Origin of the sequence: Tahibacter sp., assembly GCF_032229445.1 — a bacterium.
Taxonomy (GTDB): Bacteria; Pseudomonadota; Gammaproteobacteria; order Xanthomonadales; family Rhodanobacteraceae; genus Tahibacter.
In genome coordinates this window covers 31,746-123,044 of record NZ_JAVTWC010000002.1, presented here as the reverse complement: position 1 = coordinate 123,044, position 91,299 = coordinate 31,746, and the positions used below count along the sequence as shown (strand labels likewise).

General features: G+C 67.3%; 72 protein-coding genes. 46 read left to right on the top strand and 26 right to left on the bottom strand.

The window, feature by feature from the left end; translation table 11 throughout:
• Window positions 1-160 precede the first annotated feature (160 nt).
• Window positions 161-1,519, top strand: coding sequence for an NCS2 family permease (locus tag RUU78_RS00515; RefSeq protein ID WP_313912624.1), 1,359 nt, complete (start codon window positions 161-163; stop codon window positions 1,517-1,519).
• Between the two features lie 39 nt (window positions 1,520-1,558).
• Here the strand turns inward: RUU78_RS00515 and RUU78_RS00510 are convergent, their stop codons facing one another.
• On the bottom strand, window positions 1,559-1,966 hold the full coding sequence (locus tag RUU78_RS00510) for a hypothetical protein (protein ID WP_313912623.1): 408 nt from the start codon (window positions 1,964-1,966) through the stop codon (window positions 1,559-1,561).
• Between the two features lie 268 nt (window positions 1,967-2,234).
• On the opposite strand from RUU78_RS00510, the gene RUU78_RS00505 reads away from it, so the two are divergent.
• From RUU78_RS00505 to RUU78_RS00475, 7 genes are all read left to right on the top strand, one after another.
• A complete protein-coding gene (locus tag RUU78_RS00505; RefSeq protein ID WP_313912622.1) occupies window positions 2,235-2,993 on the top strand; it encodes a sulfurtransferase in 759 nt (252 codons plus the stop codon).
• Between the two features lie 196 nt (window positions 2,994-3,189).
• Window positions 3,190-3,849: an RDD family protein gene (locus tag RUU78_RS00500; RefSeq protein WP_313912621.1), complete on the top strand. Its 660-nt coding sequence runs from the start codon at window positions 3,190-3,192 to the stop codon at window positions 3,847-3,849.
• A gap of 4 nt (window positions 3,850-3,853) precedes the next feature.
• Window positions 3,854-4,852, top strand: coding sequence for a stage II sporulation protein M (locus tag RUU78_RS00495; RefSeq protein WP_313912620.1), 999 nt, complete (start codon window positions 3,854-3,856; stop codon window positions 4,850-4,852).
• On the top strand, window positions 4,842-6,431 hold the full coding sequence (locus tag RUU78_RS00490) for a DUF4129 domain-containing protein (RefSeq protein WP_313912619.1): 1,590 nt from the start codon (window positions 4,842-4,844) through the stop codon (window positions 6,429-6,431). The genes RUU78_RS00495 and RUU78_RS00490 overlap by 11 nt, the downstream gene beginning before the upstream one ends.
• On the top strand, window positions 6,428-7,639 hold the full coding sequence (locus RUU78_RS00485) for a DUF4350 domain-containing protein (protein WP_313912618.1): 1,212 nt from the start codon (window positions 6,428-6,430) through the stop codon (window positions 7,637-7,639). Before RUU78_RS00490 ends, RUU78_RS00485 begins: the two co-directional genes overlap by 4 nt.
• Window positions 7,636-8,619 carry a MoxR family ATPase gene (locus RUU78_RS00480; protein WP_313912617.1) on the top strand — a complete coding sequence of 328 codons (984 nt, stop codon included), beginning with the start codon at window positions 7,636-7,638 and terminating at the stop codon, window positions 8,617-8,619. The genes RUU78_RS00485 and RUU78_RS00480 overlap by 4 nt, the downstream gene beginning before the upstream one ends.
• Entirely contained in the window at window positions 8,616-9,917 is a 1,302-nt protein-coding gene (locus RUU78_RS00475) for a DUF58 domain-containing protein (RefSeq protein WP_313912616.1), read from the top strand. The genes RUU78_RS00480 and RUU78_RS00475 overlap by 4 nt, the downstream gene beginning before the upstream one ends.
• A gap of 14 nt (window positions 9,918-9,931) precedes the next feature.
• Here RUU78_RS00475 and RUU78_RS00470 read toward each other — a convergent pair whose 3' ends face one another.
• Window positions 9,932-10,930 (bottom strand): proline dehydrogenase family protein, encoded by a 999-nt coding sequence (locus RUU78_RS00470; RefSeq protein WP_313912615.1) that lies wholly within the window; start codon window positions 10,928-10,930, stop codon window positions 9,932-9,934.
• A 125-nt stretch (window positions 10,931-11,055) separates the two neighbouring features.
• Between RUU78_RS00470 and RUU78_RS00465 the strand changes: the two genes are divergently transcribed.
• Together RUU78_RS00465 and RUU78_RS00460 are read left to right on the top strand one after the other, a co-directional pair.
• Entirely contained in the window at window positions 11,056-11,970 is a 915-nt protein-coding gene (locus RUU78_RS00465) for a LysR family transcriptional regulator (protein ID WP_313912614.1), read from the top strand.
• A gap of 237 nt (window positions 11,971-12,207) precedes the next feature.
• Window positions 12,208-12,870 (top strand): GYF domain-containing protein, encoded by a 663-nt coding sequence (locus tag RUU78_RS00460; protein ID WP_313912613.1) that lies wholly within the window; start codon window positions 12,208-12,210, stop codon window positions 12,868-12,870.
• 11 nt (window positions 12,871-12,881) lie between these two features.
• Here the strand turns inward: RUU78_RS00460 and RUU78_RS00455 are convergent, their stop codons facing one another.
• Together RUU78_RS00455 and RUU78_RS00450 are read right to left on the bottom strand one after the other, a co-directional pair.
• Window positions 12,882-14,132: a sterol desaturase family protein gene (locus tag RUU78_RS00455; protein ID WP_313912612.1), complete on the bottom strand. Its 1,251-nt coding sequence runs from the start codon at window positions 14,130-14,132 to the stop codon at window positions 12,882-12,884.
• A gap of 137 nt (window positions 14,133-14,269) precedes the next feature.
• On the bottom strand, window positions 14,270-16,627 hold the full coding sequence (locus RUU78_RS00450) for a proprotein convertase P-domain-containing protein (protein WP_313912611.1): 2,358 nt from the start codon (window positions 16,625-16,627) through the stop codon (window positions 14,270-14,272).
• 207 nt (window positions 16,628-16,834) lie between these two features.
• Here RUU78_RS00450 and RUU78_RS00445 point away from each other — a divergent pair, with 207 nt between their 5' ends.
• Together RUU78_RS00445 and RUU78_RS00440 are read left to right on the top strand one after the other, a co-directional pair.
• Complete coding sequence (locus RUU78_RS00445) at window positions 16,835-17,629, top strand: helix-turn-helix domain-containing protein (RefSeq protein WP_313912610.1); 795 nt, start codon at window positions 16,835-16,837, stop codon at window positions 17,627-17,629.
• A gap of 99 nt (window positions 17,630-17,728) precedes the next feature.
• Window positions 17,729-20,104, top strand: coding sequence for a hypothetical protein (locus RUU78_RS00440; protein ID WP_313912609.1), 2,376 nt, complete (start codon window positions 17,729-17,731; stop codon window positions 20,102-20,104).
• A 54-nt stretch (window positions 20,105-20,158) separates the two neighbouring features.
• Here RUU78_RS00440 and gatB read toward each other — a convergent pair whose 3' ends face one another.
• The 3 genes from gatB to gatC are packed head-to-tail and all read right to left on the bottom strand — an operon-like array spanning window position 20,159 to window position 23,357.
• Window positions 20,159-21,625, bottom strand: coding sequence for an Asp-tRNA(Asn)/Glu-tRNA(Gln) amidotransferase subunit GatB (gene gatB / locus RUU78_RS00435; protein ID WP_313912608.1), 1,467 nt, complete (start codon window positions 21,623-21,625; stop codon window positions 20,159-20,161).
• Window positions 21,622-23,073, bottom strand: coding sequence for an Asp-tRNA(Asn)/Glu-tRNA(Gln) amidotransferase subunit GatA (gatA, locus tag RUU78_RS00430; RefSeq protein ID WP_313912607.1), 1,452 nt, complete (start codon window positions 23,071-23,073; stop codon window positions 21,622-21,624). Before gatA ends, gatB begins: the two co-directional genes overlap by 4 nt.
• Window positions 23,070-23,357 (bottom strand): Asp-tRNA(Asn)/Glu-tRNA(Gln) amidotransferase subunit GatC, encoded by a 288-nt coding sequence (gene gatC, locus RUU78_RS00425; protein WP_313912606.1) that lies wholly within the window; start codon window positions 23,355-23,357, stop codon window positions 23,070-23,072. Before gatC ends, gatA begins: the two co-directional genes overlap by 4 nt.
• A gap of 198 nt (window positions 23,358-23,555) precedes the next feature.
• On the opposite strand from gatC, the gene RUU78_RS00420 reads away from it, so the two are divergent.
• The 19 genes from RUU78_RS00420 to RUU78_RS00330 all read left to right on the top strand — a co-directional run bounded on the left by RUU78_RS00420 (window position 23,556) and on the right by RUU78_RS00330 (window position 52,446).
• On the top strand, window positions 23,556-24,602 hold the full coding sequence (locus RUU78_RS00420; RefSeq protein WP_313912605.1) for a rod shape-determining protein: 1,047 nt from the start codon (window positions 23,556-23,558) through the stop codon (window positions 24,600-24,602).
• A gap of 300 nt (window positions 24,603-24,902) precedes the next feature.
• The gene (gene mreC / locus RUU78_RS00415; RefSeq protein ID WP_313912604.1) at window positions 24,903-26,024 is read left to right on the top strand and encodes a rod shape-determining protein MreC; all 1,122 of its coding nucleotides are present in this window, start codon (window positions 24,903-24,905) and stop codon (window positions 26,022-26,024) included.
• Window positions 26,021-26,512, top strand: coding sequence for a rod shape-determining protein MreD (mreD, locus tag RUU78_RS00410; RefSeq protein ID WP_313912603.1), 492 nt, complete (start codon window positions 26,021-26,023; stop codon window positions 26,510-26,512). The genes mreC and mreD overlap by 4 nt, the downstream gene beginning before the upstream one ends.
• A complete protein-coding gene (gene mrdA / locus RUU78_RS00405; protein WP_313912602.1) occupies window positions 26,509-28,437 on the top strand; it encodes a penicillin-binding protein 2 in 1,929 nt (642 codons plus the stop codon). The genes mreD and mrdA overlap by 4 nt, the downstream gene beginning before the upstream one ends.
• Window positions 28,434-29,549: a rod shape-determining protein RodA gene (rodA, locus tag RUU78_RS00400; RefSeq protein WP_313912601.1), complete on the top strand. Its 1,116-nt coding sequence runs from the start codon at window positions 28,434-28,436 to the stop codon at window positions 29,547-29,549. The genes mrdA and rodA overlap by 4 nt, the downstream gene beginning before the upstream one ends.
• A gap of 259 nt (window positions 29,550-29,808) precedes the next feature.
• Window positions 29,809-32,622 (top strand): S8 family serine peptidase, encoded by a 2,814-nt coding sequence (locus tag RUU78_RS00395; protein ID WP_313912600.1) that lies wholly within the window; start codon window positions 29,809-29,811, stop codon window positions 32,620-32,622.
• Entirely contained in the window at window positions 32,619-34,505 is a 1,887-nt protein-coding gene (locus tag RUU78_RS00390) for a serine protease (protein ID WP_313912599.1), read from the top strand. Before RUU78_RS00395 ends, RUU78_RS00390 begins: the two co-directional genes overlap by 4 nt.
• Before the next feature lie 461 nt (window positions 34,506-34,966).
• Window positions 34,967-37,762, top strand: coding sequence for a hypothetical protein (locus RUU78_RS00385; protein ID WP_313912598.1), 2,796 nt, complete (start codon window positions 34,967-34,969; stop codon window positions 37,760-37,762).
• A 79-nt stretch (window positions 37,763-37,841) separates the two neighbouring features.
• Window positions 37,842-38,282 carry a hypothetical protein gene (locus RUU78_RS00380; RefSeq protein ID WP_313912597.1) on the top strand — a complete coding sequence of 147 codons (441 nt, stop codon included), beginning with the start codon at window positions 37,842-37,844 and terminating at the stop codon, window positions 38,280-38,282.
• Window positions 38,283-38,436: 154 nt separating this feature from the next.
• On the top strand, window positions 38,437-40,725 hold the full coding sequence (locus tag RUU78_RS00375) for a hypothetical protein (protein WP_313912596.1): 2,289 nt from the start codon (window positions 38,437-38,439) through the stop codon (window positions 40,723-40,725).
• Window positions 40,726-40,830: 105 nt separating this feature from the next.
• The gene (locus tag RUU78_RS00370; protein ID WP_313912595.1) at window positions 40,831-41,373 is read left to right on the top strand and encodes an ECF-type sigma factor; all 543 of its coding nucleotides are present in this window, start codon (window positions 40,831-40,833) and stop codon (window positions 41,371-41,373) included.
• Between the two features lie 52 nt (window positions 41,374-41,425).
• Window positions 41,426-44,203 carry a serine/threonine-protein kinase gene (locus tag RUU78_RS00365; protein WP_313912594.1) on the top strand — a complete coding sequence of 926 codons (2,778 nt, stop codon included), beginning with the start codon at window positions 41,426-41,428 and terminating at the stop codon, window positions 44,201-44,203.
• A gap of 140 nt (window positions 44,204-44,343) precedes the next feature.
• Window positions 44,344-45,348 (top strand): lytic murein transglycosylase B, encoded by a 1,005-nt coding sequence (mltB, locus tag RUU78_RS00360; RefSeq protein WP_313912593.1) that lies wholly within the window; start codon window positions 44,344-44,346, stop codon window positions 45,346-45,348.
• A complete protein-coding gene (locus RUU78_RS00355) occupies window positions 45,345-46,334 on the top strand; it encodes a septal ring lytic transglycosylase RlpA family protein (protein WP_313912592.1) in 990 nt (329 codons plus the stop codon). Before mltB ends, RUU78_RS00355 begins: the two co-directional genes overlap by 4 nt.
• 187 nt (window positions 46,335-46,521) lie before the next feature.
• A complete protein-coding gene (locus RUU78_RS00350) occupies window positions 46,522-47,766 on the top strand; it encodes a D-alanyl-D-alanine carboxypeptidase family protein (RefSeq protein WP_313912591.1) in 1,245 nt (414 codons plus the stop codon).
• A complete protein-coding gene (locus RUU78_RS00345; protein ID WP_313912590.1) occupies window positions 47,766-48,056 on the top strand; it encodes a DUF493 family protein in 291 nt (96 codons plus the stop codon). The genes RUU78_RS00350 and RUU78_RS00345 overlap by 1 nt, the downstream gene beginning before the upstream one ends.
• Window positions 48,056-48,739, top strand: a complete 684-nt coding sequence (gene lipB, locus RUU78_RS00340; RefSeq protein ID WP_313912589.1) for a lipoyl(octanoyl) transferase LipB — start codon at window positions 48,056-48,058, stop codon at window positions 48,737-48,739. The genes RUU78_RS00345 and lipB overlap by 1 nt, the downstream gene beginning before the upstream one ends.
• Window positions 48,740-48,744: 5 nt before the next feature.
• Window positions 48,745-49,716 (top strand): lipoyl synthase, encoded by a 972-nt coding sequence (gene lipA / locus RUU78_RS00335; RefSeq protein ID WP_313912588.1) that lies wholly within the window; start codon window positions 48,745-48,747, stop codon window positions 49,714-49,716.
• A 507-nt stretch (window positions 49,717-50,223) separates the two neighbouring features.
• A complete protein-coding gene (locus RUU78_RS00330; protein ID WP_313912587.1) occupies window positions 50,224-52,446 on the top strand; it encodes a carboxy terminal-processing peptidase in 2,223 nt (740 codons plus the stop codon).
• Between the two features lie 121 nt (window positions 52,447-52,567).
• Here the strand turns inward: RUU78_RS00330 and RUU78_RS00325 are convergent, their stop codons facing one another.
• The 4 genes from RUU78_RS00325 to RUU78_RS00310 all read right to left on the bottom strand — a co-directional run bounded on the left by RUU78_RS00325 (window position 52,568) and on the right by RUU78_RS00310 (window position 57,624).
• Window positions 52,568-53,938 carry a leucyl aminopeptidase family protein gene (locus RUU78_RS00325; RefSeq protein WP_313912586.1) on the bottom strand — a complete coding sequence of 457 codons (1,371 nt, stop codon included), beginning with the start codon at window positions 53,936-53,938 and terminating at the stop codon, window positions 52,568-52,570.
• Window positions 53,939-53,996: 58 nt separating this feature from the next.
• On the bottom strand, window positions 53,997-54,689 hold the full coding sequence (locus RUU78_RS00320) for an HAD family hydrolase (RefSeq protein ID WP_313912585.1): 693 nt from the start codon (window positions 54,687-54,689) through the stop codon (window positions 53,997-53,999).
• A 7-nt stretch (window positions 54,690-54,696) separates the two neighbouring features.
• Window positions 54,697-55,980, bottom strand: coding sequence for a substrate-binding domain-containing protein (locus RUU78_RS00315; RefSeq protein ID WP_313912584.1), 1,284 nt, complete (start codon window positions 55,978-55,980; stop codon window positions 54,697-54,699).
• A 252-nt stretch (window positions 55,981-56,232) separates the two neighbouring features.
• Window positions 56,233-57,624 (bottom strand): DegQ family serine endoprotease, encoded by a 1,392-nt coding sequence (locus RUU78_RS00310; RefSeq protein WP_313912583.1) that lies wholly within the window; start codon window positions 57,622-57,624, stop codon window positions 56,233-56,235.
• A gap of 401 nt (window positions 57,625-58,025) precedes the next feature.
• Between RUU78_RS00310 and RUU78_RS00305 the strand changes: the two genes are divergently transcribed.
• From RUU78_RS00305 to RUU78_RS00280, 6 genes are all read left to right on the top strand, one after another.
• Window positions 58,026-61,241, top strand: a complete 3,216-nt coding sequence (locus tag RUU78_RS00305) for an LAGLIDADG family homing endonuclease (protein ID WP_313912582.1) — start codon at window positions 58,026-58,028, stop codon at window positions 61,239-61,241.
• 78 nt (window positions 61,242-61,319) lie between these two features.
• Window positions 61,320-61,922, top strand: coding sequence for a hypothetical protein (locus RUU78_RS00300; RefSeq protein ID WP_313912581.1), 603 nt, complete (start codon window positions 61,320-61,322; stop codon window positions 61,920-61,922).
• 423 nt (window positions 61,923-62,345) lie between these two features.
• Window positions 62,346-63,128 carry an NrdJb gene (locus RUU78_RS00295; protein ID WP_313912580.1) on the top strand — a complete coding sequence of 261 codons (783 nt, stop codon included), beginning with the start codon at window positions 62,346-62,348 and terminating at the stop codon, window positions 63,126-63,128.
• 294 nt (window positions 63,129-63,422) lie between these two features.
• The gene (locus RUU78_RS00290; RefSeq protein WP_313912579.1) at window positions 63,423-64,013 is read left to right on the top strand and encodes an ECF-type sigma factor; all 591 of its coding nucleotides are present in this window, start codon (window positions 63,423-63,425) and stop codon (window positions 64,011-64,013) included.
• Window positions 64,010-66,658, top strand: a complete 2,649-nt coding sequence (locus tag RUU78_RS00285) for a serine/threonine-protein kinase (protein WP_313912578.1) — start codon at window positions 64,010-64,012, stop codon at window positions 66,656-66,658. Before RUU78_RS00290 ends, RUU78_RS00285 begins: the two co-directional genes overlap by 4 nt.
• 218 nt (window positions 66,659-66,876) lie before the next feature.
• Window positions 66,877-67,698, top strand: coding sequence for a hypothetical protein (locus RUU78_RS00280; protein ID WP_313912577.1), 822 nt, complete (start codon window positions 66,877-66,879; stop codon window positions 67,696-67,698).
• Window positions 67,699-67,946: 248 nt separating this feature from the next.
• On the opposite strand, the gene RUU78_RS00275 is transcribed toward RUU78_RS00280, so the two are convergent.
• Complete coding sequence (locus RUU78_RS00275; protein ID WP_313912576.1) at window positions 67,947-68,750, bottom strand: hypothetical protein; 804 nt, start codon at window positions 68,748-68,750, stop codon at window positions 67,947-67,949.
• Between the two features lie 585 nt (window positions 68,751-69,335).
• On the opposite strand from RUU78_RS00275, the gene RUU78_RS00270 reads away from it, so the two are divergent.
• The 3 genes from RUU78_RS00270 (at window position 69,336) to RUU78_RS00260 (ending at window position 73,134) form a co-directional block, all read left to right on the top strand.
• Window positions 69,336-69,983: an ECF-type sigma factor gene (locus RUU78_RS00270; protein WP_313912575.1), complete on the top strand. Its 648-nt coding sequence runs from the start codon at window positions 69,336-69,338 to the stop codon at window positions 69,981-69,983.
• The gene (locus RUU78_RS00265; RefSeq protein ID WP_313912574.1) at window positions 69,980-72,547 is read left to right on the top strand and encodes a serine/threonine-protein kinase; all 2,568 of its coding nucleotides are present in this window, start codon (window positions 69,980-69,982) and stop codon (window positions 72,545-72,547) included. The genes RUU78_RS00270 and RUU78_RS00265 overlap by 4 nt, the downstream gene beginning before the upstream one ends.
• A gap of 128 nt (window positions 72,548-72,675) precedes the next feature.
• Entirely contained in the window at window positions 72,676-73,134 is a 459-nt protein-coding gene (locus RUU78_RS00260) for a hypothetical protein (protein ID WP_313912573.1), read from the top strand.
• A 234-nt stretch (window positions 73,135-73,368) separates the two neighbouring features.
• Here the strand turns inward: RUU78_RS00260 and RUU78_RS00255 are convergent, their stop codons facing one another.
• The 6 genes from RUU78_RS00255 to RUU78_RS00230 all read right to left on the bottom strand — a co-directional run bounded on the left by RUU78_RS00255 (window position 73,369) and on the right by RUU78_RS00230 (window position 79,678).
• Window positions 73,369-74,097 carry a hypothetical protein gene (locus RUU78_RS00255; protein WP_313912572.1) on the bottom strand — a complete coding sequence of 243 codons (729 nt, stop codon included), beginning with the start codon at window positions 74,095-74,097 and terminating at the stop codon, window positions 73,369-73,371.
• Between the two features lie 438 nt (window positions 74,098-74,535).
• Window positions 74,536-75,207 carry a hypothetical protein gene (locus tag RUU78_RS00250; protein WP_313912571.1) on the bottom strand — a complete coding sequence of 224 codons (672 nt, stop codon included), beginning with the start codon at window positions 75,205-75,207 and terminating at the stop codon, window positions 74,536-74,538.
• Between the two features lie 76 nt (window positions 75,208-75,283).
• Entirely contained in the window at window positions 75,284-76,549 is a 1,266-nt protein-coding gene (locus tag RUU78_RS00245; RefSeq protein ID WP_313912570.1) for a HAMP domain-containing sensor histidine kinase, read from the bottom strand.
• A 32-nt stretch (window positions 76,550-76,581) separates the two neighbouring features.
• Entirely contained in the window at window positions 76,582-77,256 is a 675-nt protein-coding gene (locus RUU78_RS00240) for a response regulator transcription factor (RefSeq protein WP_313912627.1), read from the bottom strand.
• A 15-nt stretch (window positions 77,257-77,271) separates the two neighbouring features.
• Window positions 77,272-78,390: a DJ-1/PfpI family protein gene (locus RUU78_RS00235; protein ID WP_313912569.1), complete on the bottom strand. Its 1,119-nt coding sequence runs from the start codon at window positions 78,388-78,390 to the stop codon at window positions 77,272-77,274.
• 160 nt (window positions 78,391-78,550) lie between these two features.
• Entirely contained in the window at window positions 78,551-79,678 is a 1,128-nt protein-coding gene (locus RUU78_RS00230) for a glycoside hydrolase family 18 protein (protein WP_313912568.1), read from the bottom strand.
• Window positions 79,679-79,857: 179 nt separating this feature from the next.
• Here RUU78_RS00230 and RUU78_RS00225 point away from each other — a divergent pair, with 179 nt between their 5' ends.
• Window positions 79,858-80,535: a lysoplasmalogenase gene (locus RUU78_RS00225; RefSeq protein ID WP_313912567.1), complete on the top strand. Its 678-nt coding sequence runs from the start codon at window positions 79,858-79,860 to the stop codon at window positions 80,533-80,535.
• A 196-nt stretch (window positions 80,536-80,731) separates the two neighbouring features.
• Here the strand turns inward: RUU78_RS00225 and RUU78_RS00220 are convergent, their stop codons facing one another.
• Window positions 80,732-81,598, bottom strand: a complete 867-nt coding sequence (locus RUU78_RS00220) for a neutral zinc metallopeptidase (RefSeq protein WP_313912566.1) — start codon at window positions 81,596-81,598, stop codon at window positions 80,732-80,734.
• Window positions 81,599-81,693: 95 nt separating this feature from the next.
• A complete protein-coding gene (locus RUU78_RS00215; RefSeq protein WP_313912565.1) occupies window positions 81,694-81,924 on the bottom strand; it encodes a hypothetical protein in 231 nt (76 codons plus the stop codon).
• A gap of 100 nt (window positions 81,925-82,024) precedes the next feature.
• Between RUU78_RS00215 and RUU78_RS00210 the strand changes: the two genes are divergently transcribed.
• From RUU78_RS00210 to RUU78_RS00200, 3 genes are read left to right on the top strand one after another with little or no spacing between them, the layout of a single operon-like run.
• On the top strand, window positions 82,025-82,804 hold the full coding sequence (locus RUU78_RS00210; protein ID WP_313912564.1) for an SDR family oxidoreductase: 780 nt from the start codon (window positions 82,025-82,027) through the stop codon (window positions 82,802-82,804).
• A gap of 47 nt (window positions 82,805-82,851) precedes the next feature.
• Window positions 82,852-83,715, top strand: coding sequence for an AlkA N-terminal domain-containing protein (locus RUU78_RS00205; RefSeq protein ID WP_313912563.1), 864 nt, complete (start codon window positions 82,852-82,854; stop codon window positions 83,713-83,715).
• Window positions 83,716-83,747: 32 nt separating this feature from the next.
• A complete protein-coding gene (locus RUU78_RS00200; RefSeq protein WP_313912562.1) occupies window positions 83,748-84,260 on the top strand; it encodes a methylated-DNA--[protein]-cysteine S-methyltransferase in 513 nt (170 codons plus the stop codon).
• Between the two features lie 413 nt (window positions 84,261-84,673).
• Here the strand turns inward: RUU78_RS00200 and RUU78_RS00195 are convergent, their stop codons facing one another.
• The gene (locus RUU78_RS00195) at window positions 84,674-85,327 is read right to left on the bottom strand and encodes a DUF4124 domain-containing protein (protein ID WP_313912561.1); all 654 of its coding nucleotides are present in this window, start codon (window positions 85,325-85,327) and stop codon (window positions 84,674-84,676) included.
• Window positions 85,328-85,413: 86 nt separating this feature from the next.
• Here RUU78_RS00195 and RUU78_RS00190 point away from each other — a divergent pair, with 86 nt between their 5' ends.
• Complete coding sequence (locus tag RUU78_RS00190; RefSeq protein WP_313912560.1) at window positions 85,414-86,451, top strand: GntG family PLP-dependent aldolase; 1,038 nt, start codon at window positions 85,414-85,416, stop codon at window positions 86,449-86,451.
• A gap of 176 nt (window positions 86,452-86,627) precedes the next feature.
• On the opposite strand, the gene RUU78_RS00185 is transcribed toward RUU78_RS00190, so the two are convergent.
• The 4 genes from RUU78_RS00185 to RUU78_RS00170 form a co-directional block, all read right to left on the bottom strand.
• Complete coding sequence (locus tag RUU78_RS00185; protein ID WP_313912559.1) at window positions 86,628-87,257, bottom strand: DsbA family protein; 630 nt, start codon at window positions 87,255-87,257, stop codon at window positions 86,628-86,630.
• 109 nt (window positions 87,258-87,366) lie between these two features.
• Window positions 87,367-87,978 carry an SRPBCC domain-containing protein gene (locus tag RUU78_RS00180; protein WP_313912558.1) on the bottom strand — a complete coding sequence of 204 codons (612 nt, stop codon included), beginning with the start codon at window positions 87,976-87,978 and terminating at the stop codon, window positions 87,367-87,369.
• A gap of 22 nt (window positions 87,979-88,000) precedes the next feature.
• Window positions 88,001-88,396, bottom strand: a complete 396-nt coding sequence (locus RUU78_RS00175) for a DUF1761 domain-containing protein (protein WP_313912557.1) — start codon at window positions 88,394-88,396, stop codon at window positions 88,001-88,003.
• Between the two features lie 68 nt (window positions 88,397-88,464).
• A complete protein-coding gene (locus tag RUU78_RS00170; protein WP_313912556.1) occupies window positions 88,465-89,322 on the bottom strand; it encodes a helix-turn-helix domain-containing protein in 858 nt (285 codons plus the stop codon).
• Window positions 89,323-89,581: 259 nt separating this feature from the next.
• Between RUU78_RS00170 and RUU78_RS00165 the strand changes: the two genes are divergently transcribed.
• Window positions 89,582-90,352, top strand: coding sequence for an AMP nucleosidase (locus RUU78_RS00165; RefSeq protein WP_313912555.1), 771 nt, complete (start codon window positions 89,582-89,584; stop codon window positions 90,350-90,352).
• Window positions 90,353-90,528: 176 nt separating this feature from the next.
• On the opposite strand, the gene RUU78_RS00160 is transcribed toward RUU78_RS00165, so the two are convergent.
• Entirely contained in the window at window positions 90,529-90,861 is a 333-nt protein-coding gene (locus RUU78_RS00160; protein ID WP_313912554.1) for a hypothetical protein, read from the bottom strand.
• Between the last annotated feature and the right edge of the window lie 438 nt (window positions 90,862-91,299).

Here is a 91,299-nt window from a genome sequence, read left to right as displayed (position 1 = left end):
TGCCCGCACTGCCTGAAAACGCTCGGCTACACCCACACTGATCCGCGAAGACCCGAAAAAAGGGAAGAGGAGTGAGAAACGAGTAAAGGGGGCGTGGCGCTTTTGCGTCACTCGTTTCTCACTTCTAAGTTCTGTCCACTATCCACCCGAGGAAAAGCCGATGAGTCAGGAAAGGGAAACAGCGCCCGTCGCTCCCACTCGTTTCTCACTCATCTTCTCTCCATTCCCACTCCTCGACCGCTGGTTCCTGCTGCGCGAAAACGGCAGCGACGTACGTACCGAGTGCCTGGCCGGTCTCGCGACGTTTCTCGCCATGGCCTACATCATGTTCGTGAACCCGGAGATTCTCGCCGCGGCGGGCATGCCGCGCGATGCCGTGTTCGTGGCGACCTGCATCGCGGCAGCGATCGGTTCGGCGGTCATGGGGCTGTACGCGAACTATCCGATTGCGCTCGCGCCGGGCATGGGCCTCAACGCGTATTTCGCCTATAGCGTGGTGCTGGGCCAGGGTTTCAGCTGGCAGGCCGCGCTTGGCGCGGTCTTCCTGTCGGGCTGCCTGTTCCTGGCCGTGAGCCTGCTGCGGGTGCGTGAGTGGATCGTCGACGCGATACCGCATTCGCTGAAGCTCGCGATCTCGGCCGGCATCGGCCTGTTCCTCGCCGTGATCGGGTTCAAGAACGCCGGCCTGATCGCCGCCAATCCGGCCACGCTGATCGGCCTGGGCGACCTGCATGCACCCAGCGTGCTGTATACCGCGGCGGGGCTGCTGCTGATCGTTGCGCTGGAAGCGCGCCGCATACGCGGCGGCATCATCATCGGCATCCTCGCGGTGACCGTCGCGGCGCTGCTGTTCGGTCATGCCACGTTTGCCGGTGTGTTCGCCTGGCCGCCGTCGCTGGCGCCGACGCTGCTGCAGCTCGACATCGGTGCGGCGCTCGAGGCCGGTCTCGTCACCGTGGTGCTGACCTTTTTCCTGATCGAACTGTTCGACGCTACCGGCACGCTGATCGGCGTCAGCCATCGTGCCGGCCTGCTCGACCAACAGGGCCGCCTGCCGCGCCTGCGCCGGGCGCTGCTGGCCGACTCCACCGCGATCGCGGCCGGTGCGGCGCTCGGCACCTCGTCGACGACGGTCTATATCGAGAGTGCCGCCGGCACGGCCGTGGGCGGACGCACGGGCCTGACCGCCGTCGTCGTCGCGCTGCTGTTCCTCGCTGCGCTGTTCCTGTCGCCGCTCGCCGCGACGGTGCCGCCGTTCGCGACCGCACCGGCACTGATCTATGTCGCGATCCTCATGAGCCGCGGCCTGGCCGAAATCGACTGGGACGACCTGACCGAAACCGCACCGGCCGTAATCTGCGCGCTGTCCATGCCGCTGACGTTCTCCATCGCGCACGGCATCGCGTTCGGCTTCATCACCTATGCCGGCATCAAGCTGCTCGCCGGCCGCTGGCGCGAGATTCCGGCGGCGGTCGGCGTAGTCGCCGTGGTCTTCATCGCGAAGTTCGCGTGGTTCTGAAGCAGCGCCGTGCACGCGCGTGCACGGCGCCGGATCCTCTTACGCGCCCGGCCCGAACTGTCCGCTGACCGGTTCGGAATCCGCCTGCGCCGAGCGTGGCGCGAACGGCGTCAGGCTGACCCGCGCATACAGCTCGTCGCGCAGGGTCAACACCGGTACGCCGAAGATGATGGTGTCGCCGTCTTCGTCGAGCCGGTTCTGCGACACCTGCTGGGTGAAGCTGCGCTTGATCGTGCCGGCGGCGGCCTTGATGAACGTGGCCGCGATCACCGCGCGGTCGTCATCGAAGATCGGATCATCGCCGCGCAGCACGACCTTTTCCTCGAATACGGTGCCGGCGAGCTCTTCGCGTGAATTGAAGCGCAGCGCGTAGCTGACCGTAACCTTGCGGCGCTTGTTGCTGACGATGGGATCGATCTTCAGTACGACGTTGCTGATGGTTGCCATGGTGGTTCTCCGGATGGTTGGAATGTTGGATTGCGGTGTGTCTCTGCGCGTATCCGCGCGTGCCTGCGAACGGTTCTAGCGTTTCATGTCGTTCCTCCCGCGCCTGCGGCGCCTGCCCCCCCCACGCATCGCGTGTTGTGGACAATGATGCAAACAATGCAAAAGGCTCGGCACTGGCACGCGGGGGTGGGCGCACCCCTGTCTTTCGACGGGTGCGGCGGGGTGTCGCGGGGAGGGGCCGGAAGGCGGCTGCGGCTACAATGGCCGCATGATCGTCAACATCGCCGCCTATCACTTCGTCCGCATCGACGCGCCACAGGCGCTGATCGACATGCTGCGTCCCTGTGCAGAAGCGCAGCAGCTGCGCGGCACCGTCCTCGTCGCGGCCGAGGGCATCAACCTGTTCCTGGCCGGCGCCGCGGCCGGCATCGAAACCTTCCTCGCGCTGCTGCGCGCCGACGCGCGGTTCGAGTCCATCGCGGTGAAGGTCAGCCATAGCGCGCACACGCCGTTCGCTAGGCTCAAGTTCAAGCTCAAGCGCGAGATCATCAGTTTCCGCCGCGATCACGCCGACCCGCTGCAGGGTCGTGCGCCGGCGGTCGTGCCGGTGGATCTCGCGCGCTGGATCGCGCAGGGCCATGACGACGCGGGTCGCCGCCTCGTGCTGCTGGATACGCGCAATCGCGAAGAGGTGCGCTTCGGCAGCTTCGCCGGCGCGCTGACCCTGCCGATCGACCGCTTCACCGACCTGCCGGCGGTGATGGCCGCACAGTCGTCCGCGCTGGCCGATGCCGCGGTCGTGAGTTACTGCACCGGTGGCATCCGCTGCGAAAAGGCGGCGCTATGGCTGCGCGCGAATGGCGTGCCGCAGGCGCTGCAGCTCGAGGGCGGAATACTGGGTTACTTCGAGCAGGTGGGCGGATTGGGATATCAGGGCCACTGCTTCGTCTTCGACGAGCGCGTCGCCCTAGCGCCGGACCTGCGTCCGCTCGTGGATGCAGACCCGGTTGGCGCGGATTGTGGCTGATGCGCGCTGCGGCTAAAGTGCCCCGCAACAGGGAGAAAAACCGTATGACGCGAGCGCTGCCGTTGCCGCCGGTCCCTACGCTGGGCGCCGGCCGCGTTTCGCGCTCGGGCGTGTCCCGGTCGTTGCCGCGCCCTGGCCGTCGGGTGGACGTCTGAACCCGAATCCGTCCGTCGCCCCGGTCGACACGCTGACCCTCGTGGAGACGCCTGAGGGCATCGCGCTGCGCCTGCGCGCGGCCGGCATGATGCCGCGTGCTGCCGCCTGGGCCATCGATTTCGCGCTGCGCCTGGCGGTGTTGTGGATGTTCGGCATCGTGCTCGCGCTGCTCGGCGATCTGGGCGTCGCGGTATATCTGATCGTGTTGTTCAGCCTGTTCTGGCTCTATCCGGTCTTGTTCGAAGTGCTGCACGACGGCCAGACGCCGGGCAAGCGCGCGGTCGGCCTGCGCGTGGTCAATGCCAATGGCACGCCGGTCGGCTGGGTGCCGTCGATCGCGCGCAACCTCATGCGCACGGTCGACATGCTGCCGCTGTTCTACGGCTTCGGTCTGGTCGCAGGCCTGGTCGACCGCAACAGCCGCCGCTTCGGTGACATGGTCGCCGGCACGCTGGTCGTTCATGTCGACAACCCGCACGGCCACAGTACCGCGCCGAACGTGCCGGCGGTGCAGCCGCCGCTGCTGCTGCCGGCGGCCGAGCAGGGCGCGATCGTCGCGTTCGCCGAACGCGCCCGGCAGCTAACGCCCGAGCGCCAGCAAGAACTCGCCAACCTGCTGCCGCAGCTGACCCAGGCGCGCGGCGCGGTCGCCGTGCAGCGTCTGCTGGGCATGGCCAGCAGCTTCCTCGGACGGCAGTGAGCGCATGAAACAGGATGCTTTCCAGGCTCGGCACGATGCGGAATGGACTGCGCTGGACCAGTGGCTGGCCAAGCGCACGCGACCGGCGGCCAAGCAACGCGGGCGCGACGCCGACGGCTTGTTCGGCGATCTGGAGTTCCCGGCGATGTACCGGCGCGTCTGCCAGCACCTGGCGCTCGCGCAGCGGCGCGGCTACAGCGTGCTGCTGATCGACCGGCTGCAGGACCTGGTCCACCGCGGCCATCTCGTGCTGTACCGGCCGCCGCCGCCGCGCTGGCAGGCGGTGATCCAGTTCTTCGGCGCCGACTTCCCGCGCCTCGTGCGGCGCCACGGGCGCGCGATGGGCATCGCCGCGGTGCTGTTCTTCGGCAGTTTCATCGGCGTCATCGTGGCGATGCAGTACCGCCCGGAATTCGCCCACTCGCTGTTCGACGCGAGCGAGCTGGCCCGCTTCGAGGCCATGTACGACCCGGCCAACGCCGACGCCAGGCTCGGTCGCGAAAGCGGCAGCGATGTAAAAATGTTCGGTTATTACATTCTCAACAATGTCAGCATCGGGTTCCGCACGATCGCGGCCGGCTTCTTCGCCTGCATCGGCTCGGTCTACGTGCTGCTGTTCAACGGCCTGTTTCTCGGCGGGGTGGCCGGGCACCTGACCGCGATCGGCTACGGCGGGCCGTTCTGGCGTTTCGTCGCCGGGCATTCGGCGCCGGAACTGCTTGCGATCGTGATTTCCGGCGGCGCCGGCCTGCAGCTGGGCATGGCGCTGATCGCACCGGGCCGGCGCAGCCGTGGCCGCGCGTTCGTCGAGGCCGGCAACGACATGGCCAAACTCGCGCTGGGCATCTTCGGCATGCTGGTGTTCGCGGCGTTCGTGGAAGCGTTCTGGTCCTCCATCGGCTGGATGCCCGATCCGGTCAAGTTTGGCGTCGGCGGTCTGCTCTGGGTGCTGATCCTGCTGTGGCTCTGGCGCGGCGGTCGCGGGGCGGCGCATGCGGCTTGAAGGCCTGACGGTCGCGCTGCGGCCGCGCTCGAACTGGGAGGCGACCGATCTTGGCATCGCGCTGGTGCGCCGGCACGCGGACACGATCTGGCGCGCGTGGATCATGGTCACGCTGCCGTTGTTCGCCCTGCTGACGCTCGGCGGCGCGCTGATCGACATGGTCTGGCTGGCGTGGCTGCTGATGTGGTGGCTCAAGCCTGTATTCGATCGCGTGCCGCTGTACATCCTCTCGCGCGCCGTGTTCGGCGCCACGCCGAGCGTCGGCGAGGCGGTGCGCGCCCAGCTCAGCTGGGGCTGGCGCAGCATGCCCGGCTGGCTGACCTGGCGCCGCCTGCATCCGTCGCGCTCGCTGCTGCTGCCGGTGGATCTGCTCGAAGGGCTCACTGGCCCGCGCCGTCGCGAGCGCGTGCGCGTGCTGCAGCGCGCGGCGAGCGGCACGAGCATGCTGACCACGCTGCTCGCGGCGAACATGGAATTCATGCTGTCGATGGCGGTGGTCGTGCTCGCGCTCATGTTCGTGCCGATCGAATTCTTCAGCGATGCCCAACAGCAGTTCTGGTCCAACCTGTTCGAGACCTCGCCACTGTGGTTCGAGTGCCTGGGCAATCTCGTCGCCTGGCTCGCCATAAGTCTGATCGAGCCGTTCTACGTCGGCGCGGGCTTCGGCCTGTATCTCAACCGGCGCACGCAGCTCGAGGCCTGGGACGTGGAACTCGCGTTCCGCCGCCTCGCCGCGCGTCTTGCCGGCACCGCGGCCGTGCTGCTGCCGCTGCTGTTTGGCGGCCTGCTGCTCGTGACGAGCGCGCGCGCCGACGAGGCCGAGGCGACGCCGGCGGTCGACGCGGTCGGCGGTGTCGCGGCCGACACGGTTGCCGAGGACATCGGCGATGCACCGCCGCAGAGCCTGCGCCGCGTGTTCGCGGGCCAGTATCGCGGCGACGGCGAGAGCTTCGAGCAGTCCGTCAGGCAGGCCTACACCGATCCGGACCTGAGCCCGAAGAGCACGCAGTACGTCTGGGAGCTGCGCGACAAGACCAAGAAAGATGCCGACGTGACGCTGGACAAGTCGCCGGTACGGCTGTGGATCGAATCGGTCGGCAAAGTGCTCGCGTTCGGTGCGGAAAACGTGCTGTGGATCCTCGTCGCGCTGCTGATCGCGCTGCTCGTGCGCTATCACCGGCTGTGGCTGCCGTGGATCAGCGACCGCTTCGAACGCGAACGCAAGCCCGACGCGCTGGAAGTGCATGACATCACGCTGCCCGACCAGCTGCCCGACGACGTACCCGGCGCGGTGCGCGCGCTGTGGCAGCAGGGCCAGCCGCGTGCCGCGCTCGCGTTGCTGTACCGCGCCGCCGTGCTGCGCCTTGACCAGGCCCTCGGCACATCGCTGCCGCCGGGCGCGACCGAAGCCGAATGCCTGCGTCGTTCGCGCCGCCTCGCCGATACCGGCTACGCCGACCTGTTCGCGCGCATCGTGCGCTGCTGGCAGGCCGCGGCCTATGCGCAGCGGCTGCCCAGCACCGGCGATGTCGAAAGCCTGCTCGGGGCCTGGTCGGCGCCGCGGAGCACGAGCGCATGATGCGGCGGAATCTCATCATCGGCGGCGTCGCCAGTCTGCTGCTCGGGCTCATCGTGTTCTGGTTCCTGACCACGTACCACCGCGTCGAGCGCGAGATCGACCTGCCGCCGCGCGGCGAGGCGCGCTACAACCCGCTGCTCGCGCTGAAGAAGACCTTGCAGGCGCGCAACCTGGAAGCGAGCAGCCGCGGCGACCTGAATCTCACCGCGATGGCGTTGCAGCCGGGCGACGCGGTGCTGCTCGACATCGACGTGCGCAACCTGACCGATGCGCAGTCCGAAACACTCATGAGCTGGGTCGAGAGCGGTGGGCATTTGCTGCTGCGGCTGCCGGAAGGCGACGAGGGCCGGCCGGGCACATTGCTCGAGACCCTCGGCCTTACGGTGAGCAGCGAGTTCGGCTGCCTCACCTGGAGCGAGACCGCGGCCAAGGAACCCGGCGCGGTCCAGAAACCCAGGACCGCGGAGGCCGCCGACGCGGCAGAGGCCGAGAACAAGGCCAAGGCGTCCAAAGGTGAGGCGGATCCCGGCGCGGGCATGTTCTGCAGCCGCTTCCGCTTCAAGACCGAAGCAGAGTACGAAAGCGATTTCGACTGGCTCTGGGGCAACCGCGACGAGGGTTTCCTGTTCGGCCGCCATCCCTGGGGAGAGGGTGACGTACTGATAGCGGCCGAGTTCGATTTCCTGCACAACGACGCGCTCAAGCGCGCTGGCAATGCGGCGCTGACCTGGCAGCTGCTCGGACCGGCGCTCGGCGCAGGCCGCGTATTCCTGGTCTATGCGGCCGACACGCCGCCCTGGTACGTACTGTTCGTCAAGCAGGGCTGGTACGTGCTGCTGCCGCTGCTGCTCGCCTTGCTGGCGTGGCTGTGGGCGCGCAGTCAGCGCTTCGGACCGCTGCTGCCGCTGGCCCCGCCGCACCGGCGTGCGCTGCTGTCGCATGTGCAGGCGGCTGGCGAGTTCGCCTTCGTGCGCGGCCGCGGCGCTGCGCTTCATGCCGCCGTGCTGCGCGCGTTCCGCCTGCGCCTGCGGCGACGTGATCCGGTCGCCGCGGCGCTCGCTACAGAGGCGCTGGTGCAAACCTTGTCCGAACGCCATTCGATCGCCGCTGCGCGCATCCGCCACGCCCTGCAGCCGCAGGAACTGGCGCGTCCCGAGCAGTTTCTCGCTGCCATCCGAACCCTTATGCAACTGCGAGCCCTGATATGAACTCCGAAGTCCGCGTGGCCATCACCGGCAATACCCTGGTCGAACGCACCGACGCGATACGCCAGCAGATCGCGCAGGCCTTCGTCGGCCAGACCGAGGTGCTCGACCAGCTGCTCATCGCGTTGCTCGCCGGCGGCCATGTGCTGCTCGAAGGCGTGCCCGGCCTCGGCAAGACGCTGCTCGTACGCGCGCTCGCGACCGCGCTGGAATGCAATTTCGCGCGCGTGCAGTTCACGCCGGACCTGATGCCGAGCGACGTCAGCGGCCACGCCTTCTACGATCCCAAGACCGAGAGCTTCAAGATCCGCCGCGGTCCGGTATTCACCAACCTGCTGCTCGCCGACGAGATCAACCGCGCGCCGGCCAAGACCCAGGCGGCGCTGCTCGAGGTGATGCAGGAGCAGCAGGTGACGATCGAATCGCGCAGCTTCGCGCTGTCGCCGCCGTTCCTCACCATCGCGACGCAGAACCCGATCGAGCAGGAAGGCACCTATCCGCTGCCCGAGGCGCAACTCGACCGGTTCCTGATCAAGATCCTCATGAACTACCCGGACCACGCCGACGAGGTGCGCATGGTCACGGCGGTCAGCCATGGCCGCAGCGCGAGCGACTTCGACCTGACGCGCGTGCGCGCCGTGGCCAAGCCTGAGGACATCGTCGCGATGCAGCTCGGCACGGCCCTGGTCAGTGTCGATCCGGTGGTACTCGACTATGCCGTGCGCATCACGCGCGCGACGCGAGAGTGGCCGGGCCTCAGCATGGGCGCCGGTCCGCGCGGCAGTCTCGCGCTGGTGCGCGCGGCGCGCGCGCAGGCGGTGCTCGGCGGACGCGACTTCGTCACGCCGGACGACGTGCGCAGCGTGGCCAGGCCGGCGCTGCGCCACCGCGTAAGTCTCGCGCCGGAAATGCAGATCGAAGGCCGCCGCATCGACGACGTGCTCGAAGCGCTGCTGACCAAAGTGGAAGCGCCGCGTCGATGAGACCCGCGCCGGCCCTGGTCGTCGCGCTGGTCGCCTGTGCGCTGCTCGGCGTGCTCGCGTTGATCGGTTTCGTGCCGCCGGGCGCGCCGCTGGCAGCGGCCGGATTGCTGCTGCTGCTCGCCGTGCCCGACCTGTTCGCGCTGCGCCGCCAGCCCTCGCCGCAGATCGAGCGCGAGCTGCCCCACGTGGTGCCGGTCGGCGTCGAGCGCGCGGTGACGCTGCGTCTGCGCGCAGCGGAACGCGCGCAGGCGCTGCAGGTGCACGACGGGCACCCCGGCGACTGGCCGGTGTTCGGCCTGCCGCGCGCGGCGGTGCTGCCGGCCGGCCGGGAAGTGGAATTGACCTATCGCCTGACGCCGACCGAACGCGGCGCGTTTGCGTTCGAAGGCTGCGATGTGCGCCTGCTGTCGCCACTGCGGCTGTGGCGCCAGCAGCGCCGCGTGGCACTGGACCAGCTCGTGCGCGTCTATCCGAATTTCGCGCCGCTGGCCAAGCTGGCCCTGGTCGGCGCGGAGCGTGCGTCGCGCGTCGTCGGCGCGCACCTCAAGCGCCGCCGCGGCGAAGGCACCGAGTTCCAGCAGCTGCGCGAATACCGCAGCGGCGATGCGCTGCGCCAGATCGACTGGAAGGCGAGCCAGCGCGCGCGCAAGCTGATCTCGCGCGAGTACCAGCTCGAACGCAACCAGCAGGTGCTGCTGGTGGTCGACACCGGCCGGCGCATGCTCGCGCGCGACGGCAACCTCGCGCATTTCGACCACTGCCTCAACGCCGCGCTGATGGTCGCCTACATCGCATTGCGCCAGGGCGACGGTGTCGGCCTGCTCGCGGCCGGCGGGCAGACGCGCTACTTCGCGCCGCGCCGCGGCCTGGCGACCATCGACGCATTGCTCAACAGCGTGTTCGACCTGCACGCGACGCCGCTCGCGACCGACTACCTCGACGCCGCCAAGCAGCTCGCGCTGCGCCAGCAACGCCGTTCGCTGGTGCTGTTCATCACCAATGTGCGTGACGAGGACATCGAGGATCTGCTCAGCGCCGTGCGCCAGCTGCAGAAGCGCCACCTGGTCTGCGTCGCGAGCCTGCGCGAGCAGGCATTGGAGCGGCCGCCCGAACAGCCCGTTGCCGATCTCGCCGACGCGATCGGCGTCGGCGCGCTGGCGCAGTACATCGAGCAGCGCACGCACGCGCATGAAGCCCTGCGCGCGCAGGGTACCGACGTGCTCGATGTGACCTGCGCGGAACTGCCCGCCGCGCTGGTGCAGCACTACGTGGCGGTCAAGCGCGCCGCGCGGCTGTAGGCTACCGCGCTACGCTACGGCCCGGCGTAGCCGGACGCGTCGATGACCGCCTGCGCGAGCCGCACGGGATGCTCCGCGATGCGGTTGAGCACGTAGAGAAAATGGTCTTCGCCGTAGACGGCATACTCGCGTGTCGCGAAACCCTGCTGTCGCAATGCATCGATCTGCGCGGTGCCCAGGCCGATCAGCGATTCGAACTCGTACGGCATCTGCCGCAGGCCGCGTGAGTGGATGAATGTGCTCAGTTCGTCCTGGATCGTCGCGTCATGCGTCGCGATCGAGCACGCGTGGCCGGAGGTGAGCAGCATCTTTGCCTGGCCGAGATACGCATTGCGCAAGGCCGGGCTGCCGCGTGGATGTGCGATGTCCGGCGACTCGAGGTACGCGCCTTTGACGAGGCGGATGCGGCCGGGGCAGTGCAGAAGTCGTTCCAGATCGCGATCGGTGCGGTGCAGGCGCGACTGCAGCGTGATGCCGACGTGGCGGCGCGCGTCGCCGTCGGCGTGCAGGCGCTGATACGTGTCGAGAATCCAGTCGGTGCGATCCGAACGTTCCATGGAGATCATCAGCTCGCGCGCCGATGCCGACGCGGCCTGCGCGATGCGCCGGATATTGCGCAGGCCCAGCGCCGGATCGATCAGCGAACCGACATGCGAGAGGTCGAGCGAGACCGAACAGGGCAGGCCGCGCTCGTCGAGCGCAGCGATCAGCGCGACGAACATGTCGGTGGCGTGATTGGCCTGTTCGGCGTCGCGGCAGCTTTCGCCGAGATACTCGGCCGATGCCGCATGCCCTCGCGCGAGGATCGAGGCCACGCGTTCGAGCGCCGACCCGGTGCTGCTGCCGGCGACGTAGCGACGCGAGATCCGCGCGAGCACGGCGCGCAGCGTGGCGTTTCCGGCGACGTGCGCCTTGAGCGGCTCGTCGAGCGCGAGCGTGCGCAGCGCGTTCGCAGCCCGTTCGACGATGGCGGCGTGCGCCGGAAACGCCAGCGATTCGGTGTTTTCGTTCATGGGGTGCTCCGAGGTCATGCCGCGGTGTGGCGATCCGTGTCGGGCGGCGACGGCGGCACTTTAGCCTCGCCGAGGCTGCGGGCCTAGGCGTACTATCCGGTTTTACTGTTCGACAGGATCGAACAATGATCGACGATCTGCGCGCACTCGCGGTGTTCGCGAAAACCGTGCAGCACGGCTCGTTCCGCGCTGCGGCCAAGGCGCTCGGCCTGTCGCCATCCGTGGTGAGCCACCATGTATCGGCGCTGGAGCGGCGGCTCGCGGTGGCCCTGCTGTATCGCTCGACGCGTCATCTGTCGCTCACGTCGGAAGGAGAGCGGTTGCTCGCATCGGCGCGCGCCATGCTGCTCGCCGCCGAGCAGGGACTCGGCGGCCTGTCCGGACGATCACTGCAGCCGTTCGGACATCTGCGCATGACGTTGCCCGCGTTTTTTTCGCGCGCTCACCTGATCACGCAGATCGCCGCATTCGCGCGCGAGTTTCCCAAGGTGACGGTGAGTATGGATTTCAGCGACAGGCCGCGTGACCTGATTCGCGAAGGCATCGACCTCGCTGTACGCGTCGGCGACCTGAAAGACAGCGGCCTGAAGTCGACGAAGCTGTTCGATCTGCAGCGCACGCTGGTGGCCTCGCCCGACCTTGTCGTCGCGCAGGCAAAGCCCAGACATCCCGCCGATCTCGCTGCATGGGACTGGATCGGCCTGAGCATGCGCGCCGACACCAAGCGCTTCATCGACCGTAAGGGCGTGCCTGCCGACGTCGCATTCACGCCGCGCATCGTCGTCGATAGCGTCGATGCCGCGTGCCAGTTCGCGATCGCGGGACTCGGGCTTGCCTCGCCGCCGACGTTTCTCGCCGCGCCCGAAATCGCCGCGGGTCGCTTGGTTGAAGTACTGCCCGGCTGGCAGACGACGTCGCTCGGTGTCTACGCGCTGTGGCCGGCGAACGCGCCGTCGGATGGTCTGACGCAGCGCTTCGTCGCGTTCGTGACGGCGTCCGGACGCGGCTTCCGGACCGACGTGGCGCGTCGCGCACGTTGAGGACTGCACGTGGTTGGTGCCGGACTTCGACTGTCGCGACGCGGGAAGCGGCGAATGCCGGTAAACCTCCGAGCATCGACACTCGGCGTCGGATGTCGAGCCCATCGAATCGCGAGCAGCCGACTGCGTGAACAGCACACAGTGCCGGGCTTCCGGAGTTTTGCCCGGCGACAGTAGCCCTGCCGCTGACACGGGTTCGGAACTTGCCTAGACTGCCGCGACTCCGGGGAGTCTTTCATGCATACGCAGTGGTATTACGCCGATCGGCAGCGCCAGCAACAGGGGCCGCTGGGCGGCGCCGAACTCGTGGCCGCGCTCAAGCGCGGCGATGTGGACATGTCCACACTGGTCTGGCACGAGGGACTGCCGGGCTGGGTGCCGCTGGCGCAGGTCGCGGCGCAGCTCGGTATACGCGGCGCACCGCCACCGGTGCCGCGCATGGCCGAGCGCCGCGCCGCGCCACCGCGCAAGAGCAGCAGCAAGGTCGGGCTCATCATTCTCGGCGTATTGCTCGGCTGTTTCGTGCTGTTCGGCGGCATCATCGCGGCGATCGCGATTCCGGCCTACAGCGACTATACGATCCGCTCACGCGTCAGCCAGGCCTATGTCGCGGCCAGCGTGCAGCGCGTCGCCGTCACCGAGTTCTATCTCACCAACCAGCGCTGCCCGGTCAATGGCGACGACGGCTTCGGATCGCCGGAAAGCTACGGCAATACCTATCTCGCGGGCCTGGAATTCGGTCCCGGCGACGGCGGCTGCCAGATCCGCGCCCGACTGCAGGGGCTGAACCAGGCGCGTCTCGCCGACGCGCAGCTGACGCTGCAGCTGGACCGTGACCAGAACTGGACCAGTTCGGCGAACATTCCCACCAAGTACCTGCCGTCGTCGATGCGGCGATAGGGCTCGGTGCGCTACGGCTCCGACGCCGCGGTCGGCGGCCGTGCCGCCGCGAACGCGACCAGCGTCGCGGCGATCATCGAAGCCGCGAGCGTCGCGGCGATGGCCATGAGCGCGGCGCCGCTCCACTGCGCGCCGAACCAGTGGCCGCTGAAGCCCAGCGCGGCCAGCGCGGTGCCGAGGCGAACCAGGTCGAACACGAGCGCGCGCCGGCGCCCTTCCAGCCAGGCACACAGCGCGACCAGGCTCGCCGTCGCCCACGCCGCATAGCCCAGGCCCCAGGCCAGCGGCAGATGCTCGGCGCGCGCGAGGCAGTCGGCGCCGATCAGCATCAGCAGCAGGAACTGCACGCCGACGTGGGCTTGCACGGCGGGCGCGACGCGCGGCGCGTACTTGCTGCGCGCATACGGATCGAACGCGGGCTTGGCCTCGGTGGCGGCGAGATCGTCGGGACGCCAGCCTGGCGGTTTCCACCAGACCGCGAACTTGTCGCGCCAGCGCCGCGTGCGCCAGGTGTCGCGTGCGAGCGCCGCATAGACTTCGAGGTTCGACCAGACCGGATCGTAGCGGCGCAGCGGCGAGCGCGTGCCGTAGATGACCGGTTCGTCGGCGTCCTCGTCGGCATAGGTGCCGAACAGACGGTCCCAGAGAATCAGGATGCCGCCGTAGTTCCTGTCGAGATACCGGTCGTTGACGCCGTGGTGCACGCGGTGGTTCGACGGCGACGCGAATACGCGGTCGAACCAGCCGAGCTTGCCGATCTGTTCGGTATGGATCCAGTACTGGTAGAGCAGGTCGATGAGTCCCACCGCGACGAACAGCAGCGGCGGAAAACCCAGCACGGCCATCGGCAGATAGAACAGCCAGCCGAACAGGAAGCCCGAGCTGGTCTGCCGTAGCGCTGTGGAAAGGTTGAATTCTTCACTCTGGTGATGCACGACATGGGCGGCCCAGAGCACGCCGACCTCGTGCCCCATACGGTGGTGCCAGTAGTACAGAAAATCATACAGCAGCAGGCCCGACAGCCAGACCGCGACGCTGCCCACGTCGAGCGAGAACAGCCGCAGCTGCTCGTAGACCGCGACATAGATGCCGAGCATAACGAGCTTGGAAAAGATCCCGCTGACCTGCGACATCGCGCCCAGGCCGATGCTGCAGACCGCATCGGCGAAGTTGTACGCGCTCGCGCGGCGCCGGTGCGCGACCCACAGCTCGATGCCGATCAGCGCAAAGAAGACGGGGATGGCATAGATGATCGGGTTCATCGGTTCACGTGCGCGAGCGGATTCGCGGCCACCCTACGAAATTGCGCCGGAGTACGAAAGTCGGAAGCGCGGCGCAAAAAAAATGCGACCCCGCCGTCAGGCGGGGCCGCTGGATAGCACTTCAGGCAAGGCAAGACTCAGAACGTGATCGACCAGCTGTCGATCCTGCCCGTATCGCCGCCCGCGTTGTCGTTGACGCGCAGCTTCCACGTGCCGTTCAGCAGCTCGCTGGACAGGTTCAGCGTCACGGTCTTGTTGATGTTGTCGGTGCCGCCGCCGGTGCGGTTGTGGATGTTGTACAGCGTGCCGTCCGGAGCGACGAGGTCGACCTTGAGGTCACCTTGGTAGGTGTGGACGATCGCGACCGTGACCGAGGCATTGCTCGGTGCGTTGCCGCTGCGGCCGGACACCGTGATCGGGCTGTCGACCGTCGTGTTGTCGCCGATCGCGAAGTCGGTGCCGCTGCTATAGGTCTGCGTGCCGCCGCCACCGCCGGTGGTGTAGCTACCGGTCAGGCTGACGCCCGTGTAGGCGCTGTATCCGCGCAGCATCACGTAGTAGGTACCGGCCTGCGCCGTGGCGACGGTGCAGGTTTCTGCATTGCCGCCGAGATAGGGACGACAGTCGTAGCTGGCCGTCGTCGGCGCCGAACCGAACTTCACGTACAGGTCCATGTCGCCGGTGCCGCCGCTGGTGACGAACGTGAGGTTGCTGGCGCCGGCCGGCACGGCAAGGGTCCAGGTCTGTTCGCTGTTCACCGCGCCGCTGATGCCGGTCACGGGCACGCCGTTGGTCAGCGTGTTGCCGGCCACCGAGCCGACGACGACCTGCTTGGTCACGCTGTTCGTGGCGCCATTGTTGTCGGTCACGGTCAGGACGACGTTGTACGGGCCGGACGCGCCGTAGGTCTTGCTCGGGTTGGTTGCGGTCGACGTGGTGCCGTCGCCGAAGGCCCAACTGCGCGAGGCGACGCTACCGTCGCTGTCGCTGGACCCGTCGGTGAAGTTGACCGTCAGCGCGTTCACGACGAAGGAGAAGTTCGCCGTCGGCGGTACGTTGCCGCCACCTGCACCGCTGGTCAGGCCGTCGAGCGTGGTCGCACCGGTGTTGCCCGGATCGAGCCAGTTCGACAGGCGCGTGCTGTTGCTGCCGCCGCCGGTCCAGGAGGTGAACACGCGGCCGTAGTAGTCGCGCTTGTTGGTGTCGGTTGCGCTGCACGAGGACGGACCGCCGTGCAGCTGCCCGATCACGCGCTTTTCGTTGCTGTACAGCGGCGAGCCCGAGGAACCGCCCTCGGTCACGCCGATGCCGGGACGCCAGCGCGCCTGCACATGCGTGCCGTCGCCGGGCTCGGCGGTCGAGTTGTAGCTCGTCGTCGCGGTCGCGCCGTTGGCGAGGCTGATGCGCTTCTCGGCGGTGGCCGGGTGGTGGATGCCGAAGGCCGACGGGAAGTTCTGGTTGCGCCGGTCCCAGCCGTTGAAATACACGTTGGCCGCGGCCGCCGGTGTTTCGTCGAGTTCGACCAGGGTGAAGTCCGACGGCGTATACGACGCGCGGAAGAACGCGCCGCTCAGGTACTGGTTCGTCGTGCCGTCGCCGGCCTGGCCGGACGCAGCGCTGCCGACCGGACGGCAGTACGAGTTCTGGAAGTTCCAGTAGACGACCAGCGAGGCGGCGTTGCCGGAGTTGATGCCGCAATGGGCTGCGGTCAGGAAGAACGGCTTCTTGTCCTGCGCGGTGTTGTTGAGCAGGCTGCCGGTGCAGAACGTGCTGCCGCCGGTCGAGTACACCGCGACCGAGCGGATCTGGTCGCGGTACGGATCGCCTTCGGGGCACATCACGTCGACGTTGCAGGAGCCGGACACGTCGCCGGCATCTTTAGGGCCCGCGCCGCTGAGTTCGCTCGCGACGCGGTTGAAGCCGCGATAGTCGTGGTTGACCGAGGTCAGCTCGAGCTGCAGCAGCTTGCGCTGTGCGTTGGGCACGACGACTTCGACGACGACATCGTCACCGGCGACGACCGGTGTCCACAATTGACCATGTTCGGCATTATCTTTTGCGCCAAAGCTGCGCACGAGCGAGCGGTCGCCGTCGGCCTTAAGGCCGGCTGGGTAGACCAGCAGGCGGCCGCCCTCGGGCATGTGATAGCGGGTGAAGCCGAGGTTGATCGAATACGCGCCGGGCGAGGTCACGCGCAAACGCCACAGGCTGGTCTGCGCGTCGAGCGCTTCCCAGGTGCCGGCCTTGTCCGGCGTGATCTGCACCGCGATAGGCGCGGCGAAGCGCGGCGGCAGGTCCTGCGCGCGACGCGTGGTGTCTTCGCGCGTCAGTGTAGCCAGGTCCACGGCCGGCATGACCTGATGTTCCACGCGCGTCAGCGGACGAAGCGTGTGATCGAACGCGGCCGGCGAGTCGGTCGCGGCGAAACTGGCACTGCAGACCAGGGCCGAGCCCAGGGCCAGGCACAGTGCGGCAAAGCGATACTGCGTCTTCATCGATATTTCTCCACACGAGGACAGGGGGAACCACGCACGGAACGGCGGAGGGGCCGCCAGCTTCGAACCAGAAGGGTTTACCGGGGACGAAACCCCGCTACTATCGGTGCTCCGCTCAATCACGTATTGATCGGTTCCGACAATCGGGGTGTCGGATCGGGCAGGAGTAGCGCAGCCGCGCTGCATGCCTACCAGCGGGAGAGTGCAATGTCCACAATTCAGCAGCGTGCCGGCGGCGGCATGTCGGACGGCATTTCCATGTCCGGTTCGATGCTGTCCATGCAGTCCGCCGCGGCGGTCGCCGAGCGCCTGTTCGACTGCGCCCAGGACACGCTGTTTTTCGTCAAGAACCTCGAGGCGCGCTATGTCGCGGTCAATCGCACGCTGGTCGACCGCTGTGGCGTGCGCAGCAAGGATGAGCTGATCGGCCGCACCGCGGACGAGCTGTTTCCTGAGCCCTACGGTTCGTTCTATTACGCCCAGGACCGTGCGGTGCTCGACGAGCGCGTCGAGATCCATGATCGCCTGCAGCGCGTGCCGCAGGCCGACGGCGGCGCGAGCTGGTGCATTTCGTATAAGTTTCCCATCCTCGAGGCCGAGAAAGTGGTCGGTCTCTGCGGCATCTGCCGCCATGTCGATCCGTCCGACGAAAGCATCAACCGCGTCGCGCGCGCGATCGACTACGTGCACCAGCACTATGGCGAGGCCGTGCGCATCGATGCGCTCGCGCGCGTGGCCGGGCTGGGCACGCGCCGGCTCGAACGCCTGGTGAAGCGCCTGTTCGACCTGACGCCGATGCAATTGCTGGCGCGCACGCGCATCGACGCCGCGGCTAAGCTGCTGGTGCGCGGCGACGACAGCGTCGCCGCGGTCGCCAGCGCCTGCGGCTACAGCGACCAGAGCGCGTTCACGCGCCAGTTCAAGGCACTGACCGGTGCCACGCCGCTGCGCTATCGCGACGAGAAGCGGCGCGGCCTCGCCGGCGCGCTGCGGCACGACTGAGCGGACGCGCCGCGTTCACGCCGTCGCAACGGCGGTGCCGCGCGGAGCTGCGTTATCATCAGCAGGTCGGGCATAGTCCCGTGGTTTCGGGCCTGATCCATGCGCCAGTTGCGAATCACGCAGACCCGATGGGCCTGCCCGGCTGCTCTGCGACCCCGCGATGCAAATCCACTGGGCAAGCGCGATGACGTGGTGCGCAGCGCCGCCTGCTCGTTGCGCACGATGCCGGGTCGCCGCACGGCGACACTCGCAGGATGTTTGCTGCTGCTGGCGGGCGCCACGGCGACCGCGCATTTCGACGCCCGCGGCGTGGTGATCCCGCTGGAGCCCGTGCAGCACATCTCGGTCGGCGGCGGGTTCACCTGTTCCGTCGTCGGGTCCGACAAGGTCTATTGCTGGGGCAACAACATCTACGGCCAGATCGGCACCGGCAGTGGTCTGGCCTCGGTCGATCCGCTGCCGATACGGGGCTTGCCCGGCACGCCCATCGAGGCGCTCAGCGCGGGCCGCGGACATGCCTGCGTGCTGACGCAGGGCGACCTGTGGTGCTGGGGCATGAACCAGTACGGCCAGCTCGGTAACGGCACGCTCGAGGACAGCCCGGAGGCGGTCCGCGTGCAGGGCGTCAACGGCACGGCGACGCGGATCGCCGCAGGTGACTACCACAGCTGTGCCGTGATCGGCGGCGCACTGAAGTGCTGGGGCAACAACTTCTACGGCCAGCTTGGCACCGGCAACGACCAGGATGCGGCCGTGCCGGTCGCGGTCGCCGCGCCGAGCGGCAGCGTCAGCCAGGTCAGTACCGGCGCCGTGCACAGCTGCGCCGTCATCGCCGGTGCGGCGTGGTGCTGGGGCGAGAATCTTTCGGGCCAGCTCGGCGACGGCAGCCCGGCCGTCGCGCGCTACACGCCGGTAGCCGTCGCGAATCTCGGCAACGCGGTCAGTGAGATCTCGGCGGCGTTGGTGCACACCTGCGCGCGTACTGGCAGCGCGCTGTATTGCTGGGGCGACAACGACTACGGCCAGCTCGGCCTCGGTGATGTGCTGCCGCGGCTCCCACCGACGCTCGTCGACGGTTTTCCGCTCGCGACGCTCGGCATCGCGACGGGCACGCTGCATACCTGTGCGCGCGGTGCCAGCGGGGTGTACTGCTGGGGCAACGGCACCTATGCCCAGACCGGCCATTACGGCAATTCGAGCGTGCCGCAAGCCGTGGTGGGCGTCGGCGCGACGCTGGAAATCTCCACCCGCAATGCACATACCTGCGTGCGCACCGCGGACGGCCGCGCGGCGTGCTGGGGGTTCAATACCAGCGGCCAGCTCGGCGACGGCTCGGCCGACCTGCGCACGTCACCCGTGGTCGTGCCCGGCAACTACGGCGCGCCGGTTGTGCTCGCTGCCGGCATCAACCACACCTGCGCCGGCGTTGCCGACGGCGTGCATTGCTGGGGCTACAACGCGGATGCCCAACTGGGCCGCGGTACGCAGACCACGAACGAATCCCTGCCGGGCCCGGCGCAAGTGATCACGCAACGGCCGGATTCCGTCGCCGCCGGCAGCGAGCATTCCTGCGCCGTGGTCGCCGGCGCCGTGCTGTGCTGGGGCGACAACGAATACGGCCAGCTCGGCGTCGGCGTCGGACCCGCGCGCTGGATGCCCACGCCGGTGCCGTCGCTCGGCAGGGAAGTCACCCAGGTCGTTTCCGGCAACCGTCACACCTGTGCGCTGCGCCTGGGCGGTGTCTGGTGCTGGGGCTTCAACGCCAACGGCGAACTCGGCAACGGCACCACGGAGGGTAGTGCGGAGCCTGTCGCGGTCAGCGGGCTGGCGAGTGGCGTGAGCTGGATCAGCGCCGGCTACAGCCACATGTGTGCGGTGCATTACGGTGCGGCGAAATGCTGGGGTCTCAATATCGACGGCCAGCTCGGCATCGGCACCGCCGAAGGCATGCGCACCGCGCCCGAAGCGGTCAGCGGGATGAGTTCCGGCGTGACGCGGATCGGCGCCGGCTACCTGCACACCTGCGCCATTCAGAACGGCGCGGCGAAATGCTGGGGTTACGACGGCTACGGGGCGCTCGGCAACGGCGTTCTCAACGACCACCGTTACGTACCGGACGAGGTCGTCGGCATGGGCAGCGGCGTGACGGACATTGCCGGCGGCGAGGATATTTCCTGCGCGATTCGCGACAACAGCGTGCTTTGCTGGGGTGCCGACTACAACGGCGACCTCGGCAACGGCGGCGCGCGCCGCAGCCTGCGCCTCGTACCGACCCTGGTGCTCGGCACCGCGGGTGTAGCGGGCGGCGGGCTCGCCATCGGCGGCACGCACGCCTGCGCCGGCATGCTCGACGGCAGCCTGCGCTGCTGGGGCGACGACTACGTCGGCGCGCTCGGTATCGGCCGTGTCGTGATTTCCACGGCGCCGCTGGAGGTCGTTCGGCAGGACCGGTTGTTTGCCGAGGGGTTTGATTGACGCTCGAGCGTATTGCGCAGGCCGGCCGTCCGACACGAACGCCCGCCGCTGCGATTACGTGCCCGCGAGCTTCTGCCTGAGCACCTCGTTGAGCTGCTGCGGATTGGCTTGGCCGCGCGTGCGTTTCATGACCTGGCCGACGAAGAACTGCAGCAGCTTCTCGTTGCCGTTGCGGTAGTCGGCGAGCTGGCCCGGATATTCGGCGAGCACCAGGTCAATCGCGGTGGCGAGCGCGCCGACGTCGGAGATTTGCTTGAGGCCGCGTGCGTCGATGACGGCATCGGCATCGCCTTCGCCGGCCCACATGGCGGCGAATACGTCCTTGGCGATCTTGCCGGAGATGATGCCTTCGCGCAGGCGGGTCAGCAGCTGCGCGAGCGCGGGTGCGGCGACCGGCGCCGCGTCGATCTCGATGCCGGCCTCGTTCAGATTGGCGGCGACTTCGCCGAGTACCCAGTTGGCGCAGAGCTTGGCCTGGCCGGGCAACTCGGCGAGCACAGCTTCGAAATAGTCGGCCGTGGCGCGATCGGCGCAGAGCTGGTCGGCGTCGGCCTCGGGCAGTCCGAGCTCGTCCACGTAGCGCTGCCGTCGCGCCTGCGGCAGCTCGGGCAGGCGCGTGCGTTCGCGCTCGATGTCGGCGGGCGCGATCGACAGCGGCGGCAGGTCGGGATCCGGAAAGTAGCGGTAGTCGTCAGCCGACTCCTTGCTGCGCATGGGCCGGGTCTGGTGGCGCGTCGGATCGTATAGCCGTGTTTCCTGCACGATCGCCTCGCCGTTCTCGAGTGCGCGGATCTGCCGTTCGATCTCGTAGTCGATCGCCTTCTCGACGAAGCGGAATGAATTGACGTTCTTGATCTCGGTGCGCGTGCCGAGCGCCGCGCCGGGACGGCGCACCGACACGTTGCAGTCGCAGCGGAACGAGCCTTCCTGCATGTTGCCGTCGCAGATGCCGAGCCAGCGCACCAGCGTGTGCACCGTGCGCATGTAAGCCACTGCCTCGGCGGCTGAATTCATCACCGGCGCGGAGACGATTTCCAGCAGCGGCGTGCCCGCGCGATTGAGATCGATGCCGGTTTCGGCATGGAATGCGTCGTGCACCGACTTGCCGGCGTCTTCCTCGAGATGCGCGCGTTCGATCTCGACATGGATCATGCGGCCGTCGTCGAGGCGTACCGCCAGCGTACCCCTGCCGACGACCGGCAGCTCGTATTGGCTGATCTGGTAGCCTTTTGGCAAATCGGGATAAAAGTAATTCTTGCGCGCGAACACCGAATGCGGCGCGACGGTCGCGCCGATCGCCAGACCGAACTGGATCGCCTTGCGCACCGCCTCGCGGTTGGCGACGGGCAGCGTGCCGGGCAGGGCGCAGTCGACCAGCGAGGCCTGGGTGTTGGGCTCGGCGCCGTACGCCGTCGCCGCGCCGGAAAACAGCTTGCTCACGGTGCTGAGCTGGGCATGGATCTCGAGGCCTATCACGGCCTGCCAGGCCGGCTCGGCGGAAACGTCTGACGCGGTGCTCATGCGGCGGGTTCCTGCAGGTGCCAGTCCGTGACGCGTTGAAGCTGGTGCGCGGCGTTGAGCAGGCGCGCCTCGGCGAATGCGGGCGCGATCAGCTGCAGGCCGACCGGCAGGCCGTCGGCGGCGAAACCCGCCGGCACCGAAATCGCCGGCAGGCCGGCGAGGTTCACGGCGACGGTGTTGACGTCGGCGGCGTACATGGCCAGCGCGTCGCCGGATTTCTCGCCGAGGCGGAACGCCGTGGTCGGAGCGGTCGGTCCGGCGATCAGGTCGACGCTGCCGAACGCACCGAGGAAATCGTTCGCGATGAGCCGGCGCACTTTCTGCGCGCGCAGGTAGTAGGCGTCGTAATAGCCGGCCGAGAGTGCGTAGGTGCCGACGAGGATGCGGCGCTGCACTTCGCTGCCGAAGCCTTCGGCGCGACTGCGGCTGTACAGCTCGTCGAGCGAGCGTGCGTCCATGCTGCGGTGGCCGTAGCGCACGCCGTCGTAGCGCGCGAGATTGCTCGACGCCTCGGCCGGCGCGATCACGTAGTAGGCCGCGATCGCGTGGTGCGCGCTGGGCAGCGTGATGTCGACGAGCTGCGCACCCTGCATCTCCAGTTCGCGCAGCGCCGCGTGCGTGCGGGCCGCCACGTCGTCGTGTACGCCGCCGCCGAAGTACTCGCGTGCGACGCCGATGCGCAGGCCGGCGAGTGGCTGTCCGAGGGCGTCGGCGGTGCGGTCGGCCGGGCGGTCGACGCTGGTCGAATCGCGCGGGTCGAAGCCGGTGATCTGGTCGAATACCGTGGCGCAGTCAGTGGCCGAGCGCGCGAGCACTCCGGCGCAGTCGAGGCTGGAGGCGTACGCGATCATGCCGTAGCGCGAGACGCGGCCGTAGGTGGGTTTGAGTCCGGTAATGCCGCAGAACGCCGCGGGCTGGCGGATGGATCCGCCGGTGTCGGTGCCGGTCGCGAACGGCACGATGCCAGCGGCGACCGCGGCGGCCGAACCGCCCGATGAGCCGCCCGGCACGCGCGCACTGCCCCAGGGATTGATCGCCGCGCCGTAGGCGCTGTTCTCGTTGGACGAGCCCATCGCGAACTCGTCCATGTTGGTCTTGCCGATGCTGACTGCGCCGGCGCGAGCGAGGCGTTCGACCACCAGTGCGTCGTAGGGCGGCACGAAGTGCTGCAGCATGCGCGAACCGCAGGTTGTCGTTATTCCCTTTGTGCAGAAAATATCTTTATGTGCAAATGGAATTCCGGCCAAGGGGTGCATCTCGCGGCCGGCGGCGCGGTCCGCGTCGACGGTCCGCGCCGCCGCCAGTGCCGCGTCCGCGTCGAGGCGGATGAAGCTGTTCAGCGCGCGCTGCGCGTCGGCACGCTGCAGCGACTGCTCGGCGAGCTGTACGGCGGAGGTGCGGCCGACGGCGAGGTCGGCGGCCAGTGCGGCGATCGATGCGGTGCTCATTCGATCACCTTCGGCACGAGAAAGTAGCCGCCCTGGGCGGAAGGGGCGAGGGCGAGCAGTTCGTCGCTGCGGTCGCCTTCGCCGACCACGTCGTCGCGTAGGCCCAGGGACTGGTCGTGTGGATGCGCGAGCGGGGCGAAATTGTCCACATTGGCGGCGGCCAGGTCGTCGAACAGGTGCAGTACGCGTTCGAGGTCCGAACGCAGGCCTTCGAGCCGGTCCTCGGCAACGGCGAGCCGGGCCAGGCGGGCGATATGACGAACCGCAGCAGGGTCGAGTGGCATGGGCGACAGGGATTGAGGTGTGAGCGGCGGAACTTAGCACGGCGCTGCAATGCACCAAAGCGCATAACCGACGGTTGCCCCGGGTCGGTCGGCCAAACCTAAAAATGCTTTTTTAACGCGACCTTACCTTGCGTCGCGGGGGTGTCGACAATAGACTGTGCGGCCTTTTCCGCCCCCCCTCTCCAGCTCTGGGCGATCATGTTCAAATTCGTTCGCGGTATGTTTTCCAACGATCTTTCGATCGACCTCGGTACAGCCAATACCCTCATCTACGTGCGTGGCCAGGGCATCGTGCTCAACGAACCCTCGGTCGTCGCCATCCGCCAGGACCGCGGTCCGGGTGGCCCGCGCAGCGTCGCGGCGGTCGGCGCCGACGCCAAGCGCATGCTCGGGCGGACGCCTGGGTCCATCGTCGCGATCCGGCCCATGAAGGACGGCGTCATCGCCGATTTCATGATGACCGAGGCGATGCTGCAGCATTTCATCAAGCAGGTGCACAAGGGCCGCATGTTGCGACCCAGTCCGCGCGTGCTGATCTGTGTACCGTGCGGCTCGACCCAGGTCGAGCGGCGTGCGATCAAGGAATCGGCCGAAGGCGCCGGTGCCCGCGACGTGTTCCTGATCGAAGAACCCATGGCCGCCGCCATCGGTGCCGGCATTCCGGTACATGAAGCGCGTGGCTCGATGGTGCTGGACATCGGCGGCGGCACCTCGGAAGTGGCTGTCATCTCGTTGAATGGCATCGTTTATTCGCAGTCCGTGCGAATCGGTGGCGACCGCTTCGACGAGTCCATCGTCAACTACGTGCGGCGCAACCACGGCACCCTGATCGGCGAGGCCACGGCCGAGCGCATCAAGCTCGAAGTCGGCTGCGCCTACCCGCAGAGCGAGGTGCGTGAGATCGAAGTCTCCGGCCGCAACCTGGCCGAAGGCGTGCCGCGCATGTTCACGATCAACTCCAACGAAGTGCTGGAAGCGCTGCACGAGCCCTTGTCGGGCATCGTCTCGGCGGTACGCAGCGCATTGGAGCAGACTCCGCCGGAGCTGTGTTCCGACGTGGCCGAGCGCGGCATCGTGCTGACCGGCGGTGGCGCGCTGCTGCGTGACCTGGATCGGCTGATCTCCGAGGAAACCGGCCTGCACGTGCAGGTTGCCGACGAGCCGCTGACCTGTGTGGCCCGCGGTGGTGGTCGTGCGCTGGAGCTGATCGATCTGCATGGGAGTGATTTCTTCGCTCCCGATTGACCCGCGGCGCCAGTTCGGGCCGTGACGCGTTTGTATCCAGCACCAGATCTCCACAACCCTGGCCAACGCAAGCGTTGGCCGCCCCCTTGACTCAAGGGGGCTCCGTTTTTGCTCCGCAGCAGCAATAGGGCGTGAGGCCATTGGGCCGTGCACCAGATCTCCACAACCCCGCCAAACGCTGCGCGTTTGGCCGCCCCCTTGACTCAAGGGGGCTCCAACAGCAAAAGCACAATTCGTTTCTCTGATTCGCGTCTTGCGCGGCGGCCGTCGAGCCGAAGCGCTATCCCTGGCTGATTCCGCATGCCGCTTGCCCGCACCGATACCAGCCCCCTGTTCGGCGCCGGAGCGTCCAGCACCTTGCGGCTGGTCGTCTATCTGGCGGCCGGTGTGGCGCTGATGGTGGCCGACTATCGCGGCCATTATCTGGCGCGCGTGCGCCAGTACGCGGCGGTCGCGGTGGAGCCGGTCTATCGGATCGCGGCGATGCCGGCGGATGCGGCGCGCACGGTGCGTCTGGCGATTGCCGACCGTCAGGCGCTGACCCAGGAAAACCAGCGCCTGCGTGAGGCGCTGCTGCTGACTCAGGCGCGCCTGAACCGGCTTGGCGCGGTCGCCGAGCAGAACACGCGCCTGAAGGAATTGCTCGACGTGCAGCATTCGCTGGGCCTGGGCGTGCAGTTGGCCAAGCTCATCGACATCGTGCTCGACCCCTATCGCCAGCGCATCACGCTCGACGCCGGCGCGCGCCAGGGTGTGGTCGTCGGGCAGGCGGTGCTCGACGCCTACGGCGTCATGGGCCAGATCAGCGAAGTGCTGCCGACCACATCGACTGCCGTGCTCATCACCGATACCAGCCACGCGCTGCCGGTCGTGATCGAGCGCACCGGCCTGCGCACCATCGCCTATGGCAGCGGCAGCAGCGACCGGCTGGACGTGCCGAACATCCCGGTCAGTGCCGACGTGAAGGCCGGCGACAAGCTGCTGACATCGGGTCTGGGCGGCAGTTTCCCGGCCGGCTTCCCGGTCGGCGAGATCGTCTCGGTCGCGGCGGAGCCCAGCGGGATGTTCGCCGTGGCGGTCGCGCGGCCCGCGGCGGCACTGGAGCGCAGCGGCGACGTATTGCTGCTGCGGCCGCTGGCCGATCCGGTCGGTCCGCCGGCGCTCAAGCCCGCGAGCGGACCGCCGGCACCGCCGCCGGACGCACTGGCACCGGCCGTTCCCGCGAATGCAAAGCCCTCCATGTCAGCGCCCGCCGCCAGCCCGGGAACCACTCCAGCAACGGCCGCAAACGCCGGATCGGGTTCCGTGCGAACCAGCCCGCCGCCCGTTGCGGCTCCGCCAGTGACCCCACCGTCGCCGGCTGCCAGGCCGCCTGCAGCCACGCCGCCGCCGGTCGACGCGCCGCCGGAACCCACGACATGAACCGGCACCGCGCGCATTTCCTGCTGTTTATCTTCAGCCTCATCGTCGCCTGCCTGCTGCAGCTGATGCCGTTGCCGGACCTGATGCTGCCGTTCCGGCCGTACTGGCTGGGCCTGATCCTGATCTACTGGGCGCTCGAGGAACCCGACCGCGTCGGCCTCGGCCGCGCCTTCGTGCTCGGCCTCGTCGGCGATGTGCTGCAGGGCGATCTGCTCGGCGACCAGGCGCTGCGCCTGGCGGCGCTGGCCTTCATCGTGCTGCGCTTCCGCTCGCGCCTGCGCTTCTTTCCGATGTGGCAGCAGTCGCTTGCGGTGTTCGCGCTGCTGCTCAACGACCGCGTGCTGAGCCTGATGGAGCGCGCGTTCACCGGCGCGCCGATGCCGCCGGCGTCGTTCTGGTACGCGCCGGTCGCCGGCATGCTGGCCTGGCCCTGGGTGTTCCTGCTGTTCGACGATCTGCGCGCGCGTCTGCGTGTGCACGAGGCATGAACCTGCGGCGTTCCAAGCTCAAGGACAGCGCGCGCGAAGTCGCGCTGTTCCAGCGCCGCGCCATCGTCGGATTCCTCATCATCGTGGTTTTCCTCGGCGTGCTGGCCGCGCGCTTCGTCCATCTGCAGGTGGTGCGCCATGACGAATTCGCCACGCGCGCCGACCAGAATCGCATCAAGCTGCGGCCGATCCCGCCGGCGCGTGGCCTGATCTTCGACCGCAACGGCACCCTGCTGGCCGACAACACCGCGGCCTTCCGGCTCGAAGTCGTTCCCGAGCAGGTCAAGGACGTCGACGCGCTGCTGGAAAACCTGCGCGACGTCGTGCCGGTGACCGACGACGACGTCAAGCGCTTCAAGGAGCAGCGCAAGGGGCGGCGGGGCTTCAACAGCCTGCCGCTGCGCTTCCGCCTGTCCGAGGACGAGGTGGCGAAGTTCGCGGTCAACCGCTGGCGCTTCCACGGTGTGGAAGTGGTGCCTTACCTCACGCGCACCTATCCGCGCGGCGCCGAATTCGGCCATGTCGTCGGCTACGTGTCGCGCATCGACGAGGCCGACCTGCGCGACCTCGACGTGACGCGCTACGCCGGCACCACCCACATCGGCAAGACCGGCATCGAGCGCTATTACGAGAAGCAGCTGCACGGCGAGCCCGGCTACGAGCGCGTCGAGGTCAACGCCGACGGACGCGTGCTGCGCGTGCTCGATTCGACGCCGCCGACGCCGGGCAGGAATCTCTACCTCAGCATCGACGTGCGCCTGCAGGAAGCGGCCGAGGCCGTGTTCGACGGCAAACCCGGTGCCGCCGTCGCGATCGACCCGCGCAACGGCGAGGTACTGGCGATGGTCAGCGTGCCGAGCTTCGACCCCAACCTGTTCGTCAACGGCATCAGCCATTTCGACTATCGGTCGCTGATCGGCTCGCCGCTGCGGCCGCTGCTGCATCGCGCGCTGGTGGGCACCTACAAGCCGGGTTCGACGATGAAGCCGTTCATGGGCATCGCCGGACTGGAGCAGGGCGTGCGCCGGCTCGACGACACGGTGCTCTCGACGGGCGAATTCCATATCCCGGGCCAGGCGCGTGGCTATCGCGACCACCGTCGCGGCGGTCACGGCCGTGTCGGTCTGGTCGAGTCGCTGGCGCAGTCGGTGAACACCTACTTCTATTCGCTCGCGCTCGACATGGGTATCGATCGCATGTCGGGCTATCTGGCGAAGTTCGGCTTCGGCGCGCGCACTGGCATCGACCTCGGCGGCGAAGGCGTCGGCGTCCTGCCGTCCAAGGACTGGAAGCGCGCAATGTTCGACAAGCCCTGGTATCCGGGCGAAACCGTCATCGCCGGCATCGGCCAGGGCTACTGGGTGGTCACGCCGGTGCAACTCGCGAACGCGACCGCGATCCTCGCCGCGCGCGGCGAGCATCATCCGATCCATCTGCTGCGCGCGACCCAGTCGGGCTTCAATGCGCCGATCGAACCGGCGGTCGTGGCAGCCGCCGAGCCGAGCTTCATCGTCAACATGGCCCATTGGGAGCGCGTGCGCGACGGCCTGGTCGCGGTCGTCGCCGGTCCCACCGGCACGGCGGCGCGCGCGTTCGCCGGCACGCCCTATACCGCCGCCGGCAAGACTGGCACGGCGCAGAACTTCTCGCGCACCGGCAACGAAGTCGACACGCGCGGGCTCAGCGATGCGCAGCGCCACCAGGCCCTGTTCGTGGCATTCGCCCCGGTGGAACAGCCGCAGATCGCGCTCGCGCTGGTGATGGAAGTCGCCGCCAGCGGTTCGCGCGACGCCGCGCCGCTGGCGCGGCAGATCCTCGACAGCTGGCTCGCGCCGCCGCCGGGTACCACGGCCAGTGCGGCGGCTCCCGGTATGCAGGCGCCTCCGGCACCGGCCGCCACAGTGCCTGCGGAACCGGCCCGATGATCGATCTGAATCTCGACCGCCTCGCCGCCGCGGCGCGCAGCCAGTTGCGCCGGCCGCGTCTGGACCTGCCGCTGCTGCTGGCGCTGGTGCTGGTCGCGATGATCGGTCTCGTCACGCTCTACAGCGCCGGCGACAAGGACGCGTCCATCGTGCTCAACCAGGGCGCGCGCTTCCTCATGGGCGGCATCGCGCTGATCGTCATGTCGCGCATTCCGCCGTCCACGTTGCGCAACTGGACGCCGTGGTTCTACGCGGTGGGCGTGGTGCTGCTGGTGCTGGTCGAGCTGGTCGGCGAGGGGCGCGGCTCCAACCGCTGGCTGGACCTGAAGTTCGTGCGCTTCCAGCCGTCGGAATTGCTCAAATTGGCCACGCCGATGATGGTCGCGTGGTACCTGCACGCGCGCACCCTGCCGCCGGACTGGCGCGACCTGTTCATGGTCACGGTCATCATCGGAATCCCGGCCGGGCTGATCGCCGAGCAGCCCGACCTCGGTACCTCGCTGCTGGTCGCCGCGAGCGGCGCCTTCGCGCTGTTCCTTTCCGGCCTGTCCTGGTGGCGCATCGCGAGCCTGCTCGGCACGGTCGCGGCCGCGGCGCCCGTCGCGTGGCATTTCCTGCACGAATACCAGCGCAACCGCGTGCGCATGTTCATGGATCCAGAGTCCGATCCGCTCGGCAACGGCTGGCACATCATCCAGTCGGAAATCGCGGTCGGCGCCGGCGGCGTGTTCGGCAAGGGCTGGCACCAGGGCAGCCAGTCGCGCCTGGAGTTTCTGCCCGAGCACACGACCGACTTCGTGTTTTCGGTGTTCAGCGAGGAGTTCGGCCTCATCGGCGTGCTGCTGCTGATCTCGCTGTATGTGTTCATCATCGGCCGCAGCCTGTGGATCGCGGCCAATGCCAAGGACACCTATTCGCGCCTGCTCGCCGGCTCGATCGGCATGTCCTTCTTCGTCTACGTCATGGTCAACGGCGGCATGATCACGGGCCTGTTGCCCGTGGTCGGCGTGCCGCTGCCGCTGGTGAGCTACGGCGGCACCTCCGCGGTCAGCCTGCTGACCGGCTTCGGCGTGCTCATGTCGATCCACGCGCATCGCAAGCTGGTGCGCTGAGCGGATGCTCTGCGCGGGCCCGCCGGGCGGGCGCACGACCGCGACGCCACTGAGAGATATCCAGCGCAGAGGGCACTGATGTCGTGCCGGTTGAACGGCGTATGTGGATAATGCTTGGAATTCCATAGTTCATGCAGAGTGCGCACCGGCGCCGGCATGACGGCTGCATCGCCGTTGCCGTCAGGCGTTCGCTCGGGTGGGTTGCATCGATTCCGGTTTTTGTCGATCCCGGTTTTCTTCGAGCTCAGGAGCTACGGTCATGTCGAATCACGCGCTGTTCGTGTTGCGTTCCCTGGCCGCCGCGACTGATGCGGATGTCACCCATGCCTATTTGCCCAACCAGTTGCGCTTCGCGCTCGAGCTGCCGCCCGACGGCCAGTCCGCCGCCGCCCGTGCGCAGGCGCTGCGCGGGCCGCTGACCGCGCTGCTGGAGTCGCCGCGATTCCTGCTGGAGCCCCTGTTCAGCGACGACGACCCGAACGAATCGGTGTTCCTCGTGCTGGCCTTCCCGGGTGTGGAGCGCACGGTGCCGCCGGAAATGCTGTTCGCCATGGCCGAGGAACTGCGCATCGCGCTGCACCTGACCTCGTGCGAGCCGGATCTGGGCGCCGACGTGTTCGTCGATCCCGAGCCGCAGCGGCTGGGTACCACGGAATCCGCCGTCGTCGACGCGATGTGCTGGGTCGCCGGCGATGCGCCGGCGAACAAGCGCTGGGCGCTGGATAACCTGCGTGTGCCGCAGGCCTGGGCGATATCGCCGCTCATGGGCAGCGGCATCAAAGTGGCGCAGCCGGATACCGGCATCACCGACCACCCGGAGATCCAGGACGCGAACCTGCGCCTGGCCGACGCGCTGAACATCCTCGAAGGCGGCACGAATCCGCTAGATCCGCTGCACCGCAGCGCGGCCAATCCCGGCCACGGCACGGCGACCGGCAGCGTCCTGGCCTCGGGCATGAACGGCCAGATCGTCGGCGCCGCGCCGAACGCGGAGCTGATTCCGATACGCTGCCTCGACGACGTCAAGGTGTTCGACGGCACGCCCGTGGCCAAGGCCATCGAGCATGCGCGCAAGGTCGGTGCCGACGTCATATCGATGAGCCTGGGCGGCACGCCCAGCCGGTCGGTCCACAAGGCCATCCGCAAGGCGGTCGACGCGGACATGATCGTCGTCGCGGCTGCCGGCAACTGCGTGGGCCTGGTCGTCTGGCCGGCACAGTACGACGACGTGATCGCGGTCGGCGGCACCAATATCCAGGACCAGAAGTGGAAAGGTTCCAGCAGCGGCGGCGCGGTCGCGATTTCGGCACCGGCCGAGCTGGTATGGCGGGCCGAGCGCAAGAGCGCGGCCGATCCGCCGGCGCAAGTCTCCGGAGGGCAGGGCACGTCGTTCGCGACGGCGCTGACGGCCGGTGTCGCCGCGCTGTGGCTCGCGCATTTCGGCCGGGCGGCCGTGCAGGCCCAGGCCCGCGCACGCAACGTGCGCGTACAGGAACTGTTCCGCGCCGCGTTGCGCCAGACGGCGCGGCGTCCGGCCGACTGGATCAGCGGTAAGCTCGGCGCCGGTATCGTCGATGCGGCCGCACTGCTGACACTGCCACTGGCGCAGATCGCCGTCGGCAGCCGGCCGCGCGCGAGCGACGCGGAAGCCTTTGGCCAGGTGCTGGAGGCGGCGCAGGGCCCGGGCACGGCCGACCCGGTTTTCGACTGGGCGGCGCACGGCCTCGAAGTGGCCAGCCTCGTGCTGGCCGATGCCAAGAGCGGTCGAGACCTCAGCGCCGGCCGGCGCGAAGCGCGCGCTTTTGACCGGGAAGCCTCGGAAGGACTCATCGAAGCGGCGCAGGTGTCGACCGACTCGCGCCTGGCCGCACTCGCGCTGCGCGCGCGCCGTCCGGCGCGCCAGCCACCGCCGCCGCCGCCGGCCGACCCGAGCAGCAACGAACGGTTGATCCGCAAGCTCGGCAGCCAGCCTGGCGGCGTGGCGCTGTCGCTGGAGTCGGCGCAGAACAACCTGGCACCCAGAGGGCGCGATGCGCTGATGGAGTCCGTGCAGCGGCGCGTGGATCCGGTGCAGCGCAGTGGCGCGGCGGCGGAAATCGGCCAGATCGCCGCGGGCATCGATCAGTTGCACGCGCGCGGCAGCGCCGCGACCTTGTCGCTGGCGCAGCGCGTCGGTCTGGAAGCCCTCGTCAAGCTGACCGAGCGCCCGGCCTTGACTATCGTCGATCGCGACGGCGCGCAGACGCTGGAGCTCGACCTGCGCAATCCGACGGCCGATCAGCTCGCGGACCTCGGCGAATTCCAGGGTCTGCTGCTGCTGGCGCTGGCGGACATCGAGACGCGCATGGTCTCGGTCGGCCGCATCGACGCCGACGGCGCGCACTCGGGCACGGGTTTCGTCGTCGCGCCGGATCTGGTCATGACGAATCGCCACGTCGCCGAAACCCTCGCCGCGCCGGTGCCGCGCGCGACCAATCCCGACCGCTGGCTGCTCACGCGCGAGGCGAGCATCGATTTCTCGCCGCTCGCGAACGATCCGGCGCGACGCTTCCGCGTCAGCGAGGTGGTGTTCGCCGGGCCGGATCCGATCCTCGGCCATCGCTTCGATGCGGCGCATCTCGACCTGGCCCTGCTGCGCGTGGAAACCTCCAACGCGGCCGGACGCGCGCTGCCGCCGCTGCTGCCGTTGTCGCAGGCGGTGCTCGGACTGCAGGAACCCAACCTTATCGTCTGCGGCTATCCGGCCGCGCCGCAGTCGTTTCCGACCACGCCCGACGGCCGCGTGCGCATGGACGTGGTCGAACGGCTGCGCGCGATCTTCGGCCTGCGCTACGGGCGCAAGTACCTCAGCCCCGGACGCATCGAACAAACCGCCGGCCCGATCTCCTTCGATCATGACGCCACGACCTTGCCCGGCAATTCGGGGTCCTGCGTGATGCGGCTGAGCGACGGCATTCCGGTCTGCGGCCTGCATTTCGCCGGGCTGTGGCTGGAATCCAACTACGCCCATTCGCTGCTGGCCGTGCGTGACGGCGGTACGGCACCGCTGCTGGCCGGCCTGACCTGGGTTTGAACGCGTCTGCCGACAGCGTGCTCGCGGTTGCGCTGGCCGAACAGGTCGGTGCGACACGGGCGCTGTTCGCGCAGGTCTTCGACCGGGTCGCGCGGCGTTGCGGAGACGCCGACTACATCGACTTCAAGCTCGCGGCGCTGGGCCACGCGCAGGCCGTGGCTGCGTATGCCGCGGCGTTTGCGCTGGCGCTGGAACGCGGCTGGTGCGTGGAGCTCGTGACCCATGCAATCGAAGCGCAGGTTCTACCGCCGCAGGCGCTGCAACTGATCGCGCCGCGGTTCACGCCGCAGGATGCGGCGGCGGGGGCGTTCCAGCCCGAAGGACTGCATCCGCGCATGATGCCGTGGCTCAACGCGGCCACCTTCACCGGCGGCCTGCTGCGCGGGCTGCGCCGGGTCTGCGAGGTGCGCGCCGGCGGCGCGCGCGGCAGCGGCTTCCTCGTCGGGCCGCAGACCGTGCTGACGAACTGGCACGTGGTGCAGGGGCTGATGGATCCGGCCACGGGCAAAGCCAAGCCGGACTCGGCCGCGCAACTGGTCTGTCGGTTCGATTTTCTCGACGGTGGCAGCGGCGAGGATCAGGTCGCCGTCGACGACTGGCTCGTGGACTGGAGCCCGATGCCGCTGGGCGAACTCGACGTCACCAGCGCGGGGAACTACGCCGACATGACCGCGCACCGGCCGCACCAACTGGATTTCGCCGTGCTGCGACTGCACGGAGCGCCGGGACGCGCGCGCAGCTGGTACGCACTCAAGGACGCGGCAGCCGTCCCGCTTGGCGCGCATGAATTCCTGTTCGTGCTACAGCACCCGAGCCAGTTCGCCCAGTGCATCGGCGTCACCGACGAGATTACGCTCGCGGCCAACGGCGAAGTGCGGCACATGGCACCGACGACCGCGGGCTCGTCCGGCGGCCTGTGCCTGGACAAGAGCGGCAATCTCATCGCGCTGCACCGGGGCAAGCTCAGCGAGGCCAATGGCACGCTCAAGCACAATCTCGCGGTCGCGGCGCGCGAGATCGCCGCGGTCGCCCCGCACAGCGACAGCGTGGACGCGGCGACCGACACGGTCTGGCGGCTGTCGCGCGGCACGCACCCGGTGCTCGGGCGTGAACAGACCAGCCGTCAGCTCGGCCAGATGCTCACGCCGCAGGCGGCCAAGCCCATCCTGATCGTGCGCGGTCCGGACCTGTGCGGCAAAAGCTTCACGAGCCAGATCATCGAAGACCGGCTCGGCTTCATCGCGCCGTGGCTCGTGAACTTCGCCGCCGCCGAACTGCCGCTCGGCGCACGCGATTTTGCCACCGTGATTCTCGAGCGCGCCGGCGTCGCCGCGGCAAAACGACAAACCCTGCCGTCGCCCGACGACGGCGCGAGCACCGATATCGCCTGGGTGCGCGATCATCTGTTCCCGGCCTTCCGCGCCGTGGTCAGTGAAGCGGCGCTGGCGCGCGATCCGGCTCACGGCCGCTTGCTCTGGCTCGTGATCGATCAGCTCAACAAGTCGAGCCTTCCGGCGACAGGCTCGCGCCAGTTTCTCGACACGCTGTACCAGCAGATCCGCTCGACACCGGAAATCCGTGTCGTCCTGCTCGGCCTAGACGGCGCGCTGCCGGCCGGCGATCCGGCGGCGGCGGCGGAAGAAGAACTGCCCAATCCGGCGTTTCTCGACGCGGCCGCGCTGGAACGCTATCTCGCCTGCCTGCTGACCGATTGCAAGATTTCTCCCGACCGCAACGAGATCGTGCGCCTGGCGCGGCTGGTCCTGCACAGCGTGCGCACCGACAGCGGTGCGAATGGCGATCTGCTGGTGCGGCTCAGCCAGTACCTGACCGGACCGCTGCGGCGCGCCGCCAATGAATGGACCCGGAAGCCGGGCTCATGAGCACACACGACGACGCGGTGCGGGCCGTTCTGGCGCAGGCCGCGGTCTGCGAGAGCTTCGATGCGCAGGCGCTGGTAGCGACGATCGCGGATCCATCGCAGCGGCGCACGGCGCTGCAGCAGCTGGCGCGCGATGCGATCGAGATCGAGCACGACGGCGCGTTCCGCTGGACCCTGCAGCAGCCGGCGCGCCAGCGCGTGCTCGTGGAACTGTCGGAAGCGGAGTTCGAACGCGCGCTCGCGGCCCAGTCGCAGGACGCACTCGCGCGCCAGATCGCGGCGATTCTCGGCAAGGCCAAAGTCACCTCGGGCAACGGCGCTGTGCGTTACCGCGCGCTGGAGTTGCTGCGGCTCGCACAGACCCAGGGCGCCGCGATCGCGCGCCAGGATCTGGGCCAGCAGGCGCGCCGGTCGCGCGCAGACCTGAATCGGCAATCGGCGACGGCGTCGCTGCAGAACACCTTGCGCAGCCCGCTGCGCGGTCGCGGCGGCGAACTGCGCCTGCTGCAGGAATTCACGCGCGCCGGGGCCCGTGCGATCGAGGCGCAGTACGCGCCGCTGACCGGTGCGATCCTGCATCGGGCCAACCTCGCCCAGCGGCGCTGGCCCGACGTGCCGGCGCTGCTGCTCAGCGGCGGCGGCGGCGTGGGCAAATCCGCGCTGATATCCGAACTCATCCGCAAGCTGCGCGGGCCGCGCTGGGATGGGCGCGTCGTCGTGCATTTCGATTTCGACGAACCCGCGCTCAAGGCCGGTGACCAGGGCGCGATGCTGCTGGAAGCCGCGCGCCAGATCGCGTTGGCGCGGCCGGCGCTCGATGAAGCGCTGTCCGCATCGCGCGCTAACTTGCGTCGCAGCCTGCTCGAGATCGAGCGCAGCCCGAGCGGCGCCTATGAACGCCTGAAATTTGCGATCACGGTGGAATTGTCGAGCTGGAAGCCGCTGCTCGCCGCCCACGGGATCCACGACCTGGTGCTGGTGCTCGATACGCTGGAAGAAGTCACCGTCGTGGATTTCGCGCGGCTCGATGCGCTGTTCGGCTGGCTCGATACCTTGCGTGTCGACAGCGGTCTGCAGCGCGTGCAGGTGATCGGTAGCGGCCGCGCGCTCGTGCCCGACGGGTCGCGTCCGCGCCTGTGGCCGTATTTCCTCGCCGAACTCGCGCTCGGCGATCTCGGCGCTCGCGCCGCGCGTGCGATGCTGCGAGACCGGCTCCTGCGCGAAAAGCTCGACCAGCATGTGGAGCAGGTCTGGCGCTGCGTCGAGGTCTTCGGCAGCAATCCGCTGGTGCTCAGCATCCTGGCGCGCTACTGCGCTGACAACGATGTCGCGGCGCTGATCGCGCTGCTGGACCAGGCGAGGTCGGACGACGGGCTGGCGCGGTTCGGCGATGCGGCGCAACGGTTTCTGTACGGCCGCATCCTCGAGCGCGTGCGCGACGCGGATATCAAACCGCTGGCCAACCCCGGGCTCGTGCTGCGCCGGGTGACGCCGACGCTGATTCAAGAAGTGCTGGCCGGTCCCTGCGGACTCGGCGCGATCGACACGGCACACGCGCAGGCACTGCTGCAGAAACTGCAGCGACTGGCCTGGCTGGTCACGCCTGACGGCGACGGCCTGCGCCATCGCCGCGACGTGCGCCGGCAGATGCTGGGGCTGATCCTCGACCGCGAAGGGCCGCGCGCGGTCGCGGTCAACCAAGCCGCCGCGCGCTGGTATGCGAAACAGGCCAATGCGTCCGATGCGTCCGGCCCGCGCGACGCGGCGTTGCTCGAGAGCTGGTACCACCGCGGGCTGCTCGGCGAAATCGCGAGCGACAACGAGGCCGACCTGCGCGCGCTCGGCGATCATCTTGGTGAGGATGTCGAGGATCTGCCGGTGCCGGTGCGCGCCGTCGTCAAGCTGGCCAGCGGCCGCACGCTGACGCTGGTTGAGCAAGAAGCGCTGCCAGAGAGGCAGCGCGCCGCCTTCGCGACGCAGCAGTCGCGCCGATTGCGCGTGGAAGGTCTCGACAGTGCGGCGCTGGACAAGGTCAGTTTGCAGTCTGCCGAAAGGACGACGCAACAATCGTTGCGAGAACAAGAATTGACCAGCGAGAGTGCCGCGACTTCATCTTCTGGTGCTGAGACGTCATCCGACGAGCTTGTCCCGATAGTTGGTGCCGGCGACACATCACCCGACTCAGAACTCGTCAAGGCGCTATTCGCGAATGGAAAGTTCGAACAAGTCGCGGCCTTTCTGCCCAAATTACTTGTTGAGTACTGGCAGCGCGTTCAGCTTGTGGGCTCGATCGAGGGAAAACTGGCCAATTTGCCCGTTTACTTAGCCGCAATCGCCGCTCGCGCATTCTCATCCTCGTCGGTTAATTGGTCGACGTTAATTGGTGAACCGACATTTCGCGTCGACGACATTGCCCTATATCACGGTCCGTTTGCCGAGGTTCTTTCGATCGAGATGTTGCTGGCTCCCGTATCGAAGCGACAGGCGCTGCTAGACGATCTTCGTATAGATGCTGGAGACCTCCGTTATGCACGATTGCCGCATGAAGGGTTGCAAGGGAGTGCGGAATGGCAGCTGATGTTCGTATGGGCAATGACCGACAGATTCTCAGCGAACCTGCGGCTCTCGACACTTCCATTTCTTCATCCCGATTTCGTGGACCTGATGTACCAGATTGAGACTTCAGGCACAGGGTCTTATCGACCGGAGGAAGTGAATGCCCATTGGAAACAAACGGCAGCTTTTGATTCACGGACAAGAGGTTGGCGCGACGTCGCCGCTTTGAAGTCGCTCGCGTCGAGTGGTGATCACGGACTGGCAGAACGCGAAATCGATCTGGATAGCATCAATCTTTCTGCAGTCGCTCGAATCGCAGACCGCGCTCATGGTTTGATTCTGTCCATTGACCTCAGTGGCGCGTGCGGTAGTGGTTTCATCCCGATAGGTCTAGTCCCAGAGTTTTATGCGCCAATCCGCACGGCGTTCCAGGGCGAGCTGCAGCCGCCGGAGATCGCGCGACTCGTTGACCAAGTCGCGGGGCCGTTTCGCACCTGGCCCTCGGAACTCGCGCCGCTCCAGTTCGAGGAGGCCGGGACCGACCGCAGCAACGAGCTACTGCCGATCCTGCTGACGATCGCCGACTATCACGGTTGCCTCGGTACCCTCGTGCGTGCGGCAGCCAAGGCGCGACCGGATGCGTACCGCATCGGCCGCGTCGCACAGCTGTTTGACGCATTTGAAGCAGCCTGGGCGCTCTGACAGCCGAGTCAGCCCGGCACCAGACAGCCCCAACACATCGGCGTAGCATCGCAACCAGCCACAGGGAGGCTGTTCGGACATGGCCAATGCCCGCACCCGTTACGACACCATCGCCGAGTTCATGACGCGGCAGCACGATGCGACCGCGACCAGCCTGTACGGCAAGCCGGCGGTGCAGGTCAACGGCACACCGTTTCTGTTCTACATGCTGCCCGGCATGGCGTTTCGCCTGCAGGGACGCGCGCGCGAGCAGGCGCTCGCGCTGCCGGGCGCGACGGCCTGGGCGCCGCTGGGCGTGCCCGGCGAACGCAGTCCGTGGGTGCTGGTGCCGATCGCGAGTTTCCTGCGCTGGGACCGCCTCGCCATCGAGGCCCTGCGCTATGCGCAGGAAGGCAAGGTCAACACGCCCCGGGCCGAGCCGCTGCAAGGTCCGCCCGAGCCGCCGCCCGCGGCGCAGCGCTGGCGCGACAACATAAAGTCGCTGTGGGAGAAGGCGTCGACGTTCCGTCTGACGCGGTAGCGTTCCCCCTGATGCAGTAGCGCGGGTGCGAGTGGCGTGGCGCGACGGTCGTGGCCCGTGTAGCCGGTGTGTTCAGACCCGCGTGTCCAAATCCGCGTGCAAACAGGGTTCCAGTTCTCCGAGGCGGCGATCGGCCGTCGACAGGAGAACGTCAATGCCCTTCCGAATCCTGCTTGCGGGCCTGCTGCTCGCGCTGGCTGCGCCGGCCCAGGCCCTGATCTACAGCGTGGGGTCGGCCACCTCGTGCACGCATACCAGCATCGCCGCGGCGCTCGCCGCGGCCGAGGCACATGCGGGCGCCGATACGGTGCGCATCACACGCCAGCTCAGCTACAGCCAACAGGCGATTGCGTTCACGACCAGCCAGGACCTGACCGTCACCGGCGGCTTCGCTTCCTGCGCTGCGGCCGAGGACGGCATCAACACCGAACTCGACGGCGCAGGCGGCGCCGCGGCGCCGGTGCTCACCATCAGCGTCGGCACCAACGGCATCGTGCGCCTGCGCAAGCTCACCATCACCGGCGGCGACGTGACCGGCACGGGCCGCGGCGGCGGCATCCGCTTCCAGGGCAACGGCATCCTCGACATCGGCGATTCGACCGTGTCGAACAATCGCGCCGGCTACGGCGGCGGCATCGCGGCGCTGGGCACCGGCGAGAGCGCCGAGCTGGTCCTGCGCGCCAATACCTACGTGACGTTCAATACCGCGGCCTACAACGGCGGCGGGCTCGTGCTCGAAGACCTCGAGACCACGATCGAGGATGATTTCACCTGGATCCTGCAGAACACGGCCGAAAGCGTCAGCGGCAGCGGTGGCTATGGCGGTGGCATCGACATCCGGTCCTGCGATCGCGATTCGATCCTGTACCTGGGCAGTCCCGGCGTCGGCGGCTCGGGCGTGGTGTCGGGAAATACGGCCCGCTACGGCGGTGGCATCGCGGTGGAAGGGACCTGCGACAACAGCGCGGAACACGGCGCGCAACTGCGCATGTACTCGACCCATGCGACCCGGCTGACCCGGATCTCCGACAACGTCGCCACCGTGCAGGGCGGCGGCCTCTACGCGAAGTTGTCGGGCAGCTCCGAGGACTACAACCCCGCTAACGTCTACGCGTCAAATGCCTCGCTCACCGGCAACCAGGCGCCCGAGGGCGCGGCGATACAGCTGGCCAACGACGGCACCTTCGGTTCGTTCGCATACTTCAACCAGCCGTCTTCGGTTCCTGGATCGGTGTCGTTTCCTGCATCGGCGCTGCCGTGCAGCGTCGGGGCGCCCTGCGGCCGCATCAGCGACAACCTCAGCCCCGGCGGACGCGTGATCGGCGGCACGGGCGGCAACGTCCTGTACCTCTCGCGCATGGCATTGTCGGGCAACCGCGGCAGCGAGCTGGTCCGTCTCGAGCAAGCCACCATTGATGACGCGCTGATCACCGACAACGAAACCAGTGCGCGCCTGATCGAGGCGGCCAGATTCACGATGCGCGACTCGACCATCGCCGGCAACACGATAGGTGCCGCGCATACGCTCGCCGTCAGCGGGTTCACACAACTGGAGTACCTGATCCACTGGCAGCCCGGCAAGACCACGCTGACCTATGGCGTGAATCCCGATCCCACGCGCGTGCACGACATCATCAGCAGCGAAATCGGTTCGCTGGTGCATCTGTCGAATCCGAACATCTTCCTGGCCGACCCGCGCTTCGTCGATCCGGCCAACGGCGACTATTCGCTGAGCGCCGCGTCGCCGGCCGTGGATTTCACGCTGCGCCAGCCCCTCAACGACGCCAACCAGGATCTCTACAGCCGCAACCGCAGCATCGATCTCGTCCAGGTGCCCGACCGCAATGGCCCCCGCGACATCGGCGCGCTGGAACGCCAGTCCCTGCAGCCGCTCGTGCAGAACAGCATGTTCCTCACCGACCTGCGCAACTGGGTACCGAACGAGGCGAGCACCAGTGCCTGGGATGGGACCGAGAACGGCGACAGCGGCGGTTCCCTGCGACTGAGCCAGTCCAATACCGTGGCGGGCCAGGTCGTGCGTCCGTATACGCAGTGCGTCAACGTGCCGGGTCCGGGCGTCTACCGCATCAGCGCGTTGGGCCGCTCGGCCGGCTTTCTCGCCGGCCAGCGCGACGCCGTGCGGCTACGCTGGGAATACCGCCGCTACGGCAACTACGTCGAGGGCTGCCACGGCACACCGACGCCGGATCGCAGCGGCGAAATCCTCATCACCACCGGCACGAGCTGGGTGCGCGGCAGCGACCTCATCGTGATTCCGGCGAACGAATGGACACGCTTCACGTCGATCCTCTTCGTTCCGGAAGTGATGGAACGCGGACTCGACAGCGGTTCCGGCCTCGGCACGCTGGGCTGGATCGACGCCGTCAGGCTGGAGCCGGCCGACGAGATCTTCGCCGACGATTTCCAGGGTGCCGTTTCGTGACCGGAAACCCCCGACAGGCGAGCTCGCCGGCGCGCGGAAATGCGTCGGCGCGCCGCGAATCGCTGCGCGCGTTGACTAGACTCGTGCGAAAGCCGAGGACGCGCCATGATGCCGAATTCATCTGTGCCAGCCGCGCCGCGCGACGAAGCGCCGGAGGCCTGGTTCGAAGCCGTCTACGACCGGCTCAAGGAACTCGCGCACCGCGAGCTGTCGCGCGGTTCGCGCGGCACGCTGGATACGACGGCGCTGGTGCACGAGCTGTATCTGCGCATGAATGTGCGCGAGGAACTGACCTTCGAGCAGGCAGGCCAGTTCTTCGTGTACGCCTCGCGCGCGATGCGTCACCTGCTGATCAACCGCGCGCGCGACCGCGTGCGCCAGAAGGCTGGCGGCGACTGGGTGCGCATCACGCTTTCCGCCGCAGGCGATCTGCCTGCGGCGGTCGAGAGCGCGGAGCAGGCGCTGGCGATCGAAGAAGCGCTGGAGCGACTCGAACAGGAGGACGCCCGCGCGGCGCGCGTGTTCGAGCTGCGCTATTTCGCCGGGCTGGATGCCGGGCAGATCGCGCAGATCCTCGGCGTGACGCGGCGCACGGCCGACCGCGACTGGCGCTACGCGCGCGCGTTCCTGCTCACGACACTGACATGATTCGCGTGCGGCACAGGACCGCGGCATTGCTGCGACGTAGTGTCCCGCGCGCATGAACCGCCCGCACCTGCGCGAACTGTTCGACGCCGCGCTCGATCTCGCCGCGGACGAGCGTGCGGCATGGCTCGTGCGGCAGTGCCCGGACGCCGCGCTGCGCGCCGAAGTCGAGAGGCTGCTCGCGGCCGACGCGGCACAATCGGCGCATGTGATCGACGGCCGCGTCGAGCAACTGCTGGACGCAGTCGGTGAGATTGCCGCGCCGATGCCGCCGGCAGGCACGCGCATCGGCGGTTTCCTGTTGCACGAAAAGCTCGGCGAAGGTGGCTCGTCGGTCGTGTTCCGCGCCAGCCGCGAACAGGCCGGCGTGACCCAGTTCGTGGCACTGAAAGTATTGCGCAGGAATCTGTATACGGTCGACGAGCAGCGCCGCTTCCGCGACGAGCGTCGTGCACTGAGTCAGCTGCAGCATCCCGGCATCGCGCGTCTGGTCGAAGGCGGCATCACCGAGGCCGGGACGCCCTACATTGCGCTGGAACTGATCGAAGGCGAGCCGCTGCTCGACCACGTGCGGCGCGCACAGCTCGATCTGGCGGCGCGCCTGCGCCTGTTCGTCGGCGTCTGCCGGGCGGTCGATGCGGCCCATCACGCCCTGATCGTGCATCGTGATCTGAAGCCGTCGAATGTGCTCGTCACGCCGCAAGGACAGGTCAAGCTGCTCGATTTCGGCATTGCCAAGCTGCTGGACGCCGAGGCCGGGATCGATTCCACCCACACCGCGCAGGCGCCGATGACACCGGCCTACGCCGCGCCCGAGCAATTCCAGCGCGGCCAGATCACCACGGCGACCGACGTGTATTCGCTTGGCGTGATGCTCGGTGAACTGATCACGGGTCAGCGGCGCGAGGCCGGCGATTCGCGCACGCCCTCGTCGCAACTCGAGGACACGGCCGTGCCCGGCGCGCTGCCGGCACCGCCGGTGCGCATGCGCCGGATGCTGCGCGGCGATCTCGACAATATCGTGCTGCAGGCCAGTGCGGAGGAACCGCGGCGGCGTTACGCGAGTGCCGGCGCGCTGGCCGACGATATCGAGCGTCACCTGCGCGACCAGCCGGTCAGCGCGCATCCGCCGTCACGCTGGTATCGCGCCAGCAAGTTCGTCCGGCGTCATCGCGGCGGCGTCGTCACGTCCGCGGCGCTGCTGATTGCCGTCGCTGCCGCGCTCGGTATTGCACTGTGGCAGGGGCGTATCGCGCGGCATTCGGCGCAGCGCGCCAACGCGATGCGCGATTTCATGGTGGAGGCTTTCGCCGAAGCCAAGCCCGGCGCACCGCGCGACGGCGCGCCGCGCATCACCGACGTCGTGAGCCAGGCCATCGCCAAGGCTCGCGCCGACGGCGCGATGAATCGCGCCGTGCGTACTGAACTGATCGCGCAGCTCGGTGCGGTGCTGCTGGCGCAGGCTGACATCACGGGTGCGCGCGAGGTCCTGCAGTGGAACTACGACGAAGCGCGCGCGCGGTTCGGCGACGACGATGCGCTGGTGCTGGAAGCGGGAACGCCGCTGAGCGAGGCGCTGGTGCTCGCGGGTGACTATTCCGCCGCACGCGTGCTCGTCGACACGCTGCTCGCACGCGTGCCGGCGGCGGACAAGAAACGCGCCGCCGAACTGCGTCAGCGTTCGGCGCATCTGGCCAACCGTGGCGGCGACTATCGACGCGCGCTCGCGGAAGCCGGCGTCGCGCTCGACCTGGCACGTGCGTCGGGCAACCGGCAATCGCTGCAGCAGGCGATGATCTACCTGGCCAATCAGCAGCTGGCCGTAGGCGATATCGCGGCCGCGACGGCGATGCTGGAAGAATCCGTCGCCTTGGTCGAACGGGAGTTCGGCCCCGTCCATCTCAAGATGGCCGAGACGCGCGCGCTGTTGTCGCGAGCCTATCGGCGCGGCGGCGACCTGGCGCGTGCGGAAACCCAGATCCGCAGCGCGCTCGCGATCGTCGACGCCGTGCTGCCGCCCGACCACGCCGATCGTGCCTACTACCTGAATGCGCTGACCCTGCTGCTGATCCGGCAACGCGACTTCGAGGGCGCGCTCGCTGCCGCGAGCGAAGGGCTGCGCATCAATCGCGCGGCAGTCGGCGACACTCACACGGATGTCGGCAACGATCTCAACTCCGTCGGGGCGCTGCACGCCATGCTCGGCGACTACGCCGCCGCAGTCCCGCCGCTGCGCGAGTCGACGCGACTGGCCGAAGAATCCCTGGGCAGTCCACACGTGGAAACCGCGCTGACCCGGACCAACTATGGCGACGCGCTGGCGCGATCCGGCGAGGTGAGCCGCGGCGAAGCCGAAATCCGCGCTGCGCTGGCTCAATACGAAGCGCTGCCGCAACGCGATTTCGAACAGGAAGCCAAGGCCTGGGAAAAGCTCGCGCGGCTGCGCCTGGAGCGTGGTGAGCCAGTAACCGCGCTGGAGCTGTTGACCTGGCTCGACGCCGCATTGACCAACGTTGCCGCGGCGTCGGCGTACTGGGACGGCCGCGCGGCCGCACTGCGCGCGAACGCCGTGCTGTTGCAAGGCGATACGGCCGCAGCCATCGCTCTGCTCGACACGGCAGCGCTGGCCCAGTCGCGCTCGAACGATCCGCATGTTGAACTGGCCACCGAAATCGCACTGCTGCGCGCCGTGGCGGCGAAGCGATCGGGCCGCGCCGATGCCGCGCAGCGACGCGACGACGCGCTGCAGCGACTGGAGCAGTTGCGCCATGCGCCGGCGCAGCTGCGCGCCTGGGGTCGGGAGCTCGGGGATGCCGCGGCGGCGCAACCCTGAACCCAGTGCCGACACGACCCGGCGGCCGTACATAACCCACGCGGAGGCTGAGCTGAACCGTGACTGCGGCGCGGGTTTGGCTCCGCGATACGCATGCTAACCTAGCGCCTGTTTGCCCAGATGCTGGCCAGGCGCTATCGATGTCCGTGTTTTTCCGTGTTGTTTCCGCCTTCGCGGCTCCGCTGCTCGCCGTTTCCGTCGCTTTTGCCGAGGATGCGCCGGCCGCGCCCACCCAGGCCCAGCAGGTCTTCGCCGCCGACCAGGCGCGCGACTTCGGCCTCGACGCCGATGCGGTCCTGGCGATACTCGCCAAGGCCGAATACCAGCAGAGCATCATCGACGCGATCTCGCGTCCGGCCGAGGCGACCAAGCCCTGGAAGGACTATCGGCCGATCTTCATCACCGACCTGCGCCGCGACGGCGGCATCGCGTTCTACCGCGACAACCGCGAACTCATCGACAAGGTCGCGGCGGAATTCCAGGTGCCGCCGTCGATCATCGTCGCCATCATCGGCGTGGAAACCAGCTACGGAAAGATCACCGGCAAGTATCGTGTACTCGACGCGCTGAGCACGCTGGCCTTCCACTATCCGCCGCGCGAGAAATTCTTCCGCGAGCAACTGTCGCAGCTGCTGCGTCTCAACGACGGCCATCTGGCTTATCCGATCGAGGAACTACGCGGCTCCTATGCCGGCGCCATGGGCTGGGGACAGTTCATGCCGACCTCGATCGCGAAATTCGCGCGCGACTACGACGGCGACACGCGCATCGACCTGTGGAATTCGCGGGCCGACATCGTCGCCAGCATTGCGAGCTATTTCCAGGGCCACGGCTGGGAGCAGGGCGGTCCGGTCGCGGTGCGCGTGCGGCCTGCGGACGGGGCGCGGGACATCACGCCGGCCAACAGCGAGCCGGTTTATCCGCTGGAACAGCTGATCGCCTGGGGCTATGCGCCCGAGGAACACTTCGACCCGCAGCGTCCGGCGACACTGCTCAAACTCGAAGGCGACGAAGGCACCGAATTCTGGGTCACGTTCCAGAACTTCCATGTGATCACGCGCTACAACCGCAGCCCCATGTACGCGATGGCGGTCAAGCAGCTCGCCGAGGCGATTGCCGCCGGCGTCGAGGGCACCGGTCCGTGAAGCGGGCGCTGGTGCTGCTGGCGCTCGCGCTGCTGGCTGGCTGCGGCGGCAAGAAAACGCATCGGCCTGCGCCGCCGACCACGCAGCGCCCGCCGGTAGCCACCGCGCAGCCACAACCTGCACCCGCGGCGCCCGAGACCAGCCTCAGCCAGGCCGAACGCTATCGCCAGGCCCAGGACGATGGTCCTCGCGAGGCGCTCGATGTCACCACGATCGAAGAACCCGAACCGAAGCACGAGCCGCCGTCGCGTTACGGCAACCGCTCGCCATACAACGTGCTCGGGCGCACCTACCAGGTGCTGCCGACATCGCGCGGCTATGTCGAGCGCGGCATCTCGTCGTGGTATGGCAACAAGTTCCACGGCTACATGACGTCGAGCTTCGAGCCCTACGACATGTATAAATTCACTGCCGCGCACAAGTCGCTGCCGCTGCCGAGCTGGGCGCGCGTGACGAATCTCGAGAACGGCAAGAGCGTGGTGGTGCGCGTCAACGATCGCGGTCCGTTCCATGACAACCGCCTGATCGACCTGTCGTATGCGGCGGCGGTCAAGATTGGTGTGTGGCCCAAGGGCACGGGTCTGGTCGAAGTGCGGGCGCTGACGCCGGGCGAGGTCGAGCCCGCCGCGCGCCCCGCCGCGACCGTCGCCAGGACGCCGCCGCGACCCTTGCCGAGGACCACGACTGTCGATGCGCGCGCGTCGACGCCAGCCCCGACTACGGCCGTCGCCGATGCCAACGCGACCGCACAGCCGCGTATCTATCTGCAGGTCGGCGCATTCGGCGAACAGGCCAATGCCGATCGCGCCGCGCAGCGCGTGAGTGCGGCCAGACTCGGCGACGTGCGCGTGGTCGAGGCCTCGGTCAACGGCCGCAGCGTGCGCCGCGTGCGCCTGGGCCCGCTGCGCGACGTGGAGGAGGCCGACCGGCTGAGCCAGGAATTGCGTCGCCTTGGCCTGGGCGAAGCGCGTGTTGCGATTGATTGAGAAGCCGCAGAATGCCCAGCCTGCCCGAACCGAGTACGAGCCCTTCAAGAAAGAGCCGGATGAAGCCCTCCCCTTGAAGGGGAGGGCTAGAAGCACCGGCTTTCCTTCTAAAACAGGGAGGGCTCAACGCTCTCGAACTCTTGAAAACGCCAGCGCTGCCGCGCCGGCCCCACTGTACGGAAGACTCATGTCGTATCGCTTGAACCTGCTTGCCACCGTTCTTCTGACCGCCTGCTGCGGCCTTGCCGCTGCGCAGACGCCCGCGCCGGCCACGCCGAAACCAGCCGCGCCGACGCCGCTCACTGCCCCGATGCCGCCGCCGCCGACGCTGGATGCCAAAGCCTGGGTGCTGATGGACTACGCCACCGGCCAGATCCTGGCCTCGAGCAATCCGGACGAGCGCGTCGAACCGGCGTCCATCACCAAGATCATGACCTCCTACGTGGTCTCGGCCGAGCTTGCCGCCGGCAAGGTCAAGCCTGGCGACGAGGTCTTCATCAGCGAAAACGCCTGGCGTGGCGGTGGTGCCGGCACGGACGGCTCGACCAGCTTTCTGGCGCTCAATTCAAAGGTGAAGCTGCACGACCTGCTCATGGGCATGATCGTGCAGTCCGGTAATGACTCAGCCATCGCGCTGGCCGAGCATCTGGCCGGTTCGGAAGCCGTGTTTGCCGACCTCATGAACGAGTACGCCAAGCGCCTGGGCCTCAAGGACACGCATTTCGTCAATGCCAGCGGCCTGTCCGCGCCGGAGCACTACACCACGGCACACGACATCGCGACCCTGTCGCGCGCGCTGATCCGCGATTTTCCCGAGGACTACAAGATCTATGCGATCAAGGAGTTCGAGTGGAACGGTATCAAGCAGCACAACCGCAACGCGCTGCTCTGGCGCGACGCCTCGGTCGACGGCATCAAGACCGGCCATCACTCCGCGGCCGGCTATTGCCTCGCGGCGTCGGCCAAACGCGACGATGAGCGCCTGATCACCGTGGTCATGGGCACCAAGGGCGAGAAGGTCCGCGCCGACATGACCCAGGAACTGCTCAACTACGGTTTCCGTTTCTACGAAACCCACAAGCTCTACAGCGCCGACCAGCCGGTCGCCGAACCCACCTTGTGGAAGGGCCTGGCCGACACCATCCAGCTCGGCGTGACGCAGGACGTGCTCGTGACCCTGCCGCGCGGCCGTTATGCCGACCTGAAGGCGTCGATGGACGTGCCGGGCCGCTTCGTCGCCCCGTTCACGAAGGGCCAGAACCTCGGCACGCTGCGCATCCTGCTCGACGGCAAGCCGCTGATCGAACGGCCGATCGTCGCGTTGCAGGAGTACCCTGAAGCCGGCTTCATGCGCCGTGTCGGTGACAGCGTGATGCTGTGGTTCAAGAGCGACGAATCGGTGCAGCCGAGCAAGCAACCGGATACCAAGTAATGCGCAACCTGGATGACATCCAGCCCGAATCACCGCAACAGGGCTTCCAGTTTCCCGGCGTCTTTGAGATCACCGCGCTGGGCAATTCCGCGGTCGACCTTGCCGCACGCGTTCCCGCGCTGCTGGCCGGCATCGGCCTGAACGTGCTAGACGGCAGCCTGCGTACGCGGCCGTCGCGCGAAGGCAACTATCTGTCGGTCACGGTCAGCTTCACCTGCCCGGACCGCGAGAGATACGACGCCGCTCACGAGGTGCTGCGCGCCGACCCGGACGTCCGCTGGACCCTGTGATGAGCCAGATGCCGCCAGTGCTCGTGCGCGAATTGCCTGGCCTGTGGCCGTACGAGCCGGTCTGGCGTGCGATGCAGGCGTTCACCGACGCGCGCACCGCGGAAACGCCCGACGAGTTCTGGCTGCTGCAGCACGAACCGGTATTCACCCAGGGCCAGGCCGGCAAGGCCGAACACGTGCTCGCGCCCGGCGATATCCCGGTGATCGCGGTCGATCGCGGCGGCCAGGTCACGTATCACGGTCCCGGCCAGATCATGGCGTACGTGCTGGTCGACCTGCGCCGGCGCGGCCTGGGTGTGCGTGAACTCGTGCAGCGGATCGAGCAGGCTGTCATCGACACGCTGGGCCACTGGAACATCGGCGCAGAGCGACGCGAAGGCGCCCCGGGCGTCTACGTCAACGAGGCCAAGGTCGCGGCGCTCGGCCTGCGCGTGCGGCGCGGCTGTTCCTTCCACGGACTGGCCTTCAACGCGGCCATGGACCTGGAACCGTTCCACCGCATCAATCCCTGTGGTTATAAGGGTTTGGCTGTTACCCAGGTGCTAGACTTGGGCGGTCCGGCCAGCCTGGCGGTCCTGCAATCCAGCCTCGTCGACGAGCTTGCGCGACAGCTGGGCCTGCAGCCCCGGAGAGCCGATCCCGTCATCCCCGCGGCGCCCGTTCGCGTCGCCGCCCTCGCGTGAATCGCATGGACTCCTCGATCTCCAAGGCAATCCCCATCGTCGTCGTCGGCGAAAAGCAACTCGGCGAAGACAAGATCGCGCGCAACCGCGCGGTGTTCGACCAGGCCCCCAAGCTGCGCAAGCCGGACTGGATCCGCGTTCGCATCCCGCCGGGCAATGCCGTCGCCAAACTCAAGGCCAAACTGCGCGAGAACCGCCTCGTCACGGTCTGCGAAGAAGCCTCCTGCCCGAACATCCACGAGTGCTTCGGCAAGGGTACTGCCACGTTCATGATTCTCGGCGAGGTCTGCACGCGGCGCTGCTCATTCTGCGACGTCGCGCATGGCCGGCCCAAGCCGCCCGACCCGCACGAGCCACGCCACCTCGCCGACACCATCCGCGACATGGCCTTGCGCTATGTCGTCATCACCTCGGTGGATCGCGACGACCTGCGCGACGGCGGCGCCCAGCACTTCGCCGACTGCATCCGCCTCGTGCGCGAGCAGAGCCCGACCATCCAGATCGAGATCCTGACCCCGGATTTCCGCGGCAAGGGCCGCATGGAACGCGCGCTCGAGATCCTCGCGACAGCGCCGCCCGACGTGTTCAACCACAACCTCGAAACCGTGCGCGAGATTTACCGCGAGGTAAGACCCGGCGCGGACTACGACTGGTCGCTGGACTTGCTCAAGCGCTTCAAGGCCCAGCATCCGGACGTGCCGACCAAGTCCGGCATCATGCTCGGCCTCGGCGAGAATTTCGGACAGGTCGAAGCCGCGATGCGTGACCTGCGCGCGCACGACGTCGACATGATCACGATCGGCCAGTACCTGCAGCCGACACCGCACCACCATCCCGTCATCCGCTACTGGACGCCCGACGAGTTCAAGGCGCTCGAGACGCTCGGCTACGCGATGGGTTTCCAGCACGTCGCCTCCGGGCCGATGGTGCGCTCGTCCTATCACGCCGACGAGATGGCGCACGCCGCGGGCATCTGATCCGCGGCTCCTGCAGGGAAAAAACAGGCCGCATTGGCTTTGCCGCAGCGCCTGACACCCTGGCCGCTCGCTGCCGCCCGATCTCCGGCGCGCCGATGAACGTCACGCGGACCCGACCATTGGGCGCTGCATAGGTCATCGGTCATGCGGAACTTTCGCCGTGCCTGATGTGCCGATACCAACGGCTTGCGCCGTCGTGATCCTCAGCGGCGGATGCGGGCGCTACGCAAAGAGGCGGCCTCGGCCGCACACGCCGGGTATCGCCTGACAACGTCGAGTCATGTGACGAAACTGGCCGGATTGCCGGTTTTTTTCGAAACTTTACCGGCAGCCATGACAGACTGCCGAAAAAGCGCTGGAAATTCGCTCAGGAGCACCGCATCTCGCGGTGGAATGCGCGGATCGACGTATAGAATCGTCGCCAGTGCTTGTATTGCGATCACCGGCGAAACGCACGGTCCGTGAATTTTCCAGGCAACAGCAGCGGTTTCTGGTTCGGAGAACTACATGCGCAAGACCCTGATCGTCCTCGCTCTCATCGCCTCGGGCATCGTCGCGGCCAAGCCGACCGGGCAGTCCGGTCCGCTACTCAAGCCCGTCGAAGACCAGGCCGAGGCGGCCATCTGGGCCTCGCGCTTCCTGACCCGCTTCCACTACAAGGCCGTGCCGCTCGACGACGCCATGTCGGCCAAGATGTTCGACGCCTATTTCGAATCGCTCGACGGCGAAAAACTGTTCTTCCTGAAATCCGACGTGGACCGCTTCAGCGGCGCGCGCGAACAGCTCGACGACGCGATCTTCAACAAAGACCTCACGATGCCGTTTGCGGTCTTCAATCTTTACCTGCAGCGCGTGGCCGAACGCACGGCCTTTTCGCGCAAGCAGCTGGAAAAACCCTTTGATCTCGGCGCCGATGAAAGCTACGCCTTCGACCGCGAGCACGCCGCCTGGGCCTCGACGACGGCCGAACTCGACGACCTGTGGCGCAAGCGCGTGAAAAACGACGTGCTGCGGCTCAAGCTCGCGAGCAAGAAGGACGACGAGATCCGCAAGACCCTCGACAAGCGCTACGCCGGCTTCGGCGATCGCGTTTCGCAGATCAACAGCGAAGACGTGTTCCAGACCTTCATGAACGCGTACGCGACCTCGATCGAGCCGCATACCAATTACCTTGGCCCGCGCGCGAGCGAGAACTTCGACATCTCCATGAAGCTGTCGCTAGAAGGCATCGGCGCGGTGCTCCAGCGCGAAGACGAATACACCGCGATCCGCGAGATCGTGCCGGGCGGCCCGGCATCGCTGTCGGGCAAGCTCAAGGTCGGCGATCGTATCCTCGGCGTCGGCCAGGGTGAGAACGGCACCATCAACGACGTGATCGGTTGGCGCCTCGACGACGTGGTCGAACAGATCCGCGGCCAGAAGGACACGGTCGTGCGCCTGGAAGTGCTGCCGGCCGACGGCGGCCCCGACGCGAAGCATCAGATCCTTTCGCTGGTGCGCAAGAAAGTCAGCATCGAGGAACAGGCGGCCAAAAAGCAGATCATCGAGGTCAAGGACGGCGAGAACACGCGCCGCCTCGGCGTGATCCAGCTGCCGACGTTCTATCTGGATTTCGACGCGCGCCGCCGCGGCGACAAGGACTACAAGAGCGCGACGCGCGATACCGCCAAGCTGCTGGCCGAACTCAAGCAGGAGAAAGTCGACGGTGTCGTGATCGACCTGCGCAACAACGGCGGCGGCTCCCTGAGCGAAGCGACCGAGCTCACCGGTCTGTTCATCGACCAGGGTCCGGTAGTGCAGGTGCGCAGCGCGCAGGGCCGCGTCGAAGCCGAGGAAGACCGACAGTCCGGCATGACCTGGGACGGTCCGCTCGCGGTCATGGTCAACCGCGGTTCGGCCTCAGCCTCGGAAATCTTTGCCGCGGCGATCCAGGACTACGGCCGCGGCCTGATCATCGGCGAGCCCACCTTCGGCAAAGGCACGGTGCAGATGCTCGTCGATCTCGACAACGCCGCGCAGAACGAGAAGCCGAAGTACGGCGAACTCAAGATGACCAGCGCGCAGTTCTTCCGCATCAACGGCGGCACGACGCAGCTACGCGGCGTCGTCCCTGACATCACGTTCCCCGACGGCGGCGAGGCCAAGGAATTCGGCGAGTCCAGCTACCCCAACGCGCTGCCGTGGAGCTCGATCACGCCGGCCTCGTACGAAGCCGTGGCCGACCTCAAGCCGATCCTACCGATGCTCGCGACGCGTCACGAGGCGCGCATCGCCAAATCGAAGGAATGGCAGTACTACGCCGAGGACCAGGCCGAAGTGAAGCGCCTGCGTGCCGAGAAGACCGTGTCCCTCAACGAGGCCGAGCGGCGCAAGGAACGCGACGACCAGGAAGCGCGCAAGAAAGCGCGCGACGCCGAACGCGCCGCCTTCGAGAAGACCGAAAAGTCCGATGTCTCCATCGCGAGCGCGACGACGACCGCGATCAGCGAAGGTAGCACCGCCGAGGATGCCGCCGCGACCATCGCGCAGGCCACCGACGACGGCCTGCAGGCCGACGAGCGCAGCATCAAGAGCCAGGTCGAACGCGAGAAGCAGGCCAAGCAGCGCAAGGATGTCGCGCTGGAAGAGGCCGCGCATATTCTCGCCGACGAAGTCGGTCTGATCCGCGCGGACACCAAGCTCGCGCAGCAGGTGCTGCCGCAGTCGGGAGCGCGGATCAGCGTCGACTGATCGTCAATGGCGTTGCATTGGCAAACAAAAAACCCCGGTCGTGGCCGGGGTTTTTTCGTATTGCGCGACGCAAGGATTCGATCTCGTACCGGTACCGATTCCTGCCGTGCCTGGCGCGGCTTTATTTTCCGCCGTAGCGCTGGCGCAGGAATTCCAGGTACGCGCGCAGCCCCTGCGCCTCGCCGCCCTTGGGTTTGCCGGGGCGCTCGCCGTCGTTCCACGAATACACGTCGAGGTGCGCCCACGGAATCGTGTCGGCGACGAAGCGCTCGAGGTAGAGCGCGGCGGTGACGGCACCCGCGTGGCGCGAGGGGCCGGCATTGGCGATATCCGCGATGCCGGATTCGAGCAGGGTGAGGTAGGGCCGATGCAGCGGCATGCGCCAGAGCGGATCCTGCTGCGCGATACCGGCGTCGAGCAGCTGCTGGGCGATATCGTCGCGGTTGCAGAACAGCGCCGGCAGGTCGGGGCCGAGCGCGACGCGCGCCGCGCCCGTGAGCGTGGCGAAGTCGAGGATCAGGTCGGGCTTCTGCTCGGTCGCGTAGGCGAGCGCATCGCAGAGCACGAGGCGGCCTTCGGCGTCGGTGTTGTCGATTTCGACGGTGATGCCCGAGCGCGTCGTGATGACTTCGCCGGGGCGATAGGCGTTGCCGGCAACGGCGTTCTCGACGGCGGGGATCAGCAGGGTCAGGCGCACGGGCAACTTGGCCTGCATCACCAGCCCGGCCAGCGCGATCGCATGCGCCGCGCCGCCCATGTCCTTTTTCATCCAGCGCATGCCGTCGGCGGGCTTGAGGTCCAGGCCGCCGGTATCAAAGCACACGCCCTTGCCGACGATGACGAGGTGCGGGCCTTTCTTGCCCCAGCTCAGCTCGCCCAGGCGCGGCGGACGATGGCTCGCGCGGCCGACGGCGTGGATGGTCGGAAAGTTGTTCTTGAGCAGCGCATCGCCGACCCATTCGCGGTATTTCGCGCCATGTGCCTTGCCGAGGTCGCGCATCGCGGCGCAGAGCTGCTCCGGACCCATGTCCTCGGTCGGCGTGTTGATCAGGTCGCGCACACGCGTCGCGGCCTCGACCAGCGGCCCGACTGCGGCGATCACCGACGCATCGACGGCTAGCTGCGCCGGCGCGCGGCGCGCCTTCTTGTAGCGCGTGAACTGGTAGGCGCCCAGCGCCCAGCCCAGCGCGACGCGCGGCAGGTCCACGACTTCATTGCCGAACCGATAGTCGCCGGGCGGCAGACGCTGCGGCAGGCTCGACAGCGCGTAGATATCGTCAGGACGCCCGATGCCCAGCAGGATGCAGCGCAGGCTGCCGTCGTCGGCGGGCACGTTGACCAGGCTGCCGGCATCGGCCTTGAAGCCCTGCGCCTCGACCCAGCGCCGCGCTTTCGCGCCGAGCGCTTTCAAGTGCGCCTCGAGCGTGTCCTGGGTCAGCGCGATCAGCTCGATCGCACGGCTGTTGCGGCGCAATTCGGTCAGTCCTTGCATACGATTCCTAAGCTTCGGTGGCGGGGCGGTGACGCGTCGTGCGTGGTGTATGCGGAGTTCAGGCGGCGAGCTTCAGCTCCAGCCAGTCGGCCAGTTCGGACAGATCGCGGAATTCGAAATCCGGTCGCTGCGGCTGCGACCAGGTCTGGCCGTGGCGGTTCAGCCAAGCGCTGGGCAGGCCCGCGCCACGCGCGCCATGCACGTCCAGCAGCGGGTCGTCACCGACATGCAGCACATGCTCGGGCGCGACGCCGAGCCGGCGGCAGGCTTCGTGGAAGATCGCCGGTTCCGGCTTGGCCGCGCCGAATTCGCGCGCGGTCACGCAATCGGCGAACAGGTGGCGCAGGCCGATGCGGCCCAGGTCGGCATTGCCGTTGGACAGGCTGATCAGCGGCAGGCGTGCGGCGAGGCGTTGCAGCGCGGGCAAGGCGTCGGCGTAGAGCTCGACCTCGTTGCGCGCCGCGTAGAACGCCTCGAACGCGGCGTCGATGATGTCCTCGCCATAGCCGTGTGGCTGCAGCGCCGTCGTCAGGCTGAGCTTGCGCTGCGCGGTGTAGTCGTGGGCGAGATGCGGGTTCTCGCTCGCGATGCGGTCGCGCAGGACGCGCATCGATGCGACCGGATAGGCCACGGCCACGGGCGGACAATGCTGCAGCAGCCAGTCGTGCAGGCGTTGTTCGGCGCGCAGCACGATGGGCCCTATCGGCCAGAGCGTATCGTCGAGGTCGAGACTGATCGCCTTGATCTGCATCTGCGGATCAGCCGCCGCTGGTGTCCCCGGCCTTGGCGTCGGTCTTGCCCTTCGCCTTGGCGTCGGCTTTCTTGGTCGCAGCCTTCTTGTCGCGGGCTTCGGCGGCCTGCGCCTTGGCGTCCTGGGTCAGGGTGGACGTCGGTGCGACGCGGCTCAGCGCGGCGGCGGTCGCAGCCGGTGCGGACAGCGGCGTTTCGTTGACCTTGGTTTCGATCATGGCCAGGCGTGCCTCGTCGCCGGCCTTCAGCGCAAGGCCATCCGCATACGGCACGAGCTGGCGCTTGAGCAGGGTGGCCCGGGCCGGCGGTGTGTCGAGCCAGGCGATGAACTCCTTGACCGCCGCGGCGTTCGTGCCGTCTTCGCGCAGCGCGACATAGACCGGCGTATACAGCGGATAGCTGCCGTCGCGCACGCTCGCGGTCGACGGCACCACGCCTTCGACCTTGAGCAGCTTGAGCTTGGGATTGCCCGCCGTGTTGGACAGCGTGCTGACGCCCAGGCCCGACGGATCGAGCGTGACGCCCTCTTCGAGCTTGGAGGTATTGAGGTAGACGCGCGGCACGGCCACGCGCTGGTCGCCGTTGCGGAAGATCAGCCAGCGCAACGCGTATTCCACGCCGTCCAGCGGACCGGCGACGGCATACATGTTGATGCCCTTGTCGTTGCCGCCGAGCACCTTCCAGTTGTCGGCGCGGCCGTAGTAGACGCGCCAGATGTCCTTGATCGAGATGCCCGATACCGGGTTTGCCGGCGAGGTGATCATGACCAGACCGTCCCAGGCCACCGGGATGAAGGTGAGGCCGGATTCCTCGCTGCGCTTGGGATGGTTCGGACGCAGGCTGCCGGCGAAATCCGCGCTGCCCTGCAGGACCGCGTCGATGCCCGAAATGGTGCTGAACGGCGTGAGCTGGATGCGGACCTTCTTCTCGCGTTCGTACTGCTTGGCCAGGTCGTTCATCAGGCCGCGTGCGCTGGCGATGTCGCCGCGCCAGATCAGGGTCGGGCCAGCGGCGGCCTTGGCGGTCGCGGGCTTTGCGGCAGGTTTGGCGGCGGGCTTGGCCGTGGCTGGTTTGGCAGCGGCGGGTTTGGCGGCTGCCGGAGCAGCCGGCTTGGCCTCGGCCGGCGTGGCCGCAGGAGCGGCGGCGGGCTTGGCGGCGACGGGTGCCGGTGTCGCGGACTTCGCTGGCACGGCCGCCGGCTCGGCGGCCAATGCTGGCGCGAGCCAGCAGCTGGCGATGGCGAGGAAAAGAGCGCGCGGCAGGGCGCGGCGGAACGGACGCGAAATGATCACCGATGAAAACCCGACAAAGTGCTGAATCGCCGCACGATACCACGCGGTCCGGGGCGCCGCCGTGGCCGCGCCCATCATCGGAGGAAGGAGTGTAGAGAACTGAGAAATGAGTGCTGATTCACTGGCTCTCTTTACTCGCACTTTTCTCGCGCCTGTGCGGCCGAGTGATGCTCTGGGCCAAGAGAGTGGGCCGGCGTGCCAAACGAAAGCGCTGTTTCCCGGCTGCCCACTCTTTCCTCGCCCATCGCTGCTTCATTCGCACATGACGAAGAACGCGTTCTGTCCGCGCACCACGGTCAGCAGCAGCTGGCGCGGCTGGCGTTTGCTCAGCGCTTTCAAATCTTCCACATTGCGGATGTCGACCTGGTTCAGCGCGACGACGACGTCGCCACTGCGCAGGTTGTTGGATTCGGCGCGGCTGCCGCTGGCGACACGCGCGATGGCGACGCCGCGCAGACCCTGCTGGCGCTGACGTTCGCCGAGTTCGACGAACTGCGCGCCGCCGAGGCGCGGATCGAGGATCTGGCCTTCGGCGCTGGCCGCGTCGCGGCCGGTCAGCTTCGTGGTCGCGGTGATCTCGCGGCCGTCGCGCAGCACCTTGAGTTCAATGTCGCTGCCGATCGGCAGCAGGCCTTCGGCGTTGTGCAGGTCCTGCTCGTTGTTGACCGGCTTGCCGTTGACGCCGACGACCACGTCACCGGGTCGCAGGCCCGCGGTCTCCGCGGCCGAGTCGGCCTGCACGCGCGTGACCACGGCGCCGCGTCCCGCGTCGACGCCGAGCATCTGCGCGATATCCGGCGTGAGGTTCTGCGTCTCCATGCCGAGCGAGCCGCGCTTGACTGTGCCGGTCCTGATCAGCTGCTGCATGACGTCGCCGGCCAGCGTCGAGGGAATCGCGAAGCCGATGCCGACGTTGCCGCCGGACGGAGAGAAGATCGCGGTGTTGATGCCGACGAGCTCGCCGTTGAGATTGACCAGCGCGCCGCCGGAATTGCCCGGGTTGATCGAGGCGTCGGTCTGGATGAAGTTCTGGTAGCCCAGGCCGCGCAGGCCGGAGCGGCCCAGCGCCGAGACGATGCCCGAGGTCACCGTCTGGTTGAGTCCGAACGGATTGCCGATCGCGACGACGAAATCGCCGACACGCAGCCGGGTCGAGTCGGCCAGGCTGACGGCCTTGAGATTGTCGGCGGGGATCTGGATCACGGCCACATCGGTGTCGGGATCGGTGCCGACCAGCTTGGCCTTCAGCGTGCGGCCGTCGCTCAGGGTTGCGCTGATGTCGTCGGCGCCCTGCACGACATGGTTGTTCGTCAGCACGTAGCCCTTGGCCGCATCGACGATGACGCCGGAGCCCAGCGACTGCTCGACGCGCTCCTGCGGCATGTTCGGCACGCCGAAGAAGCGGCGGAAGAAGGGGTCGTCGAGCAGCGGATCGCGCACACGCGTCCGCGTCCTGGAGGAAATGTTCACTACCGCCGGCGTCACGCGTTCGATCATCGGGGCCAGGGTGGGCAACGCCTGGCCGTCGATCATCGCGGGCAGCGCGGCCTGGGCCGGCCGGTTCAAGGACATCACGAGACCGCCCCCCGCACCCAGGCCGAGCGCGATGGCGGAAACGAGGACGAGACGGGTCAAGGGGGACATGGAAGCTCCACGGAAAAGGATCGTGACATGGACAGTCGGGTAGGGCCGCGGGTTTCCGCTTTCAACAGGATTTCCGAGGCGGACGGGACAGTCGTGAGCAACTGCAAACTCGCTACAGAAGTCGCGCTGTTCATGATGCGTTTCACGCTCTCGCGATTGACACCACGTGGGGGCGGGCGTAGGTTTACGGCCGCTCGCAATCACAAGATGTTGTGCCTGGTCACCGGGGGGTAGCCCCAGAATTTGGGGTCAATCAGGCACTGCCGCAGCGGTCTCACGCCGCAGGAACCGCACGGGAATATGCCGTGTGGTCGCGGCAGCCGTACCGTGGCCGCACCGGTTGCGAGCGTCCGCACCGATACGTTCGGGCCGGAAAAGGATTCGGGAGGACGAGAGCAACTATGAGTACGGTGCGCCTTGAAGAGCTCGCGCGTGGCGCGGTCAACATTCCCCTGCAGCCGGCGTCGCAGGACATCTGGGACAAGAAATACCGTCTCAAGACCAAGCAGGGCGATCCGGTAGACCTGTCGATCGACCACAGCTACCAGCGCATCGCCAAGGCGCTCGCCGATGTGGAGACGTCGGCGGAAAAGCAGCGCTACTGGAATGAACGCTTTCTCTGGGCACTGCGTCGCGGCGCGATTCCGGCCGGCCGCGTCACTTCCAATGCCGGCGCGCTCGAACACAAGCCGGCCACGTCCACGATCAACTGCACCGTCTCGGGCACGATCGAGGACTCGATGGACGGCATCCTGCAGAAAGTGCACGAGGCCGGACTGACTCTCAAGGCCGGCTGCGGCATCGGCTACGAGTTCTCGACGCTGCGCCCGCGCGGTGCCTACGTGTCGGGTGCCGGCGCGTATACGTCCGGGCCGATGTCCTTCATGGATATCTACGACAAGATGTGTTTCACCGTGTCCTCGGCCGGCGGCCGCCGCGGCGCGCAGATGGGCACGTTCGACGTCAGTCATCCGGACGTCAAGGACTTCATCCGCGCCAAGCGCGAAGACGGCCGCCTGCGCCAGTTCAATCTGAGCCTGCTGATCACCGACGATTTCATGCAGGCCGTGCACACTGATGCCGACTGGCCGCTCGTGTTCCCGGTCAACATCAAGGAAAAGGACGAGGTCGATCTGGCCGATACCGCCCAGGTGATCTGGCGCGACTGGCCGACCACGACGAACTACGTCACGCGCGACGACGGCCTCGTCGCGTGCAAGGTCTATGGCCACATCCGTGCGCGGCACCTGTGGGACATGATCATGGTCTCGACGTATGACTACGCCGAGCCCGGCTTCATCCTGGTCGACCGCGTCAACGAGATGAACAACAACTGGTGGTGCGAGAACATCCGCGCGACCAATCCCTGCGTCACTGCCGACACCTGGGTGCAGACCTCGGAAGGTCCGCGCCAGGTCGAGGAATTGATCGGTCGGCCGTTCCAGGCGCGCGTCGATGGCGTCGACCACGCCAGCGGTAACGAGGGCTTCTTCCTGACTGCGCACAAGCCGGTCGTGGCGCTGCGTACGCGCGAAGGTCATGCGCTGCGGCTGACGGCGGATCACCGCGTGCGGCGCGTGACTGAAATGGGGGTGGATCGGGTCCAGACGGATTGGGTGGCCGCTGGCGAGTTACAGAAAGGAGCTCGGGTTCTTCTCAACAACCATGCAGCCGGTAGGGAGTGGCCGGGACGACTGACCGTAGATGAGGGCTATTTGCTCGGTTTGCTGGTCGCGCGCGGAAGATTGCAGGAATGCAGCGCTCTTCTCACCGCACCGATCGAGCGTGTCGCTGTCGCGAATGGACGTCTCGACATCGCAAATCTTGGCATCCACTTCATCAGCGACAAGGCTCTTCAGCTTGTACAGAGCATGGAGGGGGAGGCCGCGCCTAATGAGTGGGAACTAGACAGCGTTGCCGAATGGCACCTTGAGTCGTCCTCGTTGCTGAGACTGGCTCGCTCGGTTGGGATGGTGGATGGCCGCCCAGGGGTGACGCATCAGGTCGAAAGAGCTTCCAGCGCTGCGTACAGCGGGTTCCTCGCTGGCATGTTCGATCTGCAAGGAAAGATCGGTACCGGTCGCGTAGGCGCGCCGCTTGTTCGTCTGATGGACGATCGTGAGGAAGTCCTAGGAGCTGTCCAGCGCATGCTCCTTCGGGTTGGCGTTACTTCGAATACCGTGATCGACGCTGAGAAGAACCTCTGCCTCCAGATTCTCGACTCGTCGGTCGATCAATTCTCGCGCGTGATCGGATTCTCCGACCCCAGCGCTCAAAAGGAGTTGGAAAGCCGTATCGCTGACCACGTTATGAGCAGGCAGGCTGATTTCTGGGCCACCGTCGCCAGCGTCGAACCTGCCGGCGAAGAGCCCGTCTACGACGTGCAGGTCCCCGGCATCAACACCTTCGACGCCAACGGCCTGCACGCGCATAACTGCGGTGAACAGCCGCTGCCGCCCTATGGCAGCTGCCTGCTCGGCTCGATCAACCTGACCGTGTTCGTGCGTGATCCGTTCGGACCCAAGGCGCGCTTCGACTGGGACGAATACCGCGAGGTCGTGCGGGTGTTCACGCGCATGCTCGACAACGTCGTCGAGATCAACGGCCTGCCGCTGGAACAGCAGCGCAACGAGATCCTGTCCAAGCGCCGCCACGGCATGGGCTATCTCGGCCTGGGCTCGACCATCACGATGCTCAAGCTGCGCTACGGTTCGAAAGAGGCCTGCGCCTTCACTGAGGACGTCAGCCGCGAGATGGCGCTGGCGGGCTGGGAAGTCGGCCTTGCGCTCGCACAGGAAAAAGGACCGGCGCCCGCGCTGGCACAGGACCACGCGGTCACCGCGGCCATGCTGCGGCTGCGTCCGGAGATGGCGCGCGACGGCTGGACGATCGGCGACCGCATTCCAGGCCGCGTGCTGCACGCGCGCTACAGCCGCTACATGCAGCGCGTCGCCGAGGTCGCACCGGCACTGGTCGACGCGCTGGCCGAGCACGGCTCGCGCTTCACCCATCATTCCTCGATTGCGCCGACCGGCACGATCTCGCTGTCGCTGGCCAACAACGCCTCCAACGGCATCGAGCCTTCGTTCGCGCACCACTACTCGCGCAACGTGATCCGCGAGGGCAAGAAGAGCAAGGAAAAGGTCGAGGTGTTCAGCTTCGAGCTGCTCGCCTACCGCGAACTCATCAACGCCAGGGCCATGCCGTTCTCGGACAAGCCCGACGAGAAGCTGCCCGAGTATTTCGTCGCGGCCGACGACATCAGCCCGACCGAACACGTCGACATCCAGGCCGCGGCGCAGAAGTGGATCGACTCATCGATCTCCAAGACCGCCAACGTGCCGACCGACTATCCGTACGAAGACTTCAAGAACATCTACACCTACGCGCATGCGCAGGGCCTCAAGGGCTGCACCACGTTCCGCTTCAACCCGGCCGCGTTCCAGGGCGTGCTGGTCAAGGAATCGGACCTGGAGAACACCATCTACCGCTTCGAACTCGACGACGGCAGCATCGTGGAGGTGAAGGGCAACGAGCAGATCGAGTACGACGGCGAGACCCACTCGGCGGCCAATCTGTTCGACGCGCTCAAAGAGGGTTACTACGGCAAGTTTTGAGTGGGCGCGGAATGGAGTAATGTCCACTCCGCAACACCCATCGTCTGACCCAACCCGTACGAGGAGCTGGAGGGTTCTATGCATACCGTAGGTGAAACACTGAGCAACGCAATCGACGCGGTCAAAGAGACCGCGCAGAACGTCGGCGAAGCCGTCGCCGAAAAAACCGAAGCCGCCGTCGCGAGCGTCAGCGCGGCCGCGTCGGATGCGAAGGAAGCCGTGACCAAGCGCGCCAAGGCCGCCGTCAAGAAGGTCAAGGAAGTGAAGGACGCGGCGCAGGAAACCGTCATGAGCGCCGTGGCAAAAGCGCGCAAGGCAGTGACCAAGCCGGCGACGAAGAAGGCCGCGAAGAAAGTAGCCAAGAAGGCAACCGGCGCGAAGAAGGCGGCCACGAAGGTCGTCGCCAAGGCCAGCAAGAAGGTCGCGGCAACGAAGACCGCGGCAAAGAAAGTCGCCAAGAAAGTCGCCAAGAAAGTAGCGGCGAAGAAGGCCCCGGCGAAGCAGGCCCCGGCCAGGAAGGCCGCGGGCAAGAAGGTCGTGAAGAAGGCGGCCGTCAAGAAGGCACCGGCAAGCAAGGCACCGGCAAGCAAGGCATCCGCCAAGAAGGCGCCGGCAAAGAAAGTCGCCGCCAGGAAAGCACCGGCGAAGAAGGCAGCGAAGAAGGCAGCCAAGCGCCGTTGAGGTAACCAGGCCTCCGTCCGCACCAACCCTGGATAAGGGGGCCGGACGGAGGTGATGCCGCGATGGCGAGGCTGCGTCGCGGTATTTACTGGCGGTGTGAAAGTGCGCCGGACCGGCGGTCCGCTGCAGCGCTCAGGCGCAGCGGCTGACCGGAATCCGCCGCTTCCGCATCAACGCAAGACCCACTGCCAAGTACGCGCGGCAACGCGCCACAGCCTTGTTTCCCCTCCGCGTCGGTACGCCGGCGCGGAGATCCTTTCGGTGCTGCGGCGGTCAGTTCCGGAAGCCTCGTTTGAGTCCGGCGCCGCGATGCGCGCCGGCAGCGCGCACGAGTCCGTGCGCGCAGTGCACCACGGCAGCGGCGTACCGGCCTCAGGACGCGGCGGCTCATACAGCAGAGGCGCGTGCAGGCGGAACAGCAACATGACGATCAAGATCAGCAAGAAGATCAAGGGCTACAGCGTCGAGAAGCCAAGTGACAAGGCGGCGCAGGTCACCACCACCCTGGCGCCCGTCGTCGTCGCGCCGGAAGCGCCGACGGCCCTGGTCATCCAGATGCACGAAAAGGTGGAGCGCCCCGACACGCTGATCGGCGCCACCTACAAGATCAAGTCGCCGCTGTTCGAGCACGCGCTGTACGTGACCATCAACGATATCGTGCTGAACCAGGGCACGGCGCACGAACTGCGCCGACCGTTCGAGATCTTCATCAACTCGAAGAACATGGACCACTTCCAGTGGATCGTGGCGCTGACGCGCATCATGTCGGCCGTGTTCCGCAAGGGTGGCGACGTGACCTTCCTCGTCGAAGAACTCAAGGCCGTGTTCGATCCGCGCGGCGGCTACTTCAAGGCCGGCGGCGTGTACATGCCGTCGATCGTCGCCGAACTCGGCGCGGTCATCGAGCAGCACCTGAAGATGATCGGCATGATCCACGACCCCGACCTCAGCCCCGAACAGCGCGCGCTGATCGCCGAAAAGCGCGCGGCCTACGAACAGGGCACAAAAAAAAAGCCTGACCTGAGCGACGCACGCGAGACCAGCAGCCCTGGCGATGTCGCCGCAGCGACGAGCGCACGCGAGCCTGCAGGATCCAGTGCCTTTCCGCCCGGCGCGACGCTGTGCCAGAAGTGCAACACCGTTGCGAGCATCCTCATGGACGGCTGCGCGACGTGCCTGAATTGCGGGTACTCGAAGTGCGGGTGAGGTAGCAGTAACCGGCGCGTTGCCTCTCGCGCCTGCTGGCCCATCCGGCAAACTGCTTCGCGAGCGGTGATCTGGAAACGGCTGCGGCGTTTCGCATGATCCACTTCGGGTCAATCTGCAGAGTCGTCGACCCGCGCCAGCCCTTCGCCGTAAACCTTGGGGGACGCGCCGCATACGCGCGTCTATACTGGTCCGGATCGGGTGATCGACTGTACGTCAGCGGGACGGCTGGGCCGTCGCTGGCGCGCGCCGGCATTTCCCGGCGCCCTTCGCCGCCTTGACTGCGCCTCGCTAATGGCCGATCCCTCCGCCGACTCTGCCGCCGATATCTCGCAACTGCTGCAGCGCTGGAAACAGGGCGACCGGGCGGCCGAGGATGCGCTGTTCGCCGCCGTGTATCCACTGCTGCGCGCCGTGGCGGCGCGCAGCCGGCGGCTCGACGGCGCGCTGACCCTGCAGACCACCGAACTCGTCAGCGAAGCCTACCTGCGGCTGCTGCCGCAGCAGCGCATGGACTGGCAGAATCGTGCGCATTTCTGCGCGATCGCGGCGCACGTAATGAGGCGGCTCATCAGCAACCATGTACGCGACCGCCAGGCGCGCAAGCGCGGCGGCCCGGCCGCACAGCGCGTCGACGGCGACGTGCTCGATCATCTGGTCGGCGACGACGAGCAGCGCCTGCTGCAGTGGCTCAGTCTCGACGACGCGCTGGAGGCGCTGGATCGCGTCGACCCGCAGGCCGCGCGCGCCGTCGAACTGCGCCACATCGCCGGGCTCGATGCCGGGCAGTCGGCCGAGGCACTCGGTGTGTCGCTCGCGACGGAGGGTCGGCTCTGGCGTTTCGCCCGCACGTTCCTCGAGATGCGGCTCGGCGGCCCGGTATGAGCGCCGGCATCGCGTCGTCCACGCTGTCGGAGCTGTTCGCGACCTTGCTCGACGCGCCACCGTCGGAGCGCGAGCAGCACCTCGCACAGTGCGATTCCGATACCGCGCGCCTGTTGCGGCAGATGCTCGCCGTCGCCGCGCGCGAGCCGCGTGCGTTGCCCGAACCGCCGCTGCAGGTGCTGCACGACGTGCTGCTGCTCGATGACGGATATCGCCTCGGCAGCTTCGAGCTGCAGGGGCTCATCGGTCGCGGCGGCATGGGCCAGGTGTACCGCGGCCGGCGGCTCGGCGATGTCGAACAGCACGCCGCGATCAAGGTGCAGGATCCGCTGCGCATCGACGCCGACACGGCGCGCCGCTTCCGTCTCGAACGCCAGATGCTCGCGCGACTCGAGCACCCGGCGATCGCGCGTCTGATCGAAAGCGGCGAAGACGCGCGCGGTCGCGCCTATTACGCGATGGAATGGATCGACGGCGTGCCGATCGACCGCTGGTGTGACGAGCAGCACCTGGATCCGCGCGCCCGCGTCGCGCTGTTCCTGCGCCTTTGTGACGGGGTGGACTACGCGCACCGCCACCTCGTGGTCCATCGTGACCTCAAGGCCGGCAACGTGCTGATCACGCGCGACGGCCAGCCCCGGCTACTCGATTTCGGCATCGCCAAGGCGCTGGTCGCTGCCGCGACGGTTGTCGATGGAGCAGCCATCGATGGGCCGGGTGTGAATGGACAAGACGCTGACGCGACGACGACGCAGGCGCGCTATTTTTCGCCGAGCCATGCGGCGCCCGAGCAGGTGCGCGGCGAGGCGATCAGTGTTGCCTGCGACGTCTACGCCCTTGGCGTGATGCTCTATCAGCTGGTCTGCGGACTGCGTCCGTACGAGCTCGACGGATTGTCGGCCGTCGACATCGAGCAGCGCATCTGCGAGGTCGTGCCGCCGGCGCCGAGCGAGCGGTTCGCGCAGGCGCGCCGCGAGGATGCCGCCGCCGCCGCGGTGATCGCGCAGCGCCGTGCGCTGCGGCCCGACGCGCTGCAGCGCCTGTTGCGCGGCGATCTCGACCGCATCGTGCAGCACGCGTTGCGCAAGCGGCCCGCTGAACGCTACGCGAGCGTCGCGGCACTGCAGGCTGATCTGCAGAATTGGCTCGATCGCCGGCCGGTGCGCGCACGCGGCATGGGCCGCTGGTATCGCACGCGGCGATTCATCGCACGGCATCGCGTCGCGGTGGGTTTTGCCGCGCTGCTCGTGGTCGCCGTCGCGGGCTTCGTCGCGTTGCTGTTGCAGCAGGCGGCCGAGCTGCGGCACGAGCGTGATCGCGTCGCCGCGCAACTGCTGCGCACTGAGCACGAGAAGCGCAATGCGGAGCAGGTCATGCGCTTTCTCGAGCAGACCTTTGCGCAGGCCGATCCGTCCTCGGCGCTGGGCCGCAAACTGGCGGTCGACGATGTGCTCGACACCGCCGTGCGCACGCTCGGCTACGCCGATGTCGAAACGCCTGAATTGCGCCAGCGCATGCAACTCGTGCTGGTGCGTCTCATGCTCGGGCTGCAGCGCTACGACGACGCGCGCCGGCTGCTCGCGCTGCCGGGCGCGGCGGCCGATGCAGCCGTTGCGCAGGAACGCCTGCGGCTGCGCGCCGAAGCCGAGATCGGCGCGGGCGATCCGCGCGCCGCGGTGGAACTCAGCGCGCAGGCGCTCGCCGCGCTCGCGTCCGATGCCGACGCGGCGACGCAGGCGCGCACCTGGCTGATGCGCGCCCGCGCGCTGCGCAACAGCGAGCCGCAGCAGGCGCTGGCGGCGCTGGAGCAGGCCGACGCAGCACTGCGGCGCGGCGGCATCGTCGACCACGAATTCCTCGCCCCGATGCAGCGCCTGCGCGCGCGTCTGCTCGCCGCGCTCGGACGCGAAGACGAAGTCGCTGCCGTCCTCGATGCGCTGCTCGCCGTGCAGCGCGCGCAGTTGCCGGCGCATCATCCCAGCCTGCTCGAAACGCTGCGGCTGCTCGCCGTCGAGGCCAGCCGTCGGGGCGATGCGGTCGGTGCCGCGCGTCATGCCGACGAACAGCTGCGATCGGCCGAATACGTGTTCGGTCCGGACAGTCTGCGCGTCGTCCATGCGCTGAACCTGCGCGGCAACCTGCGCAGCGAACGCGGCGACGCGGAGGGCGCCATGGCCGACTATCGACGCTGCATCGGGATCCTGCAGCAGCGCGTCGGCGACAGCCATCCGCACCTCGCGCAGACCTGGTACAACCTCGGCGAGACGCAGCGACTGCTCGCGGCGGATGCAATCGCCGCGGAGCACAGCTATCGCCGCGCGCTCGCCATCTCGCGGTCGCTGATCCCCGGACCGACCAGGGGCCAGGCGCTGTTTCGCGTCGGCCTCGGCGCTGCGCTCAGCGATCAGCGTCGCTGGGACGAGGCTGAGCGCGAGTTCGGCGTAGCGCTCGAACTCGACACCCAGCGCGGCATGCTCTACGCGCTGGCGCTGAGCGAACTCGCCGTCATGGATCTGCGGCGTGGCCGGACGGCGGCGTCGACGCGGCGCTGGGCGGAAGCCGCGCCGGTCCTGCGCCGCGAAGTACCGGCGCACGACCCGCAGCGACAGCGCGTTGAGCGCATCCTGGGTCAATCCGGGAGTTAGTGACCTGCAACAGAAGAATCGGAAGCGTTCCGCTCGGTCTGGTCGCGCAGCGCTTGCTGCTCACTCGGCTCATGGCTTTGGCTATGGGCCTCGCTCCGCAATGGCGTCCTGACCGTCCACTCCTTCGCGATGCGGCTTCCGCTTCTTGTGTTGCAGACCACCCGCGCGGCGGCCGATTGGCCGCGCGATCCGCATACTCTTCAACTCCAGGGAATTTCATGAAGACCACGCTTCGCTTTTCGTTGTCCGGGCTCGTGCTGTTGCCGGTGGTCGCCGGCGCCGTGCCCTGTCAGTTCGGCTGCCGCGATCCGGAAGGTTGCGATGGCGCGCCCTTGGCAACGGCGGCCACCGCGAGCGCCTCGGTGATTCCGTACAGCCTGCACAACCTGCTGCCCGGCAAGCAGCGGCTCGATCTGCAGGCACCCTCGCGACCGCCACTGCTCGGCGGCGGTGCGCACAATCCGATCGTCATCTACGGCACCTGCGACGACCTCAACGTGGCTCCCGGACTCGGCGACGACGCCGCTGCCTACCTGGAGCGTGACACCAGCAGTGTCGCGCTGTTGCGGCACCGCCTCGACGTGAATGCGAGGGCCTACATCGGCAACGCGGATCCAGTCTCAGGCACGCGCGGCTGGTGGCCCGGCATCGTCAGCTGGATCATCCCGATGGCGTCGGGCCAGACGGCGGAGCTGCGCATCGACTACAGCAGCTATCGTTCCGGCTACAGCTGGTCGCACTACGGTACTCAGCTTCGCGTGATGCTCGATGGCGTGGAGCAGGACTTCGCGTTGCTGGGGTCAGACCAGTTCGCGATCGAGTTGAACTGGACGCCCGAAGGCGAGGCGGTTGTACTCATTGCCGATCTCGACCGCAGTGGAGACGCGCTCGCATCCGCAACGACGGCGATTCCGGTTGTCGGCGCCGCTACGGAATTCTTTCGGCCGCTGAGGGTATTGGTCGGTCGCAACGGCAGCGACGAATTTCCCTGGTCATACGGAGTCCTCGAGATTTCGTCGGAGCTGAGCTACGCGGATTGAACGAACGCGTCGTACGCGGTGCGGTGAGGCGGGCGAGGGGGCGTAGTAGGGATTTCGGAAAACCGCCAGATGGCGGTTTTCCGAGTCGGCGAGTCCGGCACAGTTCAGGACCGCCTTCGCCGATCAAGCGCGGACATGCTCGATCGCGCGCGGCGCATCTCATCCGAATACGTGTTCGCCAACTGAGTGACCGTGGCCGGGCGAAAGGCCGTGAGTCCCTTCGCCCGGCCGGCCAACCTGTTTCGCGATCAGTAGTACGTGGGGCAGGCGGGATCTGAGTGCTGGGCGATCACGTTGATCGATGGACCGCAATAGTTCGGAAAGAACAGGTACTGGCTCGGCGATATGACTTCGACGGAACCAGTCGCGCGCAGGCAGTAGTTCCAGGCCAGGCCCGTGTTGGCGTACGCGTCGCGGGGGCTCACCGTATTGTTGGTGGAGTCGTGGTGGACGTAGTCGTCGACGCGGCCGTACAGCCCACCGGCGAAGTTCGGCTGCGCCGCCGTTGCGTACAGGTCGATGACCGCATGCCATCCGCCCGAGGGCACCGTGCCTGCCGATGTAACCGTGGCCCTCGATCGGGCGAAGCCGCTGGTCATCTGCGGTGCCGCCATCGCAAGCAGCGCGACGTTGAAGCCACACTGCGAAGTGCTGCGTCTATCCTCGTCGTAACCGAAGCCCTTCGCGCCCTCATCGGTCAATGCGCCCAAGCGCCGCGACAATTGTTCTGCGCGACGCTGCAGCTGTTCGCGGTCGCCGGCCTGCTTGGCTGAACCGTCGCCGTTGCGAGACAGGTACTCCAGTTGCGAATTCGCTTCGCGAAGGTTTGCACGCACTGCCGCGACGCCAAAATTGACTTCATAGCGCGTGTCGCCGTGCTCGACGCGGTACTGGCCCTTGCCTACCTTCTGTGCGTGGTCGCCGAACATCGCGACGAACTCGGCTTCGCTGCCGAAGCTCTGCGCCACGGGCGCTGCCGTTTCGGTCTGATGATCGGCAGCAAGCGCCGCCGTGGTAAGGCCGGCAAGCAGCGCAGCGGTCAGAAAGCTCATGCGAATACTCATGCTGTATCTCTCCTGGATTGGGTTGCGGATCAATGCCCGCAACACTCAACTCACGGATTGGCACCAACAGCACTCAACACGCACGCACGACGGGTGCACATCAGCCCGAGTCGGCTGCCGGAATTCACGCGGGGGTTTCGCGCAGCGCTGACGCATCGGCGAGCCCATCGAGGGGTTCGAACAGAATTTGGATCGAAAAAGCCTCGAAACCAAACATACGAAACCAAGCATGAGTGGCTCGAAATTGATTAATCCTGGCCCAGGATCTGGACATTGCTTCGGTCGCGCAGGCTCCTAGACGCGGCGAGGAGACGGACTGGCAGTACGGGGACGAGGCGTAACGCCCCATCGCGGCGAAAGACGCTGGAGTGTTCGGAAACTTGTGGGTTGGAACACTGTGCACCTTCGCAGCCTGGAACTACTGTAGTCCTCCGGAGCCGCGCACGCCGTCTTCGTCGTTCCGTGCGCCCCGGCGCGGGTCGATTGGACGGCTCCAGTATGCAAGGGCAAGCTTGTCAGAGCAGGGCCCCGGACTATTGGTCCGGCACGCAGGCGCGGATCCGGAGGCGGTCCGTGGCGGTACGTAAAAAAGCACGTGGTCCTCGTTCAGGGGGGGAGATCATAGTCGAGCAGTCCGACGCACAGATAACGACATTGCTTTCGCGCTGGAAGGCGGGGGATCGCAGTGTCGAAAACCAGCTCGCCGCGCTGATCTATCCGGCGCTTCATGATATTGCCCGTAGTCTGTTGCGGCGCAATCATGCGGTGCTCACGCTGCGTCCCACTGAGCTGGTGAACCAGGCCTACGAGCGCATCGCCGACCAGAAAGTCGTCGACTGGCAGAACCGCGATCACTTCTATGCGATAGCGGCGCGGGTGCTGCGTCGCGTGCTGATTGACCATATTCGTCAGCGCTTGACGGAAAAGCACGGTGGCGATGTGTGCTTTGTCGAACTGGATCATCCCGAAGTCGCCGAAGTCGCCGGCCCGGGCGACCTTGTCGACTGGCTCGCGCTGGATCAGGCGCTGACCCGGTTTTCCGATCACGACCCGGCCGCGGCGCAGGTAGTGGAGCTGCGCCTGTTCTCCGGTCTTGGCGTGGAGCAGATTGCCATGTTCTGCGGATCATCCACGGCGACAGTCGGGCGGCAATGGCGCTTTGCGCGTGCCTGGCTGGCGGCGCAGATCGGTCGTGGCGCGAGCGGCCGCGCGCAATCGTGAGCGCCGCTGCCGCGCCGTTCGACGCCGATCGGTTCCAACGTCTGCGCGAACTCTTCTTTTCCACGCTTGACCTTCCGCCCGACCAGCAGGACAGCTATGCCCGCGTCGCGTGCGGCAATGATGTTGCACTTGCAGAGGCTCTGGCCGAGCTGCTGCAGCAGGAGCGTCGCCTGTCACACCAAAGCACTGCGCCTCTGATCGATTCGCTGCATCAGGTACTCGGCGAGGCGTTGCCTGAGGTGATACGCGCACAGAGCCGGTTCGGGTCGTATACGGTCGTCGCCGAGATTGGCAGCGGCGGAATGGGGCGCGTATTCCGCGCCGAACGCCGCATCGCCGACGTCGTCCAGACGGTGGCAATCAAGCTGCTGCGCCAGGATCTGCTCAGTCCCGATCTGCTCAAGCGTTTCTCGCTGGAACGACGGCTGCTTGCAGGGCTTAACCATCCCGGCATCTGCCGCCTTATCGACACCGGCGCGCTCGGCGACGGCACGCCCTACGTCGTCATGGAACTGATCGAGGGCGACAGTCTGTTCGAGCACGCCGACCGGCAGCAACTGGATATCGCCGCGCGGCTGCGACTGTTTCGCAAGGTGCTGGCGGCGGTCAGTCATGCGCACCGCCATCTGGTCGTTCATCGTGATCTCAAATCCGGCAATATCCTCGTCGATGGCGAAGGCTCGCCGCGATTGCTGGATTTCGGCATCGCCAAGGCCCTGGACGGCAGCATGGTGGCCGAGGCGACCGCCACGCGCGACCGCTACGTGAGTTTCAGCAATGCTGCACCGGAACAATTGACCGGTGCGACCGTGACGGTGGCCTGCGACGTCTACGCGCTGGGCGCAATCCTGTACGAACTGTTGTGCGGGCTGCCGCCGTTTGATCTGCAGGCAAGCGCCGCTGCGCTGGAGCATCAGATCCTCAGGATTCCACCCGAGTCCATGGCTGGCCGCAGTACCGCGCTGGATCCGGCAATGGCGCGCTGTCGTGGCGGCATGAGTCTCGCCTCGCTACGCCAGCATTTGAGTGGCGATCTCGAGCGTATCGTCGCCAAGTGTCTGCGCAAGGAGCCGGTCGAGCGCTACGCCAGCGTCGAACAGCTCGACGAGGACATCGGCAACTACCTTGAGCAGCGACCGGTGCGCGCCGCTGACGGGCGTCGCTGGTATCGCCTGCGAAAGTTTGTCGGGCGACACCGCCTGTCCTGCGCGATGGCGGCGGGGCTGGGCTTTTGCCTGGTCGCGCTGCTGGCAACCCTGTTCGCGCGCAACGTCGCCGCTACGCGCGAACGCGACCGCGCCCAGCAGGCGTTGGCGATATTGCGCACCGCTCTTCTGTCGGCCGACCCGGCCCGCGTCGCGGGCGAGGACACGACCGTGCGCGCCGTGCTGGATGCGGCGCGTCCGGCACTGGAGCCGAGCTTTGCCGGTCAACCGGAACTGTATGCGTCGCTGGCCGCGACCATCGCCGAAGTTGAATTGTCGCTGGGACTCGCGACGCAGTCGGCCGAACTGTTCGATCGTGCTGCTGCCGCGGCCAAGCGCGGCGACCTGGGACCGCAGCCACATTTCGATCTGCTCGTCATGCGCGCGCGCAGTCTGAATTCGGCCGGCGAATATCGCAGGGCGTTGCGCAGCCTCGATGAGGCCAGGGCGCTCGGACTCGCGCCAACGCCCGAATGGGACGCGACACGTGGCATGACCTTGCTGCGCGAGGGCGATGATGCCAAGGCCGTGGCGCATTTGCGTCAGGCGGTTGCGCGCATGGCCGATCGCCAGCCAGACGACGAGTGGGCGACCGCGGCGCGGCTGCAGTTGGCCGATGCGCTGGTCCAATCTGGCGCAGAGCGAGAAGCGTTGTTTGTTGTCAACGAAACGATTGCGTGGCAGCAGCAGAAACTGGACGAACATCATCCGCGCGTTGCGCTGGCGCGTCTGCAACTGGTACTGCGCCAGCGCGGACTGCGTCCGGGCGAAGAAGTGATTGCCGAGGCACGCAAGGTCCGCACTGAGATCGTCACGATCTATGGTGCGCAGAATCCGCTGGCGGCAAAGGCCGCGATGGTGCTGGGCACCGCGCTGGCCGATCTGGATCAGATCGCCGAAGGCGCCGTCGTGTTTCGCGAAGCCATCGCGATCCTGCGCCAGAGCGTGGGCGACGGGCATCCGAATACCTTGTTCGCTTCCTACAACCTCGCTCAGATGGTGGCGCCCGTGGCAGCGACCCGTGCCGAAGCGCTGACCCTCTACCACAGCACGCTGGCTGCGGCGGAACAGCGGTTCGGTCTGGAAAGCAACGCCGTGGTGATGTTCCGCAGCGGTTACGCGCGCACGCTGATCGCCGACGGCCAGGCCGTCGCCGCGTTGGCGCTCTTGACCGGCACCCCCGCAGTGACCGGCCTGCGCATCGCACGCGACAAGCAACGAAAGGATTTCCTCGAGGTGCTGGACGCCGCCTACGCCGCGGCCGACTGTACTTCGCCGCGCGCGGCGCAGAATGCCGCCTGCGCGGCCGCCGTGGCCTTGCGCGCGGCCGCCGCGCCGGAGGCTCCAGGGAAATGGTAGATGGCACGGGTTGCTGCGTGATCGAATCGTCGTGCGCATCTCGCGTACTCGAGAGCGGGCTCCGTGTCCGCCGCGCCGGATTCATGCCGGCGCGTACCGAATGCATCGCCAATCAGGGAAATTTATCCATGCGTACTCAAACGATTCTGTCGGCGCTTTTCGCGGTAGGCCTGCCGCTCCTATGCAGCGCCGTGGAAACCTGTCCGCCCGACCTCAACGGGGTCTGCCCGCCAAACACGGTCGGCCAGTACTGCCCTGTCGCGCAAGCGCCGACGTGTCCCACCGGCAAAATGACGATCATCGTGCCGGTCAACCAGCCGCCGCCGCCGGAACACACCGATGTGGTGTGCAACTACACCTCGGGACGCTACTACTGCCAGGCCTGGCCACAGAAAGCGGGGCTGAGCTACGTCTGGACGAAATTCGGCAACCTGGCGTTCGTGGCCGCCCCTTACCTCGATGAGTTCGCCGAAGTCACGTGTACTCCCGGCGGAAACAACCGCATCACCGTGACGGTCGGCTCGCCTTACGGTTACAGCACGGCGGCTACGGTCTATCTGTACTGCGGCTACGCCGGCGAATACTGAGCAAGGCACAGACAGGAAAGGCGCGTCTTTCGACGCGCCTTTTCCGGCATTCCATTGCCGTCGTGGGTCACGAAACCCCCGAATTCGACGAAATGTGTGCCTGGATGCCGAAGCCTGGTTGAATCCAAGTCAGAGACTCCGTCACTCACGCAGCCCGCGTCCGGCGGGCGATAGGCAGATCGGCCGGACAGGAGAACCGCATCGCGGACACCTGTGCAGGCCTCTCAGACTTCCTCAGGGGATCGGCGGGATGTTGCCGCAGGTGATGCTGCGCGTGACGGTGCGCGTGGGGCAGCCAGCTGCGACCAGGGTTGCGCTGGTGCTGAGACTGCAGTCCCAGTCGTTGTTGATCGAGGCATTCACGCTGACACTCTGGCCGTTATACAAAGTGACATTTGGAATGGACTGGACGTTGGTCCAGACGCCGTTGGCGGCTGTCGCCGTGACCGTCGTGGAGCCGACCAGCCCGACGCCGATGGCGTAAGCCGTCATGCTGGCTCCGCCGGTAGTGCCGCCAGCGGTCCAGCTGGCGCTGAACACGCTTTCGCCGAGGATGCGATCGCTTTTGCAGGCCGGTGTCAGGTCGTCATACGAGATCTCGCCTTCCAGCTTTCTCGTCGTCAGTCCGGCCGACAGCGCAACGATCGCCGCATCGACCTGATTCAGACTATCGGTCAGACCCTGCAGTATCGCAGTGTCGGACGTGCTCACCTGCTCCTTGAGCAAGGTATTGCGTGTCGCCTCGAGCGACTTCAGCTGACGCTTCAGTGCTTGCGGCCCAAAGCCGACTTCCACGTATTCGCCGTTGGCGAGCGTTTTCGCGTAGATACTCGAGTCGACGCGGGTCCAGCTCGCATCGACCTGCGCTGCGATGTCCAGCACCGCGGCTTCGGTGGATTTTGCAGTGTCTGCGAACGCTGCGACAGGCAGCAGGCAAAGCGAGAGCAGTACGGCCTTTTTCATGGAGGAAACTCCGGCAAGCGAGTAAGGAATACGACATGCAGGGCAGGACTGTCCGGCCCGGAGTCGAGGTCTGCTGCCACGCATGGCGGCTGCGGTCCTGTCTGGAGACTCGAGATATCGATACGGAATCGATCACGCCGCCGCACACGGGTCGTCCACTGCATGATGCCGCCGTGCCCCTGCTCGTGTTCGCGGCCGTCCTCTGGGCAGTCGCGCCATTCGTGCAATCGCGGTCAACGCAGGCGTGCCAAATGCGCATTCGCCCTCGCGAAGTGGTGCGGCGCCACCACCTGCTCGAACCGATGGGTCGGATTATCCGGATCGACGCGACGCTCACTGCGCTTGCACATTTCAAGGCGTGGTCAGGTCAATCGTAGTGGTGGCTCAGGCGATCGGGCCGCAGGCCGGGGCAGCCACACTCGCCTCGTCGTCGCGCGCTCAGGGTCCCGATTCGCGGTCGGCGCGTTGGGCCTGCAGATAGTTGAGATCGAAGTGCCGCCCGAGCAGGTCGATCAGCTTGAGGTTCAGCGCATTGCCGGCGTGCTGCGACGCGGCGGTGGCAAGCGCGTTGCGATGGCGGTCGAACGCGGTGCGGTCGCGCTCGAGAAAGGCAATGGTGGCGAGCGCGTAGTCGTTCCATTTGAACGCGGCGTCCGGCGCTTCGGCGGGCTGCAGCGAGCGGCGCGCAGCGGCGATCGCTGCAGGACGGTCGTCGTGGTGAGCGCGCATCTGCGCCAGATGCCAGTGCACGTTCGACGGCACCGCATCACGCCGCTTCATCCAGGCCTCGATCAGGTCGCCGGCCTCGCGGTAGCACCCTGCCCGCGCCAGCGCACGGAAACCCTGGCCTTCCGTCTGGTCGAACGCGTCGAGCGAAAGATCCATGTCGGTGCGCAGGTGTGCCTGATACGACGCCGCGCAGTCGCTGTTCGCGCTGCCAAGCGCGAACACAAACGGAATTTTTGCGCTGCCAAGCGCGAACACGAGCGGAATATTTGCGCTGCCAAGCGCAAATAGCGGCGGCATTTTCGCGCCGGCCGGCGCGGCCGTCGCCAGCAGGTTCGTGCTGCCCAGTGCGAATGTCAGCAGTAGTGAAGCGATGGTAGGCATGGCAGCTCTCCGGTGGCGGGTTCGATGCATATACGGCCACTGGCGCGCGCGCGGATCATCCGGCCGGTGCGCACCGCTACTGCCCGGCTGCGGTCGCGCCGGGCGCATCCGCCCTGCCGTCGAGCCGGAAGCTGGCGCTGGCCACGTCGGCGTCGAACGTGATGCGCAGGTCCAGTCCGCAGCGTTCGCCGAGGCGGCGCACGATGTCCAGGCCGAGGCCGAAGCCCGCGCTGCCTTCGCGCTTGGCGTAGGGCTCGAAGCAATCGGTCGCGGCGGGTGCGGCAATGCCGCGGTTGACGACGCGCAGGCGCGCTCCATCGCTATCGATCGTGACGCTGCCGGCCTGCGTATGCGCGAAGGCGTTGCCGATGAGATTCGACAGCAGGATGTGCGCAACGGCTGCGGGGATCGTCGTCGTCGCACCGGCGCTGACCTCGACGCGGACGTCGACGTTCTTTCCCTCCAGCAGCGTCGCCTGTTCGACGATGACGCGCTCGAGTACGGGCAGTACAGCGATACGCACCACCGGTGCCGGCGCCGACTCGGCGCGTGCGAGCACCAGCAGGGTATCCATCGTCTGCTGCAACTGCAGTACGGACTGCTGCAGGTGGGCCAGGTGCTGCCGGCCCTGTGGCGACAGTGTCGGTTCGCTGTCGATCCGCTCGGCCGCGCCGCGGATCACTGCGAGCGGCGTGCGCAGTTCGTGGCTCGCGTCGCGCGTGAATTCGCGTTCGCGCGCGAGGGCATCGTGGATGCGCCGTGCCAATGCCTGCAGCGCCTGCGCGAGCGTGCCGATTTCGTCATTGGCGAAGCCCTGCGCGAGGTCATGCGGCAGCTGCTGCGCATTTGATCCGTCGATGCGCGCGACGAGGCGCGACAGCGGCGCCGTGACGCGCCGCGCCAGCAGCAGGCCGGCCAGCAATGCGAGCGCGACCAGTAGCAGCGCCGACCACGCGAGCCACTCCAGCACCCGGTCGCGCATTGGCCGCACGACGAGCTGCCGGCTGACCTCAGCGACGAGCCAGGCTTTCGCGTCAGCCGCGTCGAGCCTCAGCACGTGATAGTGGCGCCCTTCGCGTCCGCCCGCTTCGCGGCGTCGCGGTTCCGCGGCGAGCAATTCGTCGAGCCCGTCCGGCAGCGCATCGCCGGCCGCGTACACACGCATGAACGGCTGCCGCGGCACAGACCACTCGCCGTGTCGTTGCCGGTGTTCCTGCTGCAGATCGGCTTCCTGACGCAGCAGGTTGCCGAAGAACTCGTCTTCGGTCGCGTACATGAAGATCACGGCGTAGCCGCCGAACAGTCCGGCCGTGACCAGGGTGAACGATGCAAACGCGGACATGAGCCGATTGCGCAAGGTCTGCCGCCGTGCACTCACGCGTCGCTGTCCAGTTTGAAGCCGACGCCGTGCACAGTCTTCAGCAGTGGCCGGTCGAACGGCTTGTCCAGCGCCTGGCGCAGCAGGTACAGGTGGGTGCGCAGCGGATCGGACAGCGGTGCCTCGTCGCCCCAGAGACGCTGGACCAGTTCGCTGCGCGTCAGCGTGCGCGGCCAGGCTTCGGCCAATGCCAGCAGGATGCGATACGGCGTCTGCTGCAGCTCGAGCAGCACACCGTGGCGCCGTGCTTCGTTGCGGCGCCGGTCGATGGTGAGCGAGCCGATGCGCAGTTCGTGCGTCGCGCCAACGCGGTGGCGTTGCGACAGCGCCAGGCAGCGCGCGATCAATTCCTTGCCCGCGAACGGCTTGACCAGATAGTCGTCGGCACCGGCGGCGAAGCCGTCGAGCTTGTCGTCGAGGCTGTCGCGCGCCGTCAGCATCAGCACGGGAATGTGGCGGTCGGCGCGCTCGCGCAGATGGCGGCAGACGTTCAGGCCATCCATGCCCGGCAGGTTGAGGTCGAGTACCAGTACGTCCGGCGGTTCGGCCAGCGCCAGCTGCAGGCCGCTGCGGCCGTCGGCGGCGAAATCCGCGCGATGACCCTGCGCCTGCAGGGTCTCAGCGAGGCTGCTGCGCAGGGCGAGGTTGTCCTCGACCACGAGGATATGCAGGCGCTGCGGCATGCGTCAGCCGTCGATCTTGCGTTGGAGTTGCTTAGCTTCGTCCATCTCCGGGTCACTCGCCAGTACGGCGGCCAGCAGTTTGCGCGCCTGCGCGGCGTCGCCGAGGCGCCAGTGTGCTTCGGCCATGCCGAGGCGAAGCTGGGGCTGCGGCATGTACGGCGCGGCGAGCTGCATGATCGCGAGCGCGTCACGTACGGCGGCGTCGTGTATGGCGCTCTTGAGCTGGTAGTAGCCGAGCAGACCGATCAGGTCCACGTCGACGTTCTGCCGTTCCGCGGCGAGTTCGGCCTTCGCTTCGCCTGCTTTGCCTGCGAGCAGGCGTTGCACGATTTGCATGCTGCGCTCGTCGCGCCAGGCGGTGCGCGCGACCGGCACGCGGCCGCTGGCCTTGACCAGCGCCTCGGCCACGAGCGCGGTGGAATACGGGTTTTGTCCGGTGATCAGGCGGCCGTCGACGACGAGCTTGGGCAGCATCAGCGGCGCCTCTTCCCAGCGCGCGCCGCGCTCACGCATCGCGTCCTCGAGCTGAAAGCGGAACGATGCGGCCCAGCGCTTGCCGAACAGCGCTTCTTCCTCGTTGCTGAAGCCGGTCAACGCCTTGCCGGCGACCAGCAGCGAGCCATCGGCCAGGCGCACGTCGACCAGCGCGGCCGGTCCGTGGCAGACCGCGGCGACGATGCCACCCTGCTCGTAGACGTGCGCGAGCAGCCGGCCCAGTGCCGCATCTGCCGGCAGGTCGAACATCGCGCCCTTGCCGCCGACCACATAGACCGCCGCATAGTCCTGCGCCTTCAGCATCGCGGTCGGCTGCGTCGCGGCGAGCTTCGTCATGGCCTCCGTATCGGCGAGCACGCGCGCGTTGTAGGCGGCCTCGGGGTCGAATTTGTCGGCCTCGACCCGGCCACCCTGCGGGCTGGCGACGTCGACCGCGAATCCGTTGTCGCGGAAGATCGCCCAGGCTTGCGCGAATTCATCCATCTCGAATCCCGGCCGCGTTTTGCCCTGGTCGCGGCCTTCGCCGCTGACGACGATGAGCACGGTGTCCGCTGCGCCGGCGATGCCGGCGACGGCGCAGAGCAGCGTGGCGAATACGGTACGGCGGAGCGGATACAACAGGGACATGGGCAACCTCAGGCGGGCGGGGACGGGTGCTCAGCCTGAGGTCGGGACGTGAAATGGATTTCAAAAAACAATTTCAGAGGGCGGCTGCCGGAATGCGGCCGCGCAGGCCGGCGTACGAGGAACGCGTGAAGGCGCGCCGGTCAGCGTGGCGCTATCGCGTTCAGAACGCCGCCTTGATCGCCTGCAGCAGCGGATCGCGCTGGCCGGCCGGGCGCTCGGGGATATGGCCTTGGCCGATGGTCCAGATGATGGTGCCACCGATGCCGTTGCGGCGTGCCCAGGCGCCTTTCGCGGCGATGGACTGCTCGTCGTCGTACGACAGGAAGTTGCATTGCTGCGGGCCGAACGGGTTGACTGAGCCGAGGTAGGGCATGGACGCGGCGGCGTCCCACTGGCGCAGCGGGGCGCTGTAGTAGCTCTGCATGATGTTGCGGTAGCTCAACGCGTTGTCGCTGGCGACGACCGTGCCGCCGAACAGGCGCGGCGCGTTCACGCCGCGCCAGCAGGTGCCGTAGAACGGGATGCCCATGCCGAGGCGCGTGCGCCGTACGCCGGAGCGCAGGTAGAAATCGATGCTGGTTTCCACCGAGCTCGGCGTGTTGCCGCCGGCACCGGCCAGCGCGGAGCTGTGCCAGCTCTGCCAGCCGTCCCAGGCGCCGGCCATGTCGTAGCTCATGACGTTGATCTGGTCGAACAGCGGCGCGATGCTGCGGAAGAACGCGCTGGGCGTGCTCGCGAAGTTGGCGTTGATCCAGCCAACCGGCACGGTCAGCACGAGGTTCGGCCGCTGCGTGCGCAGGGCCTGGGCCAGCGCAAGGAAATTCGGCTCGTCGGCCGCCTGGATCGGTTCCCAGTCCAGATCGAGACCGTCGAAGCCCAGGCTGTCCATGGTCGCGAGCAGGTTGTTGACGAAGGTCGCGCGGTTCGCCGCCGACGCGGCGCCAACCCAGCCGGCGTATTCGCCAGCGCCACCGACCATGAGGATGGCCTTGACGCCGTTGGCGCGCGCGGCGGCCGTTGCCTGCTGCGCCCAGATAGGCCCGTTGATGTTGTCGATGTCGAAATGCGTGTTGACCGTGCCGTTCGCGTTCGGCGTCACGCGGCCGACCATGAGGTGGGTAAGGGTTGAAAAATCCACCTCTGCAATCGGATACAGGTCGCGCTGATAGCCGACGTGGTAACCGGCGACCCAGCGCCGCTCGAAGCTCGACGCGAATAGCGTGTCGTCGGCGAACACGGTGGCGGTAAAGCCGGACAGGCACAACAGCAGAACGAAGCGCGGCAACATGGGGTACCCCTGACATGGACGAAGGCGGCGGCAGACTGCCGCTCGGCGGGACAGACGCGGTCCGGCACCGGAAACTGTCATTGTGCGTCGGCTTACCGATGGGCGCGTGCGCGAGTTCACATTGCCGGCAACGGCGCGGCCCGGCTACGCTGCGCGGCCGCCACGCAGGAAGCCGCGCCATGACCACGCCACGTGCCGAATCCGTGCCGACGCTGCGCCGCTGGGCGATGCTGGTCGGCGCGGTCGCCGTTGCGGCGATTGCCGGTGCGCTGCTGCCGGACCTGCGACCGCTGCACTACGTCGCCAAGCCGCTGGCCACGCTGCTCGTCGTCTTGCTGGTCTGGCGCTCGCCCGCGCCGCAGCGGGACTACCGCCGTGCAGTGCTGGCCGGCCTGCTGCTGTCCACACTGGGTGATATCTGGCTGATGCTGCCGCGGGACGCGTTCATCGCGGGCCTGGCGAGCTTTCTCCTCGCGCACCTGACGTATCTGTTCGCGTTCACGCGGCGTGTCCGGTTGCAGCCCTTGCGTTGGCCATATTTTGCCTACTCGGTGCTCGCGGCCGCCGTGCTCGCGCTGTTGTGGCCGCGGCTGCCGGATGCGTTGCGGGTGCCGGTCGTGATCTACGTCGTCGCGTTGGCGGCGATGGCCGCGCAGGCGGCCGTGGTGGCCTTGCGGCTACCTTCCCGCAGCAGTACCGCTGCGGCGTTGGGCGGCCTGATCTTCGTGATTTCCGATGCACTGCTCGCGATCGATCGCTTCCACACGCCGCTGTCGCTGGCGCCGCTGTGGGTGCTCGCGAGCTACTGGCTCGCGCAGTTCCTGATCGGGCGTTCGGTCTGGAACAGCCAGGCGTGACCACCGCGCGCGCCGGCGCGCGTACTGAGACTGCCGAAACGCACTGGTTCCGGCCGCGCACGCGACGTTTACCGATCGCCTTCCCTGAGCCGTATCGGCCGCTGCGCACCCGCGCAAAGCGCCGGTGCGGATGATCTGTTTACGAGGGAAGGGAGCGCGCCAGCGCGTTACCGCGCCCGGCGCGCTCCCGCAGACATCAAAGCTGCTGCGTACCGAAGGTATCGCAGAGGTTGACGTCGCCGCGTTCGAGGCCCAGGCGGAACCAGCGCACGCGCTGGGCCGAGCTGCCGTGGGTGAACGAGTCGGGCACGACATGGCCGCGCGACTGCTTCTGCAGCTTGTCGTCGCCGATCGCCGTCGCGGCGGCCAGGGCGGATTCCACGTCGCCCTGTTCCAGCCACTGCAGCTGGCGCTGCGCCTGGTGGGCCCAGACGCCGGCGAAGCAGTCGGCCTGCAGTTCCTGGCGCACGGACAGTCCTGCGGCGCCTTCCATCGGCGCTCCCTGGCGGCGCAGTTCCTCGGTCTTGCGCATCACGCCCATGAGGTTCTGCACATGGTGGCCGACCTCGTGTGCGATCACATAGGCGCGGGCAAAATCGCCGGACGCCTTGAAGCGATTCGACAGATCGTCGAAGAAACTCGTGTCGAGGTAGACCTGCTGATCGCCCGGGCAATAGAACGGACCGACAGCCGAACTGGCCGAGCCGCAGGCCGAGTTCACGCCGCCCTGGAACAGGACCAGGCGCGGCACCTGGTATTGGCCGCCCTTCGACGCGTAGATCTGTTGCCAGACGTCTTCAGTGCTGCCGAGCACGGCGCGCACGAATTCGGTGGTCTGGGTTTGCGCGGGGGCCTGCTGGGTCTGTGTCTGCGGTGCCGGCCCGCCGCCGTCCTGCATCAGCAGCGAAAGGACTTCGAGCGGATTCTTGCCGAGCGCCCAGCTGATCAGGACGACGACGACGATACCGCCTATGCCCAGTCCCGGGCCGCCGCCGAAGCGGCGTGCACCGCCACCGCTGGCTGAAACGACGTTGTCGCTGCGTCGACCTTTCTGCCAAAGCATGTATCTCTCCTCAAGGATGGGCGGACCGATGGGCGCTCGTTGCGATGGTAGCCGAACACCCGTGGAGGCACTTTCACGGCGGATGGGGGAAACCGCTACTGGCCTTCGGCTTCGCGCAGCTTGGCGTCGGTCGCTTCTTTCTGCGCGTCGACCTGGCCCTGTACGGCTTTCGCGCGCTGCAGCGCCTGGAGCTGCGGATCGATCACGGTCGGGGTAGGGGTCTGGGTTGGCGCGGGCGGCGGTGGCGGTGGAGCGGCAGGCTTGTCGCTGCCGGAGCAGGCACTGAGTGCGACGAGGGCGGTGGCAAGCGCAAGGACACGGAACATCGCGATCTCCAGGGAAGGACTGCCGGGTGGCGGGTCGTTTTTGACAGCCTGCTAAAGTCTGCGCCCCCCTCCCATGCACAACAAGGCGGAGCCTGCCGCAATGACGATCGCATCACGCTGGCGACTGGATGGGCGCACCGCGCTGGTCACCGGTGCCAGCCGCGGAATCGGGCTGGCCTGCGCACGCGAATTCGCGCTGCTCGGTGCTGACGTGCTGCTGGTCGCGCGCGACGAGCTGCACCTGGAAACCGTGCGGGCCGAGCTCGTCGACGAATTTCCCGACCAGGATATCGCCGCGTTTGCCGGCGACATGGCCGAGCGCGAGCAGCGCCTCGAACTGTTCGACTGGATCGCGGACCGCGGCAGCAGCCTGTCGCTGCTGGTCAACAACGTTGGCGGCAACCAGCGCAAGCCGACGCTCGACTACAGCGAGGACGAATACCGCGCGCTGTTCGAGACCAACGTGTTCAGCGCGTTCGAGCTGTGTCGCCTCGCCCATGCGCAGCTGGCCGAACACGGCGCTGCGGCCATCGTCAACGTGGGCTCGGTGTCGGGCCTGATCCATGTGCGCACGGGCTCGCCCTATGGCATGACCAAGGCGGCACTGCATCAGCTGACGCGCAACCTCGCCTGCGAATGGGCTGGCGACGGCATCCGCGTCAACGCGGTCGCGCCGTGGTACATCCGCACGCAGCGTTCCGAATCGGCGCTGGCCGATCCCGAGTACCTCGAGGAAGTGCTCGAGCGCACGCCGCTGCAGCGCATCGGCGAGCCCGAGGAAGTCGCCGCCGCGGTCGCGTTCCTGTGTCTTCCGGCCGCGAGCTACATCACGGGCGAATGCATTGCCGTCGACGGCGGTTTCCTGCGCTACGGCTTCTGAGCACGAAGCGGATGGCCGCGCTGCGCCGCAGGCGTCAGACTCCGGCGATGCCATTGCCCTCCACGCGCTTCGACCTCGCCTTGCCCGCGCGCTATCCAGCCGAGGCAGTGCTGGCTTTTTTCGCCCGGCGCGCGATTCCGGGCGTGGAACAGGTCGCCGGTTCCTGCTACCGGCGCAGTTTCGCGTTCGCCGGAACGGCCGGCTGGTTCGAGGTGGACATCGGGCGCGGCATGGTCGAGGTGACCCATGCCACCGCGGACGCCATCGAAAAAGTGCGCTCGCGCGTGCGCACATTGCTCGACCTCGATGCGCCACAGGCGCGGATCCGTCGCTGCTTCGCGCGCGACGCGCGGCTGGGGCCACTGCTGCGTACACACGGCGACATCCGCGTGCCCGGCTGCTGGGACGGGTTCGAACTCGGCGTGCGCGCGGTGCTCGGGCAGCAGATTACCGTCGCCGCCGCGCGCACGATCGCCGCGCGCATCATCGCGCGCCACGCCGTGCGCATCGCCCATGCCGACGGCGAGGAAAGCTGCCACAGCCTGTTCCCGGACGCCGCTGCGCTTGCGACAGCGAACCTCGACGGGCTGGGCCTGACCGGCGCGCGCATCGCGACGGTGCAGGCGCTGGCCCGGGCGGTGTCGGTTGGCGAGGTCGATTTCGATCCAGCCCAGACGACGGCCCACTTCGTGGCACGCTGCACGGCGGTGCGCGGCATCGGCGACTGGACCGCGCACTACATGGCCATGCGCGCGCTGCGCGACGCGGACGCGTTCCCGGCCGCCGACATCGTGTTGCGCAAGGTGCTGCAGCCCGGCACGACGCTGAGCGCGAAGCAGCTGGAACAGGCCAGCCAGGTCTGGCGCCCGTTCCGTGCCTATGCGGTACTGCTGCTGTGGCGCGCGGCGTGAACCGGCCAACACCCGAGACGGAATCCCGACGCATGCACGACGATGACCTGGTCTACGACATCGCGCCATCGCCGATCGGCCCGCTGCTGCTCATAGCGAGCCGGCGCGGCGTGCGCCGCATCGAATTCCCGCGCAACGGCCGCGTGACGATGCCGGACTACGGCTTGCCGCAGGATGCGGCGCGCCTGGCCTATGCTGCCGAACAGCTGCGTGCGTATTTCGCTGGCGAATGCATGACTTTCGATTTCGCGCGCGACGCCGAAGGCACCGCGTTCCAGCACGACGTCTGGAACGCGCTGTGCGAGATCCCGCTCGGCGAAACCATCAGCTACGGCGAGCTGGCGCGGCGCCTCGGGCGCCCCAATGCGAGCCGCGCGGTCGGCGCGGCCAACGGTTCCAATCCGCTGCCCATCGTCGTGCCCTGCCATCGCGTTATCGGCAGCGACGGCAGTCTCACCGGATTCGGCGGCGGCCTGCCGGCCAAGCGCTGGCTGCTCGACCATGAGCGACGCCATGTGCCGCGGCCACCGTTGCAGCTGATGTGAGCATTCCCGGCGTCGTGTGAATGGCGCTGTCCGCGACTATCCACAGGGGATGTGGAAACCCCCCGTAACAAGCCTGTGGATGGATCGCTGCAAGCCTTGGTACAGCTGGCTCGCGCACGCTTTGCGCAAGATTTCGCCAGCGCCCTCGGCGCTATCCACAGGGGCTGTGGACAAGCATGGTGACAAGTCTGTGCATAGCCTCCGCAGCGCGAGCCGCGGCGCGGCCCGTGCACGCATTGCGCAAACTTTGCTCAATGCTGTCCGCGTGGTGGGTACTTTGAAACAAAGGGGATAAGTTTCAATTGGCGCATCGAATTTTCCACGTCCGCTGTGGACAAGCGAGCGGCATAGCCTGTGGATCGATTGCTGCAAGCCGCATGGCGGCTCAGGTTGTCGCTTTGCGAGACTTCGCCTCAGCAGCCGGCGAGCTTGTCGGCGAGCACGCGTGCCTCGTTGGCCAGACCGGCGCGTTCGTCCTTGCTCGCGCTGCGCTGCCGCGACAGGTTGGCGTCGAGCTGGCTGCGCAGCGCGCGGCAGGCTTCGGCCGGGACCAGCTTCTGGCAGGTGTCGCGCACTTCGACGTAGGCGCCGGCGAGGGCGTTGGCGCCGCCGGACTCGGCAACAGGCGGGCGGTTGAGTTCCGGTGCGGAGACGTGGGCATTGTCTGCGAGCGAGCTGCCCGGCAGGCCGACCACGCCGGCCGGAACCTGATACGGCCGCGTTTCGCCGGTTTCGCTGTAGTAGATCTTGCCGTTGTCGGCGCGTACGCATTGATAGAGCGCGGGAACCGGCGGTCGTGGCGGCGGCGGTGCCGGCATGGCACGTGGCGCTGGTTCGGCGGCTGCGGCTTCCGCCGGAGGTTCCGCCTGCGGATCTTCAGGTGGCGGTGGCGGATCGCGCAGGTATTCGAAGGCCTTGCTCTGCTGGCCGCCGCCACAGGGCTTGTCCTGGAACGAGATCGCGCCGTTCGCGTCGGTGCAGCGGTAGCCGGTGTTGGTGGCGGCGCCCAGTAGCCCGGCAGGCAGGCAGGCGGCGGCGAACAGGATCAGGCGGGGCAGGGCGCTCATGAAAGGCCGATTCTACGCTGCGACTTCGCTTGCGGGGCGAGGCCTGTGCCGCAATGCTTGACGCTTTGCCGCGCCGGAACCCCGCCATGCCCGAGTTCGTCGATTTCTTCAGCGATACCAAGACCCGCCCCACGGCAGCGATGCGCGCCGTCATGGCCAACGCCGAAGTCGGCGACGAACGGGCCGGCGAAGACCCCAGCGTGAACCGGCTCGTCGCGCGTTGCGCGGAACTGCTCGGCAAGCCAGCGGCGCTGTACCTGCCCTCCGGCACCATGTGCAACGAGATCGCGCTCGCGGTGCATTGCCGGCCCGGCGACGAGGTGATCTGTGATCGCACCTCGCACCTGATCGGCTTTGAAGGCGGCGGCCCGGCTGCGCTGGCCGGTGTCATGCTTACGTCCCTGGCCGGCGACCGCGGTCGCTTCGACGCGGCGCAACTCGCCGCCGTGCTACGGCCGGACCGGCCGTATGCGCCGCGCCAGCGCCTGGTCGAGGTCGAGCAGACCGCCAATCTCGGCGGCGGGGCGATCTGGCCGCTGGCGCAATTGCAGGGCGTTGCCGCCGCGGCGCGTGCGCACGGCCTGCTCACCCACATGGACGGCGCGCGCCTGCTCAATGCCGTCGTGGCCAGCGGGGTGGCCGCGGCCGACTACGCGCGTGACTTCGATTCGGTCTGGATCGACTTTTCCAAAGGACTCGGCGCGCCCGGCGGCGCCGTTCTGGCCGGCAGCGAGGAATTCATCCACGAGGCGACCCGGCTCAAGCTGCGCTGGGGCGGAGCGATGCGCCAGAGCGGCATCATCGCCGCGGCCTGCGACTACGCGCTCGACCATCATGTCGAGCGACTCGCGGACGACCACGCCAACGCGGCGGCGCTGGCGCGGGGCATTGCGGCGATCGACGGGCTTGCGATCGACCTGGACGGCGTACAGACCAACCTCGTCTACTTCGACGTGCTGCGCGACGGGTTGGACGCGTCGCAGCTCTGTGCCGCGCTGCTCGCGCGCGGTGTGCGCATGGGCGAGATGGGCGCGCGCACGGTACGCGCGGTCACGCACCTCGACGTCGATTCGGCGGCGGTCGGGAAGGCGCTCGCGGCGCTGCGCTCGGAGATGGCCGTCTGAGCGCCTGCCGCGAGTGGCTATGGGTCTTCTGTACGCAATTGCGCGGTTAAATGGCGCAAAAGGGATGTGTATATCTTTGTTTGGGACGCCTCGTATCGGCCGCTCTCCGCATTCCTGCGCGCAACGGGCTTTGCCGGAACCGCCAGCGCTGACGCCGGAGCCCGCGGCGGTGTGTTTCAGCGACGCCGCTGCACCGCCTGCGGCAGGGCTGCGAGACGACGGTACTCGTCGCGATCGAAATACTGTGGATCGTCGAGGTGCTGAACTGCCATGCCGGTGGCGTCGTCGCCCCAGAACAGCTCGCTGCCCAGGCGCAACGTCGGCACCCCGAAGACGCCGTTCTCCAGCGCCTGTGCGGTGTTCGCACGCAGCTGCTGCTTGACCTCATCATCGGCCAGCGCCGTATCGACGTCCTCGATGCCCAGTTCGTGCGCGAGCCCGCGCAGCGCATCAACCGAATCGGCAGCTTCGCCGTTCTGCCAGATGTGCACAAAGATGCGTTCCACCGCGTCCCAGCCCGTGCCCGCCGCAACGCAGAGCCGTGACGCGGGCAATGGATTGAACGGATGTGCCGGCGGAAAGCGCAGCGGCACGCCCTGCTGCGCCGCCTGCCATTGCACGAACCGATAGGTGAAGTCGCGCTTGCCCGGAATCTCGGCCGGGCCGAGCTGGCCGAGCTTGTCGAGTACCGCCGCGAACAGGATGGGCACGGGCTCGATCGTGATGCGCGCGCGCAGCGCGATTACCTTGCGCAATTGCAGCCAGGCGAACGGCGAGATGAAATCGAAATACCACTGGGCCTGCATGTCTGCCTCGTTGTCACGGCGAAGGCGCCAAGGTTAGCGTGGCGCCGTCACCGGGCCCCGTGCGGTTCCGGACAGAGCACGGGCAAAATCGGCCACGCGGTTCGCCGGCTCAGCCCTCGATCACCGCCTTGAGCCGGTCCAGCGCCTCGCCCCAGGCACGGCGCAGGCCGTCCGCATCGGCACGGTTCTGCAGGCGCTCGTGCGTGACCATCACCGTGGTCTTGGCGCCGGCCGGTGCGAACTTGACCTCGACCGGCGTGTCGGGCGCGGCATCAGGCTGCTGCCAGACCAGCTTGATGGTCTTGGCTGGGCTCAGCTTACGGATCAATGCCCGATTGCCGTCACCGTTGTACAGCGTGCCGCCGTCGCGGAATTCCAGCGCGTGGCCGGAACCGAGCCAGCGATCCAGCGCCGCTGCACTCGCGAAGGCGTCGTAGCAGTCGTCCGCCGCGGCCTTGATGCTCTTGGTCGCGCAGATCGTATAACCCTTGGCGCGGCCGTCCTTTTCGACGATGCCCTTGGCCGCTTCGTACTCGATGTTCAGCGTCGCGATCCACCAGGGATCGAGCTTGTAGCCGTCGAGCAGGCGCTGGCCGATCTCGCGTCGTCCGAGGGCGGCGCCGCCCCAGCGATCGATTTCGGCAAACCACTGTGGCAGTGATTTGCCGGTGGCGGTCGCCGCCGTGCCGATGTCGTGGTCGGGTTTGAGTTCGATGCGCATGACGTGGCTCCCGTGCCCGCGCTCAATGCCACAGGCCGAGGATCAGCCCGATCGCCGTGAATTGAAGCGTGTGATAGCCGCCGTCGATGAGAAACAGCCGGAGACTCCGCCGCGCGAACAGGTAATTGGTGCCGAAGCTTGACGCGACCCAGAACAGGCCAGCCGCAAAACCGGCGCCGAGGCCGAACGCCATCGGCGGCCGGGGTCCGAGGAAGATCGCGAACATCCATACGGCGAGCAGGCTGAGCACGAACGACCCGCCGAAGATGCGCGCCATGTTGCCGCGCGCGAGCTCGTCGTCGCTCAGGCCCACTTCCCGCTGCCAGGCCTTGCCGAACAGCAGCGGCGAGTACCACAGCCCGCCGATTACGAAACCCGCGACCGCGGCGGCCAGCACGGCCCAATAGTTCACTGGCATCACACGACTCCTTCTGGTTGACGTGCAGCAACGCTATGGGCCCGGCGACGCCGGGTATTGGAAAAAAGTCACCTGACCACGACACTGCCCGGGTCGGGCTGCGCACTACGCAGGAAGGCGGCCGGCGTGAGGCCGGAGAACTGCTGGAAATCGCGGATCAGATGGGACTGGTCGTAGTAGCCGCAATCGGCGGCGAGTCTGGCCCAGTCGAGCGGGGCGCCAAGCTGGCCGAGCACCTGCTGGAACCGATGGATGCGGGCCAGCGATTTCGGCGGCAGGCCGACCGCGCGGCTGACGACGCTGCCGAGGTATTTGCGGCTGCAGCCGGCCTCACGCGCGAGTTCCTCGGCGCGCACGCGGCCGCCGGATTGGTGGATGCGCGCCAGCGTCCAGTGCACCAGCGGATGGACGCTGCGGCCACTCATACACAGGTCGAGCAGCCAGTCCTCGACGAGATCCAGGCGCGCCGCCACGCTCGCCGTATCGAGCAGGCGTTCGCGCAGACGCAGCGCTGCGGCACCGATCAGGTCCTGCAGCGGGCCGGTGCGGTTGGCGAGTTCCGCCTGCGACCAGGGCAGCAGGCTCGCTGCGCCGCTCGCGCCGAAGGCGACACCGAGCAGCACGCTGCCATGCGGCGCGGCGGTTTCGATCGGACCTTCGTGCAGGCCGGAAAACCAGATGTCGTCGAACACGACGCGCAGTTCCGGCGGCCCGGGCAGGAACAGGTATTGCGGCGGTCCGAGATTGATCAGCAGGTAACTGCGCGCCTGCGGCAGGATGCGGTCGCGCTGGTAGGTGACCTGACCCGCGCCGTGCCAGAGCTGCGCGATGTGCTGGCGCAGCGCCGGGTGCGGCCGGCGCAGGGCGACATCCCAACTGCCCAATGCGGAGTCGTGCCGATGGACCTCGATTACGCCCGATGCCATTCAGCCCCCACCCCCTGGTTGCGCGAGGCGATTATGGCGCGTATCCGGGCGCACGGGGTTTACGCTGCCGCGTCGTTTGCGATCCGCCAAAAACGGGTGCAGCCGTTTCGTACCCAGGGCCAGGGCCAAAGTCGAGCGAACACATTGCCGGTCGGCGCGAAACGGCGTGGTAGTATCGACCGGCTTTTATAACTAGAACATCGCTGGCGTGGCGTCGCCGGTAACCCTGTCCCGCCGCGCGGGTATCCACGGGGAAAGCATGAAAGACAAGAACGAGATCGTCAGCAACTGGTTGCCGCGCTATACCGGCGTGCAACTGCAGGACTTCGGCAAGTACGTGTTGCTGACCAACTTCAGCAATTACGTGGAATTGTTTGCACAGTGGCACGGTGTCGAGGTCTGCGGACGCGACAAGGCCATGCCCAGCGCCCATGCCGATGGGCTCAGCATCATCAATTTCGGCATGGGCAGCCCCACGGCCGCGACCATCATGGATCTGCTCTCGGCCATCATGCCGAAAGCCGTGCTGTTCCTCGGCAAATGCGGCGGGCTCAAGAAAAAAAATCAGCTCGGTGACCTGATCCTGCCGATCGCGGCACTGCGCGGCGAAGGCACGTCGAACGACTATTTCCCGCCCGAAGTGCCAGCCCTGCCCGCATTTACGCTCCAGCGCGCCGTGTCCTCGACTGTACGCGACCATGGCCGCGACTACTGGACCGGCACGGTCTACACGACCAACCGGCGTGTCTGGGAACACGACGACGCGTTCAAGTCGTACCTGCGGCGCACGCGCTGCATGGCCATCGACATGGAGACGGCGACAGTGTTCAGCGTCGGCTTTGCCAACAAGATTCCGACCGGGGCGCTGCTGCTGGTGTCCGATCAGCCGATGATCCCCGAGGGCGTGAAGACCGAGGAAAGCGACCGCAAGGTCACCGGCGAGTTCGTCGAGGCGCAGATCCGCATCGGCATCGACGCACTCAAGGAAATCCGCGACGAGGGACAGTCGGTCAAGCACCTGCGCTTCTGAACTATGCCGCGCAGGCCTGCATCACGCGACTACGCGGCTGCTGCCTATGCCGCGTAGTCTTCTGCTGGTGGGGCGCGGGGAGCGTGTGGTTCGTGACGCGTGAAAGCGCGGGACGTCTGACGATGTGCAGACCTCGCGCTCAGCCATGGCTGACGCCGAACATCGGTCGGCCGCGCTTAGTTCTTCTTGACGTCGTCCATGCTCCAGTTGAACTGGAGCAGGATCACTGAAGGCTGTTTGTCGCCTTCGAAGCGGACCTTGCAGTCCAGCGTCTGCTTGTATTCGCTGGTCAGGCCCTTGTCGAAGACGATTTCTCCATTGAGCGCGAGAATGTCGCCGCTTTCGGCCCTGGCCTTGCTCGCCATCGATTTGACGTCGAGTTCAAAAGTACGGCCCGCCAGTTTGTTCCTGACCGCCGCCTCGCAGGCGCGGGCTGCCGTTTCTTCCCGACCGCCGCCACAGGCACTGAGCAATACCGCCATTGCGACCGCCACCATCGCTGCGCGCATCGACTGTCTCCCCTGTTGCTACCCGATCCGGAGGCACTGGACTGTGACAGCTTCGTCCGGATCTGACCGATTGGTTCGGAGTATAGCAGCGGCCTATGCATCCGCCGTGCCCGTGCGGGCACGCCGCAGGCAACATTGCGGTTGCCTGCAACATGAATGCAGCAATAGGAAATCTTCGTAAACGAAGACAGTGTTGCCCTCAGACCCTGCGCGCGATTTCCACAATCCCGCCCCCTTGGGCGTTACGAGTGATCAGAACCTGCGGTTCTGCGCGATCACCTGATCTCAACAACCCCGCCAAACGCTGCGCGTTTGGTCGAGCCCGGCCCGTTGGGCGTTCAGAGTGATCAGAACCTGCGGTTCTGCGCGATCACTTGATCTCCACAACCCCGCCAAACGCTGCGCGTTTGGTCGAGCCCGGCCCGTTGGGCGTTCAGA

Excerpts from the sequence above, each read along its gene's own strand:
- RUU78_RS00485 (WP_313912618.1), top strand. The coding sequence starts at position 6,428 with ATGATGCGGCGGAATCTCATCATCGGCGGCGTCGCCAGTCTGCTGCTC.
- RUU78_RS00380 (WP_313912597.1), top strand. The coding sequence starts at position 37,842 with ATGGCCAATGCCCGCACCCGTTACGACACCATCGCCGAGTTCATGACG.
- RUU78_RS00445 (WP_313912610.1), top strand. The coding sequence starts at position 16,835 with ATGTCCACAATTCAGCAGCGTGCCGGCGGCGGCATGTCGGACGGCATT.
- RUU78_RS00375 (WP_313912596.1), top strand. The coding sequence starts at position 38,437 with ATGCCCTTCCGAATCCTGCTTGCGGGCCTGCTGCTCGCGCTGGCTGCG.
- RUU78_RS00170 (WP_313912556.1), bottom strand. The coding sequence starts at position 89,322 with ATGGCATCGGGCGTAATCGAGGTCCATCGGCACGACTCCGCATTGGGC.
- RUU78_RS00290 (WP_313912579.1), top strand. The coding sequence starts at position 63,423 with ATGGCCGATCCCTCCGCCGACTCTGCCGCCGATATCTCGCAACTGCTG.
- RUU78_RS00420 (WP_313912605.1), top strand. The coding sequence starts at position 23,556 with ATGTTCAAATTCGTTCGCGGTATGTTTTCCAACGATCTTTCGATCGAC.
- RUU78_RS00495 (WP_313912620.1), top strand. The coding sequence starts at position 3,854 with ATGAAACAGGATGCTTTCCAGGCTCGGCACGATGCGGAATGGACTGCG.
- RUU78_RS00235 (WP_313912569.1), bottom strand. The coding sequence starts at position 78,390 with ATGTCCCTGTTGTATCCGCTCCGCCGTACCGTATTCGCCACGCTGCTC.
- RUU78_RS00210 (WP_313912564.1), top strand. The coding sequence starts at position 82,025 with ATGACGATCGCATCACGCTGGCGACTGGATGGGCGCACCGCGCTGGTC.
- RUU78_RS00230 (WP_313912568.1), bottom strand. The coding sequence starts at position 79,678 with ATGTTGCCGCGCTTCGTTCTGCTGTTGTGCCTGTCCGGCTTTACCGCC.
- RUU78_RS00245 (WP_313912570.1), bottom strand. The coding sequence starts at position 76,549 with ATGTCCGCGTTTGCATCGTTCACCCTGGTCACGGCCGGACTGTTCGGC.
- RUU78_RS00175 (WP_313912557.1), bottom strand. The coding sequence starts at position 88,396 with ATGCCAGTGAACTATTGGGCCGTGCTGGCCGCCGCGGTCGCGGGTTTC.
- mreD (WP_313912603.1), top strand. The coding sequence starts at position 26,021 with ATGAACCGGCACCGCGCGCATTTCCTGCTGTTTATCTTCAGCCTCATC.
- RUU78_RS00295 (WP_313912580.1), top strand. The coding sequence starts at position 62,346 with ATGACGATCAAGATCAGCAAGAAGATCAAGGGCTACAGCGTCGAGAAG.
- RUU78_RS00330 (WP_313912587.1), top strand. The coding sequence starts at position 50,224 with ATGCGCAAGACCCTGATCGTCCTCGCTCTCATCGCCTCGGGCATCGTC.
- RUU78_RS00505 (WP_313912622.1), top strand. The coding sequence starts at position 2,235 with ATGATCGTCAACATCGCCGCCTATCACTTCGTCCGCATCGACGCGCCA.
- RUU78_RS00460 (WP_313912613.1), top strand. The coding sequence starts at position 12,208 with ATGCATACGCAGTGGTATTACGCCGATCGGCAGCGCCAGCAACAGGGG.
- RUU78_RS00470 (WP_313912615.1), bottom strand. The coding sequence starts at position 10,930 with ATGAACGAAAACACCGAATCGCTGGCGTTTCCGGCGCACGCCGCCATC.
- RUU78_RS00345 (WP_313912590.1), top strand. The coding sequence starts at position 47,766 with ATGCGCAACCTGGATGACATCCAGCCCGAATCACCGCAACAGGGCTTC.
- RUU78_RS00275 (WP_313912576.1), bottom strand. The coding sequence starts at position 68,750 with ATGAGCTTTCTGACCGCTGCGCTGCTTGCCGGCCTTACCACGGCGGCG.
- RUU78_RS00160 (WP_313912554.1), bottom strand. The coding sequence starts at position 90,861 with ATGCGCGCAGCGATGGTGGCGGTCGCAATGGCGGTATTGCTCAGTGCC.
- RUU78_RS00395 (WP_313912600.1), top strand. The coding sequence starts at position 29,809 with ATGTCGAATCACGCGCTGTTCGTGTTGCGTTCCCTGGCCGCCGCGACT.
- RUU78_RS00285 (WP_313912578.1), top strand. The coding sequence starts at position 64,010 with ATGAGCGCCGGCATCGCGTCGTCCACGCTGTCGGAGCTGTTCGCGACC.
- RUU78_RS00480 (WP_313912617.1), top strand. The coding sequence starts at position 7,636 with ATGAACTCCGAAGTCCGCGTGGCCATCACCGGCAATACCCTGGTCGAA.
- RUU78_RS00350 (WP_313912591.1), top strand. The coding sequence starts at position 46,522 with ATGTCGTATCGCTTGAACCTGCTTGCCACCGTTCTTCTGACCGCCTGC.
- RUU78_RS00490 (WP_313912619.1), top strand. The coding sequence starts at position 4,842 with ATGCGGCTTGAAGGCCTGACGGTCGCGCTGCGGCCGCGCTCGAACTGG.
- RUU78_RS00310 (WP_313912583.1), bottom strand. The coding sequence starts at position 57,624 with ATGTCCCCCTTGACCCGTCTCGTCCTCGTTTCCGCCATCGCGCTCGGC.
- RUU78_RS00365 (WP_313912594.1), top strand. The coding sequence starts at position 41,426 with ATGAACCGCCCGCACCTGCGCGAACTGTTCGACGCCGCGCTCGATCTC.
- RUU78_RS00510 (WP_313912623.1), bottom strand. The coding sequence starts at position 1,966 with ATGGCAACCATCAGCAACGTCGTACTGAAGATCGATCCCATCGTCAGC.
- RUU78_RS00190 (WP_313912560.1), top strand. The coding sequence starts at position 85,414 with ATGCCCGAGTTCGTCGATTTCTTCAGCGATACCAAGACCCGCCCCACG.
- rodA (WP_313912601.1), top strand. The coding sequence starts at position 28,434 with ATGATCGATCTGAATCTCGACCGCCTCGCCGCCGCGGCGCGCAGCCAG.
- gatB (WP_313912608.1), bottom strand. The coding sequence starts at position 21,625 with ATGAGCACCGCGTCAGACGTTTCCGCCGAGCCGGCCTGGCAGGCCGTG.
- RUU78_RS00320 (WP_313912585.1), bottom strand. The coding sequence starts at position 54,689 with ATGCAGATCAAGGCGATCAGTCTCGACCTCGACGATACGCTCTGGCCG.
- gatC (WP_313912606.1), bottom strand. The coding sequence starts at position 23,357 with ATGCCACTCGACCCTGCTGCGGTTCGTCATATCGCCCGCCTGGCCCGG.
- RUU78_RS00475 (WP_313912616.1), top strand. The coding sequence starts at position 8,616 with ATGAGACCCGCGCCGGCCCTGGTCGTCGCGCTGGTCGCCTGTGCGCTG.
- RUU78_RS00255 (WP_313912572.1), bottom strand. The coding sequence starts at position 74,097 with ATGAAAAAGGCCGTACTGCTCTCGCTTTGCCTGCTGCCTGTCGCAGCG.
- RUU78_RS00280 (WP_313912577.1), top strand. The coding sequence starts at position 66,877 with ATGAAGACCACGCTTCGCTTTTCGTTGTCCGGGCTCGTGCTGTTGCCG.
- mrdA (WP_313912602.1), top strand. The coding sequence starts at position 26,509 with ATGAACCTGCGGCGTTCCAAGCTCAAGGACAGCGCGCGCGAAGTCGCG.
- RUU78_RS00305 (WP_313912582.1), top strand. The coding sequence starts at position 58,026 with ATGAGTACGGTGCGCCTTGAAGAGCTCGCGCGTGGCGCGGTCAACATT.
- RUU78_RS00465 (WP_313912614.1), top strand. The coding sequence starts at position 11,056 with ATGATCGACGATCTGCGCGCACTCGCGGTGTTCGCGAAAACCGTGCAG.
- RUU78_RS00515 (WP_313912624.1), top strand. The coding sequence starts at position 161 with ATGAGTCAGGAAAGGGAAACAGCGCCCGTCGCTCCCACTCGTTTCTCA.
- lipA (WP_313912588.1), top strand. The coding sequence starts at position 48,745 with ATGGACTCCTCGATCTCCAAGGCAATCCCCATCGTCGTCGTCGGCGAA.
- RUU78_RS00205 (WP_313912563.1), top strand. The coding sequence starts at position 82,852 with ATGCCATTGCCCTCCACGCGCTTCGACCTCGCCTTGCCCGCGCGCTAT.
- RUU78_RS00440 (WP_313912609.1), top strand. The coding sequence starts at position 17,729 with ATGCGCCAGTTGCGAATCACGCAGACCCGATGGGCCTGCCCGGCTGCT.
- RUU78_RS00260 (WP_313912573.1), top strand. The coding sequence starts at position 72,676 with ATGCGTACTCAAACGATTCTGTCGGCGCTTTTCGCGGTAGGCCTGCCG.
- RUU78_RS00220 (WP_313912566.1), bottom strand. The coding sequence starts at position 81,598 with ATGCTTTGGCAGAAAGGTCGACGCAGCGACAACGTCGTTTCAGCCAGC.
- RUU78_RS00250 (WP_313912571.1), bottom strand. The coding sequence starts at position 75,207 with ATGCCTACCATCGCTTCACTACTGCTGACATTCGCACTGGGCAGCACG.
- RUU78_RS00165 (WP_313912555.1), top strand. The coding sequence starts at position 89,582 with ATGAAAGACAAGAACGAGATCGTCAGCAACTGGTTGCCGCGCTATACC.
- lipB (WP_313912589.1), top strand. The coding sequence starts at position 48,056 with ATGAGCCAGATGCCGCCAGTGCTCGTGCGCGAATTGCCTGGCCTGTGG.
- RUU78_RS00325 (WP_313912586.1), bottom strand. The coding sequence starts at position 53,938 with ATGCAAGGACTGACCGAATTGCGCCGCAACAGCCGTGCGATCGAGCTG.
- RUU78_RS00370 (WP_313912595.1), top strand. The coding sequence starts at position 40,831 with ATGATGCCGAATTCATCTGTGCCAGCCGCGCCGCGCGACGAAGCGCCG.
- mltB (WP_313912593.1), top strand. The coding sequence starts at position 44,344 with ATGTCCGTGTTTTTCCGTGTTGTTTCCGCCTTCGCGGCTCCGCTGCTC.
- RUU78_RS00450 (WP_313912611.1), bottom strand. The coding sequence starts at position 16,627 with ATGAAGACGCAGTATCGCTTTGCCGCACTGTGCCTGGCCCTGGGCTCG.
- RUU78_RS00195 (WP_313912561.1), bottom strand. The coding sequence starts at position 85,327 with ATGAGCGCCCTGCCCCGCCTGATCCTGTTCGCCGCCGCCTGCCTGCCT.
- RUU78_RS00180 (WP_313912558.1), bottom strand. The coding sequence starts at position 87,978 with ATGCGCATCGAACTCAAACCCGACCACGACATCGGCACGGCGGCGACC.
- mreC (WP_313912604.1), top strand. The coding sequence starts at position 24,903 with ATGCCGCTTGCCCGCACCGATACCAGCCCCCTGTTCGGCGCCGGAGCG.
- gatA (WP_313912607.1), bottom strand. The coding sequence starts at position 23,073 with ATGAGCACCGCATCGATCGCCGCACTGGCCGCCGACCTCGCCGTCGGC.
- RUU78_RS00185 (WP_313912559.1), bottom strand. The coding sequence starts at position 87,257 with ATGCAGGCCCAGTGGTATTTCGATTTCATCTCGCCGTTCGCCTGGCTG.
- RUU78_RS00225 (WP_313912567.1), top strand. The coding sequence starts at position 79,858 with ATGACCACGCCACGTGCCGAATCCGTGCCGACGCTGCGCCGCTGGGCG.
- RUU78_RS00455 (WP_313912612.1), bottom strand. The coding sequence starts at position 14,132 with ATGAACCCGATCATCTATGCCATCCCCGTCTTCTTTGCGCTGATCGGC.
- RUU78_RS00300 (WP_313912581.1), top strand. The coding sequence starts at position 61,320 with ATGCATACCGTAGGTGAAACACTGAGCAACGCAATCGACGCGGTCAAA.
- RUU78_RS00215 (WP_313912565.1), bottom strand. The coding sequence starts at position 81,924 with ATGTTCCGTGTCCTTGCGCTTGCCACCGCCCTCGTCGCACTCAGTGCC.
- RUU78_RS00200 (WP_313912562.1), top strand. The coding sequence starts at position 83,748 with ATGCACGACGATGACCTGGTCTACGACATCGCGCCATCGCCGATCGGC.